The sequence below is a fragment of the Streptomyces sp. NPDC048270 genome (assembly GCF_040652335.1).
Taxonomy (GTDB): Bacteria; Actinomycetota; Actinomycetes; order Streptomycetales; family Streptomycetaceae; genus Streptomyces.
In genome coordinates, this window is the sequence record NZ_JBEZLV010000026.1 from 1 (window position 1) to 105,828 (window position 105,828).

Below are 105,828 nucleotides of genomic sequence, written 5' to 3' on the forward strand. Positions count from 1 at the left end.
CCTGCGCGGGCTGCCCGTGGCGGGGAGCGCGGACGTCGCCGCCGTCCGCGACGTGCTGATCCCCGAGCCCACCCCGTACCGGGAGAAGGCCACCCTGTGACCCGGCCCGCCTTCGCTGCGCGGATGAGGTGGTGCGTACCGTCCCGCGCGGTGTGGTTCAGCCGCCGGCGACCGGGCGGGCCGCGGCGCTGCGGGCGGCCGCCCGCTCGCCGTGGGCCGGCCGGCGGCTTCCGGCCGGGGTGACCGGGGTCCGCTCGGAGCGGATCAGGTGCGGCCGGCCGGTGAGCAGGGGCGCGGGCCGGGGTGCCGGGGTGTGGGCGGGCGCGGGGGCCGTGGGAGCGGGCTCCGCGGCGGCCTCCGTCGCGGCGGGCTCGAGCCGCCACTTGCCGCCCGCGGAGAGCAGCGGGGTGAGCGCGGACACGACCGGCGCGGGCATCCGCCCGGTCTCCGCGCGGCGGCGCAGCAGCTCGCGCAGATCGAAGACGTAGGCCTCGGTCCGGGCGATGAGCGGCTCGAACCAGGGCAGCGCGAGCAGGATCAGCAGTCCCGCGGACCAGCCGAGCAGAACGTCGCTGACCCAGTGCGTGCCGAGGTAGACGGTGGTGGCGCCGACGCTCAGCGAGACGACCGCGGACACCACGGACAGCACCCGCCGGGTGACCACGGTGGACGCCAGGTAGGCGAGGATTCCCCAGGTCACGACGGCGTTGGCGGTGTGGCCGGAAGGAAATATATCGCCGCCCGCGAAGAGTTCGGCCGAACCGATCTCGGTGGCGTAGTGCGGGCCGAGCCGGCCGAGGCCGAGCTTGACGGACCCGACGGTGACGTTGAGCAGGAGCAGCGCCACGCCCAGCGTGATCAGCGGGCGGAGGGTGTGCTGGCGCCAGGAGCGCCAGCCGAGCCAGGCGGCGACCATGACGGCGGTGGGGCCGCGCTGGCCGAGCACGACGAGGTAGTCGAGGAAGGCGTGCAGCTGCGGCCACTGCTCGTAGGGCCGGAAGAACATGATCTGCCAGTCCAGCCGGACGAGCCAGGAGGTGGTGAGTACGGCCACCACGATCGCGAGATAGAAGGCGAGGGTCGATCCGAAGAGCACGACGCGGTGCCGGCTCATCTGCGGGGTTTGCAGATGAGCCGGTCGCTCTGGTTCCCGGTCCAGGCGGGCGAACACCCGCTCCAGACGGGTCAGGATTTGATCGGTACGCACTCAATCGACGTTACCGCGCGCCGATGGTCGGCCCGTGCGAATCGCGGGCTTTGTGATGACCATGTGATGTGGAGTTGGTCTCACGCGGTACTTAATTCCCAGCATTTCGGCAATGGTTGGAGCCTTCTTGATCCACTGCTCCGGGAATTGTTTCGCATACTTAACCGGGCTTTATTGCCGCAACTCGTCGTCCTTTGCCGAACAATGGATCGGAATGATCCATTCCGTTACGGCGGGCCCGAGCCGTTCAGCCAGAACGCCCCGTAGACCGCCGAGAGCAGGGCCGCCGCACCCAGCACCACGGCCGCCCGACGGGTCCGCCACCGGGCCAGCGCCACCGCCACCGGCAGCACCAGCGGGAAGGCCGGCAGCAGGAGCCGGGGCTTGGAGCCGAAGTACCCGGACGCGCACAGCGCCAGCGCCACCACGATCCCGCCGTACACGAGCAGCGGGGCCGGCTGGCGCAGGCGCACGCACCGCGCGTACAGCCAGAGCACCAGCACGACCCCGGCGATCAGCCCGACCCCCGCCGCGAAGGCGGACGAGGCGAGCCTCGCCCCGATGAACCGGGCGAAGGCCCAGCCGCCGTCGAAGCCGTTGCCCCAGCCGGCCTGCACGTCCAGGTACCCGAGCAGCCCCCCGCCGGTGCGTGCGCCGACCCACAGCACGTACGCCCCGGCCCCCAGCGGAGCCAGCAGCGCACCGGCCGCCATCCGCCACGACCGCGCGCCGCCGCGCCAGGCGAGCACGGCGGCCACCCACACCGCCGCGACCACCGCGGCGCCGACCGGGCGGGTCAGCCCCGCCCCGGCCGCGAGCAGGCCGGCCGTCAGCCACCGGCCGCGCAGCGCCCCGTACAGCGCCCAGGCGGCCAGCGCCGTGAACAGCGACTCGCTGTAGGCCATGGACTGCACGATCCCGACGGGCAGCGCGGCCCAGACGGCGACGGCGAGCACCCCGGCCCGGCGGCCGTGCAGCAGGTCCGCCACCGCGAAGATCCCCCAGGCCGCGGCCAGCCCCGCCAGCGCGGAGACCAGCAGGCCCGCCGAGCCGTACGGGAGCCCGGTCGCCGCCGACACCAGCCGCTCCAGCCACGGCAGCAGCGGGAAGAACGCCAGGTTCGCGTGCACGTCCCCGTTCGGGAGGACCACCTCGTACCCGTACCCCTCCGCGGCGATCCCGGCGTACCAGAGCGAGTCCCAGCGCGCCGACAGCAGCGTGTGCGGGCTGCTGCCGACCGCCGCGCCCCACGCCCCGAGCACGGCCAGGCCGAGCAGCCGGACCGCCGCGAACACGGCGAGCGCCGGCCCGGCGAGGGCGAGCGCGGGCGCGTACCGGTGCAATCCAAGATCTTTCACGGGCATGATTATCGGTGGCGCGCACCCGGGCCCCGGCCGAGAACCACGGGCCGTGAGCGCGCGTGTACGCGGGGGAGGGGGGAGGGCGGGAAAAGTGGCGCACACCACAGCGCGGCCTCCGCCGGGATGAGAGCTTGACCACGTGTCGGACAGGCGAACTCGCGTACGCTGACCGTTCACTCGCGTGTCGATGCCGGACCCCGTTGGACGCCGCACAGCGCACCACCCCCCGTGGCTCCGCAAGACGCTGGTCCGCCGAGCGCGAGGGATCACCTGGGAGGTACATGCATGTCGGGGACGAACGCGGCCGGAGTCCGGACCACTGCCCCCTGGCAGCGGCTCCGCGCGGCCTCCGGCGGGGGCAATCGCTGGGTCGTCCTGGCGGTGCTCTGCGTCAGCCTGGTCCTCGTCGCGCTCGACGCGACGATCCTGCACGTCGCCGTCCCCTCCCTCACCGAGGACCTCCGTCCCGGATCCATCGAGCTCCTGTGGATCGTCGACGCCTACCCGCTGGTCTGCGCCGCGCTGCTGATCCTCTTCGGCACCCTCGGCGACCGCGTCGGCCGCCGCCGCATACTCCTCCTCGGCTACGGGCTCTTCGGCGCGGCCTCGGCCGTGGCGGCCCTCGCCGACAACGCCCAGGTCCTCATCGCCGCCCGCGCGCTGCTCGGCATCGGCGGGGCGATGATCATGCCCGCCACGCTGTCGATCCTGCGCCAGGTCTTCCCCGACCGGCGCGAACGGGCGCTGGCCATCGGCATCTGGACCGCCGTCGCCGCGATCGGCGCCGCCAGCGGGCCCGTACTCGGCGGCTTCCTCGTCCAGCACTTCTGGTGGGGCTCCGTCTTCCTCATCAACATCCCGCTGATGGCGCTGATCCTTCCGCTGGGGCGCTGGCTGCTCCCCGAGTCGAAGGGCTCCTGCGACGGGCCGTGGGACGTCACCGGCGCGCTGATGGCCGCCGCCGGTGTGCTCGGCTCGGTGCTCGGGGTCAAGCGGCTGGGCGCCGAGCGGGACCTCCTCGACCCCGAGGCGCTGGTGCCGCTGCTGCTCGGCGTGGCGCTGCTGGTCCTCTTCGTACGGCGGCAGAAGCGCCGGCGGCATCCGCTGATCGACATCCGGATGTTCTCCCGCGCCGCCTTCTCGACCTCGGTCGGCTGCATCGTGCTCGCCATGCTGGCCCTGGTCGGCCTGGAGCTGATCGCCGTCCAGTACCTCCAGCTGGTGCTGCACCTCAGCCCGCTGGAGACCGGCCTGCGGCTGCTGCCGCTGACCTTCGCCGCGATGGCGGCCGGGGCCACGGGCTCCTACACCCTGGCCAGGGTCGGGCCGCGCACCATGGTCTCGCTCGGCTTCCTGCTCACCGCCTTCGCCGTCGTCGTGCTCACGTTCATGGGCCACGACGACCGTCCCGTACTGCTGACGGTCGGCTTCATCCTGCTCGGCTTCGGGCTCCAGACCACGCTGTTCGCCGCGTACGAGTCGATGCTGAACGAGGCTCCGGCGGCCACCGCGGGCGGCGCGGCCTCCATCGGCGAGACCTCGTACCAGCTGGGCGCGGGCATGGGCATCGCGCTGCTGGGCAGCGTGATGAACGCCGCGTACGCGCCGGGGCTGGCGGGGGTGCCGGGGGTGTCGGCCGAGGACTCGGCGGGCGCCGCGCACTCGCTGGGCGAGGCCTACCAGATCGCCGCGCAGCTCGGCGGGCCGGCGGGGGAGGCCCTGCACGCCGCGGCGCGGAACTCGTTCGTGCACGGGCTGCACGTGACGCTGCTGGTCAGCGCGGGGCTGTTGGTCGCGGGGGCGGTGATGGCGCTGAAGCTGCCGAGGGCGATGGACTGCGGGGCCGAGGCCGGCGAGGGCGACGGGGTGCGGTTGCCGGCGCAGGCCTGTGCGGAGCCGGCGGCGCCGGGGCCTCGGGCCGCCGCCAAGGTTCCGGCTCCCGCGGCGGAGCCGGATGCGGCCGTCGGGCGGGTGTCGGGGCGTACGGGCTGAGCCGCCGGGTACGCGGGCAGGAAGTCGGGGCTGGACGGTGGGGGAGTTGGGCGTCTAGCTTCGGCGCAGCGTAAAACTTGCGCTGCTAGGTTCTGTACCCAGGCCGCCGGGAGGCCCCGTGTCCGCGTTCCTGCCCCTTGATCCGCTCGGGATCGACGAGCTCCTCGGGCCCGAGGACCTCGCCGTCCGCGACACCGTCCGCGACTGGGCCGCCGACCGGGTGCTGCCCCACATCGCCGGCTGGTACGAGAGCGGCGAGCTCCCCGGGATCCGCGAGCTGGCCCGGGAGCTCGGATCGATCGGCGCGCTCGGCATGTCCCTGGAGGGGTACGGGTGCGCGGGCGCCAGCGCCGTGCAGTACGGGCTGGCCTGCCTGGAGCTGGAGGCGGCCGACTCCGGCATCCGCTCGCTGGTCTCCGTACAGGGCTCGCTCGCCATGTACGCGATCTGGAAGTACGGCTCCGAGGAGCAGAAGCAGCGCTGGCTGCCCGGGATGGCGGCCGGAGAGCTGATCGGCTGCTTCGGGCTGACCGAGCCCGACGTGGGATCGGACCCCGCCGCGATGCGGACCCACGCCAAGCGCGACGGCGGCGACTGGGTGCTGAGCGGCCGGAAGATGTGGATCACCAACGGGTCCGTCGCCGCGGTCGCCGTGGTGTGGGCGCAGACCGACGAGGGGATCAGGGGCTTCGCCGTCCCGACCGACACGCCGGGGTTCTCCGCTCCCGAGATCAGGCACAAGTGGTCGCTGCGCGCCTCGGTGACCAGTGAGCTGATCATGGACGAGGTGCGGCTGCCCGCGGACGCGGTCCTGCCGGGAGTCACCGGTCTCAAGGGGCCGCTCGGCTGCCTCAGCCACGCGCGGTACGGGATCGTCTGGGGTTCGATGGGCGCGGCACGCGCCAGCTTCGAGGCGGCGCTCGACTACGCGAAGACCCGTGAGCAGTTCGGGAAGCCGATCGGCGGCTTCCAGCTCACCCAGGCCAAACTCGCGGACATGGCCCTCGAACTCCACAAGGGCATCCTGCTCGCCCACCACCTGGGCCGGCGGATGGACGCGGGCACCCTGCGGCCGGAGCAGATCAGCTTCGGCAAGCTCAACAACGTCCGCGAGGCCATCGAGATCTGTCGCACCGCGCGGACCATCCTCGGTGCCAACGGGATCTCGCTCGAATACCCCGTCATGCGGCACGCCACCAACCTCGAATCGGTCCTCACCTACGAGGGCACCGTCGAGATGCACCAACTGGTGCTGGGCAAGGCGCTCACCGGGCTCGACGCCTTCCGGTGAGGGCCATGCCTAGCTCTGGTTGAAGAAGTCGCGTGAGCGGCCGCCGGGCTCGCCGCTCACGATCTGGGTGTCGGCCGGGGTCAGCAGGAAGACCCTGGTCGCCACCCGCTCGATCGAGCCGCGCAGGCCGAAGGTCAGGCCGGCCGCGAAGTCGACCACGCGCTTCGCGTCGCCCGGGTCCATCGACGACAGGTTGACGATCACCGGGACGCCCTCGCGGAACAGCTCGCCGATGCCCCGCGCGTCACGGAACCCGTCGGGGGTGACCGTCGCGATGCGGCGGCCCTGCTCGACGGCGGACTCGGAGGCCACTCTGACGCGGGGGTCGGTGACCCACTGCTCCCCGGGACCGGCCACCGAACCCTGGGCCGCCTCCGCGTAGTCGTCGTCGTAGTAACGCTCGTCGTCGCTGTCCTCCACGAGACCCAGCCAGGCACTCGCCTTGCGCACCGAACCCATGGACGCCTCCTTTCACCGTGGTCAGTCTGTCTTCTCTCCGCTGCCCCTATGGTCGTCCATGATGCTGACAACGCGCCAAGTGGATAGCCGCCGCGCAGGGGTTTCGTGACGGTACTGGTGCAGAACATCCGTTGCACGGTCAAGGTTCCTGGCAGCTACCACTGCTGACTGAGTGAAAATACGACCGGTGCCGCCGGACGGGTGGCCGGTGGGGACGTACGGGTGAAGGACGCGGGTCGATACCATGCCCGGCAGGCACGCGTACGACACACGGGGGAAGCAGTTGTTCGGCATCGTCAGACCTTGCACGCACAGGCTGGGCGAGCGGTTCAAGGCGGAGTGGATGGCCCATCTGTGCGGGCTCTGCCTGGCACTTCGCGGGGACCACGGCCAGTTCGCCAGGATCGTCACCAACTACGACGGGCTGCTCGTCTCCGTTCTGACGGAGGCTCAGTCCGGTCCCGCTCCCGGCGCCCGGCGCACCGCGGGGCCCTGTCCGCTGCGCGGCATGCGCACCGCCCCGGTGGCCAACGGCGAGGGCGCGCGGCTCGCCGCCGCCGTCTCGCTCGTCCTGGCCTCCGCGAAGGTGCGGGACCACGTCGCGGACCGGGACGGGCTGTTGGCCCGGGCCCCCATAGCCGCGGCCGCCCGCAAGGTGGCCCGCGGCTGGGACCGGGCCGGCGCCCGCACCGGCGCCTCGCTCGGCTTCGACACGGCGGTGCTCGTCGACGCCGTGGACCGGCAGGCCGGGATCGAGACGCTGGCCGGAGTCGGCACCCCGGTCCTCGTGGTGACCGAGCCGACCGAGACCGCGACGGCCGCCGCCTTCGCGCATACCGCGCAGCTGGCCGGACGGCCAGGCAACGCCCCGGCACTCGCCGAGGCCGGCCGGTACTTCGGGCGCCTCGCGCACCTGCTGGACGCCGTGGAGGACCAGGCGGCGGACGCCGCGGCCGGCGCCTGGAACCCGCTGACCGCCACCGGCACCTCGCGGACCGAGGCCCGGCGGCTGTGCGACGACGCCCTGCAGGGCATCAGGCTCGCGCTGCGCGAGGTGGAGTTCGCGGACGCCGGGCTCGCCCACCGGCTGCTGGTGCACGAGCTGCGCACCTCGGTGGACCGCGCCTTCGGGACCAGCAGCTGCGGGCACGCGCCGACCGCCTCCGCGGGGCAGGGCGGCGGGCCGTACGGGGCGGGACCGTACGGGGCCGGGCCGCAGGGGGCCGGACCGTACGCGAGCAGCCCGCACGCGAGCACCCCGTACGGGAACGGGAACCCCTACGGCGGCAACCCCTACGCACCGGATGCCCCCTACGCGCCGGGCGGGCCGGGGATGCCCCCGCCGCCCATGGGACCCGGCGGCGGCGGTGGAGGCGGCGGCCGGCCCCCGCAGAAGCCGCGGCGCGGGCTGCTCGCCGGGTGCGCGGTGGCCCTCGGCCTGTTCTGCACCTGCCAGCTCTGCTGCACCGAGCACGAGGGGCCGTGGTCCCGGGAGAAGAAGCAGCCCTGGTGCGACAACTGCGACTGCGGCAACTGCAACTGTGACTGCGGCTGCGGCGACTGCTGCTGCTGTCCCTGCGACGGCTGCTGAGCCGGGCGCGGGCTGACGCCCTCTCAGGTCGCGCACGTCCGGACGGGGTACCCCATGGTTCCCGGCCGGACCTGCGTGGAAGGGTTGAGCGGCATGAGCGATGACGCAGACGATCCGCCCGCGGACTGGCGGAAATGGCACGAGCGACGGGTGGCGTCCGTGTCCGCCCCGTACGGTCCGCTCGCACTGACGGGCACTTACTGGCTCGCCGACTACCCGGAAGGTCGAATTCCGGCCGTTCCGGGAAACTGGCGCGCCACCGACGCCTCGGTGGTGCTGGCCGCCGCCGCGGAGGACTCCGTTCACCTCGACGGCGAGCCCTTCGCCGGTGAGGCGGAGCTCTCCGCCGACGAGGCCCCGCCCGCGCGTTCCCGGCTCCGCGCCGGGGAGCGGCGGCTCGTGGTGATCCGGCGGGAAGGGCAGTGGGCGGTCCGCGTCTTCGACCCGGACTCCGAAACCCGCCGGGCCTTCGCCGGCCTGGCGGCCTCCCCGTACGATCCGGCCTTCAGCCTGCCCGGGCGGTTCCGCCCGTACGGCGAGGACCGGACGGTCCAGGTGGAGAACGCCGACGGGCGGGCGCGCGGGCTCGGCCTCGGCGGGGAGCTGCGCTTCCCCTTCGAAGGCGTCGAGCACACCCTCCAGGTGGCCGTCGACGAGGAGGACGGCAGCCTCTGGGCCGTCTTCGGCGACGCCACCGGCGGACGCTCCAGCTATCGCTTCCGTTTCCTCAAACCCGGCACCCCCGCCGAAGACGGCTCGATCACGGTGGACTTCAACCGGGCCCTCCTGCCTCCCTGTGCCTTCGCCGACCACTTCATCTGCCCCTTTCCGCCGCCCGGCAACACGCTGCCCTTCGAAGTGGCGGCGGGGGAGCGGCGGCTGAAAGGCGCCCTTGCCGACCGGTAACCGACGACACCACACTCCCGACAGTGCTTGTCAGGGGCACGGCACAAAAGCGTGTGCTTCCCGTGCCCTGACTGCGCCTCACGGGCTCCGGCACCCCCACAACCGCCGAGCCCCCGACCCTCTCGGAGGACGAGAAGTGAGGATCAAGAGCATCACCCGTACCAGGCTGCTCGCGGCGGCCACCGGCCTGGCCGCCGTCGCAGCACTCGCCGCCCCCACCGTGGCGAACGCGGACCCACAGGACGACGGATTCAGCGCCGCGCGACTGGCCTCGGCCGGCGCGTCCGTCCTGCGCGCCGACGTCGCGGGCACCGCCTGGCACACCGACCCCGCCACCGGGACCCTCGTGGTCACCGCCGACTCCACCGTCTCCGCCGCCGCCCTCGCGAGAATCAAGCGCGAGGCCGGAGCCGACGCCGGGGCCCTGCGCATCGAGCGCACCCCCGGCAAGCTGACCAAACTGGCCTCCGGCGGCGACGCGATCTACGCGTCGAGCTGGCGCTGTTCCCTCGGCTTCAACGTGCGCAGCGGCAGCAACTACTACGCGCTGACCGCCGGGCACTGCACCGATGGCGCCGGCACCTGGTGGACCAACTCCGCCCGCACCACCGTGCTCGGCAGCACCACCGGATCCAGCTTCCCGACCAACGACTACGGCCTGATCAAGTACGCCAGCAACTCGCCGGTCCCGCCGGGCACCGTAGGCGGCCAGGACATCACCAGCGCCGTCAACGCCACGGTCAACATGTCCGTGACCCGGCGCGGCTCCACCACCGGCACCCACAGCGGCCGGGTGACCGGCCTCAACGCCACCGTCAACTACGGCAACGGCGACGTCGTCTACGGCATGATCAGGACCAACGTCTGCGCCGAGCCCGGCGACAGCGGCGGCCCGCTCTACTCGGGCACCCGAGCGGTCGGCCTCACCTCCGGCGGCAGCGGCAACTGCTCCTCGGGCGGAACCACCTTCTTCCAGCCCGTGGTCGAGGCCCTCAACGCCTACGGGGTCAGCGTGTACTGACCTTGCGGGCGGGTAGGAGCCCCGCCCGGCTTGAGTCACGACTGCGAGCCCCCGCCCGGACCACCGGGCGGGGGTTCGTCTTGGGGGGAGACACGGGCATGAGCAGTGCACCATCCGGGCGGGTACGCCCCTTTCCCGACAGCCAGCGGCGCATCCGCCGCAACCGCTGGCTGTTCACGGCACCCCTGGTGCTGCTGTGCGTGCTGGCCGCGGTCCTCGTCTGGGAGGTCGTACGCGGCAACGTATCCGAGGCGGCGCGCGCCGACTGGCCGTGGCGCCTCGAGCTGATCAGTGCCGAGCCCCTGGCGAGCCTGCTGGCCGTCGCGGCCGGCGCGGTGCTGGCAAGGGCCCAGTACGCGCGTACGGTCCGGCCCGCGCTGGGGTGGCGGTCCGAGTTCATGCCCGGGCTGCTGCCCGGCCCCGCGAAGTCCTGGAACGTGGGCATCCTCAACGGCGGACAGCACAACGTGGTGCTGGACCACGTGGACTACCACCTCGTGATGGCCGGGGACCCGGTGGGGGACCCGGACGACGCCGACGTGGTGTGGACGGGCCCGGCCGCCGTGGGTGAGCGGCTGGCCGAGCAGGGCCTGCGGGGGGCCGTCGACTTCCGGATCACCTCCTTCGGCGCCGGATACCCGCTGGTGGCGACCGGTACCTACGAGACCGTCGGGGTGGGCGTGTTCTCGCGGCGGTTCATCGCCGAGGTGCAGGCCTTCTACATGCGCATACGCGTGGTGGACAGCGTCGGGGACACGCACGAGCGGATCATCGAGTGCCTCGAAGGCGCCCGCAAGGAGTGGAACGCCCCCGTCGAGGAGCAGCCGTCGGTCACAACAACCAGTCCAGGGCCTCCGGCTGCGCGTACTGAGCCGCGAAGTGACCCGCACCGGGCTTGATCACGGCGGTGCTGTGCTCGATGTGCCCGGCCAGCCAGCGGAAGTGGCCCAGCGGGGAGAAGGCGTCCTCCGAACCGCGCCAGAGCAGGACCCGGCCGGGGATCGAACCCGGGTCGAAGCCCCAGGGACGGCAGAACGCCAGGCTGTCGTCCAACCACCCGTACACGGAAGTGCGCAGCGCCTCACGGTAGTTGTCCAGGATCACCTGATGCACCAGGTGGTCCGAGAGGACCGGCAGATCGGCTTCGGCGAGGTCCGCCCGCAGCTCCTCGAGCAGCCGGCCCGGATCGCGGCAGATCGCCGCCGCGCGGGGCGTGAGCCGCCGCTCCAGGGCCTCGGGGTCACGGACCGCGAGGGCGTAGTGCTCCGCGTTGTGGGGGGTCATTCCGGCGAACCAGTCGAGCCCCGCCCCGTCCCACGGCGCCAGGCTGACCAGCGCGGCCGTCCCCGTCACCCGCTCCGGGAGCAGCGCCGCGCACGCGAGGGCGTGAGGTCCGCCACCGGAGCGGCCGACGACGGCGAAGGTCTCCACGCCCAGGGCGTCCGCGACGGCCGCGGAGTCGTGGGCGGCATCGGCCACCGTCCGCCCCGGACACCTCTCGGAGTCCCCGTAGCCGGGCCGGTCGTACGCGAAGAAGCGGATGTCCGGGTAGTGCTCCGTGATGTCGCGCAGCGCGGTCCCCAGCCTGCTCCCGGGGGTCCCGTGGTGCAGCAGTACGGGAAGCCCGTGCGGCGCTCCCCAGACCTCGGCCACCAGCAAGCGGCCGTCTCCCGCCTTCACCTCGACCCGCACGGCGCCTCCGCGGTCTTCCGGCTGCCTACAGATGTCTCTAGTCTCATGACGACAGCTCTCCTGATGGAAACACAGCCACGACCCTGAGGGGGGAACCGTGACGACCACCCAGAAGCAGCAGCCCGCCGCCGCACCGGCTCGGCCGGAGCACGGCAGCCGGACCAGCCTGGCCTCGCTCGCCGCCCGCGGGACGGACGCCGACCCGCGCATCGCCCGGGTGCTGCCCAGGGCGGCCGATGCCGGCGGACCGCGGACGGTCAGCTTCAACTCCGCGCTCTGAGCACGGGCACACCGGCCGCGCGGGAGCCCGGCGCCGGGGCCGGTGCCGGACCGCTCGTGCCGTTCCGGGAGTTCGTGGTCAAGGTGCACAGCAGGTGTGATCTCGCGTGCGACCACTGCTACATCTACGAACACGCGGACCAGAGCTGGCGGCGGCGGCCCGCCGTGGTCTCCCGGGCGGTGGCCGAGGGGTTCGCGCGGCGGCTGGCCGAGCACGCGGCCGCCCATCGCCTGCCCTCGGTGACCGTCATCATGCTCGGCGGCGAGCCGTTGCTCGCCGGACCGGCCCGGCTGCGGATGCTGTGCGAGGTGCTGACCCGGGCGCTCGACGGGGTGGCGGAACCCGATCTGCGCATCCACACCAACGGGCTGCGGCTGAGCCCCGCCTTCCTCGACCTGTTCGACGCGTACGGGGTCAAGGTCGGGGTGTCCCTCGACGGGGACCGGGCGGCCAACGACCGGCACCGCCGCTTCGCGAACGGCCGCACCAGCCACCCCCTGGTCCTGCGGGCGCTCGCACTGCTGGGGCAGGACCGCTACCGGCACCTCTACCAGGGCCTGCTCTGCACGGTGGACGTGCAGAACGACCCCCGCGCGGTGTTCGACGCGCTCTGTGCGCTCGAACCGCCGCGCATCGACTTCCTGTTGCCGCACGCCACCTGGGAGGCGCCCCCGGCACGGCCGGACGGCCGCCCCGACGCCTACGCGCGGTGGCTGCTGCGGGCCTTCGACCGGTGGGAGGAGACGGGGCGGCCGATGCCGGTCCGGATGTTCGACTCCCTGCTGAGCACCTTGCGGGGCGGGCCGAGCCTGACCGAGTCCCTCGGCCTGGCGCCCACCGACCTGGTCGTCGTCGAGACCGACGGCACCCTGGAGCAGGCCGACTCGCTGAAGACCGCTCACGAGGGCGCGGCCGCCACCGGGTTCGACGTCTTCACCCACGCCTTCGACGAGGTGGCGGCCCACCCCGGCATCCGGGCCCGCCAGGCGGGCCTCGCGGGGGTCAGCGCCGCGTGCCGCCGGTGTCCCGTGGTGCTCTCCTGCGGCGGCGGCCTCTACGCGCACCGCTACCGGGCCGCGAACGGCTTCGACAACCCCTCCGTCTACTGCACCGACCTGCGGGAACTGGTCGACGGGGTCGGGGCGCGCACCGCCCGGACCGCCGTCGCCCCCGAGGCCGCCGACCCCGCCGTGCTCCGCGACTCCCAGCACGAGCTCACCCGGGTGCTGCTGGCACGGCTGCACGCGGAGCCGGCCGTGGCGGCGGGCGGGGACTGGCAGCGCTCCTGGGAGCTCCTCATGGCGGTGGAGGCCGCGGCGCCGGAGGCCCTGGACGCCGTACTGGACCACCCGTACACCCGCACCTGGCTGCTGTCCGCCCTGGACGCCGTGCACCGGGGCCGGCCGCCCGGCGAGGCGCCCGCTCGGCGGCTGTCCGCGCTGGCGGCGGCGGCCCTGGTGCGGGCGCGCGGGCGGCTGGAAGGGGCCGCGGCCGTGCCGCTCCGGGGCAGGGAGCTGTACCTGCCCACGCTCGGGCTGCTGCGCACGGACGGGTCGGCGGGGGCGCGGGGCGGCGCGGGCCGGGCCGAGATCAGGGCCACCGACACCGGGTTCCGCGTACGGGAGGGCCGTACCGAGCGGCACTTCGGGCCCTCCGAGGGGGATCCGCGCTGGCAGCCGGTACGGAGGTGGCCCGGAGCCGGGGCGCAGGTGCCGCCGATGGCCTTCGAGGACCTCGACCCCTTGCGCGACTGCTTCGCCCGGCCGCCCCGGCCGAGGCTGACGGAAGCGGAGGCGGCGCACTGGCAGCGCCGCCTCACCGCGGCCTGGGAGCTGCTGGAGCGCACCGTGCCGGGCCCGGCACGGGAGACCGCGGCGGGCCTCGGCACGCTCACGCCGCTCGGGGGCGGGCCGCGCGGGCCGGCCGGGGGCGGGGCCGGGGTCGCGGGGGCCGCGGGGCGGTGCGGGCCCGGGGTGCTGGGCGTGCCCTACGCGGCGGACGTACGCCGGACCGCGCTGGCGCTGCTCACCGGCCGGCGGCGGGCCGGGCTCCGCGAATTGACGGAGGTGGCCGACCTGTACGCCCTGGACGGGGAGTGGCTGCACGAGTCCCCGTGGCGGGAGCGGCCGGTGCCGGTGTCGGAGCTGCTGGCGGAGGTGTACGCGAGGGTGGCGGCCGAGGGGTTCCGGCGGGCGGCGCCTGGGCGGGACGGGGACAGGGACGGGGACGGGGACGGGAGGAGTGAGGGCGAGGCGATCGCGCGGGCGCTGGACCGGCTCTCCGGAGCGGCGGAGCTGACGGTGAGCGGTCGGGCGGTCGTGGCCCGAATGGGCCGGGAGTTCGAGACGGGGTCGTGCATCGGGGCCGGGCCGTGAATCGGGACGGGACGGGCCGGATCCGGAATGCGGGAAGGCATCTCGGGAAATTCTTGTGAAAGTTTTCACAAGCGCGCATGGGTCTTTCGGCCTTCCGTATCTCCGCAGCTCAGAGGGCATAGGGCAAGCCGGTGAACAGGCGTGAACGGACCTTCGTCCTGCCGGGAAAGGGCTTTATCGGCCCGGCGGGATCCCGTATCGGGTGTCGAATTGGGACATCAGGTCGCGCCAGGTCGAAACGAAGGAGTTCCTGCCATGCAGGCCAACGAGATGGTGGACGGACTCGTCCGGGAAGCGCTCAAGGCGCTCGACCGGTTCGAGTCGTTCAACCAGGAGCAGGTCGACCACATCGTCAAGAAGGCCTCGCTGGCCGCACTGGCCCGGCACGGTGACCTCGCGCGGCTCGCGGTCGAGGAGACCGGCCGCGGCCTCTTCGAGGACAAGGCCGTCAAGAACCTCTTCGCCTGCGAGCACGTCGTCAACTCGATGCGCGGGCTGAAGACCGCGGGCGTCATCAGCCGCGACGAGCTGAACGGCATCACCGAGATCGCCGAACCCGTCGGCGTCGTCTGCGCGATGACCCCGGTCACCAACCCGACCTCGACCACGATCTTCAAGGCGCTGATCGCCCTGAAGACCCGCAACCCGATCATCTTCGCCTTCCACCCCTCCGCGCAGAACTGCTCGGCCGAGGCCGCCCGCATCGTCCGCGACGCCGCCGTCGCCGCCGGCGCCCCCGAGAACTGCGTGCAGTGGGTGACCGCTCCCTCCATGGAGGCCACCGGCGCCCTCATGAACCACCCGGGCGTCTCCACCATCCTGGCCACCGGCGGCAACGCCATGGTCAAGGCCGCCTACTCCTGCGGGAAGCCGGCCCTGGGCGTCGGCGCCGGCAACGTCCCGGCATACGTCCACAAGAGCGCCAAGCTGGCCCGGGCGATCCACGACATCGTGCTCTCCAAGGCCTTCGACAACGGCATGATCTGCGCCTCCGAGCAGGCCGTCATCCTGGACCGGGAGATCTACGAGCAGGGCCTCGCCGAGTTCAGGCGGCTCGGCGCCCACGTGGTGACCGCCGCCGAGAAGACCAAGCTGGAGCAGTACGTCTTCGGTACCACGGCCTACGCCGCCGACTGCGCGGGCGCCAAGCTGAACGCCGCCGTCGTCGGCAAGTCCCCGCAGTGGATCGCCGAGCAGGCCGGGTTCACCGTCCCGGAGGGCACCTCCCTCCTGCTGGCCGAGTGCGGCGAGGTCGGCGAGGGTGAGCCGCTCACCCGCGAGAAGCTCTCCCCGGTGCTGGCCGCCCTGAAGGCCTCCGACACCGAGCACGGCCTCGAACTGGCCGCGGAGATGGTGGAGTTCCACGGCCTGGGGCACAGCGCCGCCATCCACGCCGAGGACGAGGAGCTCGTCGAGGAGTTCGGCAGGAAGGTCAAGGCGGTCCGCGTCATCGCCAACTCGCCCTCCACCTTCGGCGGCATCGGCGACGTCTACAACGCCTTCCTGCCCTCACTCACCCTCGGCTGCGGCTCGTACGGCCACAACTCGGTGTCGAACAACGTCACCGCGGTGAACCTGGTCAACGTCAAGCGGATCGGACGGCGCAACACCAACATGCAGTGGTTCAAGGTCCCGCCGAAGATCTACTTCGAGCGCAACTCCATCCGCTACCTCGGTGAGATGGAGGGCATCGGCCGCGTCTCGATCGTCACCGACAAGACGATGGTCGCCCTCGGCTTCGTCCAGAAGGTCACCGACATCCTCCAGGCCCGCCGGGGCTCCGTCGCCGTCCAGGTCATCGACAACGTCGAGCCCAACCCCGAGCTGTCGACCGTGCAGGCCGGAGCCGCGATGATGCGCGACTTCGAGCCCGACACGATCATCGGGCTCGGCGGCGGCTCGCCGATGGACGCCGCGAAGATCATGTGGCTGATGTACGAGCGCCCGGAGGTCGAGTTCGGGGACACCAAGGAGAAGTTCTTCGACGTCCGCAAGCGCGCCTACACGTTCCCCTCGCTCGGCGAGAAGGCCCGGATGGTGGCCATCCCGACCACCTCCGGCACCGGCTCCGAGGTCACCCCGTTCGCCGTCATCTCCGACCCGGCCGCGGCCCAGAAGTACCCGCTCGCCGACTACGCGCTGACCCCGGACGTCGCCATCGTCGACCCGGTCCTGCCCATGGGCCTGCCCCCCACCGTGACCGCGGACTCCGGCTTCGACGCCCTGACGCACGCCACCGAGGCCTACGTCTCCGCCTACGCGAACGACTACACCGACGGGCTCTGCCTCCAGGCGATCAAGCTGATCTTCGAGAACCTCCAGCGCTGCGTCGTCGACGGGCCGAACGACCCCGAGGCCCGCGAGAAGATGCACAACGCCTCCACGGTGGCGGGCATGGCCTTCGCGAACGCCTTCCTCGGCCTGGTGCACGCGATGGCGCACACCCTGGGCAACACCTTCAAGGTGGCCCACGGCCGCACCAACGCGATCCTGCTGCCGCACGTGATCCGGCACAACGGCACGGTCTCGCACAAGGCCACGCCGTGGCCGAAGGCGGAGGTCTACCGGGCCCCGGAGCGCTTCCAGGAGATCGCGAAGATGCTGGGCCTGCCGGCCGCCACCCCGGCCGAGGGCGTCGAGTCGTACGCCCGGGCCGTCGAGGAGCTCCGTACCAAGTGCGGGATCCCCGCCTCCTTCGCCGAGGAGGGCGTGGACGAGGACGCCTTCATCGAGGCCCTGCCGGTCCAGGCCATGAACGCCTACGCCGACCAGTGCGCCCCCGCCAACCCGCGGATGCCGATGATCGACGACATGCACCGGCTGATGCGGCAGGCGTACTACGGCAACGCGGAAGGGGCTCCCGCCGGCAGGAGCTGACCCCCGAGGCCGCCCCCGAGGAGGACGCGCGCGACGGCCCGCCCGGGCCCCGAGACCCGGGCGGGCCGTTCCGCGTGCCCGTGGATCGTGGTCTGCGGCCCGTAGCCCGGGGCGGGGCGGTGCAGTGCGGTGCCGGAACGGGGCGGTCCGTTACGCGGGCGGGACCAGGGCCGCCGCCGCCGAGCGGGCCTGGTCCAGGGCCCGGGCGCGGTCCGCGCCGCGCTGGCCCAGCACCACCCGGGTGCTCAGCCCGTCCAGCAGGGCGAGCAGCTCCGAGGCCCGGGCCGGGATGTCCAGGGGGGCGAAGCGGCCCTGGTCCACGCCCTTGGCCAGCAGCGTCTCCAGGTCGCGCTGCCAGCTGTCGTCGATCTCCTCCTGGGCAGCCTTCAGCGGTTCGTTGGAGGCCGTACGGGCCCACAGCTCGATCCACAGGGTCCAGCGCGGGTCGCGCGGCCCCTCGGGGAGGTAGAGCTCCAGGAACTGGTCGAGCTTGCGGGCGGCCGTCACCCGGCGGCCGAGCAGGGCCCGGCGCTCCCCGGTGAGCAGTTCCTCGCTCCAGCGCAGGGCCTCCAGCAGGAGCCGGTCCTTGCTGCCGAAGTAGTACAGGATGTGGCCGCCGCTGGTGCCGAGCCGCTCGGCCAGCGCGGACATGGTCAGCGCCGCCAGGCCGTTCTCGGCGATCGCCGCCATGGCCTCTTCCAGCATCCGCTCCTGGGCGATCTGCCCGTCGCGCCGCCGTGCTGCTCCCGCCACCGCTCCCGCCCTCCGGATCTTCCTGGCCAGACCTTATCCCGGACAGGGTCTTGACGGGGTCCCGTCGCACCCCCCATCTTGAATGCCATTCAAGAACTTAGAACGCCATTCAAGATCGCTCGAGGTCAGGGGTCCGTCATGGGACAGCAGGAGACAGCCGACGTGGACGAGGTGTTCCGGGTCGAGACCCACGGGATCGACCCCATTCCCGACGCGGAACGCCACGGGAGCGCCAAGGACCTCTTCTGGCTCTGGTTCGGCTCCAACCTCACCTTCACCTACGTCATCAACGGGGCCCTGGCCGTGGCCTTCGGGCTCTCCTTCTGGCAGGCCACCGCCGTGGTCGTGCTCAGCGGACTGTCGTTCTTCGCCATCAGCGCCGCCGGACTCGCCGGCATCCGCACCGGCACCGCCACCCTGGTCGTCTCCCGCGCCGCCTTCGGGGTCCGCGGCAACTTCCCGGCCGGGGTCCTCAACTGGGTGGTGAGCATCGGCTACACCATCGTCAACACCGTGGTCGGCACGCTCGCGCTGGAAGTCTTCTTCGCCGAAGTCGGCCTGGGCGGCGGCCCCCTGGTACGGGCCCTCGCACTCGGCACCACCCTCGCGCTCACCTTCGCCGTCGCCATGTGGGGCCACGCCACCGTGCAGTTCGCCGAGCGCTGGATGGCCTACGTCCTCGCCGCCGGCTTCGGCGCGCTGCTCGTCTTCGTCCTGCCCGGCGCCGACACCGCCGCCCCCGCCGACGCCCCCGGGCTGTCCGGCTGGAGCCTGGCCTTCGTGGTCATGCTCGCCGGACCGTTCTCCTACCTGCCGATGCCCGCCGACTACACCCGCTACCTGCCCCGGACCACCTCCCTGAAGTCGATCACCTGGATGGGCGCCCTCGGCGGCTTCGCCTCCTCCGTGGCCCTCGGCGTCGCGGGCGTGGCCGCCGCCACCCAGACCGACATGACCGACGCGGTCGCGGGGGCCGAGAGCCTGCTGCCCGGCTGGTTCCAGCCGCTGTTCCTGGCCCTCGTCCTCGGCGGCTCGGTCACCAACTCGATCATCACGCTCTACTCCTCCAGCCTGAACCTCCAGGTCCTCGGCATCCCGTGGAGCCGCGCCCGGGCCATCGTGATCAGCGCCGCCGTCACCGCGCTCGGCTCGCTCGCCGCGCTCTTCCTCACCGACTTCACCACCTCCCTGCTCGCCTTCCTGTCCCTCCTGATCATCGTGTTCGCGCCCTGGGGCGGGGTCTTCCTCGCCGACATGCTGCTGCGCCGCTGCCGCTACGACTCCGACGCGCTGCACGCCGGGAGCGCGGGCGCCTACTGGTACCGCGCCGGCTACCACCCGGCCGGGATGGCCGCGCTGCTCGCCGGCATGGCCTTCGCCACCCTGACCTGCGACTCCGAGCTGTGGACCGGGCCGCTGGTGGCCCCCCTCGGCGGCGCCGACCTCACCCTCCTCGGCTCGGTCGTCTCCGGGCTCACGTACTGGGCGCTGGCCCGCCGGACCCCGGCGTACGCCCCGGCCGCCGCTTCCGCGGCCCCGGTGGCCTGACCGGGCGGGGCCGCGTCCCGCGTCTCCCGCGCACCGCGGCCCCCGCCCGCGCCGCTCCCGCCGACCCCTTCCGTTCACCGTCTCCCGCCCGCGCCTCCCCTTCCCGCCTCCGTTCCCTCTCCCGCCTCCCGTTCCCGCCGCCGTTCCCCTCTCCCGCCTCCCGTCCCACGTCGTAATGGAGCACCCGCACATGGCACGCCGCCCCTTCCCCGCCGACCTGCTGCTCACCGGAGCCCGCATCCACACCGTGGACCCGGCTCTGCCCGAGGCCGAAGCCATGGCCGTGCACGACGGCCGGATCGTCTGGCTCGGCCCGGACGCCGAGGCCGCCGGCTGGGCCGGACCGGACACCGAGCGGATCGACGCGGGCGGCAGGCTCGTGCTGCCCGGCTTCATCGACGCGCACAACCACGTCCGGCTCGGCTCCGACGACGCCTGCGTGCAGCTCGCCGGGGTGCGGACGCTGGACGGCATCCACGAGCGGATCCTGGCCTGGCGGCAGGCCAACCCGGACGCCGAGTGGATCGAGGCCGAGGCCTTCGACTACTCCGCGATCCCGGGCGGCCGGATGCCGGCCGCCGCCGACCTCGACCCGGTCACCGGGGACGTCCCGGCGCTGGTGCTCTCGTACGACGTGCACACGGCCTGGCTGAACACGGCGGCCATGCGGCGCCTGGGCGTCAGCCGGGACCGTACGGACCTGCCCTTCGGGACGGCGGCCACCGACCCCGAGACCGGGGAGCCGACCGGCTTCGTCAAGGACTTCGCGATCAAGGGCCTGTCCCGCGACGGCCACCGGGCGCTGCGCGACCTGGGTGTGCCGTGGGCCTCGCCGGACCGGCAGTACGGACGGCTCGCCAAGAGCCTCGACGACGCGATCGGCTTCGGCATCACCACGGTGGTGGAGCCGCAGAACTCCCTCGACGACCTGGAGCTCTACGAGCGCGCCCGGGCGGAGGGGCGGCTGCGCTCGCGGATCGTCGCCGCGCTGTTCCACCCGCGGGGGACGGGCGGGGCCGACCTGGCCGACTTCGAGGACGCGGCCCGCCGGTTCGCCGGGGACCGGCTGCGGGTGGGGCCGCTCAAGCTGTACATCGACGACGTGGTGGAGCCGCGTACGGCCGCGCTGCTGGAGCCGTACGCCGGCTGCGGGCACCACCGGGGCGAGACCTTCTACCCGGCCGAGGAGTTCGCGGAGCTCCTCGCCGGGCTGGACGCGCGGGGCTTCCAGTGCTTCGTGCACGCCACCGGGGACCGGGGCATCCGGACCGTCCTGGACGCGGTGGAGCACGCGCGGTCGGTGAACGGCCCGCGCGACGCACGCCACCAGGTCGTGCACGTGGAGTGCCTGGACCCGGCGGACGTGGCGCGCTTCGCGGAGCTGGGCGTGGTGGCCTGCATGCAGCCGCGGCACTGCGCGCCGGAGATCGCGGGCCCCGGCCAGGACTGGGCCGAGAACGTGGGCCCGGACCGCTGGCACAAGGCCTGGCCGATGCGGAGCCTGCACGAGGCGGGGGCGGTCCTGGCGTTCTCCAGCGACTGGAACGTGGCGGAGATGGACCCGATGATCGGCATCTACACGGCGGTGACGCGGCGGCCGCTGGGCGGCGGCGAGCCGTGGCAGCCGGGGGAGACGGTGGACGTGGAGACCGCGGTCCACGGCTACACGATGGGCTCGGCGTACGCCAACTTCCTGGAGGGCGAGCGGGGTTCCCTGACGGTGGGCAAGGCGGCGGACTTCGTGGTCCTGTCCCGGAACATCTTCGAGATCCCGGTGGAGTCCATCCCGGGAACGGTCGCCGAGACGGTGGTGGTGGCGGGCGAAGCGGTCCACCGGGCGGGCTGACGCGGGGGCGGCTCCGCCTGTGGGACACGGGTGGGCGGGGTCGGGGCCGGGGCCGGGACCTGGGCCGGGACCTGGGCCGGAGGGGGTGACCGCGGGGTGAGCCCGTGCGGGCCGCCTTCCCGGGGCTCCGCCCCGGACCCTCCCCCAGACTCCGTCCGGGGGACCCCCCACTCCTCAAACGCCGGCGGGGCTGAATGTGCCCCCCCCGGCGGGGGTCAGCGTTGGGGCCAGTGCCAGAGGGGTTCGTCCAGGGGGCCCTCGCGGCCCGCGACCTCGGTGCGGCCGAATTCCTTCAGCAGCGTGATCGTCCGCAGGTCGACCCGGTGCCGGCGGGTGCCCGCCGCCAGGGCGTCAGCCAGCGGGGTCGCGTGCGTGACCACCACCGTCTGGGTGTCCCGGCTCACGGTGAGGATCAGGTCCGCCAGCGGGGCCAGCAGGTCCGGGTGGAGGCTGGTCTCCGGCTCGTTCAGCACCATCAGCGCCGGCGGGCGGGGCGTGAGCAGGGCCGCCGTCCAGAGCAGGTAGCGCAGCGTACCGTCGGAAAGCTCGGCCGCGCCCAGCGGCCGCAGCAGGCCCTGCTGGTGGAGCTCCAGCTCGAACCGGCCGTCCCGGTCGGTGACGGAGACCCGGGTCCCGGGGAAGGCCGCGTCGACGGCGGCGTCCAGCGCGGCGTGGTCGCCGATCTCCCGGATCGTCTGGAGCGCGGCCGGCAGGTCGGAGCCGTCGGCGCCGAGCACCGGCGTGCGGGTGCCGATCCGGGGGATCCGGGCGGGCGCCCCGGCGTCGGTGCGGACGTGGTCGTAGAACCGCCACGACCGCATCCGCTCCCGCAGGGCCAGCAGGTCGGGTGCCAGCTGGGGGTCCGCGAGCTCGCTGAGCATGGAGTCGTACGGGCGCAGGGCGTTCTGTGTGCGGTGCCAGCCGCCGTCCGCCGTCCGCGTCCGTACGGCGGGCCCCGCGCGGTCGGACAGCAGCGCCGCCGGGCGCAGCACCGGACCGGCCCAGGTGCACTCGCGTTTGATCTCCGGGTCCAGGGCGAAGAGGGAGTCGGGGACCGGCGCCGGATGGCCGAAGTCCACCGCGTAGCCGAACTCGTCCCCGGCGAAGCCCAGCCGCAGGCTGACCGGCTCGGTGCGGACCGTGCCCTGGAGCGGGTGGTGCCCCTCGCGCACCGACCGGCCGAGCTTCTCCGGCCCCGCCCACAGCGTCGACGGCAGCCCGCCCTCCCGGGCCAGCGCCGCGATCGCGCCGCCCCGCGCGGAGTCGGCGAGCAGGCGCAGGGAGCGGTAGAGGCTGGACTTGCCCGTGCCGTTCGCGCCGGTGACGACGGTGAGCCGGCCCAGCGGGACGATCAGCTTGCGCAGGGAGCGGTAGTTCTCCACCGCCAGAGTGGTGATCACCTCTCGATGATGCCGCGATCAGGGGGTCAGGGCGATCAGACGCGGTCAGGGATGATCAGGTGAGATCGGGCGCGATCGGGGTGCGTTCAGGTCTCGGCGTGTTCCTCGGGGGCCAGGAAGCGGCCCATCGGGAGGACCTGGCGGCCCCAGGTGCTGGCCATGATCTGGCCGGCGAGGAGGTAGGTCGCCCCGAGCGCGGCCAGCAGCCCGCTCCAGCCGGTGATCCGGTTCCAGACCACCGATCCGGTGAACCCGCTGACCGTCATCGCGACGAAGACGACGAGCACGCAGGTGAAGGTGGACAGCAGCACCAGATGGATCCGGAAGCTGCCGATCCACAGGACGAACACCACGAACACCCAAGGGAGCGTGAACAGCCCGCTGACGTCCCCGCGCAGCGCGGGATCGGTGGCCGGCAGCACCCACTGGAGCAGGCAGGCCTTGGCCATCCAGAAGAGTCCGAAGCCCCCGAAGACGGTGGCGTGCCAGGTGTCGCCGCGCTGGGCCTGGAAGAGTCCGGCGAGCAGCTGGGCCAGCCCGCCGATGAAGAAGCCGACCAGCGGCAGCACCGAGTGGCCGAGCTTCTCGGGGAAGACGCCCGCGTCGATGCCCGTGGCGATGACGGTGACCACGATGAAGCCGGTGAGGCCGAGCGCGCCCAGCTGGGCCTGGGCGCTGGGCTCCATCCGCTTGACGGAGACGGCCTGTTCGGCCGGGCCCTGCCGGTTGCGGAAGCCCGGAAGCCCCGGGGTGTTCACCGGGCCTCGGTCCCCTCGCCCACGAACCGGGGGACCGACGGCGAGTCGTCGGGGAGCCCGCTGCCCACGGCGGCTCCGGGCCTGCCCCCGCGGAAGAGCGCGCAGGCGATCGTGATCGCCGAGCCGGCCACCGCCCAGGCGGCCAGCACCAGCATCGGCCCGGTCGTGCCGTTGCCCCTGAAGTACGCGATGGAGCGCGCGGCGTACGTACCGGCGCCCGGCGGCAGGGCGGGGCCGATCGCCTTCCAGAACGGCGGCAGCAGCGGGTACGGATAGGCGCCGCCCGCGCTCGGGTTGCCGAACACCACGACCAGCAGGATCGCGAGCCCGATGCCGACCACGCCCGCCAGCCCCTGGAGGGCCAGGGTGATCGCGCCCACCGCGAAGACGACGAGGGTGCCCAGACCCCACAGGGCCATGAGCGAGCCGGGCAGCGCGTCCAGGACCGGGCCGGCGATGACCGCGCCGAGCAGTCCGGCGGCGATGGCGTACACGAGCAGTGCGCCGAGCCGGATGACGGCGCGGGCGGAGTTCGCGGGCCGGGCGCCGGCGCTGATGGCGAGGATCGCGGCGCACAGGTAGCCGCCCACGCACCAGCCGACGACCAGGTAGAAGGAGCTCAGGCCGCGGCTGTCGCCCCGGTAGGCCGGGGCCACGTCGGTGACCTTGACGGTCCGCCCCCGGGCCTTCTCCGCCGCGCCGACGATCTCCTCGAGGGCCTGCGAGAGGGAGGCCCCGGTGCCGGAGGCGACCAGCAGCCTGTCGGTCTGCCCGGCCGGGTCGACGATCAGCGCGCCGTCCACGTCCCGGTTCTCGATCAGGCGGATCGCGGCGGCCTCGTCCCCGGCCGTCCGGGGGGCGAGCGGCTTGCCGGGCAAGGCGGCGAGCTGCTCTGCGGTCTGCTCGGCGACCTGCGCGGCGGGCGCGGCCACGGCGAGGGGGATCTCGCTGGGCTTGGGGTGGTGGAAGGCACCGATGTACGAGGTGATGAACGCGAGCTGGAGGGCCAGCACCCCCAGGACCAGCAGGGCTGCCCGGGTGGTCACGGCGTCCTTGATCTCGGCGAGGAAGCCGCCGGACGGACCTGCGTCGGTGCTCTCGGTGGGCTGGGTCATGCCCCCCACGCTCGGCGTACGGGGGACGGGGCGCAGCAGGGGTGGGCCCAATGGGTGATCTCCGGGGCCACCTCCCGGATGATCGAACAAGTGTTTCGCACGGATATTCGAATTGCTCTATGGTGGAGAGCGGGGGAGTCGAAGGAACGGGGGCAACGAGCGAAGCAGGAGGCCGCGGGTGCCAGGTTTTACGCATCTGCACACCGTTTCGGGGTTCTCCATGCGCTATGGAGGCTCCCACCCGGAACGGCTGGCGGAACGTGCCGCCGAGCGGGGCATGGACGCCCTCGCCCTGACCGACCGGGACACCCTGGCGGGCGCGGTGCGGTTCGCGAAGGCCTCCGCGAAGGCCGGGATCCGGCCCCTGTTCGGGGTGGACCTCGCCGTGTCGCCTCCGGCGGCGGCGGCCGGGCCTGCCGGGCCGGGGGGCCCGGCAGGCCCCGGCGAGGCCTCGTACCGGCGGCGCAACCCCGTCAAGGGCGGCGCCTTCGTCGACGAGTCCGCCCCGCGGGCCGTCTTCCTGGCCCGCGACGGGGCCGCCGGATGGGCCGAGCTGTGCCGGATGACCACGGCCGCCCACGCGGGCGACGCCGCCGGGCGCCGGCCCCTGCTGCCCTGGAGCGCCCTGCGCGGAGAGGGCGTCTTCGTGCTGCTCGGGCCCGGCTCCGAAGTGGGGCGGGCGCTCTCCGCGGGCCGCCCCGACCGGGCCGCCCGGCTGCTCGCACCCTGGCGGGAGGTCTTCGGCGACTCCCTGCGCCTGGAGGCCGTCCACCACGGCCGCACCGGTACCGGCCCCGGCTCGCTCCGGCTGGCCGCCCGCACCGTCGGCTTCGCCGCCGAGCAGGGGCTCCCGGCGGTGCTGACCAACGCCGTCCGCTACGCCGACCCCGGCCAGGGCCCGGTCGCCGACATCCTCGACGCGTCCCGCCGCCTGGTCCCCATCGACCCCCGCGGCCCCCTCGACAGCGGCGAGCGCTGGCTCAAGGCCCCGGCCGCCATGGCCGACGCAGCCGACCGGATCGCCCGGGCCGCCGGCCTGCGCCCCGCCGACGCGCGGCGCCTCCTCGCCGAGACCCGGCACACCGCGGAGGCCTGTGCGGTGGATCCCGAGGACGACCTCGGCATGGGGTCCGTGCACTTCCCCGAGGCCCGCCTCGTCGGCGCCGCCCACCGCAGCGCCCAGCGGGTCCTCGCCTCCCGCGCCTCCGCGGGCATGGTGCTGCGCGGCTACGCGGACGACCCCGCGTACTGGCGGCGGATGCACCACGAGCTCGACATCATCGCCTACCACGGCTACGCCTCGTACTTCCTGACGGTCGCCCAAGTGGTGGACGACGTACGGGAGATGGGCATCCGGGTCGCCGCCCGCGGGTCCGGTGCAGGCTCCCTCGTCAACCACCTGCTCGGCATCGCGCACGCCGACCCCGTCGAGCAGGGCCTGCTGATGGAGCGCTTCCTGTCCAAGCGCCGGCACGTCCTGCCCGACATCGACATCGACGTGGAGTCCGCCCGCCGGCTGGAGGTCTACCGGCGGATCATCGACCGGTTCGGCGCCGAGCGCGTCGCCACCGTCTCCATGCCCGAGACCTACCGGGTCCGGCACGCCATCCGCGACGTCGGCGCCGCCCTGTCCATGGACCCGGCCGTCACCGACCGGCTCGCCAAGGCCTTCCCGCACATCCGGGCCCGCGACGCCCGCGCCGCGCTGCAGGAGCTGCCCGAACTGCGCGACGTGCGCGGAGAGTCGTACGGGCGGCTGTGGGAGCTCGTCGAATCGCTCGACGCGCTGCCGCGCGGGATCGCCATGCACCCGTGCGGGGTGCTGCTCTCCGACGCCTCCCTGCTCGCCCGTACGCCGGTGGTGCCCACCAGCGGCGAGGGGTTCCCGATGTCCCAGTTCGACAAGGACGACGTGGAGGAGCTCGGGCTGCTCAAGCTCGACGTGCTCGGCGTGCGGATGCAGTCCGCGATGGCGCACGCGGTCGCCGAGATCCGGCGCGGCACCGGGCGCGAGCTCGATCTGGACGACCCGGCGCAGGTGCCGGCGGGGGACCGGGCCACGTACGAGCTGATCCGGTCGGCCGAGACGCTGGGCTGCTTCCAGATCGAATCCCCGGGCCAGCGCGACCTGGTGGGGCGGCTCCAGCCGTCCACCTTCCAGGACCTGGTGGTCGACATCTCGCTGTTCCGGCCGGGGCCGGTGGCCGCGGACATGGTGCGGCCGTTCATCGAGGCCCGGCACGGGCGGGCGCCGGTGCGCTTCCCGCACCCGGACCTGGCGGACGCGCTGCGCGAGACGTACGGGGTGGTGGTCTTCCACGAGCAGATCATCGAGATCGTGCACGTCATGACCGGCTGCGGGCGGGACGAGGCGGACCGGGTGCGGCGCGGGCTGTCCGATCCGGAGTCGCAGGGGCGGATCAAGGTCTGGTTCGCGGCGAAGGCCGGCGAGCGCGGCTACCCGGCGGAGGTGATCGCCCGGACCTGGGAGATCGTGGAGGCCTTCGGCTCGTACGGCTTCTGCAAGGCGCACGCGGTGGCCTTCGCGGTGCCCACGTACCAGTCGGCGTGGCTGAAGGCGCACCACCCGGCGGCCTTCTACGCGGGGCTGCTGACCCACGACCCGGGGATGTACCCGAAGCGGCTGCTGCTGGCGGACGCGCGGCGCAGGGGCGTGCCGGTGCTGCCGCTGGACGTGAACCGGTCCGCGGCCGCCCACCGCATCGAACTGGTGTCCGAGACGGGCGGGGGCGCCCCGGCCGGGGCGTGGGGGCTGCGGCTCGGGCTGTCCGACGTCCACGGCATCAGCGAGGCCGAGGCGGGCCGTATCGAGGCCGGGCAGCCGTACGCCTCCCTGCGCGACTTCTGGGACCGGGCGCACCCGGGCCGCCCGGTGGCCGAACGGCTGGCGCAGGTCGGTGCGTTGGACGCGTTCGGCGCCAACCGGCGCGACCTGCTGCTGCATTTGACCGAGCTGCACGGCGCGCAGCGGGCGGCCGGTGTGCGGGGTCCGGTGCGCGGCCCCCAACTCCCCCTGGAAGGAGGCCGGTCCACTGCCTCCGTCGGGCTGCCGGACCTGACCGACGCGGAACGGCTCAGCGCCGAGCTGGGCGTCCTCGGCATGGACGCCTCGCGGCACCTGATGGCGGACCACCACGCCTTCCTGGCCGAGCTGGGGGTGATCCCGGCACGGCGGCTGCGCGAGGCCGGGCACGGGCAGACGGTCCTGGTGGCCGGGGCCAAGGCGGCCACCCAGACCCCGCCGATCCGGTCCGGGAAGCGGGTCATCTTCACGACGCTGGACGACGGGACGGGCCTGGTCGACCTGGCCTTCTTCGACGACAGCCACGAGCGGTGCGCGCACACCGTCTTCCACTCCTTCCTGCTGCTGGTACGGGGCGTCGTGCAGCGGCGGGGCCCGCAGAGCCTGAGCGTGGTCGGGGCGGCGGCGTGGAACCTGGCGGAACTGGTGGAACTGCGCACGGCCGGCGGCCTGGAGGCGGTCGCGACCCGGCTGGCCTCCGGCGACGCCGGGGCCGGGGGCGCGGGCGAGGGCGGGCGTGAGGGTGGCGGCGCCGGGGCCGGGGAGGCGGCCCCGGCGGACCCGGGCCGCCGGATCCGCATGTCCACGGGGTACGAGATGAACCCCTGGGCCGACCTCCAGCCCCCGGGCACCGGCCCCGCCACCGGCCGCAAGCTGTGGCACTCCAGCCCGGGGAGCGCGGGATGAACACGGGCGCGGGCGCGCGCTGGGCCGCGGGGCCGGGTCCTGGCCTGGGCGCGGCTTCCGGTGGGGGCGCGGGCGCGGGCTGGGCCGCGGGTCGGGGCCCTGGCCTGGGCGGTGTGGCTTCCGGTGCGGCTGCGGGCGCGGCTTCCGGTGGGGTCGTGGTGTGTCTGCGGATGGGCTCCGCCGGCGGGGGGCCGCCCGGGGCCCCGGAATACGCCGGGGTGCTGGCCCTGCTCGGCGGCATCACCCCGGCCGTGCAGGCCCTGCCGCCCGACGGGGCCCTCGCCGAGGTCCGGGCCGCGCTGCGCTACTTCGGCTGCGACGCCGACCGGCTGGCCGCCGTGATCCGGGTGCGGGCCCTCGCCCTGCACGGCGTGGACTGCACCGTCGGCGTGGCCGGCAACCCCATGCTGGCCCGGGCGGCGGCCCGCGAGGCCCGGCCCGGGGGGACCCTGGTGATCCCCGACGATCCCGCCGCCGTCCGCGCGTTCCTGGCCCGCAAGCCCGTCACCGCCCTCGACGGGGTCGGCCCCAAGGCCGCCCGCACCCTGTGCTCCTACGGCCTCGACTCCGTCGGCCGGGTCGCCGCCGCCCCGCCCGCCGCCCTGCGGCGGATCCTCGGCGCCCGCCTCGGCCGCGAGGTGCAGGAGCGCGCGCTCGGCATCGACCGGACCCCCGTCCGGCCCGGCGCGGCCGCCCACGCCCTCGGCGCCGAGCGCGCCTTCGACCGGGACGAGCTGGATCCCGTGCGGCACCGGCGGGCCCTGCTCTCGCTGGCCGACGAACTCGGTGCGAAGCTCCGTACGCTTCGTACACAAGAAGAGGGCCGGGGCCAGGTCTGCCGCTCCCTCTCGCTCACCGTCCGCTGCGCCGACCGCACCACCCTCACCCGGACCCGCACCCTCGCCGAACCCACCGCGCACTCGGCCACCTTGACCGCCACGGCCTACGCCCTCTACGAGGGCCTCGGCCTGCAGCGGGCCCGCGTCCGCGCCCTGTCCCTGCGCGCCGAGGGGCTGACCCCGGCCGAACGGGCCGCGCGGCAGCTCAGCCTGGACCCCGAGGACGAGAAGGCCCGCCGCCTGGAGGCCGTCACCGACCGCGTCCGCGCCCGGTTCGGGCCGCACGCCATCGCCCGTGGCACGCTCGCGGCCTGAGCGGGGGTCGAACATCGCAAGACACGCGAGTTTTTACCGACGCGTAACTTCCCTGTCTTGCTACTCACCCGTAATTTAGCGGCAGCAGCGCCCCCTTGTGATCCGGATCACGGGACGAACCCCCACGCCCCATCCCCTTGAGTCGACCCGCAAGGAGATCACCCGATGCTGCCCTGGAGACGCCTGCTCCGCCCGCTGGCCGTCCTCGTCCTCACCGCCGCCGCACTCGTCGCCCCCACCGGCGCCGCCCAGGCCGCGTCCGCCCCCAGCAGCGGCTGGAACAACTGGTCCTGCAAACCGTCCGCCGCGCATCCGCGCCCCGTCGTCCTCGTGCACGGAACCTTCGGCAACTCCGTGGACAACTGGCTCGGCCTCGCGCCGTACCTCGTGCACCGCGGCTACTGCGTCTACTCGCTCGACTACGGACAACTGCCCGGCGTGCCCTTCTTCCACGGGCTCGGCCCCGTCGACAAGTCCGCCGAACAGCTCGACGACTTCGTCGACAAGGTGCTCGCCGCCACCGGCTCCGCCAAGACCGACATCATCGGGCACTCGCAGGGCGGCATGATGCCGCGCTACTACCTGAAGTTCCTCGGCGGCGCCCAGAAGGTCAACGCCCTGGTCGGGCTCGCCCCCGACAACCACGGCACCACCCTGCTCGGCTTCACCAAGCTCCTCCCGTACTTCCCGGGGGCCGAGCACCTGATCAGCACCGCGACCCCGGGCCTCGCCGACCAGATCGCCGGATCCGCCTTCCTGCAGAAGCTCAACGCGGGCGGGGACACCGTGCCCGGGGTGAAGTACACGGTCATCGCCACCCAGTACGACCAGGTGGTCACGCCCTACCGGAGCGGGTTCCTGGACGGGGCGAACGTCAAGAACGTCGTCCTGCAGGACCTGTGCGGCCTGGACTTCTCGGAGCACGTCGCCATCGGGCTCACCGACCGGATCGCCTGGCACGAGGCCCTGAACGCCCTCGACCCGGCCCACGCCGAACGGACCACGTGCGCATCGGTCTTCGACTGACGCACACGCGGCCCGCGGACCTGTCCGACCGTATGACCTAGCGGCCGTGCCGGCCGGTCGTCGCACGACGGCGGGCCAGCGCGAACAGCACGGCCGCGCCCACGGCCAGCACACCGGCGCCACCGATCGCGATCGCGGGGGTGGCGCTGCTGCCGCCCGTCTCCGCGAGGTTCCCGCCCTGCGGAGCCGGGGCCTGGGCCGGCGCCGAGGACACCGCGGCCGCGGCCGCGCTCCCGTTCGTCTTCGGATCGTTGTCTCCGTGGCCGTTGTGCTCGACGCTGGACTTGCCGGAGCCGTCGGCGATCTGCTGGTCCGTCGGGGCCGAGGGGGCGTCGGAGGGCGCCCCGGACGGCGTGGCGTCGCCGGGCCCGCTGGGCTGCGCACTCGGCTTGGTGCTGGGCTTGCCGCTCGGCTTGGGGGCGGAACCGCCGTTGTCCTTCCCGAAGACCACGTCAGAGCAGGTGTAGAAGGCCTCCGGGCTGTCCGAGCGCTGCCAGATGCTGTAGATCAGGTGGCGGCCGGTCTTGTTGGGGACGGTCCCGGAGAACACGTAGTCGCCGTTCTGCATCCCCGGGTCGGTGACCTTCGCGAACGGAGCGGGCTCCAGGTCCGACCACGCCAGCGGCTTGGCCGGGTCGTACCCGTCCTTCGTCACGTACAGCTCGAAGGAACCCCGGTGCGGGGCGGTCCCCTTGTAGCGGAAGGTGTGCGCGCCCGCCTTCATCGGGCTCGCGGGCCAGTCGGCGCGCGCCAGGTCCAGGCCCTGGTACTTGTCGTTGCCCGCCGAGCAGAGCTGCCCGTTGGGGATCAGCGAGCGGTGGTTGCCGGCCGCGTTGGCGATGTTCACCGCGTTCCAGTCGTAGAGCGCCTGCGCTCCGCTCGCCGCGACCGCCGCCTTGCACGCCGCGGACCGCGGGGACTCCGGGCCCTCCGCGTAGCACGCCGCGACCCGGCTGACCGGGTCCGTCATCGAGCCGTGGGCGGCCGCGGGAGCGGCGGCGTACGCGGCGACCGCGAGCGGCGCGAGGCCGGCGGCGGCGATACGGGTCAGCGTCACGGTACGGCGGCGTGCGGACATGGTGGATCTCCTTCGGGCACAAGGCAGGGGCGCGCCAGCGGAACCGGAATCGGGCGAATGCGGCGCCGCCCCCCGGCGGCGCCACATCGGGCCCTTCCTGTCCTGGCCCCGCCAAGCTAGCCCGCCGGACCACGGGTTTCGCCGGGATGGACCCGCAGAAGGTGATCCTTAGGCTCCGCTTAAGGAAGCGCTAAGCGGGGCCTACAGAAACCGCCGTTCCGGCCCCGGCGCGCTCCTCAGGCCAGGAGCGCAGGGAGGCCCGCCGGGGTTCTGGCCTGGTCGTCCAGGGCGTCGAGTGCGCGTATGGCCTGGGCGCCGGCCTCCGGGTCGCTCGTGGTGAGGCCGCTCGCGGCGAACTCGTCCTCGTCCAGCCGCAGTACGCAGGAGCCGTCCGCCGAGACCCACAGGTCGAGGTCCAGGTCCTCCACGAGGATCTCCCCGCTGCGCACCAGGGCCGGGCGGGTGACGTCGCAGTACCAGCCCTTCAGGACGCCGTCGCCGGTCCACACCTCCTTGACCGCGTACCAGCGGGTCCGCCAGAAGTGCTCGACGAACACGTCGCCCGGCTCGAAGCGCACGAAGCCGAAGTCGCGCACGCCCTCGGCCGCCCAGGGGGCCCGTACCGAGATCCGGTCGCCGTCGTCGGCGACCCGCGCCGCCGGGTAGCGGATCTTGGTCCGGCCGGCCTTGGTCAGGACGACGGTCAGCTGCTCCCTCACGCTGTCTCCAGTTTCCTCGTGTAGCGCGTCTCGCTCGCGCAGATCTCGTATCCGAACCACTTGTTGACGGCGAGCATCGGCTCGTTGCCCGCGTCGTTGCCGGTGAACGCCTCCGTGTACCCGGCCGCGCGGGCCCGGCGCAGCGAGTCCGTCTTGGCGAGCTTGGCCAGGCCCCGGCCGCGGAAGGCGCGGAGGGTGCCGGTCATCGCCGTGGCGTAGCGGGTGGCACCGTCGGTCCGGGCCGCGGTGAAGGCCGCCACCACCCCGTCGACGAGGACGACGGTGGTCAGCTCCTTGTCGAGGTCCGGGCTGTTCCAGGTGTGCGCGAGCCACTCCTCGTAGTCGTCGAACTCGGCCGCCACGTCGCCGGGTTCGTCGGAGGTCGTCTCCGCGTCGGCCTCGAAGAGCGGGCGCGGGTCGGCGGCGAAGGCCGAGGCGGTGCGCAGCTCGACCCCGTCCGGGAGGGTCTGCGGCAGCGGGGGCAGGGTGCCCGCCGCCAGGTCCAGGCGCAGGAAGTGCGCGGACCGGCTGGGACGGTAGCCGCGCCGCTCGGCGAAAGCCCGGTGGGCGGGGGCGTCGAGGACCCAGGCGTAGGTGTCCACCGCACCGTGGGCGGCGAGGTGCTCCTCGGCCGTGCGCAGCAGCAGGCTGCCGGCGCCGAGGCCGCGGTGCGCCGGGTCGACGTACGCGTTGACGTACGACTGTCCCGGCTCGGGGCTGTCGTGCGCGATGCCGACCTGGGCGGTGCCGATGACGTGTCCGTCGGCCGTGTGTGCGAGGAGGAGGCGGAAATGCGCGTCGGGAGGGGCCGAGCCGGCCTCGAAGGCGACGCCCTCGGGGGTGGTGATCAGGAAGGGCAGGGCCGCGCGGCGCACCCGTACGACGGACTCCGCGTCCGAGCGGTCCGTGGGGCGGAGGTCGCGGATCAGAACGGTCATGCGGCCGACGCTACGGGCGGACGCGCGTCGGGCGCCTCCCAATTATCCGGCGATGGACGGCGATGGACGGCGATGGGGGACAATCGGGGCCGTGACCTCGACGAACCTGAAGATCACCATCAGTACGGCGGCGGGCTCGGCCGCGCCGTACGAACAACTGCGCGCGCAGATCGCCGACCGGGCCCGGTCGGGCCGGCTGCCGGCGGGCTTCAAACTGCCGACGGTACGGGGGCTGGCGGAGGAGCTGGGGCTCGCGGCCAACACCGTGGCGAAGGCGTACCGGGCGCTCGAGGCGGACGGGGTGATCGAGACGCGCGGGCGGAACGGGACGTTCGTCGCCGCGGGGGAGGGGGCGTCGCGCGAGGCGGTGGCCGCGGCGCAGGCGTTCGCGGAGCGGGTGCGGAGGCTGGGGCTGACGGAGGCGGAGGCGGTGGCGGCCGCCACCGACGCCCTGCGGGCGCGCTACGCCGCCGATTAGCCCTCGCGGCCGGGCCCGCCGCCCCGGGCTCCGCCCCGGACCCCGCGCCTCAAACGCCGGCGGGGCTGCAAGATCGGGGCTCCGCCCCGGACCCCGCGCCTCAAACGCCGGCGGGGCTGCAAGATCGGGGCTCCGCCCCGGACCCCGCGCCTCAAACGCCGGCGGGGCTGGATGGGCCGGGCCCCGTGCCTTGGAGGCGGGCGGGGCTGGATGGGCCGGGCCCCGTGCCTTGGGGGCGGGCGGGGCTGGATGGGCCGGGCCCCGTGCCTTGGGGGCGGGCGGGGCTGGATTGGCCGGACCCCGTGCCTTGGGGGCGGGCGGGGCTGGATTGGCCGGACCCCGTGCCGCAAGGGCGGGCAGGGCGTGGTTACAGGTAGAGGCCGGCCTCTGACGTGTGGGGCTGGGGTGGGAGGACCGCCGCCGGGCCCGTGCCCCGCCGGAGGGCGAAGAGTTCGGCCAGGCTCGCGCCCTCGCGGGACACGCCCTCGTCCGTGCCCAGCCAGTCCACCGCCTCGCGGTGGGTCAGCCGGCCCACCTCGATGCGGGCCAGGCAGCGCCCCGGCCGGACCACCGCCGGGTGGAGCCGCTCGAGGTCCTCGTTCGTCGTGACTCCGACCAGGACGTTGCGGCCCTGCCCCAGCAGACCGTCCGTCAGGTTCAGCAGCCGCGACAGCGCCTGCCCCGCCGTGTGCCGGGCCTCACCGCGGATCAGCTCGTCGCAGTCCTCCAGGAGCAGCAGCCGCCAGCGGCCCTTCGCCGTGCCCTCCTCCTCGCCGATCGCGATGTCCATCAGGTAGCCCACGTCGTTGAACAGCCGCTCCGGGTCCAGGACGCAGTCCACCTGGCACCAGTCCCGCCAGGACCGGGCGAGCGTGCGCAGCGCCGAGGTCTTGCCCGTCCCCGGCGGGCCGTGCAGCAGGAGCAGCCGGCCCGCGATGTCGTCCGGGGTCACCTTCATCAGCCGGTCCATCGCCCCGGCCACCGGCGCCGTGTAGTTGGGCCGGACCTCGGCCCAGGTCCCGGCCGCGATCTGGCGGGTCGTCCGGTACGGCCCGCGGCGCGGGGAGACGTACCAGAACCCCATCGTGACGTTCTCCGGCTGCGGTTCGGGGTCGTCCTGCACCCCTTCCGTGGCCCGGCCGAGCACGCCGGCGGCGAGCTCGTCGCTGACCGCCGTCACCGTGACGTCCGCACCCCTGCTCCACCGCGAGACCAGCATGGTCCAGCCCTCGCCCTCGGCGAGCGTCGCGCTGCGGTCGCTGTCGCGCGCCGAGCGCAGAACGCTGGCCTCGGGCGGCAGCAGGCTGGCGCCCGGCCTGACCCGGTCGATCGACACGCTGTGCGAGAACGGCTGCTCGCCGGAGGCGAACCGGCCGAGGAACAGCGCATCGACGACGTCCGACGGCGAATCGCTGTCGTCGACATTGAGCCGGATCGGCAGCGCGTCATGCGGGTTGGCTGGCATGGCGCCCATGATCCGGCACACCGTGCCCCCGTGCACCCGTGTTTCGCCGGATCGAGTGGCCGGGTTCCCTCTTGAAACACCCCGGCGGTGAAGATTCGGACAGCAACTCTGCGCCGAAAATTCTTGGCATGAACACTTCCAGCCAACCCCGGCTCCTTGTACCACGGACTCAGGAGTAACCCCCACAAGGAGCCGCACACATGAGCATGAAGATGCCACGTTTCGCCGCGCTCGCCACCACCCTGTTACTGGCCGCCGGCGCCGCCCTCTTCGGGGCGGGCCAGGCGGCGGCCGCCGCCCGGGCCGACTTCGGATACGTCGCCCTCGGCGACTCGTACTCCTCCGGCGTCGGCGCCGGCAACTACGACAGCGGGAGCGGCGCCTGCAAGCGCACCCCCCGTGCCTATCCGGCCCTGTGGGCCGCGTCCCACGCCCCGCAGACCTTCTCCTTCGTCGCATGCTCCGGCGCCCGTACGAACGATGTGCTCGCCCATCAGCTCACCCCGCTGAACTCCGGAACCGACCTGGTCAGCATCACCATCGGCGGCAACGACGCCGGATTCTCCGACGTCATGACGACCTGTGTGCTCCAGTCGGAGTCCACCTGCGTCAGCCGCGTCAACGAGGCCAAGGCCTACGTGAACTCCACCCTCCCCGGCCGCCTCGACCAGGTCTACAACGCCATCGAGAGCCGCTCCCCGAACGCCCGCGTCGTCGTCCTCGGCTATCCCCGCTTCTACAAGCTGAACGGCACCTGCACCACCGGCCTGACCGAGGGCGAGCGCGCCGCCATCAACGGCGCGGCCGACCACCTCAACGCCGCCATCGCCAAACGCGCCGCCGACCACGGGTTCGCCTTCGCCTCGGTCGCCGGAGCCTTCACGGGCCACGAGATCTGCTCCGGCAGCGCGTGGCTGCACAGCGTCAACTGGCTCAACATCGGCGAGTCGTACCACCCCACCGCCGCCGGACAGTCCAGCGGCTACCTGCCCGTCTTCGCCAACGCCGCCTGAGCGGCTAGGAGCCGGCGGACGGTTCGGCCGTCGGCTCGTCCTGCGGGCTCGGTGACGCGCTCGCGCCAGGGGAGGGGGCCCCGCTCGTCGGGGCCCCCTCCTCGCACGTCACGGAGGTGGCGACCCACTGCGTGGCCACATCGGCCGGCCCCCGCACCTCCAGCCGGACCGCGTCCTCGTACCCCCCGCCCGGCGCGTGCGTCAGCTCGGCGTGCTCCAGCCGCCGGCTCCTCGGCCCGCCCTCCTCGTACGTCAGGAACTGCCAGCCGGGACCGGAGGTCTGCCCGCTGCGCGTGGCCCAGCGGTACGCCAGCCGGACCGGAAGCCGCTCCACCTCCACGGTGGCGGTGAAGGAGGGCGCACGCTCCGCGGGCGGCGGGCAGCTGCCGCTGTACGCGGCGCGCACGGTGTCCACGTACACCGCGACGTGCTGCTCCGGGCCGGCGGAAGCGGCAGCCGAAACGGCGGCGGAGGGCGGGGCCGAGGCGGACGGCGGAGCGGAGGCCGGAGTGGTGGCGGGCCCGGCGGCGGCCGTCGAGCCCGCCGGCAAGGCTCCGCCGCTGCCGCCCTCCTTCTGCCCGAGGTCCTTCAGCAGCAGCCAGCCCAGCACGGCCAGCGCCACCAGCATCACCACGATCCCGACGGTGAGCACCGCCCCGGCCCGGCCCTCGCGCCGCGCCTGCCCGGGCGCGGGCACGGCCATCGGCGGCGTGGGTTCCCCGTACGGCCCGCCGTTCGGCCCGCCGTGCGGTACGGGCCGCGCCTCCCCGGGGCGGTCCTGCCGGTGGTGCCGCGCGACGGCCGTCGGCGCGTCCGGACCCGACACCGGCCCTCCGGAGTCCCGCACGGCGCCGCCCGCGCCCACCACCCGCAGCATCCGGGCCGCCTCCGCCGCGGGCAGCCGCTCGGCCGGGTCCTTCCGCAGCAGCCCCTCCAGCACGGGCTCCAGCGGCCCGGCCCGGCGCGCGGGCGGCAACTCCGCGTCCACCACGGCCCGCAGCGTGTCCACCGGTGTCTCCTGCCGGAACGGCGAGACCCCCTCGACGGCCGCGTACAGCATGATCCCGAGCGACCACAGATCGGACTCGGGCCCCGGATCGCGCCCCAAGGCCCGCTCCGGCGCGAGGAATTCGGGGGAGCCGACCACCTCGCCCGTCATGGTGATCGCGGACGAGCCCTCCAGGCTCGCGATCCCGAAATCGCTCAGCACCACCCGGCCGTCGTTGGCGATCAGCACGTTCGCGGGTTTCACGTCCCGGTGCAGCACCCCCGCCTCGTGCGCCGAGCGCAGCGCGGCCAGCACCTGCTCCCCGAGGTGTGCCGCCCGCTGCGGGGACATCGGCCCCTCGGCCTCCAGTACGTCGGCCAGCGAGAGCCCGCGCACCAGCTCCATCACGATCCACGGCCGGCCGCCCTCGGAGGCCACGTCGTAGACCGTGACGACCCCGCGGTGCGAGACCCGGGCCGCGGCCCAGGCCTCCCGCTCCAGCCGCCGGTACATCCGCTGGAGTTCGGCGGGCTCCAACCCGGCGGGCGCCCGTACCTCCTTGACGGCGACCTCGCGGGCCAGGACCTCGTCCCGGGCCCGCCACACGATGCCCATTCCGCCCCGGCCGAGGGGGTCCAGCAGCCGGTAACGGCCCGCGATGACACGATCGGGGCTCGATTCCCCGTCCACGTCGGCCACACTACGACTCACACGAGCCCCCATGGGTCACCAGGCGATCACTCCAAGTTAGCGCAGTGTGCCCGAAGCGGCCCCTGTCGTGACGTGACTCGCACCCAGGTCCTCCGAAATCGGCCCGCCTGTGCGGAGAGTGACTGCCGACTCCGCTGAGTAACCGTCAACTCCCCGTACTCATAGGGGTAATTCACACCACCGGGATACCCGAGCGCGACGCGGGGACGATAGGGTTAACCTGCCCGGGCCGGGTGCCCTCGTACGGGTGGGGAGAGAACATGGAACAGATAGCAATGCGCAGCAGGCCGCCCCGCGTGCCTGCCATCACCTGCGGCAGCGGTGCGACCAGCTCGCGCCTCGACCGCCATCTCGCCGTGCTGGGCGGACCTGCCGTCCCGCACCGGGAGACGGCCGAGGCGACCCTGCTGATGCGCGAGCTCACGTCCCGCGACCACACGCACCGCCTGCGGAGCCGGAGCGCGCGCGTCTCGCTCTTCGCGCCGCTGCGCCGTCTGCGTCGCACGCTCTTCGGCAGCCGCCGCTCGTAACAGTCCCCGTACCGCGGCCTTCCCTCCGGCTCGGCTCCGGCTCCCCGGCCCTACGCCACGACACCCTCCCGGCGCAGTTCCGAGATCTGCGCGCCCGTCATCCCCAGGGCGCGCAGCAGGGTCTCGGTGTGTTCACCCAGCGCGGGCACCGCACCCATGTGCGGTGCCGCGCCGCCCGGCAGTCCGATCGGCGGGAGCAGGGCCCGCAGTGGACCGGCCGGTGATCCCACTTCCCGCCAGCGGTCGCGGGCCGCCAGCTGCGGGTGGCCCGCCAGTTGGGCCACCGAGTTCAGCCGTGCGCAGGCGATGCCCGCCGCCTCCAGCCGCCCGATCGCCTCGTCCGCGCCCAGCAGGCCCAGGGCCCGCGCCACCACCGCGTCGGTCTTCTCCCGGTTGCCGGTGCGCGCCGCGTTCGTCGCGTACTGTGGATCCTCCGCCAACTCGGGCCGCTCCAGCACCTGTTGCGTGAGCCGTCGCCACTCCCGGTCGTTCTGCACCGACAGCAGCACCCGGTCGCCGTCGGCCGTCGCGTAGGCGTCGTACGGGGCGATCACCGCGTGCGCGAGACCGGTCCGTACGGGCTGCTCGCCGCCGTGCATCGTGTGGTGCAGCGGATGCCCCATCCACTCGGCGAGCGCGTCCAGCATGGACACCTCCACCCGGCCCCCGCGCCCGGTGACACCCCGGCGCAGCAGGGCCGCGAGCACCCCCGAGAAGGCGTACATGGCCGCCGCGATGTCGGCTGCCGGGATCCCCGCCTTGACGGGCTGCTGCGGCGTGCCGGTCACCGAGACCAGGCCCGCCTCGCACTGCACGAGCATGTCGTAGGCGCGCTTGTGGGCGTACGGGCCTTCGGCGCCGTAGCCGGAGACGTCCACGGCGACCAGGCGCGGGTAGCGGGCGCACAGCGCGGCCGAGTCCAGCCCCAGCCGGGCCGCCGCGCCCTGTGCGAGGTTCTGCACGAACACGTCGGCGCCGGCCAGCAGTCCGTGCAGGACCTCCCGGCCGCGAGGGTCCTTCAGGTCGAGCGCGAGCGACTCCTTGCCGCGGTTGGCCCACACGAAGTGCGAGGCGAGGCCGTGCGCGGTGGTGTCGTAGGCGCGCGCGAAGTCGCCGCCGTCGGGGCGCTCGACCTTGATCACCCGGGCGCCGAGGTCGGCGAGCTGGCGGGTGGCGAAGGGGGCCGAGACGGCCTGTTCGACGGCGACGACGGTGATGCCGGCGAGGGGGAGGGGCTCGGGCGGGGGCGCTGCGCTTTCGGTGTCCATGGCACCGATGCCTATCCCGTCCGGCCCCGTCCTGTCACCCCCCGTTTCCTGGCGGCTAGGCGGTGAGGCCGCGCGCGAACCGGCGCGTCGCCAGCGGCGCGAAGAGCGCGAGGAGGAGGAACGACCACAGGAGGGCCCCGGCGACCGGGTGCGCGGCGGGCCAGGAGGCGCCCGCCGCGGCCTCGGCCCCGGCGTTCCCGCACAGCTCGCGCACGGCGGTGGCGACGGCGCTGATCGGGTTCCACTCGGCGACCGTACGCAGCCAGCCGGGGAGCCCCGCGGTCGGCAGGTACGCGCTGGACAGCATCGGCAGCACGAAGGTGGCGCCGCCGAGCTGCCCGGCCGCCTCCTCGCTCTTGCTGAGCAGGCCGAGGTACGTCCCGACCCACGCGGTGGCGAAGCGGAACAGCAGCAGCAGGCCGAGGGCCGCCAGCGCGCCCGGCAGGCCGTTCTCGATGCGCCAGCCCATCGCCAGTCCCACCAGCATCAGCGGCACCATGGAGACCGCGGTGGTGAGCAGATCCGCGCCGGTCTGCCCGAGCGGTACGGCGCTCCGGCTCATCGGCAGCGTCCGGAACCGGTCCATCACCCCGCGGTGGGCGTCCTGCGCGGCGGTGAACAGGCCGGTCATCAGGCCGTTCGCGGCGGTCGCGGCGAGCAGGCCGGGAACCAGGAACTCCCGGTACTCGGCGCCGGGCATGGCGAGCGCGCTGCCGAAGACGTACCCGAAGAACAGCAGCATGGTGATCGGCATGGTCTGGGTGAGGATCAGCAGCGCGGGCGCGTGCCGGGCCTTCTGGAGCTGGCGGGTGAGGACGGCTCCGCCGTCGGACAGCAGGGTGCTCATGCGGCGTTCTCCTTGTGCGGTGCGGGGATCCGGGTGAGGCGCAGGAACACCTCGTCGAGGGTGGGCGGGCGCAGGCTCGCGTCGGTGACCGGGACCCCTGAGGTATCGAGTTCGCGGATGATCCGCGGCAGGGTGAGCCCGGAGTCGAGCACGGTGACGCCGACCGTCAGCCGCTCCTCGTCGAGCACCGGCCGGCCCCCGGTGAGCTGGTCCAGTACGGCGGCGGCGCCCGCGAGCGCCTCGCGCGCGGGGACCGTGACCTCGGCGCGGGCGCCGATCCGGGCCTTGAGCGAGGCGGGGGTGCCGTGCGCGACGGCCCGGCCCCGGTCGACGACCACGATGTCGTCGGCGAGCCGGTCGGCCTCCTCCAGGTACTGGGTGGTCAGCAGCACGGTGGTGCCCTCGTCGGCGAGTGCCCGTACCGCGGTCCAGATGTGCTCCCGGGCCGCGGGGTCGAGGCCGGTCGTCGGTTCGTCGAGGAAGAGCACGCGGGGGCTGGTGATCAGTCCGGCGGCCAGGTCCAGGCGCCGCTTCATGCCGCCCGACCAGGTGCCCGCCACCCGGTCGGCCGCCTCGCCGAGGCCGAAGCGCTCCAGCAGTCCGTCGGCGCGGTCCCGGCCCGCGGAGCCGCGCAGTCCGGCGAGGCGGGCGAAGAGCCGCAGGTTCTCCCGGCCCGTCAGGTCCCCGTCGACGGAGGCGTACTGGCCGGTGACCCCGATGACGCGGCGGACGGCCGCGGGGGCGCGGGCCACGTCGTGTCCGGCCACGAGGGCGCGGCCGCCGGTGGGGGCGGTGAGGGTGGTGAGGATCCGGACGGCGGTGGTCTTGCCCGCGCCATTGGGCCCCAGGAGGCCGCAGACCGTGCCCTCGGGCACGGCGAGGTCGAGCCCGCGCAGGGCGTGGATCTGCCCGTAGTCCTTCTCCAGACCCTCACTAAGTACAGCGTACGTAGTCATCATGCGCGCCACCGTACCTCACTACGTACGGTGTACGTAACTAAGATGGTGGCGAGACGACGAGGTGATCTGAGCGATGACAGCCGGCGGGCGACCCGCTGAACCCGAAGTGATCTGGTCCCGCCCCCAGCGGGCGGGCCGCGGACCCAGGCCCGCGCACAGCCGCGAGTCGATCGCCGCCGAGGCGGTGCGGATCGCCGACGAGGAGGGGATCGAGGCCGTCTCCATGCGGCGCGTGGCGGCGGGGATCGGCGCGGGGACCATGTCCCTCTACAACTACGTGCCGCGCAAGGAGGACCTGTACGAGCTGATGGTCGACGCCGTCAGCGCGGAGTACGACTTCGCACCGCCGGCCGGCGACTGGCGGGCCGACATGCTCGCGCTGGCCCGCCAGACACGGGCGCTGATGCACCGCCACCCGTGGCTGCCGCGCCTGCTGAGCCCCGTCCACGGCTTCAGCCCGAACGCCCTGCGCTACCTGGAGCACAGCCTGGACTGCCTGGCACCGCTGGACGTGCCGGACGCCGAGAAGCTGGAGCTGGTCGCCGCGGTCAACGGCACCGTCGCCACGTACGTGGCGGGCGAACTGGCGCTGGCCGAGCGGTCCCGGTCGCTGCCCTGGAGCGAGGCCGAGGAGCAGGGCGCACGGACGGCCTGGCTCGGCTCGCGCCTGGCCACCGGGCAGTACCCGCGGCTGGCGGCGGCCCTCACGGGCGGCGGTCCGGTGCCCGGCGCGGCGCTGGACATGGCCGCCGTCTTCGACCGCTCGGTGACGCGGCTGCTGGGGGCGTGGGGGGCGTAGCGGCGCGGCGGCCCGTCGTGCCCCCGCGGTCGTTCAGAGCAGCGCGAACTGCCCGCCCGGGCCCTCCTCCTGGTGGTCCAGGACCGAGGCGGGCCGCCGGGCCCACCGCGGCGGCGGCAGTACCCCGGCCGCGCGCAGCTCGCCCGCGCGGAGGCTGGGGCCGGGCTCGAACGCGGCCCGCTCCGGGGCCAGATCGGCCAGTAGCGCCAAGGTCGTGACCAGGGCCAGCAGCTCCGAGGTCCAGGCCTGCGGCCACTCGGCCGGACCCAGTGCCTCCAGCCCGTCGGCGGCGGGGTCGCGGTGGGCCCGGCGGGCGGCGAACCAGGCCTCCAGCACCCGCACGCCCTGCGCCTCGTACTCCCACGCGCCGGGCGGCACCGGGGACACCGTCCCGCCGCCGAAGCCCAGCGTCTCGCTCCCCGCGTCGTACGCGACCTCGTGCGGCCATGCCGTGACGGCCGAGCGGACGTACGGGCGGCGCCCGCCGGGCAGCCGCGGAGCCTCGCCTCCGCGGGCCCCGCGCAGCTGGACCGTGAGCAGCCGGTGGCCCAGCTCCAGCCCGGCCCGCCAGCGGAGGGGATCGGCCGCGAGCGGGACCTCGTAGCCGCGCGGGCCCGGGCGGCCCGCCGCGAGGATCCAGCACAGGACGTCCTCGGGGGTGACCCAGCCGCCGTACCGCTCGCCCAGCAGCGGCAGCAGGCCGGGGGCGAGATTCGGCTCGGCTCCACCGGGGCGCCGGTGCAGCGGGCGGATCCTGCCGAGCCGGCCGGCCGGGAGGTGCGCGGTGACCAGCGGCTCCGGCGTCTCCACGAGGAACAGCTGGTGCTCGTCCAGGACCCGCCACAGCTCCGGGCGGGCCGTGTCGATGAGCCGCTGGTCGGGCAGCAGCCACTGCTCGTCGAAGGGCTCGCGGAGCACCCGTACGGGGTCGGGGCACGGACCGGGCCCGTCGGTGAAGCGGGCCGTCGCCGCCGAGCGCTGGCCGGGCAGCGCGGCGGCCCCGGCGGCGGGCGTGCGGCTGCGGCTCGGGCGGAACAGCCGGTCCCGCTCCGCTCCTTCGGCGCTGGTCAGGGCCGCCCACCGGGTGCGCAGGGCGGCCGGATCGGGCGCGGCCACCCAGTCCCGGCCCAGGCGCAGGCCGCCCACGGCCCAGGGCATCAGTTCGTCCAGCAGCAGGTCCGGCAGCGGTGTGTCAGCACTCACGCCGCCGATGGTAGCGACGGGATCCGGTGGCCGGGCTGTGTCCAGGCCGAAGCGCTACGCTCCTTATGTACGCATACGCACCGTATCCACGTACCGTATCCGCGTACCGTATCGACCGAGGAGACGGTCATGAGTCAGTACGACGAATACTCGACTCCTTCGCAGGCCGAGGGCGAGCGGCTCGACGAGGACATGGACGAGACGCAGCGGGGGCAGCAGCACCCCCAGACGATGCGGACCACGCCTTCGCAGGCGGAGGGCGAGCGGGGCAGGGAAGAAGACGACGAGAAGTGACCCTGGTGCACCGGGCTGCCGGTGCACGTCCCGGGCGGGCGTGAGCGCGCGGTCGTGAGCGTGCGGGGGTGGGCGTGCGCCCGGGGCTGAGCGTGCGCCCGGGCGTGAGCGCGCGTCGGCGCCTCAGTGCGCGTCGACCGTCACCGTGAAGGAGAACCGGTCGCCCCGGTAGCGGATGCGCGCCACGTCCACGACGCGGCCGTCCTCGTCGTAGGTGACGCCCGTGTAGTGCAGGATCGGGCTCAGCAGCGGCACCTGGAGCAGTTCGGCCGTCTCCGGGTCGGCGAGCCGCGCCTCCACGGTGTCGGTGATCCGGCTGATGCGCACCCCGACGACGTCCCGCAGGACCTTCGTCATCGGCCACCGTTCGAGATCGGCGAGCTCCACCGCCTCGGCGAACTCCGGAAGGACCGCGTTCTCCGCCCAGTTGGTCGGCTCGCCGCTCACGGGGTCGTGGCGGAGCCGGCGGTAGGTGACCACCTCGGGCGTGTCCGGGAAGTGCTCCAGCAGCTCCCCGGACACCGTCGTGCGCCCGTGGCCGAGAATCGTCGTACGGTCGCCCGACTGCTGGGCCACGATCGCGTCGACCGAGCCCAGCAGCCGCACCGGGGAGCCGCGCCGCGCACCCGGTTCGATGAAGGTGCCGCGCCGCCGGTGCCGGCTGATCAGGCCCTCGCCCTCCAGTTCCTTGAGCGCCTGCCGCATCGTCAGCACGCTCACCCCGTAGTGCTCGGCGAGCTGCTCCTCGGTGGGCAGGCGCAGCGAGGCGTCCGGGGTGCGCCCCAGTATCGAGGCGCGCAACGACTGTGACACCTGGTACCAGAGGGGCAGTTTCCGGTTCAGGACCAGAGAGTCGGGGGCGAAGGCGGTCACGGGTGGTTCTCCGTACGGATGGACGGCGGCACTGCGCGGCGCAGGCGCGGTACGCAGGGTATGCAGTGCAGGTCAGGCGCGGAAGTGGCGCTGCAGGCCCTGCCACACCTCGTCGTACCCGCGCTGGAGGTGGTCCGCGCCGGCCGCCTGGGCGGTGGCGGTGATCGGCCAGCGGGTCTCGAACATGAAGGCCAGGCCGTCGTCGATCTTCTGCGGCTTCAGCTCGGCGGCGCTGGCCCGGTCGAAGGTCTCCCGGTCGGGGCCGTGCGCGGACATCATGTTGTGCAGCGAGCCGCCGCCCGGCACGAACCCTTCGGCCTTGGCGTCGTAGGCGCCCTCGATCAGGCCCATGTACTCGCTCATCACGTTGCGGTGGAAGTACGGCGGGCGGAAGGTGTCCTCGCCGACCAGCCAGCGCGGGGCGAAGACCACGAAGTCCACGCCCGCCAGCCCCGGGGTGTCGGAGGGCGAGGTCAGCACCGTGAAGATCGACGGGTCGGGGTGGTCGTAGCTGATCGAGCCGAGCACGTTGAAGCGGCGCAGGTCGTACACGTACGGGACGTGGGTGCCGTGCCAGGCGACGACGTCGAGGGGGGAGTGGTCGTAGGTGGCAGCCCAGAGGTTGCCGCAGAACTTGTTGACCACCTCCGTCGGGCGGTCGAGGCGGTCGGGGGTCTCGTACGCGGCCACCGGCGCCCGGAAGTCCCGGGCCGCGGCGAGGCCGTTGGCGCCGATCGGGCCCAGGTTCGGCAGCTCGAAGGGCTGGCCGTAGTTCTCGCAGACGTAGCCGCGGGCCGGGGCCCGGCCGCTCCCGTCACCGGCGCCCGTGTCGGTGTCCGTGTCGGTGTCCAGGAGCTCCACGCGGAAGCGGACGCCGCGGGGGATCAGGGCGACCTCGCCCGGCCGGGCGGCGAGCAGGCCCAGCTCGGTGCGCAGCAGCAGCCCGCCGCGCTCGGGGACGATCAGCAGCTCGCCGTCGGAGCTGCTGAACACCCGGTCGGTCATGTCGGCGTTGGCGGCGTAGAGGTGGACGGCCATGCCGGTGCGCTGGGCGGCGTCGCCGTTGCCGCCGAGGGTCCACAGGCCGGCGAGGAAGTCGGTCCCGGGCGCCGGGTCGGGCAGCGGGTTCCAGCGGAGCCGGTTCGGGTCGGCCGGGAGCTCGGTGAAGGGGCCGGTGCGCACGGCCCCGTTGTCGATCCGGGTGAAAGGCGGGTGCGCGGCCGAGGGGCGGATCCGGTACAGCCACGAGCGGCGGTTGTGCGTGCGCGGCTCGGTGAAGGCGGAACCGCTCAGCTGCTCGGCGTACAGGCCCAGGGCTGCGCGCTGGGGCGAGTTCCGGCCGAGCGGCAGGGCGCCGGGGACGGCCTCCGAGCTGTGCTCGTTGCCGAAGCCGGTGAGGTACTCCAGCCCCTCCGCGGTCTTCCTGGCCTGCTCGCTCATGTGCTGCTCCCGCTCCGTCGAAGGAATCCTATGGTCGACAGTAGGATTCCGCGGCCCGCACGTCAACGGTGTCCCGGGGGGTGGGTTCGGCCTTCGCCCGGGACGGATTCGCGCAGAAGGGGGCGGATCCACGCAGAGGTCGGGCGGATTCGCGCAGAGGTCGGGCGGATCCACACAGTGGTCGGGGGATGCGCGCAGCGGTCGGGCGGATCCGCGCAGCGGTCGGACGGATTCGCGCAGAGGGGGCTCACAAAAGATGAACATTGCTCTACTCTCACGCGCATGTCGTGGACCCGCAGGTTCCCTGCCGTGCCGGCGGCGCTCCTCGCCGCCCTCCTCGCCCTCCTGTCCCTCTTCGCCGCCGCGCCCGCCGCCCGCGCGCACGAGGAGCGCCCCGTCACCCTCCCGGACGGCTCCGGCTCGGTACCCGAGTACCGCAAGGCCGAGCCAGACCTGCTGGTCTGCAAGACCGGCCGCCCCGAGTTCGAACGCCGGATATCCGCCTTTCCGGAGGACCTCAGGCAGCGCAACCTCGCCCTGTACGAACGCTGCGAGAAGAGCGGCTACCGCCACCTCCAAGAGGCCGTCGACGCCGTGGACCGCCCCGGGATGAACATCGCGATCCTCCCCGGCCTCTACGAGGAGGAGCCCTCCCTGGGCAAGCCCTCGGGGGAGTGCGCCAACCTGAAGGCCCCGGACTCCTCGCTCGGCTACCAGATCCTCAGCTACGAGCAGCAGGTGGCCTGCCGCCACAACCAGAACCTCGTCGCCATCCTCGGCAAGACGAACCTCCAGATCGAGGGCACCGGGGCCTCACGCCTCGACGTGGTGATCGACGCCAAGTACCAGAAGCTCAACGCCCTGCGCGCCGACAAGTCCAACGGCATCTACTTCCGCAACTTCACCGCCCAGCGCACCACCTTCAACTCGCTGTACGTGCTGGCGGGCGACGGGTTCGTCATCGACGACGTGCTGACCCGGTGGAACGACGAGTACGGCTTCCTCACCTTCGCCAGCGACCACGGGCTCTACAAGAACTGCGAGTCGTACGGCAACGGCGACTCCGGCATCTACCCCGGCAGCGCCTCCAACATCAACGACGGCCGGGGCTACGACGTGCCCCGCTACTCCATCGAGATCACCGGCTGCCGCAGCCACCACAACATGGTCGGCTACTCCGGCACCGCCGGCGACTCGGTGTGGGTGCACGACAACGAGTTCGACCAGAACATGGGCGGCGCCTCGATGGACAGCGCCTTCCCCGGGCACCCGGGACTCCCGCAGAACCACGCCAAGTTCGAACGGAACCTGATCCACGACAACAACCAGGACTACTACCGGTACGTCGCCGACGGCACCTGCGCGAAGCCGCCGGCCGAGCGCGGCTACGAGCGGGGTGTCGTCTGCCCGCAGATCTCCATGCCGCCGGGCACCGGCATCATCACCGCGGGCGGCAACTGGAACCTGTACGAGGACAACTGGGTGTACGGGCACCAGCGCGCGGGCTTCTACCTCAGCGCGGTCCCGGCCTTCATCCGCGGCGAGGAGCGGTGGTCGAAGCAGGCCGACACCTCGCACCACAACCGCTACGCCGGCAACACCCTGGGCAAGGACAAGTCCGGCGCCGCCCGCCCCAACGGCATGGACGTGTGGTGGGACGGCCAGGGCCGCGGCAACTGCTGGCAGGACGGCCCCGACGGCTCCTCCCCGGGCACCGTGCCCCAGTGCGGGGAGGCCCGCGGAGACGTCACCGGAGCCTCGGCCCGCCTGGTCGGCGAACCGGTGAAGCTGGTCCAGCTGCTCGTCTGCGCGGACTACAGCGTCCAGGCGCGCAGGCTCCCGGCAGGCTGCGACTGGTACGGCGCCCGCGGCCTGGAACGGGTCGAGACCCAGATCGCGCTCGCCGTGGCCGGCGTCCTGCTCCTGGTCGGCGGGGTGCTGTGGCGGCGCCGCCTGCGCGGCTCCCGGCTGGGCACGGCGGCCTCGCTGCTGGGCCTGGCGGGCCTGGCCCTGGACGTGGCCGGCTCCACGACCGGGCTGGTCCCCACCTTCGTGCCGGCGCTGGCTCTCCTCCTCCTCGGACTGTGGTGGACGGGGGTCGGGCTGGCCCTGCGCCCGACCCGCCCCTGGCTGGCCCGCCTGACCCTGCTGCTGGCCGGGCTGACCCTGCTGGACGCCTTCGACAAGGCCGTCCTGATGATCCCGTGGACCCCGCTCAGCCCCGCCTGGGCCCGGGCGCTGCTCGCGGTGGTCTGGGTCCTGTGGGCGGTGGTCGCCTCGGCCCGCCCGGCCACCCCGGCCCCCGGGCCCGCGAGCCCCGGCGACGACCCCACGGCCGCCCGCACCCCGGCCGACCGCACCCCGGTCTCGGCGGGCCCGGCCCCGACCCTCGACACCACGGCACCCGAACCCCCGCGCCCGGCAAGCCCGAAGCCCCCGACGGGAGACCAGCCGTGAAGCCCCACCCCGCCCCCAACCGCGGCAACCCACCCCACCCCGCCGCCGCCCGGCAGACCGGGACCGCCCACCCCGCGCCCGGAAGGCAGCCCGACCCTGCCGCCCCCGCGCCCGGAAGGCAGCCCGACACTGCCGCCCCCGCGCCCGGAAGGCAGCCCGACACTGCCTGCCCGACCCCCGCAAGGCGGACCGGAAGTGCCGACCCGGCGCCCGTAAGGCAGGCCGGGCCTGCCGACCCTGCCGCCGTAGGGCAGGCCGGAACTGCCCACCCCGCGGCCGCGCGGCAGTCCGGAACTGCCGACCCCATGCCCGGAAGGCAGGCCGGCACTGTCGACCGGGTCCCCGTAGGGCAGTCCGGAACTGCCCGCCCCGCGGCCGCGCGGCAGTCCGGGCCCGCCCACCCCCTGCCCGGAAGGCAGATCGGCACTGCCCACCCAGCCCCCGTAAGGCGAACCGGGCCTGCCGACCCGGGCCCCGTAAGGCAGACCGGGCCTGCCGACCCGGGCCCCGTAAGGCAGACCGGGCCTGCCGACCCGGGCCCCGGAAGGCGAACCGGGCCTGCCGACCCAGGCCCCGTAAGGCAGACCGGGACTGCCCGCCCCGCGCCCGGAAGGCGGACAGGGACTGCTCACCCGGCCCGCAGCTCGGTGGTGCTCGGGCTGGTTCTGCTGCTCGTCTGCGCGGTGGCGACGGGCTGTGGTGGGCGGGCCACCACCCACCACAAGCCCGGCACCACCCACGAGCAGGCCTCCGGGAACACGGGCACCCTGCTCACCGCGGACGACGGCGCCGGCCACCGGCTCCGCGAGGTCCCGGCGGAGGGCGCGCCGGAGGTGCGGCTCACCGCTCGCCCGGACTCGGAGGACGGCTGGAACCTCCAGCTGGCGGTGAACAACTTCCGCTTCACCCCCGACAGCGCCGGCGGCGCCGCCCTCCCGGGCGCGGGCCACGCCCACCTGGAGCTCGACGGCCGCAAACTGGCCCGGCTGTACGGCCCTTGGTTCCACCTGCCGGCCGCACAGGTCCCCGAGGGCACGCACACCCTGACCGTCCGCCTGTACGCCGACGACCACACCGCCTGGGCGGTGTCCGGCAAGCCGGTCGAGGCCACGGCCCCGCTCACGGCCGCAGCCGCCGCCCCCGGGCAGCCCGGGGGCCACGACCACGGCAGCACCCCGCAGGAGCAGGCCGACCGGACGGTCACCATCACCGTCCGGGACGGCAAGGTCAGCCCCGCCCCCGCCCGCACCGAGCTGAAGCGCGGCGAGCGGGTCGCCCTGCGCGTCACCAGCGACCGCGTGGACACCCTGCACGTCCACGGCTACGACAAGGAACTCGCCCTGCCCGCAGGCCAGGAGGCCACCCTGGTCCTGACGGTCGACCGCACGGGCCTCTTCGAGGTCGAGACCCACGAGTCCGCCCTCGTCCTGACCCAGCTCCTCGTCCGATGACCCCGCCGACCCCGACCCCGACCCCGACACTGACGCCAACGGCACATGCCGTGCCGTCCACGCCCACCCGATCCGCCCCCGGCGGGGGAGCGGCCCGGGCCGCTCGGTCCCGCCCAGGCGTCGGCCGCCCCTGCGAGTCCGAGCCGGCCGCGCCCAGCTGCGGCGGCCCGGGCCGGGCCAAGCCCCAGACCGCGCCCGGGTCGGGCCTCTCAGCCAGGCTTCGGACCCGCCTCCGGGTGGGGCGATGGTGACCCCAGGGGGCCTGGGCCCGGGCCCGGGGCCGGTGCCGGTGCCGGGATTCGGTCCGGGCGCGGGTGGTGGGGGCGGGCCGGGCGTGGTCCCGTATCGGGCCGACGAGCCGCTCACCACACTCGCGCACGGGATCGGGTCCCAGCACGATCTGCCGATCTCTCCCTTCTACGCATTCGCCGGTGCCTTCACCGCGCTGTTCGTCTCCTTCCTCGCACTGGGCCTGCTCTGGTCCACCTCCCGATTCCGCGGCGACCGCTCCGGCCGCCCGCTGCCCGCCGCACTCCAGCGGGCCGCCGACGCACCCGCCACCCGCACCGCCCTGCGCGGACTCGGCCTCGCCGCCGCCCTTGCCGTCCTCCTTCACCTCCTCCTCGGTCCCGACGACCCCGCACGCAACCCCGCTCCCGGCGCCGTCTACGTCCTCTTCTGGGTCGGACTCGTCCCCGCCTCCCTCCTCCTCGGCCCGGTATGGCGCCTGATCAACCCGCTCCGCACCCTGCACCGCCTGCTCACCCGGGTCCGCCACCGCCACCGCCGAAGCGACCCCGACCACCCCCTTCCCCACCGCCCGCTCGCCGACCTCCCCGACCCCCCCGCCCGGCTCGGCCAATGGCCCGCCGCCGCAGGCCTGTTCGCTTTCACCTGGCTCGAACTCGTCGCTCCCGATCCGGCATCCACCACCACCCTCCTGATCGCCCTCGCCACCTACGCCACCGCCCACCTGCTGCTCGCCGCCCGCTTCGGCGAGCGCTGGTTCGACGACGCCGACGCCTTCGAGGTGTACTCCGCCCTCCTGGCCCGCCTCTCCCCCCTCGGCCGTCGCAACGACGGCCGGCTGGTTCTCCGCAACCCCCTCCACGGACTCGACGCGACGCCCGAGCGGCCCGGACTCGTCGCCACCGTCTGCGTCCTGCTCGGTTCCACCGCCTACGACGGCTTCTCCGACAACCCCTCCTGGATCAACGTCCTCCAGACCTCCCCCCTCGGCCGCACCCCCACGGCCACACTCGGACTGCTCGCTTCCATCGCCCTCGTCGCCACCCTGTACTGCCTGTGCGCGGCGGCCACCCGCCTGGTCAGCGGCCCGCACCCCAGACCGCTCACCGCCTTTGCGCACTCACTCGTGCCGATCGCGCTCGGCTATCTCGTCGCCCATTACTTCTCCCTTCTCGTAACCGAAGGACCACGCACAGTAAGCATGGCACTCGGCACTGACAACGCCCCCGACCCCGCCCCACCCCTGGGCCCCGGCGGCCTCGCCGCCCTCCAGGTCATCGCCGTCGTCACCGGCCACGTGCTCGGCGTCGTCGCGGCCCACGACCGGTCCGTGCGCCTCTTCCCGCCCGCCAAAGCAGTGGCCGGCCAGCTGCCACTGCTCGCGCTGATGATCACGTACACCATCGGCGGGCTGAGCCTCCTGCTGAACTGAGCCCGCGCTCGACACGGAAGCGAGGACCGGCATGATGGACCCCGTGCCTCCCGCCCACTCCCTGCGCCGAGCCCCGATCCAGCAGCGCAGCGCCGACCGGCTCGCCCGGATCCTCGACGCCTGCGCCGAACTGCTCGACGAGACCGGCTACGAGAACCTCAGCACCCGCGCCGTCGCCCAGCGCGCCGGCGTGCCGATCGGTTCGGTCTACCGCTTCTTCGGCAACAAGCGGGCCATGGCCATCGCCCTCGCCCACCGCAACCTCGACCGCTACGCCGACGGCATCGCGGACCGGCTCGCCGCCCTTCCCGCCACCCACTGGGGGCCCGTCGTCGACGCCATCCTGGACGAGTACCTGGTCATGAAGCGGAGCGTTCCCGGCTTCGCCCTCGTCGACTTCGGCGTGCCCGCGCCGCCGTCCGAGGGTCCCGAGGCCGACCCCAACGACCTGGTCGCCGCCCGCCTCACCGAACTGCTCTGCGCTCACCTCGGGCTGACCCCCGACGCCACGCTGCGGCGAGCCGTCCTCGTCGCCGTCGAGGCCACGGACGCGCTGATCCAGCTGGCCTTCCGGACCGACCCGGCCGGCGATCCCGGCATCGTCGCCGAGACCCGCGCGATGATGCACGCCTACCTGGCCCGCGTACTGGACTGACACCCCGGCCCCGCCATCCGGGGCCGCCCGGCCCCGCCTCGCCCAGCCGCCGCCCCCGCCACGCCACGACCGGGTCCCGCAGACCCCTCCCCTCCGTCCCAACCGGTCGGTATGCTCGGGACGCCCACGTGCCCGTGCCGCAGCCTGCCGCCCCTGGAGGGCCCATGCCCCGCACCGCCCTGCGCATCTGCCCCCTGTGCGAAGCCACCTGCGGCCTCACCCTCACCATCGAGGGCTCCGCCGTCACCGGCGCCCGCGGTGACCGCGAGGACGTCTTCAGCCGCGGTTTCATCTGCCCCAAGGGCGCCGCCTTCGGAGCGCTGGACTCCGATCCCGACCGGCTGCGCAGCCCCCTCGTCCGACGCGACGGACGGCTCCAGGAGGCCACTTGGGAGGAGGCCTTCGACGCCATCGCCGCGGCCGTACCCGACCTGGTCCGGCAGTACGGGCCCCAGACGGTCGGCCTCGTCCTCGGCAACCCGAACGTCCACACCATGGCCGGCGCCCTCTACCCGCCCCTGCTCCTCAAGGCCCTGGGGACCCGCAACCTCTTCACCGCCAGCACGCTCGACCAGATGCCCAAGCACGTCTCCAGCGGACTGCTCTTCGGCGACCCCTTCGCCATCCCGGTCCCCGACCTCGACCGCACCGACTTCCTGCTGCTCATCGGGGCCAACCCGGTCGAGTCCAACGGCTCGCTGTGCACCGCCCCCGACTTCCCGGGCCGGCTCAAGGCCCTGCGCGCCCGCGGCGGCACGCTCGTCGTCGTGGACCCGCGCCGTACGCGCACGGCTGCGCTCGCCGACCGCCACCTCGCGCCGCGCCCCGGCAGCGACGCACTGCTGCTCGCCGCCCTCGCGCACACGCTGATCGACGAGAAGCTCGCGGCTCCCGGCGCGCTGGAGGAGAACACCGAGGGGATCGGGGAACTCGGCGCCGCGCTCGGGAGTTTCACTCCTGAGGCCGTGGCACCCGCCTGCGACCTCACGGCTGCCGAGATCCGCACCCTCGCCCGCGATCTCGCGGCCGCGCCCACCGCTGCCGTCTACGCACGGATCGGCAGCTGCACCGTCGAGCACGGCACGCTCGCCAGCTGGCTGGTCGACGTGCTGAACATCCTCACCGGCAACCTCGACCGGCCGGGCGGAGCACTCTTCCCGCTCTCCGCGACGGCCGCCGCGCCGAGGCCCGCCGGTCCCGGCAAGGGGTTCGCCCTCGGCCGCTGGGCGAGCCGCGTCAGCGGTCACCCCGAGGCCAAGGGCGAACTGCCCACCGCCGCCCTCGCGGAGGAGATCGAGACCGCGGGGGAGGGCCAGATCCGGGTGCTGCTCGCCATCGCCGCCAACCCCGTCCTGTCCGCACCCGACGGCGACCGGCTCGACAGGGCACTGGCCGGGCTCGACTTCATGGTCTCCGTCGACCCGTACCTGAACGAGACCTCGCGCCACGCCCATGTCGTGCTGCCCCCGCCGCCGCCGTCCCAGAGCGCGCACTTCGACTTCGCGTTCAACGGGTTCGCCGTGCGCAACCAGGCCCGCTACTCGCCCGCCGCCGTGCCGCTCGAGGAGGGGCGGATGGACGAGTGCGAGATCCACGCGCGCCTGATCCTCGCCGTCTCGGGCATGCACGGCACCGCCGACCCGGCGGGCGTCGACGAACTGGCCATCCAGTCCGCCCTCGCCAGGGAGACCGCCGCTCCCCGCTCCCCGCTCCACGGGCAGGACCCGGCGCGCCTCGCGGGCCTGCTTACGGGCGGGAGCGGCCCCGAGCGCCGGCTCGACCTGATGCTCCGGCTCGGGCCGTACGGAGACCGGTTCGGCCTCGCCGCCGAGCCGGCCGCCGCGCCCCCCGCAGGCACCACCGGTGACGCCGCCGAGCCGGCCGCCGCGCCCCCCGCAGGCACCGCCGGTGACGCCGCCGCGCCCGCCCCAGGCACCGCCGAGCCCGCCGCCGAGCCCGCCCCAGGCACCGCCGGTGACGCCGCCGCGCCCGCTGCACGCACCGCCGGTGACGCCACCTCCGGCCGTGTCGCCGACCCGGACGGCCGTGCCGCCGCCGGCCTGGCCGCCGGTCCGGCCGCCGCCGGTCCGGCCGGCGGTGGTGCCGGGCCCGGGCTCGGCCTGGCGCGGCTGCTCGCGCACCCGCACGGGATCGACCTGGGGCCGCTGGAGCCTCGGCTTCCGGGGCTGCTGAAGACGCGCAGCGGCAGGATCGAGCTGCTCCCGGACCCGATCGCGGCCGAGCTCCCCAGGCTGCGTGCGGCGCTCGCCGACCGCCCCGCGGCCCTGGTGCTCGTGGGCCGCCGCCATCTGCGGTCCAACAACAGCTGGTTGCACAACGTCCCGGCCCTCACCGGAGGTTCCAACCGGTGCACCCTCCAGGTCCACCCGCAGGACGCGGACCGGCTGGGGCTCACCGACGGGGGCCGGGCCCGGATCACGGCCGACGGCGGCAGCCTGGACGTTCCCGTGGAGATCACCAACACCCTGCGCACCGGAGTGGTGAGCCTCCCGCACGGCTGGGGCCACGACCGCGCCGGAGCCCGGCTCCCGGTGGCCGCGGCGACGCCCGGAGTCAACGTCAACCAGCTGCTCGACGGCACCCGGCTCGATCCGCTCTCGGGCACGGCCGTGCTCAACGGCTTCCCCGTCAGCCTCACGCCCCTGCCCTGAGCTGGGGTTTTGCTCGTATTGCTCACGCGTTGACGTCTTGTTGGCGCAAGGAGGAGGCGCCTACGTTCCCCACATGCTGACCATCCTCGGCTTCGCCATGATCGCGACCTTCCTGGTCCTGATCATGCTGAAGAAAATGTCGCCCATCGCGGCGCTCGTCCTCATCCCCGCGCTCTTCTGCGTGTTCGCAGGCAAGGGCGCCCACCTCGGCGACTACGTCATCGACGGCGTCGGCAAACTCGCCCCGACCGCCGCCATGCTGATGTTCGCCATCGTCTACTTCGGCGTGATGATCGACGTCGGCCTGTTCGACCCGATCGTGCGCGGCATCCTGCGCTTCTGCAAGGCTGACCCGATGCGCGTGGTCGTCGGCACCGCCGTCCTGGCGGCCATCGTCTCGCTCGACGGCGACGGGTCGACCACCTTCATGATCACCGTCTCGGCGATGTACCCGCTGTACAAGCGGCTCGGCCTGAGCCTGGTGGTCATGACCGGGGTCGCGGCCACCGCCAACGGCGTCATGAACACCCTGCCCTGGGGCGGCCCCACGGCCCGCGCCGCGACCGCCCTCAAGCTCGACGCCGCGGACATCTTCGTCCCGATGATCCCGGCCCTCGCGACGGGCCTGGTCTTCGTTTTCCTCCTGGCCTACGTACTCGGCCTGAAGGAGCGCCGCCGGGTGGGCCTCCTGGCCATGCCCGAAGACGAGGCCGCCACGCCGGGGGCCATCGTCGTCGAGCAGGCTCCGGAAGCCGCCTCCGAGCTGGTCACCGCCGGTGCGGGTGGCTCCGCCGAGGGCCGCGCGGAGGGCCCGTCGGGCCCGGCCGGCCGCGGCGCTGCGACGTCCGCCGCGACCGGCGGTTCCGAGGCCGCCGCCCCGGATCCGGCCGCCGCCCCCGCCCCCGCCTCCGCCGCCCCCGACGCCTCCGAGGAGGGGTTCCAGGGCCTCGACCCGCACCGGGCCACCCTGCGCCCGCGCCTCTACTGGTTCAACGCCGGGCTCACCGTCGCCCTGCTCACCGCGATGATCATGGAGCTGCTGCCCATCCCGGTGCTGTTCCTGCTCGGCGCCGCCCTCGCCCTCACCGTCAACTACCCGCACATGCCCGACCAGAAGGCGCGGATCGCCGCCCACGCCGAGAACGTGCTCAACGTCGCCGGCATGGTGTTCGCCGCCGCCGTCTTCACGGGCGTCCTCTCCGGCACCGGCATGGTCAAGCACATGGCCGACTGGCTCGTCGGCGCCATCCCCGAGGGCATGGGCCCGCACATGGCGCTGGTCACCGGCCTGCTCAGCCTGCCGCTCACCTACTTCATGTCCAACGACGGCTTCTACTTCGGCGTCCTGCCCGTCCTCGCCGAGGCCGGCGCCGCCCACGGGGTCTCGCCGCTCGAGATCGCCCGCGCCTCCCTGGTCGGGCAGGCGCTGCACATGTCGAGCCCGCTGGTTCCGGCCGTCTACGTCCTCGTCGGCATGGCCAAGGTCGAATTCGGCGACCACACCCGCTTCACCGTGAAATGGGCCGCCCTGACCTCCCTGGTGGTCCTGGCGGCGGGGATGCTTTTCGGCATCATCTGACCCCGGTCCCCCCTGGCGCGCCGAAAACTACCGGCGCTAGTTTGTAGGGTGTCCGCGAGGTCAGGTCTACGCGCTCGTGCGTGCTCGGGAGGAATGCCATGAAGGCCCACGACGGGATGTACATCGGCGGCGTGTGGCGGCCCGCCGCCGGACGCGACCGGATCGAGGTGGTCAACCCGGCCGACGAGACGGTCATCGCCTCGGTGCCGGCGGGCACCGAGGAGGACGTGGACGCCGCCGTACGGGCGGCCCGCGCGGCCTTCCCGGCCTGGGCGGCCACGGCTCCGGCCGAGCGGGCGGCGCTGATCGGCGCCCTCCGCGACGCGCTGGCGGCCCGCAAGGGCGAGATCGCCGAGACCATCACCGCGGAGCTCGGCTCCCCGCTCGGCTTCGCGGAGAAGGTGCACGTCGGGGCGCCGCTCGCGGTGGCCTCCTCGTACGCCGAACTGGGCGCCTCGTACTCCTTCGAGGAGCGGCTGGGGAACTCCACCGTGCTGCTCGAACCGGTCGGTGTGGTCGGGGCCATCACGCCCTGGAACTATCCCCTGCACCAGGTCGTTGCAAAGGTGGCGCCCGCTCTCGCCGCCGGCTGCACCCTCGTCCTCAAGCCGGCCGAGGACACCCCGCTGACCGCACAGCTCTTCGCCGAAGCCGTGCACGAGGCGGGCATCCCGGCCGGAGTCTTCAACCTGGTGACCGGTACCGGTCCGGTCGCCGGTCAGGCCCTGGCCGCGCACGAGGGAGTCGACCTCGTCTCCTTCACCGGCTCGACCGCCGTCGGCCGGCAGATCGGTGCCACCGCCGGAGCCGCCATCAAGCGGGTCGCCCTCGAGCTGGGCGGAAAATCGGCCAATGTCATCCTGCCCGGCGCCGACCTCGCCAAGGCCGTCGCCACCGGCGTGGGCCACGTCATGAACAACACCGGTCAGAGCTGCAACGCGCTCACCCGCATGCTGGTCCACCGGGACCAGTACGAGGAGGCCGTCTCGCTCGCGGCCGCCGCCGTCGCCACGTACCCCACCGGCGACCCGACCGACCCGGCCACCCGCCTGGGCCCGGTCATCAACGCCAAGCAGCACGAGCGCGTGCGCGGATTCATCGCCAAGGGCATCGAGGAAGGCGCTCGCCTCGTCGCCGGCGGCGCCGAAGCGCCCCACGAGCGGGGGTACTTCGTGGCCCCGACCGTGTTCGCCGACGTCACGCCCGACATGGCCATCGCCCAGGAGGAGATCTTCGGCCCCGTGCTGTCGATCCTCGCCTACGAGGACGAGGAGGACGCCCTGCGCATCGCCAACGGCACCGTCTACGGCCTGGGCGGCGCGGTCTGGGCCGCGGACGAGGAGACGGCCGTGGCCTTCGCCCGCCGCATGGACACCGGGCAGGTGGACATCAACGGCGGCCGCTTCAACGTGCTCGCGCCCTTCGGCGGCTACAAGCAGTCGGGCGTCGGCCGCGAGCTGGGCCCGCACGGCCTGACGGAGTACCTCCAGACGAAGTCCCTGCAGTTCTGAGCCGTCCCGACTGTCCGTCCCCCACGGTCCCGACCGTACCGAGCCGCCCCGATCCGGAGAAGACGACCATGGTCCGCGCCGCCATCCTGCCCGCCGTCGGAGCCCCGCTCGAGATACGGGAGATCGTCCTGCCCGATCCCGGCCCCGGGCAGGTCAGGGTCCGGCTCACCGCAGCCGGGGTCTGCCACTCCGACCTCTCCCTCACCAACGGCACCATGCGGGTGCCCGTCCCCGCCGTCCTCGGCCACGAGGGCGCGGGCACGGTCCTCGCCGTCGGGGAGGGCGTGAGCCATGTCGCGCCCGGGGACGGGGTGGTGCTCAACTGGGCCCCGTCCTGCGGGCAGTGCCACCACTGCTCCATCGGGGAGGTCTGGCTCTGCGCCCGGGCGCTCTCCGGCGTCGGGGCGGTCTACGCGCACGACGCGCAGGGCACCGAGCTGCACCCGGGGCTGAACGTGGCCGCGTTCGCCGAGGAGACCGTCGTCGCGGCCAACTGCGTGCTGCCCGCGCCCGCCGGGATCCCGCTCGCCGAGGCAGCGCTGCTCGGCTGCGCGGTTCTCACCGGCTACGGGGCGGTGCACCACAGTGCCCAGGTCCGCCCGGGCGAGTCCGTGGCCGTCTTCGGGGTCGGCGGGGTCGGCCTGGCCGCACTGCAGGCTGCCCGGATCGCCCAGGCCGGCCCGATCGTGGCCGTGGACGTCTCCCCGGCCAAGGAGGAGCTGGCCCGGGCCGCGGGGGCCACGGAGTTCGTGCTCGCCTCCGACACCACCGCGAAGCAGATCCGCGCCCTGACCGGCGGCCAGGGCGCGGACGTCGCCGTCGAGTGCGTCGGCCGGGCGCAGACCATCCGCACGGCCTGGGAGTCCACCCGCCGGGGCGGGCGCACCACGGTGGTGGGGATCGGCGGGAAGGAGCAGCAGGTCACCTTCAACGCCCTGGAGATCTTCCACTTCGCCCGGACTCTCACGGGCTGCGTCTACGGCAACAGCGACCCCGCCCGGGACCTCCCCGTCATCGCCGGCCACGTCCGCGAGGGCCGCCTTGACCTCGGGTCCCTCGTCACCGACCGGATCACCCTCGACGGCATCCCGGCGGCCTTCGACGCCATGCTGGCGGGCAAGGGCGGCCGTTCGCTCGTGATCTTCTAGCCCGCGGCGCGTCTGGCGGGGTCCGGCGGGGTCGGGGAGGGTGCCGGCGCGGCGCGGCGCGGGCGTGGGAGGTCCGTCCTCGGCCGCCTGCGCCGGCCGCCTGCGCCGGCCGCCTGCGCCGGCCGCCCGCACCGGCCGCTCGGGTCGGCCGCTCGGGTCGGCCGCTCCGCGGCGCCTCGGAAGTGCCTCCGTGCGTGCCGCGGGCGCCCGCCCTGATCGGGCGGTGCGTCCATGCGTCACACGGTGTCGCGCAGCGCCTCGTACTGGAGGGCCAGTCCGTCCAGCAGGGCGGCCAGGCCGGTCTCGAAGGCGCCCTCGTCCACCTCGTGCTGGTGCTCGGCCAGCAGATGGGCCTGGCCCAGGTGGGGGTAGTCCGCCGGGTCGTAGGCCGTCTCGTCGTCCACGAAGCCCCGGGCGAACGAGGCCATCGCCGAGCCGAGGATGAAGTACCGCATCAGCGCGCCGATCCGGGTCGCCTGGGCCGGGGGCCAGCCCGCCTCCGTCATCGCGCCGAAGACGGCGTCCGCCAGCCGCAGGCCCGCCGGCCGCCGCCCCGGCCCCCGGGCCAGCACCGGGACGATGTTCGGATGGTCGGACAGGGCGTCGCGGTACGAGTGGGCCCAGGCGTGCAGGGCGCCCCGCCAGTCCGGGCGACCTGCCTCGAACATCGACAAGTCGACCCGTGCGCTCACCGCGTCCGCCACCGCGTCCAGGATCTCGTCCTTCGTGCGGAAGTGGTTGTACAGGGACGGCCCGCTGACGCCGAGCGCGGCCGCCAGCCGCCGCGTCGACACCGCCTCCAGTCCCTCCGCGTCCACCAGCGCACCCGCCGCCTCGACGATGCGGGCTCTGCTGAGAAGGGGCTTGCGCGGTCTGGCCATGCGCCACATAGTAGGGCCTGCCCGCCATAAACTACCGGTGCTAGTTAAAGGCCCGGTCGAGACGCCCGGAGGTGCCCGGTGAACCTGGAGCTGAGCGAGGAGCAGAGCGCCGTACGCCGGCTCGCCCGCGAGTTCACCGAACGCGAGGTGGTCCCGTACGCCGCCGCGTGGGACCGCGCCGAGAGCGTGGACCGGGGCATCGTGAAGAAGCTCGGCGCGCTCGGCTTCCTCGGCCTCACGGTCCCCGAGGAGTACGGCGGCTCCGGCGGCGACCACCTCGCCTACGTCCTGGTCACCGAGGAGCTAGGCCGGGGCGACTCCGCCGTGCGCGGCATCGTCTCCGTCTCCCTCGGCCTGGTCGCCAAGACCATCGCGGCCTGGGGCAGCGAGGAGCAGAAGCGCGCCTGGCTGCCCCGCCTGTGCTCGGGGGACGCGCTCGGCTGCTTCGGCCTGACCGAGCCCGGTACCGGCTCCGATGCCGGAAACCTCACGACCCGGGCCGTGCGCGAGGGGGACTCGTACGTCCTCAGCGGCAGCAAGATGTTCATCACCAACGGCACCTGGGCCGACGTCGTGCTGCTCTTCGCCCGCACCGGCGACGAGCCCGGCCACCGCGGGGTCTCCGCCTTCCTCGTCCCCACCGACACCCCCGGCCTCACCCGCCGCGAGATCCACGGGAAGCTCGGACTGCGCGGCCAGGCCACCGCCGAGCTCGCCCTCGACGGGGTCCGCGTCCCCGCCTCCGCCCTGCTCGGCCCCGAGGGCAAGGGCTTCTCGGTCGCCATGTCCGCGCTGGCCAAGGGCCGGATGTCGGTCGCCGCGGGCTGCGTCGGCATCGCCCAGGCGGCCCTGGACGCGGCCGTGTCCTACGCCGCCCAGCGCGAGCAGTTCGGCAAGCCCATCGCCCACCACCAGCTGGTCCAGGAGCTGATCGCCGACATCTCGGTCGACGTGGACGCCGCCCGCCTGCTGACCTGGCGGGTCGCGGACCTGATCGACCGCGGGCAGCCCTTCGCCACCGAGTCCTCCACCGCGAAGCTCTTCGCCTCCGAGGCCGCCGTCCGCGCCGCGAGCAATGCCCTCCAGGTGCACGGCGGTTACGGATACATCGACGAGTACCCGGCCGGGAAGCTGCTGCGCGACGCCCGCGTGATGACCCTCTACGAGGGCACCAGCCAGATCCAGAAACTGCTCATCGGCCGCGCTCGCACGGGGGTTTCCGCCTTCTGATCCCCTGCGCGGTGCGCGTACCCGCTAAGCGCTTGCTCACCCTCCGGTAAGGTGTCACTTCCCATACGGCGAAGAGGGTGAGTGAGCGATGGACAGCGCGGCGGAGACGGCCGGCGGCTACCAGCCGTGGTCCGAGGTCACCCCCGACGCGGCGCGGCGGCTGCTCATCGCGGCCGTCGAGGCCTTCGCGGAGCGCGGATACCACGCGACCACCACACGTGACATCGCGGGCCGGGCCGGGATGAGCCCGGCCGCGCTCTACATCCACTACAAGACCAAGGAAGAGCTGCTCCACCGGATCAGCCGGATCGGCCACGACAAGGCCCTGGAGATCCTCAGCACCGCGGCCGACGGCCCCGGCAGCGCCGCCGAGCGGCTCGACGCCGCCGTGCGGTCCTTCGTACGGTGGCACGCCGCGCACCACACCACGGCGCGCGTGGTCCAGTACGAGCTCGATGCTCTCGCTCCGGAGCACCGCTCCGACATCGTGGCACTGCGCCGCCAGAGCGACGCCGCCGTACGCCGCATCCTCGCCGACGGCGTCGAGGCCGGGGAGTTCGCCGTCCCGGACGTGCCCGGCACCACCCTCGCCGTGCTGTCGCTCTGCATCGACGTGGCCCGCTGGTTCAGCGTGTCCGGACCCCGCACGCCCGACGAGGTCGGCGCGCTCTACGCCGACCTCGTACTCCGCATGGTGGGCGCACGGCCGCACGAGGCCCGCCCCCGCACATAGGCGGGGGAGCGCGCCGGGCCGACCCCCCCCCGTCGAAGCCCGGCCCCGGCCGGAGCCGGTCCCCGGCCGGAGCCGTCCCCAGCCGGGGCCGGCCCCCAACTGGAGCCGGCCCCCGGCCGGAGCCGGCCCCCGGCAGGCCCGCCCGGAACCGCTCAGAAGTAGTAGCGCGACACCGACTCCGCCACGCACACCGGCTTGTCGCCGCCCTCGCGCTCCACCGTGACGGTGGCCGCGACCTGCACGCCGCCCCCGGCCTCCGTGACCTCCGTGATCACGGCGGTCGCGCGGAGCCGCGAGCCGACCGGCACCGGCGCCGGGAAACGCACCTTGTTCACCCCGTAGTTGATGCCCATCTTCATGCCCTCGACCCGCATGATCTGCGGCACCAGGCTCGGCAGCAAGGACAGGGTCAGATAGCCGTGCGCGATCGTGGTGCCGAAGGGGCCGGCCGCGGCCCGCTCCGGGTCCACATGGATCCACTGGTGGTCGCCCGTGGCGTCCGCGAAGAGGTCGATCCGCTTCTGGTCCACCTCCAGCCACCCGCTGGGCCCGAGCGGCTCGCCCGTCCCGGCGTGCAGCTCTTCGGCGGACGTGAAGATCCTCGGCTCGGCCATGCCCTGCTCCTGCCTCTCACTCACGGATGCGCCGGGGCGAACAAGCGCTTGCTCAGCATGCTGGGACGGTATGGGTATGTCAACGGACCGCATGTGTATGTGGACGGACCGCCGACTACCCTCGACCGGGTGCCGCAGATTCCCGAGAAAGTCCACGAACTCACCGTCGGCCAGCTGTCCGCCCGAAGCGGGGCCGCCGTATCAGCGCTCCACTTCTACGAGGCCAAGGGCCTGATCAGCAGCCGCCGCACCTCCGGCAACCAGCGCCGCTACACCCGAGACGCGCTGCGCCGGGTGGCCTTCGTGCGCGCCGCCCAGCGCGTGGGCATCCCGCTCGCCAGCATCCGCGACGCCTTGGCCCGGCTGCCCGAGGAGCGCACCCCCACCCGCGAGGACTGGGCCCGGCTCTCCGAAGCCTGGCGCACCGAGCTCGACCAGCGCATCACCCAACTCGGGCGGCTGCGCGACCATCTGACCGACTGCATCGGCTGCGGCTGCCTCTCCCTGGAGACCTGCGCGCTGTCCAACCCGGATGACGTCTTCGGCGAGCGGATCACGGGCTCGCGGCTGTAGCCGGCGCATGCCGCGCCAGCTGTTCCCGGGCGGCCGCCACCAGTTGGGCGTTCGACCGCGCCGGCCGCCCGTCCGGCAGGTGCAGTACATCGCCCGCGCCGGTCCGCGCGCCCGTGCCGCACCGCGCGGCCAGCCGGAGCACCGGCCAGGCGGCGGCCTCCCGCCCGTACAGCACCACCGCCACCGGCGGCAGCCCGCGCAACCCGGCCACCAGCGCCGGATCGGCCGCGGCGAGCTCCGCCACCAGCCGCACCCGCCCGGGCGTCCGCACCGGCCAGGCCAGGAACCGGGCCATCGGCCCGGGCCCGGCCGGGCCGCCCAGCGGAACCGCCGCGTCCACGGCGACCCCCCGGTCCAGCAGGGCCTGCGCCAACTCCTCGGCTCCCGGTTCCGCGAAGTCCACCTCCGCCCGGTCCGGCAGCACCGTCCAGGACCGCACCCGCTCCAGCCGCCCCGCCGGACCGGGCTCGGTCTCCACGCTCACCGGCACCGACAGCGGTACGCAGACCCCCGCGCCCCGCAGCGCCTCCAGCACCGGCCCGACCACCCGGGGCGACAGGCTCCGGCGCCCGCACGGGGTCCGCGGGCTCACCAGGACTTCCCCGGCCCCCGCGGCGACCGCCGCCGACGCAGCCTCCACCAGATCCTGCGGCGACAGCGGCACGGCCGCCCCGTCGGCGGCGCTCCGGCCGCCGTTCAGCGACACCATCGGCGAGCCGGCCGCGGACAGGGCTCCCGCGGGAGCCGCCGACGCGCGCCGGGCCGCCGCGGGTCTCATGCCGCGCCCGCCGTCGGGGCGTCCGCCAGCGCCGGTCTGGGCACCACGATCCCGCAGCCCGCGCACAGCGGACCGTCCCAGGCCCACGCCTGCTCCCAGGCGCCGACCGCGGGCACGGCCGGCCACCGCAGCTCCTCCTCGCCGCAGACCGGGCACCCCGGCCCGGGCTCCGACTCCAGCGCCTTCACCAGCCGCCGCAGCACCTCGCCCAGCGCCCCCTCCGGCCGCACCCCCGGATCCGCGCACCGCACCACCGCGTCCCCGCTCCCGCCCCACGCCCACTCCGGCCGCCGCAGCCCGTGGTGCTTCTCCCGCCGCCGCCGCTCCGCGAACTGGCGCTCGTACTCCAGCCAGACCGCCCGCGCGTCCTCCAGCTCCTCCAGCGCGGCGACCAGCCGCAGGGGGTCGGCCCCCCGGTCCTCGGGGGCGATCCCGTGCCGGTCGCACAGGTGCCACCACGTGGCCCGGTGGCCGTAGGGAGCGAACCGCTCCAGGCAGCGGCGCAGGGAGTGGCGCCGCAGGGCCCGGTCGTTGCGTGCGTCACGCACTTGGTAGGCCAGACTCCGGAATCCTGCCATCACACCTTCACCTCCGCCGATGTGCCCAACATGCCCTGCGGGTGCCGGGCGCATGCGGGGGCGGTCGAGGCGTGCGGGTGGCACATGGCCGGAACTCAGCGCCCCATGCGCCCCGCGGCAACCACCAGCCGGGCCAGTTCCGCGTGGCAGATATCGCTGTGCGCCCCCGAGGGAGCGCCGCCGCGCCGCACCACCGAGCCCGCGTCCACGCTGACGCAGCCCGTCGCGGGCACCCCTTCGCGCAGGGCCCTGTCCAGGGTCAGCCGGGGCGCGCCCGGTACGGCCTGCACCCCGTCGTGCCCGATCGCGCCCCAGCGCTCGTCGAGGCCGAGGGCTCCGGCCGAATCTCCCGCCATCCGGGAGGCCAGCGGATAGAACACCCGCAGGGAGGTGTCGTGCGGGGAATGGCAGGCCACCACCGGTCCGCGGATTTTGCGGTGCAGGCCGCCGAGGGCGCCGCCGCGGTTCCTGTCGTGCGGCAGCCGGTCCGAGAACACGTAGTGGGAGAAGGCCCCCTGGAGCAGGGTCAGCGATCCGATGTGCCGGGCGCCGTCCGGAACGGCACGCAGCGAGAACGACACCAGCCGCGCCCCGAAGCTGTGCCCGATCAGATGGATCCGCAGACCGGGCCGCTGACGCCCCAGCTCCGCCAGCACCGGGCCGAGGCCGCGCTCGCCGACCACCCCCGCCCGCTTCTTCATCTTGTAGTAGGTGGCCTGCCGCAGCAGCTCCTTCGCACCGTTCCACAGGGGGCGCAGCCCGCCGCCGAGCGAGAGGTCCCGCCCGGTCCGCGCGCCCGTCTCGGCCAGCGCTTCGGTCAGCGCCCGGCAGACCTCCAGGACGTCCTCCGCGAAGACGGCCGGTACCGGCGCGGCCGTCACCGCGGCCGGGGCGTCGGCCCCTTCCGCCGCATCCGCCATGTCCGCCGTGTCCACGGTGTCCTCGGTGTCCGCCGTGTCCATCCCGTCGATCACGTCGACCACGTCCACGCCGGCGAGCTCCCGAACGAGGGCCCCGAACTCGATGAAGGCCGACTCCGACTCCGGCCGCTCCTCCAGCAGTTCGGCCACCCGGTCCAGCTCCGCCGTCCGCCCGGGCCAGAACTCCCCGAGCGCCCGCCGGGTCGCGGGGTCCAGCGCCGTCCCGGAGCCGGGCTCGGCGAGCACGCCCCGGTCCTCGAAGTCCGGTATCGGCTCGTCGGAGAAGCGCATCGAGGGCCATACGACACCCACGTACCCCAGCCGTACCCCCGGCCCCGCCAGCCCCGGGAAGGGGGCGAAGAACCGTTCGTAGAGCCGGGTCGCCGTGGAGCGGTCGCTGTTCCAGCCGTGGGCGAAGACCAGCAGGTCCGTGGCGTCGATCCGGGCCACCGCCGCCAGTGAGCCCCGGTCCACGTCGCCCTCGGAGTCGAAGGTCAGCTCCGCGTACGGCGCCACCCCGATCCCGGCTGCGACGCCGGCCCCGATCCCGGCCCCGACTTCCGCCCCGATCCCGGCCCCGACTCCCGTCCCGACTCCGGCCTCGACTCCGGCCTCGACCCCGACCCCGATCCCGGCTCCGCTGTCCGCCATGCCCTGTCCCCCTCCACCCGCGCCCGGTCCATCCAGCATCCTGCGGGCACGCCTACCCGGCCAGACCCCCGGCACCCCCCGCTCACCCGTAGAGGAGGTACTTCCCGCGCACCGCCTCGAAGCGGGCCAGCCCCGCGGCCCAGTCACCGGCGATCTCCTCGACCCCGGCGCCCGCGTCCACCAGCTTCCGCACCCGGTCCGAGCCCGTCAGCCGGTCGATCCAGTGGTCCGTGCGCCAGGCGAATCCGCTCCAGGACCGCCGGGCCGTGACCAGCAGCCCGATCCCGGCCCGTACCGGATCGAAGGCCTCCCGGTCGTGCACGATCAGCCGGACCCCGCCGCACACCTTCCCCACGTGCTTGGAGAAGGACGGCGTGAAGTACGCCTCCCGGAACCACACCCCGGGCAGCTCCAGTGCGTTCGCCGCCTCCGCCCACCGCCGGTCGACGCCCTCGGCGCCCAGCACCTCGAAGGGGGTGGTCGTGCCGCGCCCCTCGGACAGGTTCGTCCCCTCGAACAGGCAGGTGCCGGCGTAGGCGAGGGCCGTGTCCGGGGTCGGCATGTTCGGGCTGGGCGGCACCCAGGGCAGCCCGGTGTCCCCGAAGAACGACCCCCGCCGCCACCCCGTCATCGCCACCGTCCGCAGCCTGACCGGCTTCTCGGGCAGCCGGGACAGGAACTCGCCGTTGAAGAGGAGGGCCAGCTCGGCCGCCGTCATCCCGTGCGCGAGGGCGATCGGCTCCCGGCCCACGAAGCTCGCGTACGGCGGCTCCAGCACCGGCCCCGCGGCCCGCCGGCCGCCCACCGGGTTGGGCCGGTCCAGGACCACCACCGCCTTGCCGGCGAGGGCGGCCGCGCGCATGCAGTCGTAGAGCGTCCAGATGTAGGTGTAGAAACGCGCCCCGACGTCCTGGATGTCGAAGACGACGGTGTCGATCCCGGCCGCCGTGAACACGTCCGCGAGCCGCTGCCCGCTCTTGTCGTAGGTGTCGTACACGGGCAGCCCGGTCGCCGGGTCACGGGAGGCCCCTTCGGAGCCGCCCGCCTGCGCCGTGCCGCGGAACCCGTGCTCCGGGCCGAACACCGCGACCAGGTCCACCCGTTCGTCCGCGTGCAGGACGTCGACCAGGTGGCGGGCGTCGGCGGTGATCCCGGTGGGGTTGGTGACCACCCCGACCTTCTGCCCGGCGAGTACGGCGTACCCGTCCGCGGCGAGGCACTCGAATCCCGTGCGCACCTGCCCCGCCCGGGGAGCGGCCGCGGCGCCCACGGCCTGGGCGCCGCCCAGGTCCCGGGCCCCGCCCGAGGCACGAGCCCCGCCCACCGCCTGAGCCGCCCCCGCGGCCCCGGCAGCCCCTGCCGCCCCGATGGCCCCCGCCAGTCCCAGCACCCCGCGTCGCGAGAGAGTCATCCGGCCAACGTAGGGCGCGACCCCCTTCCGTCCCGACATACCGACTGGTTAGTCTGCCCACCATCCGCAGCCTCCCTCCCCGCCGTCAGACCCCGGCCGTCCTCCCCGAAGGGTGATTCCCGTGAGCGCGTACGCGTACCAGGACCAGCGAGTCGTCGTCACCGGCGCGGGCGGCGGGATCGGCGCCGCCCTCGCCCACCGCTTCGCCGCCGAGGGCGCCACCGTGGCCGTCAACGACCTCGACCCGGCCAAGGCGGCAGCGGTGGCGGGCGCGATCGGTCCCCGCGCGGTCCCCGTGCCCGGCGACGCGTCGGCGATCGTGGCCGAGGCCCGGGAGGCCCTCGGCGGCGGGATCGACGTCTACTGCGCCAACGCCGGACTGGCCTCCGGCGGCGACGCGTTCGCCGACGAGGCCGTCTGGGAGGCGGCCTGGGACACCAACGTCATGGCCCATGTGCGCGCCGCCCGGCTGCTCCTGCCGGACTGGCTCGAGCGGGGCAGCGGCCGCTTCGTGTCCACCGTCTCGGCCGCCGGACTGCTGACCATGATCGGCGCGGCGCCGTACAGTGTCACCAAGCACGGTGCGCTCGCCTTCGCCGAATGGCTGTCGCTGACCTACCGCCACCGCGGTGTCCAGGTCCACGCCATCTGCCCGCAGGGGGTGCGCACCGACATGCTGACGGCCGCGGGATCGGCGGGCGAACTCGTGCTCGCGCCGACCGCGATCGAGCCGGAGGCGGTCGCTGACGCACTGTTCGACGGCATGGAGAAGGGCCGGTTCTTGATCCTCCCGCACCCCGAGGTCGCGGACTTCTACGCCGCCCGCGCCACCGATCCGGACCGCTGGCTGAGCGGCATGAACCACCTCCAGCGCAAGTGGGAGACCCCGTGAGCTCCCCGTACGCCGCCAAGCCGTGGGTCGGCCTGCTCAGCCCGGCCCAGCGGGCGCCCGTCACCCCGCTGCCGACCGTGCTGCACGCCTTCCGCGCGGCCGCGGCCCGGGCCCCCGAGCGGACCGCGCTCGCCTACTTCGACGGCCGCACCGGCTACGCCGAGGCCGACGCGCTCTCCGACTCGGTGGCCGGCCACCTCGCGGCGCGCGGCGTCGGCCGCGGGGACCGGGTCGCCGTCATGCTGCAGAACACGCCGCACTTCGTGCTGGCCGTCCTCGCCGCCTGGAAGGCCGGGGCCGTCGTGGTCCCGCTCAACCCCATGTACAAGGCCGGGGAGGTCGGGCACATCCTGCGCGACTCCGGGGCCGCCGCGCTGGTCTGCGACGGCCGCGCGTGGTCGGCGTACCTCCGCGAGGCCGTCGGGGGGACGGCCGTACGGACCGTCCTGACCGCCTCCGACCTGGACTTCCAGACCCGCAACGACCCGCGGGTCCTCGGCCCCGCGACGGCCCCGCCTTCTTCCGCGGACCGCACCGCCCCCAAGGACCGCACCGCCCCCGCGGACCGCGCCGCCCCCGCGGCCGGCGCCGCCCCGCCGGCGGCGCATCCCCACGTCAGCGACCTCTTCGCCGTGGCCCACGACGGGCGTCCCGCGCCGGACGACCCGCAGCTCACCGCCGCCGACACCGCCCTCATCAGCTACACCTCCGGCACCAGCGGCACCCCCAAGGGCGCGATGAACCCGCACGGCGCCCTCACGTACAACGCCGTCCGCCAGGTCACCGCCCACCCGCTCCCGGAGGGCGCCGCCTACTTCGCCCTCGCACCCCTCTTCCACATCACCGGCATGGTCTGCGAGCTCGCCGCCTGCTTCGCCAACGCGGGCACCCTGGTCCTCGCCCACCGCTTCGACGCCGCGGTCGTGCTCGACGCCTTCCTGGAGCACCGGCCCGCCTACACCGTCGGCCCGGCCACCGCCTTCATGGCCCTGGCCGCCCATCCGGAGGCCACCCGGGACCACTTCGCCTCGTTCCAGGTGGTCTCCTCGGGCGGAGCCCCGCTGCCGCCCGCCCTCGTCGAGCGGCTGCGCGGCGCCTTCGGCTTCTACCTGCGCAACGGCTACGGCCTCACCGAGTGCACCGCCCCCTGCGCCAGCGTCCCCCCGCACCTCGAAGCCCCCGTCGACCGGGCCTCCGGCGCCCTCTCCGTCGGACTCCCCGGCGCCGACACCGTCGTGCGGATCCTCGACGAGCAGGGCGCCGAGGTGCCCCTCGGCGAGACCGGCGAGATAGCCGTCCGCGGTCCCCAGGTCGTCCCGGGCTACTGGGGCCTGCCCGCGGACACCGCCCAGGCCTTTCCGGAGGGCGAACTGCGCACCGGGGACGTCGGTTTCATGGACCCGGACGGCTGGCTCTACGTCGTCGACCGCAAGAAGGACATGATCAACGCCTCCGGCTTCAAGGTCTGGCCGCGTGAGGTCGAGGACGTGCTCTACACCCACCCGGCGGTCCGCGAGGCGGCCGTGGTCGGCGTGCCGGACGCCTACCGCGGGGAGAGCGTGAAGGCCTACGTCAGCCTGCGCCCCGGCGCCCGCGCGGAGCCGGCCGAGCTGTCCGCCTACTGCGCCGAGCGCCTCGCCGCCTACAAGTACCCCCGGCAGGTGGAGATCCTGGCTGTTCTGCCGAAGACCACCAGTGGCAAGATCCTTCGACGGGAACTGCGCGATCGCGGCTGAAAACAGTCGGATGGTCGTACAGCTGGATTGGGAAGGGAAGGTCGGCGCCATGGCTGCCAGGACCACGGAACCCGAAGGCGCGCACGAGGCGCCGGTGCCGCAGCGGCTGCTGGCCGTCGCCACCCGGCTGTTCGCCGAGCGCGGCTACGACCGCACCTCCGTACAGGAGATCGTCGAGGCGGCCGGGGTCACCAAGGGCGCGCTCTACCACTACTTCGGGTCCAAGGACGACCTGCTGCACGAGGTGTACGCGCGGATGCTGCGCCGCCAGCAGCAGCGGCTCGACGCCGTGGCCGCCTCCGACGCGCCGGTCGAGGACCGGCTGCGGGCGGCCGCCGCCGACGTGGTGGTCACGACCATCGAGAACCTCGACGACGCGATGATCTTCTTCCGGTCGATGCACCAGCTCAGCCCGGAGAAGTTCAAGCAGGTGCGGGCGGAGCGGCGGCGCTACCACGAACGCTTCCGCGCGCTGGTCGAGGAGGGCCAGCGCAGCGGCGTGTTCTCCACCGCCACCCCCGCCGACCTGGTGGTGGACTACCACTTCGGGTCCGTGCACCACCTGTCGACCTGGTACCGCGCCGACGGGCCGCTCACCCCGCAGCAGGTCGCCGATCACCTCGCCGACCTGCTGCTGCGGGCGCTGCGGCCCTGAGTTCAGCCCAGCGGGAGGACCTTGCGGCCCCAGGTCTCCTCGGTCACCACGGCGAACGAGATGTACCAGGCGATGCCCGCGCAGAGCAGGCCGAGGTACCCGCCGACGTGGCCGAGGGCGGTGACCTGGGACAGGTCGCCCAGGGCCAGGAACAGGAAGGTCAGCGCCAGCACGCCGAACAGCAGCCGGTGCGCCAGGTCGAGCCTCATGGCGGCGACGCACATGTAGGCGGTGAAGACGAACCAGGCCACGAGGAACCAGCCGGTGGCGATGTGCGCCTGGCCGGCCGGCAGCGTCGGCACGACGAACTTCACGTAGCCCGCGAAGGCCATCCAGAAGGCGCCGTACGAGACGAAGGCGGTGGTCCCGAAGGTGTTGCCGCGCCGGAACTCCAGCACGCCGGCCACGAACTGGGCGATGCCGCCGTAGAAGAGGGCGAGCGGCAGCACGACGGCGCTGAGGGCCGCGTTCGCGATCAGGCCCGAGTTGAAGAGGCTGAGCACGAAGGTGGTCAGGGCGAAGGCGGCCAGACCGAGCGGTCCGGGGTTCGCGAGGCGGACCGCGGCGGCCTGCGGCGCGGTGGCGGGGGAGGCCTCGGGGTGCGGAGCCGGGGCCTGCGGAGCCGGGGCCTGCGGCGCGGGGGCCAGGGTGGAGCTGGGCATGGCGAAGGGCACTTTCGGTGGGGGGATATCCCGAATATATCGGACTCCCCGACTGGTCTGGACCACCAAAGGTCCACCCGCCGGGGGCCGAAGTCCCGAAGCCGAGCCGCCCAGCGGCTCCCACCCCCGAAGGCCCCACCCCCGAAGGCCCCACCCCCGAAGGCCCCGGCCCCGAGGCCCCGGCCCCGAAGGCCCCGGCCCCGAAGGCCGGGCCCCCACAGGCCCGAAGCCCGGGTCGGGGAGGCCCCCGCCGCTACATGTACCGCTTCAGCTCGCGCCGTGCCAGGGAGCGCTGGTGGACCTCGTCCGGGCCGTCGGCCAGCCTCAGGGTGCGCGCCGCCGCCCACAGCTCGGCGAGCGGGAAGTCCTGGCTCACCCCGCCCGCGCCGTACAGCTGCACCGCGTCGTCCAGGATCCGCACCACCGCCCGCGGGGTCGCGATCTTGATGGCCTGGATCTCGGTGTGCGCGCCCCGGTTCCCGGCCGTGTCCATCAGCCAGGCCGTCTTCAGGACCAGCAGCCGCAGCTGCTCCACCGTGACCCGGGCGTCCGCGATCCAGTTCTGCACGACCCCCTGTGCGGCCAGCGGCTTGCCGAAGGCCGTCCGTTCCACGGCGCGCCGGCACATCAGCTCGATGGCCCGCTCCGCCATGCCGATCAGCCGCATGCAGTGGTGGATGCGGCCCGGCCCGAGCCGCGCCTGGGCGATGGCGAAGCCGGTGCCCTCCTCGCCGATCAGGTTCGCCGCCGGGACCCGCGCCCCGTCGAAGACCACCTCGGCGTGCCCGCCGTGGTCGTGGTCCTCGTACCCGTACACCGTCATGGCCCGGCGCACCTCGACCCCCGGGGTGTCGCGCGGCACCAGGATCATCGACTGCTGGCGGCGCGGATCGGCGCCCCGCGGGTCCGTCTTGCCCATCACGATGAAGATCTTGCAGTCCGGGTTCATCGCCCCGGAGATGAACCACTTGCGTCCGGTGATCGTGTACTCGGCGGCCCCGCCCCCCGCACGCTCGATGCGCGTCTCGATGTTGGTCGCGTCCGAGGACGCCACCTCCGGCTCGGTCATCGCGAACGCGGAGCGGATCTCCCCGGCCAGCAGGGGCTCCAGCCACTGCTTCTTGTGCTCCTCGGAGCCGAACTGCGCGAGCAGCTCCATGTTGCCGGTGTCCGGGGCCGCGCAGTTGGTCGCCATCGGGGCCAGGTGCGGGCTGCGGCCGGTGATCTCGGCGAGCGGGGCGTACTGGAGGTTGGTCAGCCCGGCGCCGTACGCGGCGTCCGGCAGGAAGAGGTTCCACAGCCCCTGGCGGCGCGCCTCGGCCTTCAGCTCACCGAAGACGGCCGGGGTGTCCCAGGGCGAGGCCAGCCGTGCGCGCTGCTCGGCGGCGACGGCTTCCGCCGGGTAGACGTACTCCTCCATGAACGCGAGCAGCCGCTCGCGGAGTTCCTCGGTCCGGGCGTCGAATGCGAAGTCCATGGGTCGTGTGCCTCAGCCTTCGTGGCGGTTTTTGGTGGTGCGGGGGGCCTGGAGGGTGGTCAGACCGTGCTCGATGAAGACCGGGACCAGCTCGCCGATCCGGTCGAAGCCCGCGCCGACGGTCTGCCCGAGCGTGTAGCGGTAGTGGATCCCCTCGAGGATCACCGCGAGCTTGAACCAGGCGAACGCCGTGTACCAGGCGATCGCACCGGTGTCCCGTCCGGAGCGGGCCGCGTAGCGCTCGACCAGCTCCGCGGGGGTCGGATGCCCCGGCGCCGCGCTGGTGGTGCTGACCGGGGATTCGGTCAGGCCCAGGTCCGAGCTGTACATCACCAGCAGCCCGAGGTCGGTGAGCGGATCCCCCAGTGTGGACATCTCCCAGTCCAGCACCGCCCGGATCCTGTCGTCGGGGCCGCCGATCAGTACGTTGTCCAGCCGGAAGTCCCCGTGCACCACGGTCGGCGCGGGGGAGGCGGGCAGCGTCCGGCCGAGCGCTCCGTGGAGTTCGTCGATCCCGGCGAGCTCCCGCCCCCGGGAGGCCGCGAGCTGCTTGCCCCAGCGGCGCAGCTGCCGGTCCAGGAAGCCCTCGGGACGCCCGAAGTCGCCCAGCCCGACGGCCGCGGGGTCCACCGCGTGCAGGTCCACCAGGGTGTCGACCAGGCCGAGCACCGCCCGCCGGGTGCGCTCGGGGCCGATCCCGGCGAGCTCGTCCGCCGTGCGGTAGGGCACCCCCTCCACGTACTCCATGACGTAGAACGGCGCCCCCAGCACGGACTCGTCCTCGCACAGCAGCACCGGTTCCGGCACCGGTACGGCCGTCCCGTGCAGGGCGGCGATCACCCGGTGCTCGCGCCGCATGTCGTGCGCGGTGTCCAGGACGTGGCCGAGCGGGGGACGGCGCACCACCCAGCGGCCGGAGCCGTCGGTGACCTCGTACGTGAGGTTCGACCGGCCCCCTTCGATCAGCCGGGCGGTCAGCGCCCCGGCCGCGAGCCCGGGCCGCGCGGCGTCGAGATGGCCGCGCAGCCGTTCCAGATCGAGGCCTCGCGGATCGTCCGGGGCTGGGGTCATGGGGGGCACCTCCGTACGGGGTTCGACGGTGACAGTTCGCTCGGAGCCATCATGCCGACCAGTCGGTATGTAGTCCAGGGCGTCGGCCGAAAGAACTCCTCCGGGCCCGTTCAGGCATGGCAGAGGAGCGGCGTCCCGCCGTTCATCACCGTCATGTCCCCCAGGACGGCCGGGATGTCGAGCGCGGCGCCCTCCGGTTCTCCGGCCAGTTCCGCGTACGCCCGGTGCAGGTTCGCCACCAGCCGCTCGCTCTCCCGCCACGCCGCGAACTCTCCGAGATCGGCCCGCCGGGCCGTATCCAGCGGGGTCAGCCCCTCCGCCCGCCCCTCCCGGGCCAGTTCTGCTACGTACCGCAGGTAGCGCTCGGTGGCGTCGTAGGCCGAGGCGTCGGTCAGCGGCCCGTGTCCCGGTACGACGGTCTCCGCGTCCAGGGAGCGCAGCAGCTCCAGCGCCCGCAGCGAGCCGGCCAGGGAGCCCATCGCGAGGAAGGGCGTGCCCTCGGCGAACACCAGGTCGCCGGTGAACACCACCCGCTGCCGGGGCAGCCACACGATCGAGTCGCCGGTGGTGTGCGCCACGCCCGGGTGGATGACCCGCACCTCCGTCCCGCCGACGTGCAGGGTCATCCGGTCGCTGTAGGTGAGGTCGGGTGCGGTGATCTCTATCGCGCCGAAGTCGGTCGCGGGCCAGATCATCTCGAGCTGGTGCCCGGCGGCGAGCTGCTCGGCCCGCGCGTTGTCGTGCCCGAGGACCAGCGCCTCGGGCGTGAACACGCCGTTGCCGTAGGTGTGGTCGCCGTGGTGGTGGGTGTTCACGACCGTGCGGGGGAGCGGCGCCCCGGTGGCCGTGACCGCCTCGCGCAGGGCCAGGGCGCGCCGCTCGGTGGCGGCGGTGTCGACGAGCAGCGTCCGGCCGCCGTCGCTGACGAACCCGGCGTTGTTGAGGCACCAGCCGCCGTCCGGCTGGACGTAGGCGTGCACCCCCGGTGCGGGCTGGACGAGATACGGCTTGTCGGCGGTCATCCGCGCTCTCCCCGGGTCGCTTTGACGGTCGTTCGGCATCCTGCCAGCCGTCGCGGGCCCGGGGGAGGGCGGGTGGCGCGTTCGCGCTCAGCGGCCGCGCGCCTCAGTGGTCATCGTAGTGCCCGTCGTGCTCGGCGTGCCGGTGCCCGTCGTGCACGTAGTCCACGTGGTCGCCGTGCCGGACCGCCTCGTGCCCGCAGTCCGAGCCGTGCACGTGGGTGTGGCCGTCGTGGGCGGTGTGCCCCTCGCTCTCGCACTCGTCCCAGTGCCCGGAGTGCTCCCGGTGCAGGTGTCCGTCGTGCGCGTAGTCGACGTGGTCGCCGTGCGGGACGGCCTGGTGGCCGCAGTCAGGACCGTGGCTGTGGGCGTGTGTGGGGTGTTCCAGGTGCTGGGTGGTCATGGGGCCGAGGCTAGTGCGGATCACCCGGTATCGCCCGTTCTGTCCGAGGAGTGTCCGGGTGGCGCGGGAAAGCCGGATCATCAGACCGCCGGGCTCAGACGATCACGGCCATCGCGAACACCGCCAGCGCCAGCGTGCAGGCCACCACCCCCAGGGCCGCGCGCGGCCCCAGCCCCGGCGGCCGGCCGGCCGCCAGCTCCCGGATCCGCCGGTGCGCCACCCCCAGGAACGCCAGCCAGACCAGCGCGGCCACCGCCGCCCCGGCCACCTCCACCGGCCGCCCGGACCCGCGCAGCGCCTGCCGCAGCGCCAGCACCACCACCACCGAGGAGGCCAGCGTCGTACGCCGCCACGCGAGCCGGGTCCGTTCGGGCTGCAGTCCCGCGTCGCGCGCCTCACCGTCCGGGGACGGGCTCACCGCCCCGACGTCCAGCCGAGCGCCACGACCACCACCATCGCCACCGCGACCAACCCGACCCCCAGGCTCAGCACCACCGGGAACCGCGACAGCGGCAGGTCCTCGCCCCGCCGCATCGCCCGCTCGCACCGCATCCAGTGGTTCACCGCCCGCAGCGCGCAGGCCGCGCCCACCGCCAGCAGCGCGAAGGCCATCCCGACCCGCACGCCCCACCGCAGGTCCGGCAGGAACTGGTCCACGGCGAAACCGCCGCCCACCAGGGCCAGCGCGGTCCGGATCCAGGCGAGGAAGGTCCGCTCGTTGGCCAGCGAGAAGCGGTAGTCGGGGGTCTCGCCCTCGTCCTGGAGGCCCTGCGGCGCGAACCAGAGGCGGACGTCTTTGACGAAGTCGATCACAAGGGCAATCTACGGCGGAACTCCCGCAGCCGCCGGTACGCCTCCAGGCCGTCCGGCACCCAGGCCCACTCCCCGCCGGCGACGCGCCGGTCCAGCTCCTCGGGCGGGAGGTAGGTGTGCCAGTCCACCTCCGACTCCTGCGGAGCCACCGGCAGCTCGCACCGCACCTCGTGCACGGAGGACCACCAGGCCCCGCCCGGGCCCTCGTACAGGAACTTGAACAGCGGCTCCGGCTGCGGCAGCCCGGTCACCCCGAGCTCCTCCTCGGCCTCCCGCAGCGCGGCTCGCGCATAGTTCTCCCCGGCGCCCAGCACCCCGCCCACGAACATGTCGTAGTGCGAGGGGAACACCAGCTTCGAGGCCGTGCGCCGGTGCACGAAGATCCGCCCCCGGGCGTCCGAGGCCAGCACGAACACACAGCGGTGGATCAGCCCCCGCGCGTACACCTCGCCCCGCGGGGCCTGCCCGAGGACCCGGTCGTCCCGGTCCACCACGTCCAGTACTTCATCAGCGGCACTCACGCGGTTCATCCAACCACCGCTGTTGACTGGTTACCGCTCCGTAGCCAAGGATCTGCCCCACCACCGACGGAGGACGGGTATACGCATGACGTACGACGCTGACGTGATCGTGATCGGGGCCGGGCTGGCCGGGCTCGCGGCCACCGCCGAACTCGTCGACGCGGGCCGGAAGGTCATCCTGCTCGACCAGGAGCCCGAGCAGTCCATCGGCGGCCAGGCCCACTGGTCCTTCGGCGGGCTGTTCCTCGTGGACTCGCCCGAGCAGCGCCGGATGCGGATCAAGGACAGTCGCGACCTCGCCCTCCAGGACTGGCTGGGCACCGCCGGCTTCGACCGCGAGGAGGACGGCTGGCCGCGCCGCTGGGCCGAGGCCTACGTGGACTTCGCCGCCGGCGAGAAGCGCCCCTGGCTGCACGCGCAGGGCGTCCGGTTCTTCCCGGTGGTCGGCTGGGCCGAGCGCGGCGGCTACGACGCCGAGGGCCACGGCAATTCCGTCCCCCGCTTCCACATCACCTGGGGCACCGGCCCCGGCCTGGTCGAGCCCTTCGAACGCCGGGTCCGGGCCGGGGTGGCCCGCGGACTGGTCCAGCTGAGGTTCCGGCACCGGGTGACCGGCCTCTCCCGCACCGCGGGCGCCGTCGACACCGTGACCGGCGAGGTCCTGGAGCCCTCCGACGCCGTACGGGGCACCGCGAGCAGCCGCGAGAGCGCCGGGGCCTTCTCCCTGCGGGCCCAGGCCGTGATCGTGACCAGCGGCGGCATCGGCGGCAACCACGACCTGGTCCGCGCACAGTGGCCCGCCCGGCTCGGCACCCCGCCCGAGCGGATGCTGTCCGGGGTCCCCGCCCACGTGGACGGCCTGATGCTCGGGATCGCCGAGGAGGCGGGCGCCAGCCACATCAACAAGGACCGGATGTGGCACTACACCGAGGGCATCGGGAACTGGGACCCGATCTGGGCCAGGCACGGGATCCGGATCCTGCCGGGCCCCTCCTCGCTCTGGCTGGACGCGACGGGCCGGCGGCTGCCCGTCCCGCTCTTCCCGGGCTTCGACACGCTCGGCACCCTCGACCACATCATGCAGACCGGCCACGACCACACCTGGTTCGTCCTCAACCAGCGCATCATCGGCAAGGAGTTCGCCCTCTCCGGCTCCGAGCAGAACCCGGACCTCACCGGCAAGTCGGTCCGCGACGTCATCAACCGGGCCCGGCAGGCCGTCCCCGGGCCGGTGAAGGCCTTCATGGACCACGGCGCGGACTTCGTCGTCGAGCGCGACCTGTCCGCCCTGGTGCGCGGGATGAACGCGGTCACCAAGGAGGACCTGATCGACGAGGCGGAACTGCGCCGCGTGATCACCGCCCGGGACCGGGAGATCGCCAACCCGTTCAGCAAGGACCTCCAGGTGACGGCCATCCACGGGGCACGCAGGTACCTCGGCGACAAGCTGATCCGCACGGCCGCACCGCACCGGATCCTGGATCCCGGGGCCGGCCCGCTGATCGCCGTACGGCTCTCGATCCTGACCCGCAAGTCCCTGGGCGGCCTGGAGACCGACCTCTCCTCGCGCGTCCTGGGGGCGGACGGCGAGCCGCTGCCCGGGGTCTACGCGGCGGGCGAGGCGGCAGGCTTCGGCGGCGGCGGGGTGCACGGCTACCGGGCCCTGGAGGGCACCTTCCTGGGCGGCTGCATCTTCTCGGGGCGGGCGGCGGGCCGGGCCGCGGCCAAGGCGGTCGGCTGACCCCCGCCGCGGCCGCACCGGCCCCCCGACGCGCTCAGCCCAGCCGCTCGACGATCCGGAACCGCTCCGTCACCACCGGCGTGCCGTCGTCCACGGTGAACCCCGGATCGCCGAGCAGCTCGCGCAGCTCGGCGCCGTGCCAGAACTCCTCGTGGGAGGAGCGCCATTCGGCCACGGACGCGTACCCCTCGCCCTCGGCCAGCGCGTGCTCCAGGTCCACCTCCCCGAGCGGCAGGACGCGTACGTCCGTCACCTCCAGGACGGCCACCGGACACGCGGCGGAATCCAGCAGTGCCGTCCGCTGCCCCGCCACGGGCAGCGGCTCGCCCTCCGCCTCGTACCCCGCGAGCAACCCCGTCGTCGAGGTCTTCGCCCCGCTCAGCACGGCCGCGACCAGCCGGTCGCGCAGCGGTCCGGGGAAGCCCAGCAGATACGGAGGAAGATCGTCGTCGGTCGTCATGTCCCGAGCCTAGGGGATGGCCCGAAGTCCACCCCGAACCGGCACAAGCACCCCAACTCACACCATCGTCAGACCAGTTGAAACCCGCCACGCAGTGGACTGGACCTTGACTCGGAGCTGTGCGTACCGCTTTGCTGTCAGTGATCACCGGTTCGCTCACCGGCACGATCCGCACGCCACACGGCCGGACCACCCACGTGCATCATGCACGTTTTCCGGCCACCGCTCGCCAGCACTCCTCGTCCGCCCGCGCCCTGGAGGGAAAACCCGCGGATGTCCCCGCCTCCGCCGCCCCTCGGCCGCGCCCGCAAGCGGGACGCCCAGCTCTTCGACCCGGCCCTCTGCGACGCCGAACTCGTCGACGTGCGCTCCCAGTTCACCCAGGGCCGCTGGTCCAAGGCCCGGTCCCTGCTCGTCGGCACCGGCGACGACTGGGACCGCCGCGGCCACCGCGTCGTCGTGCTCGCCGAGACCCCGGCGGCCACCGCCTGGGCCCGCGAATGGCTGCTCGCCGAACCCGAGAGCGCCGACGCCGCCACCCTCCTCGCCTGCGCCGCCGTCTTCTCCGCCCTGCGCCGCAAGGGCACCCCGGCCGCGGCCGAGGAGGCCTGCCGCCGGGCCGCCGCCCTGCTGCCCGCCGACCCGACCCCCTGGCTCGGCCTGCTCCTGCTGTCCCGGGCCTTCGGCACCGAGGAGGAGTTCAGCCGCCACTTCGACCAGGTCCGGGCCCGGCACCGCGAGCACCACCACGCCCACCACCTGATGGTCGCCAGGCTGGCCGAACGCACCCCCGCCTCCGGCCACGACCCGCTCCACGAGGTCTACGACTTCGCGGCCTGGGCCGCCGAGGAGTCCCCGGCCGACTCCCCGCTCGCCGTGCTCCCGGTCATCGCGCACGCCGAGCGCTACCGGGTACTGGCCGCCACCCACGGGCACACCTTCGGCAACGCCGCCCAGCACTGGTCCGGCCGGCGGGCCCGCACGGTGCTGCGCTCCGCCTTCGACTGGTGGCTGGAGTGGGAGCGCGAGGACCACCCGCGCAACCGCGTCGACCTCAACTTCCTCGCCCACGCCAAGCTCTGCGAGGGCCGTCCCGCCGAGGCCGCCGCCCTGTTCCACCGGATCGGCAGCCACGCGACCCCCGCCCCCTGGTCCTACCCGGACCTCGACCCGCACAAGGCCTTCCTCGCCGCACGGCGGGCCGCGCTCGGCACCGCGTGACCGCTGCCCGAACCCCGTCCGCCCCGCCCGGGGCCACCCCGGGACCACCCCTGCCCCACCCCACACGAAAGGACGGACCCGCCATGCCGACGGGCAGATCCACCACGCTCCAGGACCCGGCCGAGATCCGCACGTACAAGGGCCAGGACCGGGCCCTGCGCGCCGACCGCCTCGGTACCGCCGGCCTGCTGCTCTCCGTACTGGCCGCCAGCGCGCCCCTGATGGTGGTCGCCGGTGTGATGCCCACCACCTTCGGCGTCATGGGCATCGTGGGCCAGCCGCTGCTCTTCGTCATCCTCGGCCTCGTCCTGGCGCTCTTCAGCATCGGCTACGCGGAGATGAGCCGGCACGTCCACAACGCCGGCGCCTTCTACGCCTACATCGCCCGCGGCCTCGGCCCCACCGCGGGCGCCGGGGCCTCCCTGGTCGCCCTCGTCGCGTACAGCGCCATGCAGGTCGGCGTCTACGGCATCCTCGGCTTCGAGATATCCGGCCTCTTCGCCACCTACCTCGGCATCGAACTCGCCTGGTGGATCCCGGCCCTGCTCGCCGTCGCCGCCACCGGCGCACTCGGCTGGCTGAAGATCGACCTCAACGCCAAGGTGCTCGGCGTCCTCCTCCTCATCGAGGTCGCCCTGGTCGTCGTCTTCGACGCCGCCGCCCTCGGCAAGCCCGGCGCCGAAGGCCTCTCCCTGCACGCCTTCAACCCGGAGACCCTCAGCGGCCCCGGTCTGGGCACCGCCCTGTGCTTCTGCATCGCCGCGTTCGTCGGCTTCGAGCAGTCCCCGGTGTACGCCGAGGAGACCAGCAAGCCGCACATCGTCGTCTCCCGGGTGATGTTCCTCGCCGTCGGCTTCGTCGCCCTCTTCTTCGCCCTGAGCGCCTGGGCCCTCACCGTCGCCACCGGCCCCTCCGAGGTCGTCAAGACGTCCGCCGAAGCCGGCCCCGGCCTGCTCTTCCAGCTCACCGAGGCCCGCCTCGGCGGCGCCTTCACCGACGTGCTGCACGTCCTCTTCGTGACCGGCATGTTCGCGGCCATGCTCAGCTTCCACAACGTGGTCGCCCGCTACGCCTTCGCGATGGGCCGCGAGGGCCTGCTCCCGGCCGCCTTCGGCCGGACCAACTCCGGCACCGGCGCCCCCGGCACCGGCTCCCTCCTGCAGACCGGCGTCGCCGCCGTCGTCGTGACCGCCTTCGCCGTCACCGACGACATGCCCACCGGCGACCCGACCGCCCCCGTACTCCACCTGTTCACGTGGATGGGCAGCGTCGGCGCCCTGGGCGTGACCCTCCTCATGGCCGCCGCCTCCTTCGCCGTCATCGCCTTCTTCGTCCGCCGCGGCACCGCCGGCGCCCAGGTCTGGCGCCTCGTCGCGGCCGGCGCCGCCGGCCTCGCGCTGCTCGCCATCGCCGTCTACACCGTCAAGGACTTCGGCGTCCTGGTCGGCGCGGCCGAGGGCTCCGCCCTCAACTGGGTCCTGCCGGGCATCATCGCCGCCGCCGTCGCCGGCGGCCTGCTCTACGGGGCCTTCCTGCGCCGCAACCGCCCCGAGGTGCACGCCCGCATCGGCCTCGGCAACGAAGCCTTCCGCCTCGACCAGGCAGCAGAGGCCACCACCCGAGACTGACCCAGAGCCTGGCTTTCCAGCTTCCGCGAAGCCCCCGACGACCCTTTCCAAGGTCGTCGGGGGCTTCGATGCGCTGGGCTGATTTTGGCGGGTGGCGGACCCCCATGGTCTCCTGGGGCGATCAAAACGACCGAACCGCAGCACAGGGGACACCACCCAGCTCCCCTGCGCGGCGGTCCGGGCCTGCCTTGTCCGACCCCCACGAAGGCGAAGTCATCCATGAGTGACCGCACCTTGACCGAGGCCCCCGCCCCGGCGTCTTCCCGCCACGTCGACGCCGGTGACGAGGGCTACAGCAAGGACCTCAAGTCCCGCCACATCAACATGATCGCGATCGGCGGGGCGATAGGCACCGGCCTGTTCCTCGGCGCCGGAGGCCGCCTGGCAGGGGCCGGCCCCTCGCTGGCGATCGCCTACGCGGTGTGCGGCGTCTTCGCCTTCTTCGTCGTCCGGGCCCTCGGCGAGCTCGTGCTCTACCGTCCCTCCTCCGGCGCCTTCGTCTCCTACGCGCGCGAGTTCATGGGGGAGAAGGGCGCCTACACGGCGGGCTGGCTCTACTTCCTCAACTGGTCCACGACCACTGTGGCCGACATCACGGCCGCCGCGACCTACGCCCACTTCTGGTCGCTGTTCACCGACGTCCCCCAGTGGGTCCTCGCCTTCATCGCCCTCGCCGTCGTCCTCACCGCGAACCTGATCTCGGTGAAGTACTTCGGCGAGATGGAGTTCTGGTTCTCCCTGGTCAAGGTCGCCGCCCTGGTCATCTTCCTGATCGTCGGCATCTGGCTCGTGGCCACCAGCCACGAGATCGGCGGCCACACCCCCGGCCTGTCCACCATCAGCGACAACGGCGGCCTCTTCCCGTCCGGCGTCCTGCCGATGCTCCTGGTCATCCAGGGCGTGGTCTTCGCGTACGCCTCCGTCGAGCTCTGCGGCGTCGCCGCCGGCGAGACCGAGAACCCCGAGAAGATCATGCCGAAGGCGATCAACTCGATCATGTGGCGCGTGGGCCTCTTCTACGTCGGCTCCGTGGTCCTGCTCGCGGTGCTGCTCCCGTACACGGCCTACTCCTCCGACCAGAGCCCCTTCGTCACGGTCTTCGACAAGCTCGGCGTCCCCGGCGCCGCCGGCATCATGAACCTGGTCGTGCTGACGGCGGCCCTCTCCAGCCTGAACTCCGGCCTCTACTCCACCGGCCGCATCCTGCGCTCCATGGCCCTGTCCGGCTCGGCCCCCCGGTTCACCGGCGTCATGAACAAGGGCAAGGTCCCCTACGGCGGCGTCCTCTTCACCGCCGCCTTCGGCGTCGCGGGCGTCGTCCTGAACTACTTCATGGCGGAGGAGGCCTTCGAGATCGTCCTGAACTTCGCCTCGCTGGGCATCCTCGGCACCTGGGCGATGGTCATGATCTGCTCGCTCCACTTCTGGCGCCGCGCGAAGCAGGGCCGGGTCGAGCGCCCCGCCTACCGCCTGCCCTGGGCCCCGTACACCCAGCTCGTGACCCTGGTCTTCCTCCTCACGGTCCTCGTGCTGATGTGGTGCGACGGAGGCGTCGGCCGCACCACGGTCATGTTCGTCCCGGCCATCGGCGCGGCCCTGGTCGGCGGCTGGTTCCTGGTGCGCCGCCGGGTGGCGGAGATCGCCGCGGCCCGCGACTGACCGCCGCGGCCCGAGACTGACCGTCCCGGCCGCTCACGGGGCCCCTCGCCCGGGGCCCGTGAGCGGCCTTTCGGCGTCCGTGCGCCCGGGACAACGAAAAGGACCCCGCCGAAGCGGGGTCCTTCTTCTGTGTCCGAGGGGGGACTTGAACCCCCACGCCCGATAAAGGGCACTAGCACCTCAAGCTAGCGCGTCTGCCATTCCGCCACCCGGACAAGGTGTCTGTCTCGCGTCCCTCGCGGGCCGTTCCGACGTGGAAAACATTACCAAACATTCCGGGGTCCTCGATCACACCCCCCTGTGGCCTGGGAGCGCCCTTGGGGAGAACGGTTCCGAGCGGGAGGATGGAGGCAGTTCGGTACCGATCAGTGGGAGGAAGCAGCGTGAGCGAGTCGAGCGCGGGCAGGACCGTCTCGGGCGAGGACGAGGTCGTCGACCTCTGCCGGGACCTCATTCGGATCGACACCAGCAACTACGGGGACCACTCGGGCCCCGGCGAGCGCAAGGCGGCCGAGTGGGTGGCCGAGAAGCTCGCCGAGGTCGGGCTGGAGCCGCAGATCTTCGAGTCGCACAAGGGGCGGGCCTCGACGGTGGCGCGCATCGAGGGCGAGGACCCCTCGCGGCCCGCGCTGCTGATCCACGGGCACACCGACGTGGTCCCGGCCAATGCGGCCGACTGGACGTACGACCCCTTCGCGGGAGAGATCGCCGACGGCTGCGTGTGGGGCCGCGGCGCCGTCGACATGAAGGACATGGACGCGATGACGCTGGCCGTCGTGCGCGACCGGATGCGCAGCGGCCGCAAGCCCCCGCGCGACATCGTGCTCGCCTTCCTCGCCGACGAGGAGGCCGGCGGCGTGTACGGGGCGCGGCACCTGGTCGACAAGCACCCGGGGCTCTTCGAGGGGGTCACCGAGGCGATCGGCGAGGTCGGCGGCTTCTCCTTCACGGTGAACGAGAACCTGCGGCTCTACCTCGTGGAGACCGCCCAGAAGGGCATGCACTGGATGCGGCTCACGGTGGAGGGCACCGCGGGCCACGGCTCCATGACCAACAACGACAACGCCATCACGGAGCTGTGCGAGGCCGTGGGGCGGCTCGGGCGCCACCAGTGGCCGGTGCGCGTGACCAAGACCGTACGGAGCTTCCTGGACGAGCTCTCCGACGCGCTCGGGACCCCGCTGGACCCGGACAACATGGACGCCACGCTCGCCAAGCTCGGCGGCATCGCCAAGATGGTCGGCGCGACCCTGCGCAACTCCGCCGCCCCGACGATGCTCGGCGCCGGCTACAAGGTCAACGTCATCCCCGGCCAGGCCACGGCCCACGTCGACGGCCGCTTCCTGCCCGGCTACGAGGACGAGTTCTTCGCCGACCTGGACCGCATCCTCGGTCCCCGGGTGAAGCGGGAGGACGTGCACGGGGACAAGGCCCTGGAGACCGACTTCGACGGCCGTCTGGTCGACGCGATGCAGGGGGCCCTGAAGGCCGAGGACCCGATCGCGCGGGCCGTCCCGTACATGCTCTCGGGGGGCACGGACGCCAAGTCCTTCGACGACCTCGGCATCCGCTGCTTCGGCTTCGCGCCGCTGCAGCTGCCGCCCGAGCTGGACTTCGCCGGAATGTTCCACGGCGTGGACGAGCGGGTGCCCGTCGACGGGCTCAAGTTCGGCGTCCGCGTTCTCGACCGATTCATTGACAACGCCTGAGAATCGCAGAGGTGTGCGCAGACCACTGGGAAGAGTGAATGCGCTCATACGCTCGTAGCCCTGGTGATCCCTCCTCGTTACAGGTGGTGCGGTCCGCGGCTGGGACCGCAATTGCCTACTAGGAGGAACAATGATCAAGAAGGTTGTCGCCGCTGCGGCTGCCACCGGTGGCCTGGTTCTCGCGGGTGCGGGTCTGGCTGTCGCCGACGCGGGTGCCCAGGGTGCGGCCATCGGCTCCCCGGGTGTCCTGTCCGGCAACGTCGTCCAGGTCCCGGTTCACATCCCCGTGAACGTCTGCGGCAACACGGTCAACGTGATCGGCCTGCTGAACCCGGCCTTCGGCAACACCTGCGTCAACGCCTGACGCGTCTGAAGTCTTTGGCCCCGGAGCGCATTCCAGCGCTCCGGGGCCACCGGGCTTTTCCGGCCCGGATTCTCACTTTCAGCGGACCAGGCGGGGGAGCCTGGACGTACACACCAGGGGACGATCACAGATGCGACGACCGGCACAGGCCACCAGGAAGACCCTGATCACCATGGCTGCCGCGGGGGGTGTCCTCGCGATGGGCGGGGGGTACGCGCACGCGGACTCCGCTGCCTCGGGGCACGCCGCGAACTCTCCGGGACTGCTGTCCGGGAACAGCGCGCAGGTGCCCGTGGACGCGCCCGTGAACGCCTGCGGGAACACGGTGAACGTGGTGGGAGGCCTCAATCCGGCCTTCGGGAACCACTGCTTCAACGGTTCGGGCCGCCACGGCGGGCCGGGCCACCCGAACCTTCCCGGCACACCTCACGTCCCCGGAAACCCGGGCAGCCCCGGTCACCCGGGGCATGACGACGACGAACCGTGCGACGACCACCCGGGCACGCCGGGCAACGGCAACCCGGGCAACGGCAACCCGGGCACGCCGGGCAACGGCAACCCGGGCACGCCGGGCAACGGCAACCCGGGCACGCCGGGCAACGGCAACCCGGGCACGCCGGGCGAAGAGAACCCCGGGAACGGGAACCCGGGCAACGGGAACCCGGGCACGCCGGGCAACGGCAACCCGGGCACGCCGGGCGGAGAGAACCCCGGGAACGGGAACCCCGGGAACGGGAACCCCGGGAACGGGAACCCCGGGAACGGGAACCCCGGGAACGGGAACCCCGGCACCCCGGGCAACGGCACCCCCGGTGCCCCCGGCGGTCAGGCCCCGGGCACACCCGGTACGCCGGGTACGGGCACCGGGCCGGCCTCGGGCCCGGTCACGCCGGCCACCCCGGACACGGGGGCCGGCCTCGCCGCCACCGGCTCCGGTGACGTCCTGACCGCGGGCCTGCCGCTCGCCGGCGGCCTGCTGCTGGCCGGGACCGTGCTCTACCGGCGAGCCCGCTCGGCCGCCTGACGGCCGTCCGCGACGCGGGCCCCGCCCCCGGGGCCCGCGTCACCAGGTCGCGCGGACCTGGCGGATGATCCGGCGGCGCAGTCGCACCCGGCGGCTGCCGTCCCGGTGCAGGGTCAGGCGGTCGAGTTCCCAGTTCCCGTACTCGGCATGATCGGTCAGCAGGCGGGTCGCCTCCTTGCGGGGAACGCCGCGGGGCACGTACACGTCGACAAATTCGTATTCCGGCATCGCATCTATTGTGCGGGCAGAGCCCTGCTACGGATAGCGTCTCCCCTATGTCTGATGCCGCTCTGCCCACTGCTGCCGAGGTACGCGCCGCCGCCGAGGCGGTCAAGGAAGCGCTCGACCGGCACCTCGCCGCGGTCGAGCGCAGGACCGGGGACGAGGACCCCGACGTCTACGCCGCGTTCAACGAACTCGCCGCCGCGGCCGAGGAGTACGACGAACTCCTCTACGACCGCTACGACGAGGTCACCCCCTTCGAGATCCCCACTCCCGAGGACGGCGTCCCGTACACCGGCCCCACCGAGCCCGCCGCGTTCAGCGTGCTCATCCGCCGCGACTACGCCGTGGTCGAGCCGCCGAGGCTGATCGCCCAGGCCGAGCGGGTCGCCGCCCACGACCGGGACGCGGAACTGGTCCACGACGGCGGGACCGCCGGCGCGCTGGGTGTCCTGTTCGGCGAGTACGAGCCCGACGAGATCGCCTCCCGCTACAAGGAGTTCGGGCTGGAGGAGGGCGACTCCACCCTGTGGATCGCGGCCTCGGAGGAGATGGCGGACCCGGGGGAGTGGCTCAACTCGCCCTTCGGGCACACCGATCCGGAGGACGTCATGCACCGGTTCGACGTCAGCTCCGTCTTCGACGAGGAGACCGACGAGTTCGGTGAGGACGCGGACGAGGACGAGGGCGAGCACACCGACGAGGACGAGGACGAGGACGAGGCCGCACGGCCGGGGCTGACCCCGGCCTGAGCGGCGGCCCCGAGCGGGACCCGAACGGAAAGGAAGCGGCCCCCGCACCGAGTGCGGGGGCCGCTTCGCGTCACTGCGGCTGTTCGCCCGCCGTCGCCAGGGCGGTCAGCAGGCCCGTCAGCCGGGTCGTACGCGGCTTCGGCAGCACCTCGGCCACCGCGCGCGGCAGCGCCTGGTCCACCCCGTGCACCACCGAGAGGTGCCGCTCGGCCCGCCCGAACGCCGTGTACACCCAGTCACGGGAGAGGGCCTGCGCCGCGTCCCCCGGCAGTACGACGACCACCGCCGGCCAGCGGGCGCCCACCGCCTGGTGCGCGGTCACCGCCCAGCCGTGCCGGACCTGCGACTCCACCAGCTCCTTCGGTACGACGACCGGCGCGCCCGCGCGCTCCAGGTGCAGCCCCTCCGCGTCGGCCGACACCACCCGGGCCGGCAGGGCCCGTCCGGGCGAGGGCACGTGGACCACCCGGTCGCCGGGATCGAAGCCGCCGAACCGGCCGGGGCCGGGGTTCAGCCGCTCCTTGAGGGCGGCGTTCAGCGCCCGGGTGCCAGCCGGACCGCCGTGGCCCGGGGTGATCACCTGCACGCTGTCCGCCGGGATGCCGAAGGCCCGGGGCACGGACTCGGCGACCAGCTGCACGGTCCGGTGCACCGCCTCCCCGGCGTCGCGCACCGGGACGATGACGACCTCCTTGCCGGGGGCGTCGACCTGGTTCAGCTCCCCGACGCCGACCCCCGAGACCAGTTCGCCGAGCGGACCGGGGTCCGGGACGCGGGAGACCACCTGGGGGCAGGTACGGGCGGCCAGCAGATCGGCGAACACCCGCCCGGCGCCGGCGGACCCGAGCACCGCGGGGTCCCCGGAGAGCACCAGGCGGGCCCCGTCGGGGACCGACTCCGCCAGTGCGGCCGCGGTGTCCACGTCCAGCTGGGGCGCGTCCAGCACCACCAGCAGGTCCAGAGCGAGCTGCCCGTCGGCGTCCCGGCCCGGCCCCTCCGCCCCGGAGAGCAGCCCGGCGACGGTGACCCCGCCGACCGGGGGGACGTGCGCGGCCAGGCAGGCCCGCAGCCCGAACTCCCGGGCGGCGGCCAGCAGGGCGAGCGGCTCGGCGCGGGCGGCCTCGCCGCCGGTGTGGGCGACCAAGCCGTGGCCCGCGACGGCGCGGATCAGCTCGGCGCCGGGTCCGGTGGCGGCCTTCTCCCAGTCCGCCGGGGCGTCGAAGGTGCTGGCGATCCGGGCCAGGGCGTCGGCCAGGCTCTCCTCGGCCATCGCCGCGCCCTCCAGGCCCACCAGCACCCGTACCGGCTGTTCCTCGTCCTCCGCGACGGGCGGGCCCAGCGGCTCGTGGAAGACCAGCACCGAGCCGTCGCCGATGGCGGCTTCGAGGGCCTCGTCGGGGTCCGGCACGGCGTACTGGGCCAGCGCCGACCGCAGGACCGGGGCTTCCAGCGCGGTGTGCCCCTTCAGCCCGGCCTGCACCAGCAGCCAGCCGACCAGGGCGGCGGTGCGCCGCTCGTCGCCCGGCCCCGCCTCGTCGCCCAGCAGGGCGCGGGCGAAGCCGTCCGCCTGGGTCGGGCGGACGGCGGGGACCGCCAGCAGCAGCCAGGGGTTCTCGAGGAGCCGCCCGGCGGCGCCGTCGCCGAGCGCCGCCGCGGCCGGGGCGGCCAGTGCCTCGGGGGCGCCGCCCCGGGCCAGCACGGCCCGTACGGCTTCGGTGTCCGCGGCGGCGGGGGCGGCGGCCGGGGTCTGCGCCGGCCTGGCGCGCGGCGGCGGCGGGGGAGCGGGGGCCGCCTTGCGCGGCGCGGCCGGGGCCTCGTCGAAGTACACGGACGGGGGCTTCGCCCCGCTCTCCACGGCCCGTACGGCGGCCAGCAGGTCGGCGGCCTTCCCGCTGAGCTTCGCCCCGGCCTCGACGGGTCCCTCCCGCTCGGCCTTGCGCCGGGCGATCCGCTCCCGCTCGACCTTCTGCGCGGCCAGCTCGGCCTGAGCCTCACTCAGCTCGGCAGCCGCTCCGCCTGCGGCGGCCCCGGCACCCTCCGCCCCGGCTCCGCCGGCGACGGGCTCGTCGGCCCCGGCCCCCTCCGCCCCGGCCTCGCCGGCGGCGGGCTCAGCGCCCTCCGGCCCGCCCACGCCTGCGGCAGCCCCGGCCTCGTCCGACCCGGCCTCGCCGCCTGCGGCGGGCTCAGCGCCCTGCGCCCCGGCGTCGCCCGCGGCGGGTTCGTCGGCCCCGGCACTGTCCGCCCCGGCTTCGCGAGCGGCGGCCTCGGCCCCGTCTCCCTCGGCTTCTCCTGCGGCGGCCTCGGCACCCTCCACCTCGGCCTCGCCTGCGGCGGACTCGGAGTCTTCCGCCCCGGCTTCGCCAGCGGAGGGCTCGGCGCCCTGCGGCTCGGCTTCGCCTGCGGCGGGTTCGGCAGCCCCGGCATCCTGCGGCTCGGCTTCGCCCGCAGTGGGCTCGGCACGGCCCTCCGCTCCGGCTTCGCCAGCGGCGGGCTCGGCATCGGCCTCCGCTCCGGCTTCGCCCGCGGCGGGTGGGTGCACGGGTGAGTCCTCCGCGGCAGCGGGCGTGGGCGGGACGGCCGTCGCCTCCGTTTCCTCCGCGGCAGCGGGTTCGGCCGAGCGGTCGGTACTCACAGCGTGCTCCAGTCCTGATCGGGATAGCGGTGCACGGGAGCCGACACATCGTCCAGCGCCCGGCAGATCTCCTCGGGAAGACTAAGGGCCTCCACTGACAGGGCCGCCCCGAGCTGCGCCGACGTCCGCGCGCCGACGATGGGCGCGACCACCCCGGGCCGGTCCCGGATCCACGCCAGGGCCACCTGGAGCGGGGTGACCGCCAGTCCCTGAGCCGCCGTCACCACCGCGTCCACGATCCGGCCCGCGGCCTCGTCCAGGTACGGGTCCACCAGCGCGGCCAGGGATTCCGAAGCGCCCCGCGAGTCCGCCGGCGTGCCGCCCCGGTACTTGCCCGTCAGGACCCCGCGCCCCAGCGGGGACGAGGGCAGGAGGCCGACGCCCAGGTCCAGGGCGGCGGGCAGCACCTCGCGCTCGACCCCGCGCTGGAGCAGCGAGTACTCCATCTGGGTCGAGGCCACCCGGGTCCGCACCCCCGGGGCCGCCAGCTGCCAGGTCGCCGCCTTCGCCAACTGCCAGCCGCAGAAGCCGGCCACCCCGGCGTACCGGGCGCGGCCGCTGCTCACGGCCAGGTCCAGCGCCTGCAGGGTCTCCTCCAGCGGGGTCACCGGGTCGAACGCGTGCAGCTGCCAGAGGTCGACGTAATCGGTGCCCAGCCGGTCGAGCGAGGCGTCGAGCGCGGCCAGCAGGTGCCCGCGCGAGCCGTCGAAGCGCCGGTCCGGATCGGGCACGCTGCCCGCCTTGGTCGCGATCACCAGGTCCCGGCGCGGGACGAGCCCCGCCAGCAGCCGGCCCAGGAGGTACTCCGCCTCCCCGCCGGCGTACACGTCGGCCGTGTCGACGAGGGTGCCGCCCGCCTCCCAGAACGTCTTCACCTGCTCGGCGGCGGCTTCCTCGCCGGTGTCGCGGCCCCAGGTGAGGGTGCCGAGGCCGATCCGGGATACGCGCAGTCCGGTGCGGCCGAGATGCCTCTGCTCCATGAGCGCTGAGACTACTGGGGCACTGACGGAAGGGCTCCGGGCGCGCTAGAGTCCCCGCACACGCACGTTACTGATCGGTAAATTCGGTAAGGGGACGACACATGCGGCTCGGCATCAATCTCGGCTACTGGGGTGCGGGCATGGACGCCGACAACCTCGCCGTCGCACAGGAGGCCGACCGCCTCGGCTACGACGTCTGCTGGGCCGCCGAGGCCTACGGCTCCGACGCCCCCACCGTCCTCGCCTGGGTCGCCGCCCAGACCGAGCGGATCGACGTCGGCTCGGCGATCCTGCAGATCCCGGCCCGCCAGCCCGCCATGACGGCCATGACCGCCGCCACCCTCGACTCCCTCACCAAGGGCCGCTTCCGGCTCGGCCTGGGCGTCTCCGGCCCGCAGGTCTCCGAGGGCTGGTACGGCGTCAAGTTCGACAAGCCGCTCGCGCGGACCCGGGAGTACGTGGAGATCGTCCGCAAGGCGATGAGCCGCGAGCGCCTCTCGTACGAGGGCGAGCACTGGACCCTGCCGCTCCCCGGCGGCCCGGGCAAGCCGATCAAGCTCACCGTGCACCCCGAGCGCGAGCACATCCCGCTCTACATCGCCGCGATCGGCCCCAAGAACCTGGAGCAGACCGGCGAGATCGCCGACGGCGCCCTGCTGATCTTCCCGGCCGCCGAGCACCTGGAGGCCACCGCGCTCACCCACATCCGGGCGGGCCGCGAGAAGGCCGGGCTGACCATGGAGGGCTTCGACGTCTGCCCGACCGTGCCGCTGGCCGTCGGCGAGGACGTGACGGCGCTCGCCGACACGTTCCGCCCCTATACCGCCCTGTACGTAGGCGGCATGGGCAGCCGGAAGCAGAACTTCTACAACCAGCTGGCCCAGCGCATGGGATACGAGAAGGAAGCCGCCGAGATCCAGGACAAGTACCTGGGCGGTGACAAGACCGGCGCGGCCGCGGCCGTCCCGCACTCGCTGATCGACTCGACCACGCTGCTCGGCCCGGTCGAGCGGATCGCGGACGGCATGCGGGCCTACGCGGAGGCCGGGGTCACCACCCTCACGCTGGCCCCGGCCGGCTTCACGCTCGACGAGCGGATCGCCGCCCTGCGGGCCGGCACCGAGGCCATGGAGCGCGCGGGCCTGGCCTGACGGATGCCCGGACCGGCCGCCCGGAGCCCGCTGGAGCGGGGCCCGGGCGGCGCCGGGAGGGAGCCTGCGGCCGTGGTGGGGGCTCGGGGGGTCTTCCCCGCCACGGCCGACACAGCCACAACGCGCGGGGCGCCCGCCGGGTTACGGTCCACCGCCCGGCCGCCGGTTTCGTTCATTCGGGCGAGTAGCCCCGTGCTTCGGTTGCCGCCCCCGGCGACCGGCGTTTGACTCGGTGCATGCTCTCTGCCCGCAGCCTGTTCCAGGAGATCGTCGACCACGACGACTCCTTCCAGCTGTTCTGCTCCATCGCCGCCAGCGGGGAGACCCAGGGCGGCTGGGAGAACGCGCGCATCGCGGCCCTGGTGCCGGAGGGGATGCGCGACCTCGCACCGAAGATCACCCGGCACGGCGCCGACGAGGACAAGCACGGCCGGATCTTCAACGCCCTGCTCCGCAAGCGCGGTCTGCCGCCCGTCCCGGTGCCCCCCGAGACCGACTACACGATGCTGCTGGAGCGGCGCGGCATCGGCCTCGCGCACGAGAAGCTGCGCCGCGAGGAGCCGCTGGCCGAGCGCGACATCGTCGTCTACCTCGCGCACAGCCGGGTCACGGAACAGCGGGCCGCCGACCAGATGGACATGCTGGTCGGCCACTTCGGCGACCATCCCGAGCTCGGCAAGGCCATCCGCATGATCAGCCACGACGAGGACAACCACCTCGCCTACTGCCACGAGGAGTTGCTGCGCCTCGCCCGCGAGGGGCACGGCCGCACCATCCACCGGGTGCTGCGCGAGAGCGCGCTCGCCGAGATCGGCATCTACCGCGACGTGAGCCTCGCCGTCATGGACCACATGGGACGGCTGCTGCGCTGGCCGGCGCCGAAGGCGGCCGCGCTCGCCGCCGGGATCCGCGGGATGTACGCGTACGAGCGGTTCAGCGGCTGGCACCGGATGGTGAGCCTGCGCACGCCCCAGCGGCGCGACGCCCTGGGCGGCGCTCCGCTCACCGCGCCCGAGTTCGCCTAGGCGCCGCGGGCCCGCCGGAGCGGCAGGGCGCCCCCGGGCCGCGGCCGTGCCGGGCGCGGCCCGGGGCGGGTCACAGCCAGCCCCGGCGCTTGAACAGCCGGTGCAGGCCCAGGCACGCGCCCACCATGACCAGCACCACCGCCGGGTACCCCACGCCCCACGTCAGCTCGGGCATGTGCTCGAAGTTCATCCCGTAGATCCCCGCCACCATCGTGGGCACGGCCGCCATCGCCGCCCAGGCCGAGATCTTGCGCATGTCGTCGTTCTGCCGCACGCCCATCTGCGCCAGGTGCGCGGCGAGGGCGTCCGACAGCAGCCGGTCCAGCCCCTCTACGTACTCGTTCGCCTTGGTCAGGTGGTCGGCCACGTCGCGGAAGAACGGCTGGGCGTGCTCGTGCACGAAGGGCACGCTGCCGAGGGCGAGCCGGTCCATCGGCTGCATGAGCGGGCTCGTCGCCCGGCGGAACTCCAGCACCTGCCGCTTGAAGGCGTAGATCCGGGAGGCGGTGTTCTTGGTGTCCTGGGCGTTCGGCGCGAAGACCTCCGCCTCCAGCTCCTCCAGGTCCACCTGGAGTTCGGCCGCCACGTCGATGTAGTGGTCCACCACCGCGTCGGCGACCGCGTACAGCACGGCGGTGGGCCCGTGCTTCAGGACGTTCGGCTCGTGCTCCAGCCGGCGCCGCACGGCCGCCAGCGCGGCCCCCTCGCCGTGCCGGACGGTCACCACGAACGAGTCGCCGATGAACAGCATCAGCTCGCCGGTGGTGACGATGTCGGTGTGGTCGTCGTAGAGCACCGGTTTGAGGACGACGAACAGCGAGTCGTCGTACACCTCCAGCTTCGGGCGCTGGTGCGCGGTCAGGGCGTCCTCCACCGCCAGCGGGTGCAGACCGAACTCGGCACGGACGTGCTCGAACTCCTTCTCGGTCGGCTCGTGCATGCCGACCCAGAGGAAGGCGTCACCCGTGGCCCGCGCCGCGTCCAAGGCCTCCGAGAAGTCCTCGGGACCCTCGGCGCGGCGGCCGTTCCGGTAAATCGCGCAGTCCACAATCACGCGCCGTATTCTCCCCCGCCCCCGTCCCGCCCGCACGTCGCCGGGACCGCCTAGGCTGGCGGCATGGCCACGCTGATCCTCGTACGACACGGGCGGTCCACCGCCAACACCGCTGGGCTGCTCGCCGGATGGACCCCGGGAGTGGCCCTCGACGAACGCGGCGCCGAGCAGGCCGCCGCCCTCCCCGGCCGGCTGGCGGGCGTACCGCTGGCCGCCGTCGTCACCAGCCCCCTGCAGCGCTGCCGGGAGACCCTGGCCCCGCTGCTGGCCGCCCGGCCGGAGCTGGAGCCGCACACCGACGACCGGATCGGCGAGTGCCACTACGGCGACTGGTCGGGCCGCAAACTCGCCGAACTGGCCGACGAACCCCTGATGAAGATCGTCCAGCAGCACCCCTCGGCGGCCGCCTTCCCCGGCGGCGAGTCGATGCGCGCCATGCAGGCGCGCGCGGTGGAGGCCGTACGGGACTGGAACGCGCGGGTCGAGGAGGAACACGGCAGCGACGCCGTCTTCCTGATGTGCTCCCACGGCGACATCATCAAGTCCCTCGTCGCGGACGCGCTGGGCATGCACCTGGACCTCTTCCAGCGCATCCACGTCGACCCCTGTTCCGTGACCGCCGTCCGCTACACGCCCACGCGGCCGTTCGTGTTCCGGCTGGGCGACACCGGGGACCTCGGTTCGCTCGTACCGCGCCCGAGCACACCGGACAAAGCAGCGGAAGACGGCGGGAACGCCGTCGTCGGAGGCGGTGCGGGCGCGGTGTGATCGAACGGCGCAGTAGGGTGGACTGGCCCTGCGAACGAGGGCTGCCGCCGAGACTTGGAGACTGGACGTGCCCCGTCAGGTGTTCCTCTACGACCCGCCGGACCGCTTCGTCGCCGGCACGGTCGGTCTGCCGGGACGCCGTACGTTCTTCCTGCAGGCCTCCTCCGGCCCCCGCGTCACCAGCGTCTCCCTGGAGAAGACCCAGGTCGCGGCGCTGGCCGAGCGGATGGACGAGCTGCTGGACGAGGTCGTACGGCGCACCGGGGGCAATGCCCCGGTCCCGGCCGTGGCCCCCGCCGAGGCCGCCGACACCGCGCCGCTGGACGTCCCCGTGGACGAGGAGTTCCGCGTCGGCACCATGGCCCTGGCCTGGGACGGCGAGGAACAGCGCATGATCGTCGAGGCGCAGGCCCTGGTCGAACTCGACGCCGACTCGGACGAGGATCTCGCCGAGGCGGAGGAACGCCTGCTCCAGGACGAGGAGAACGGCCCGCCCATGCTGCGGGTCCGCCTCACCGGCGCCCAGGCCCGGGCCTTCGCCAAGCGGGCCCTGGACGTGGTCAACGCGGGCCGGCCGCCGTGCCCGCTGTGCAGCCTGCCGCTGGACCCGGAGGGGCACGTCTGCCCCCGCCAGAACGGCTACCGGCGCCAGGTGTGACCGTCATGGGGGAGCGGGAGAAGTACGAGGAACTGCTCACCAGGGGTGAGCTGACCGTCGTCGGCCGGATCCGCGAGGCGTCCAACGCCGTGCTGCTCTGCACCGTCACGTACGCCGGCGCCAGCGCCGACTGCGTGTACAAGCCGGTGAAGGGCGAGCGCCCGCTGTGGGACTTCCCCGACGGGAACCTCGCCCAGCGCGAGGTCGCCTCCTACCTGGTCTCCGAGGCCACCGGCTGGGGCCTGGTGCCCACCACCGTGCTGCGCGAGGGGCCGTACGGCGAGGGCATGGTCCAGCGGTGGATCGAGACTCCCGGGGACGAGGGCCCCGGCCCCGAGCTCCTCGCGCTCGTGGAGGGCGAGGAGGCGGGGGACGGCTGGAAGCCCGTGGCCTTCGCCGACGTGGGCGAAGGCCGCACCGCCCTGCTCGTACACGCCGACGACCCGAGGCTGCGCCGGCTCGCCGTCCTCGACGCCGTGATCAACAACGGCGACCGCAAGGGCGGCCACCTGCTGCCCGGGCCCGACGGGCGCCTGTACGGGATCGACCACGGCGTGACCTTCCACGCGGAGGACAAGCTGCGCACCCTCCTGTGGGGGTGGGCGGGGGAGCCGCTGACGGACGAGGCGCGCGGGGTGCTCGCCTCGCTGGCCGCCGAGCTGGCGGACGGGGCCCCGCTGGCCACCCGGCTGGCCGAACTCGTCACGGCGGCCGAGCTGGCCGCCGTACGGGACCGGGTGGCGCAGCTCCTGCGCACCGGAACGCATCCGGAACCCTCCGGTCAGTGGCCGTCGATCCCGTGGCCACCGGTCTGAACCGGCCACCGCGCACACGCATAGTTTCGGCCAGACCGCAAGAGTGCCGATCAAGACAACACTGCAGGTCCGGTTCGTTTCAGGAACATCCGTCCGGTTAGGCTCGAGACATGCATGCCTGGCCCGCTTCCGAGGTCCCCGCCCTTCCTGGCAAGGGCCGCGACCTCGAGATCCACGACACCGCGACCCAGGGGACGATCACCCTCGCCCCCGGTCCCGTCGCCCGCATCTACGTCTGCGGCATCACCCCGTACGACGCGACCCACATCGGTCACGCGGCGACCTACAACGCGTTCGACCTCGTGCAGCGCGTGTGGCTCGACACCAAGCGGCAGGTCCACTACGTCCAGAACGTCACGGACGTGGATGATCCGCTCCTGGAGCGGGCGCTGCGCGACGGCCACGACTGGACGGAGCTCGCCGAACGCGAGACCGCGCTCTTCCGCGAGGACATGACCGCCCTGCGCATGCTGCCGCCGCAGCACTACATCGGCGCCGTCGAGGCCATACCCGGCATCGTGCCGCTGGTCGAGCGGCTGCGGGACGCGGGCGCGGCGTACGAGCTGGAGGGGGACGTCTACTTCTCCGTCGAGTCCGACCCGCACTTCGGCGGGGTCTCGAACCTCGACGCCGAGGCGATGCGGCTGCTCTCGGCGGAGCGGGGCGGCGACCCGGACCGGCCGGGCAAGAAGAACCCGCTCGACCCGATGCTGTGGATGGCCGCGCGTCCGGGCGAGCCGAGCTGGGACGGCGGCTCGCTGGGCCGCGGCCGGCCGGGCTGGCACATCGAGTGCGTGGCCATCGCCCTGGACCACCTGGGCATGGGCTTCGACATCCAGGGCGGCGGGTCCGACCTGGCCTTCCCGCACCACGAGATGGGCGCCTCGCACGCGCAGGCCCTGACGGGCGAGTTCCCGATGGCCAGGGCGTACGTGCACGCGGGCATGGTCGCCCTGAACGGCGAGAAGATGTCGAAGTCGAAGGGCAACCTCGTCTTCGTGTCCGCGCTGCGGCGGGCCGGGGTCGACCCGGCTGCGATCCGCCTGGCGCTGCTGTCGCACCACTACCGGGCCGACTGGGAGTGGACGGACGAGGTCCTCGCCGAGGCCGAGGCCCGGCTGGCGCGCTGGCGTGCGGCCGTCTCCCGGCCGGACGGGCTTCCCGCGGACGCCTTGGTCGAGGAGGTCCGGGAGGCCCTGTCGAACGACCTGGACGCCCCTGCGGCGCTGGCCGCGGTGGATCGCTGGGTGGACGCCCAGAACGCCTCCGACGGCGACGACGAGTCGGCCCCCGGCCTGGTCTCCCGCACGGTCGACGCCCTGCTCGGCGTGGCCCTGTAACGCGCCGGGGCGGGCAGCCGCTGCGCGGAGCCGTCCCCTACCCGCCCTTCCACCGTTCCCCGGGCTCTGCCCGGACCCGGTCCTCAAACGCCGGACGGGCTGGAAAATCCAGCCTCGCCGGCGTTTGAGGCGCGGGGTGTGGGCGGAGCCCCGCACGGCCGGGCGCAGCCCGGGGCGCTTGCGCCGCGGCGCCGCGCGGGTCACGCCTCGGGGGTGTCGTCCCCCGGTTCCTCCGGAGGAGCCGCGGGCGGCTCCTCCCCGGAAGAGTCCGGCTTGCGCTTCGGCGGACGCGTCAGACCGCTTGACGTGTCGCGGAGGTACGAGCCGTCGCCCGGCTCCGCGGCCGGACCCGCCGCCGGGTCGCGCCGGCGCAGGTACCGCTCGAACTCCCGGGCGATGGCGTCGCCCGACGCCTCCGGCAGGTCGGCCGTGTCCCGGGCCTCCTCCAGCGTCTGGACGTACTCCGCCACCTCGCTGTCCTCCGCGGCCAGTTGGTCCACGCCCAGCTGCCACGCCCGCGCGTCCTCCGGCAGTTCGCCCAGCGGGATCCGGATGTCGATCAGGTCCTCCAGCCGGTTCAGCAGGGCCAGCGTGGCCTTGGGGTTCGGCGGCTGGGAGACGTAGTGCGGCACGGCCGCCCACAGCGAGACCGCCGGGACGCCGGCGTGCGTGCAGGCCTCCTGGAGGATGCCCACGATCCCGGTCGGGCCCTCGTACTTCGTCTCCTCCAGGTCCATCGTCCGCGCCAGGTCCGCGTCCGAGGTGACCCCGCTCACCGGCACCGGCCGCGTGTGCGGAGTGTCCCCCAGCAGCGCCCCCAGGATGACCACCATCTCCACGCCCAGCTCGTGCGCGAAACCGAGGATCTCGTTGCAGAACGACCGCCACCGCATGGACGGTTCGATCCCGCGCACCAGGACCAGGTCCCGCGGCTTGGCGCCGCCGATCCGGACCACCGACAGCCGCGTCGTCGGCCAGGTGATCTTCCGCACCCCGTTGTCCAGCCACACCGTCGGCCGGTTGACCTGGAAGTCGTAGTAGTCCTCGGCGTCCAGCGCCGCGAACACCTCGCCCTTCCACTCCCGGTCCAGGTGTGCGACCGCACCGGATGCCGCGTCACCCGCGTCGTTCCAGCCCTCGAACGCGGCCACCATGACCGGGTCGATCAGCTCGGGCACGCCCTCAAGCTCGATCACCCAGGTCTCCTTCCGAAGTTCCCTTGTGTACGTGGGTCAGCCTAAGCCTTGATGAGGCACCGGCCACAGCCCACGACAGAGGGGCGGTTCCCCTCGGAACCGCCCCTCTTCCCCACCTGCGGGAGAGCTATGCCTTGCGGCTCAGCATCTCCTCGACCCGGGCGCGCACGGAGGCGTCGTCCAGCCCTCGGATCGTCACCGTCGTACGCCGGCGCAGCACGTCGTCGGCCGTCTGCGCCCACTCGTTGTCACGGGCGTAGGCGACCTGCGCCCAGATCTCCGGACCGTCCGGGTGGATGCGCTCGGCCAGCGCCGGGTCCTCGTTCGCGAGGCGCGCGATGTCGAAGGCCAGCGAACCGTAGTGCGAGGCCAGGTGGCGCGCGGTGAGCGGGTCCATCCGCGTGCCGGGCTCGCGGTCCACCAGCAGCCGGTGCGCGACCGCGTTCGGGTTGGCGACACCGGGCAGAGGGATGCGGCGCACGAGGGACTTCGCCGGCTCCATGTCCTCGGTCAGCGGGCTGCCCGGGAGCTTGGCCAGCTTGTCCATGACCACGCGGCCGATGTGGCGGTACGTGGTCCACTTGCCGCCGGCCACCGACAGCATGCCGCCCGCGCCCTCGGAGACGACCGTCTCGCGCTTGGCCTTCTCGACGCCGCCGGGGCCGCCGGGCAGCACCCGCAGGCCCGCGAAGGCATAGGTCATCAGCGAGCGGTCCAGGTCCGCGTCCTTCACCGAGAAGGCCGCCTCGTCCAGGATCTGCTGGATGTCGGACTCGGTGGCGCGCACGTCCGCCGGGTCGCCCTCGTACACCTCGTCGGTGGTGCCCAGCAGGAGCTGGTCCTCCCACGGCAGGGCGAAGGTGATGCGGTACTTGTCGATCGGGGTGGCCATGGCGGCCTTCCACGGCGACTTGCGCTTCATCACGATGTGCGCGCCCTTGGAGAGGCGGATGGACGGCATCGAGTGCTTGTCTTCCATGCGCCGCAGGTGGTCCACCCACGGGCCGGTGGCGTTGAGCACGACGCGTGCGTCCACCCCGAACTCGGTGCCGTCCAGACGGTCCTTGAGCTCGGCGCCGCTGACCCGGCCGCGCGTCATGCGCAGCCCGGTGACCTCGGCGTGGTTGAGGACGACCGCGCCCGACTCGACGGCCGCGCGGACCGTCATGACGGCCACGCGGGAGTCGTTCATCTGGTGGTCGTAGTAGACCGCGACGGCCTTGAGGTTGTCCGTCTTCAGGCCCGGGTTGTCGGCGACGGCGCGGGCCGGCGAGATGACCTTGCCGATGCCGTCGCCGAAGGCCGAGAGCGCCGAGTACGCGAACACGCCCGCGCCCAGCTTCGCCGCGCCGACCGGCCCGCCCTTGTACACGGGCAGGTAGAAGGTGAGCGGGTTGACCAGGTGCGGGGCCACGTCCTTGGCCAGCACCCGGCGCTCGTGGTGGTTCTCGGCGACCAGCTTGACCGCGCCGGTCTGCAGGTAGCGCAGGCCGCCGTGGACGAGCTTGGAGGAGGCGGAGGAGGTGGCGCCGGCGAAGTCGCCGGCGTCCACCATGGCCACCCGCAGACCCGACTGCGCGGCGTGCCAGGCCACCGAGGTGCCCAGGATTCCACCGCCGATGACCAGCAGGTCGTACGTGGCCTTCGCCAGCTGCTCACGGGTCTCGGCGCGGCTCGGGTTCGAGCCGGCGGTCGGGTGCGTACCCAGCGCGGGAACGCTCTGCAGGCTGCTCATATCTCTCTTAGCTCCTCGTCGATTGACTCAGCTGGTGCGGTCAGCTGGCGTCTTCGTCGTCGACCCAGCCCATGGACCGCTCCACGGCCTTGAGCCAGCTCTTGTACTCGCGCTCCCGCTGCTCGGCGGGCATCCGCGGGGTCCACTCCGCCGCGCGGCGCCAGTTGGCGCGCAGGGCGTCGGTGTCGGGCCAGAAGCCGACGGCCAGGCCGGCGGCGTAGGCGGCGCCGAGGCAGGTGGTCTCGGCGACCATCGGGCGCACCACGGGGGCGTCCAGGAAGTCCGAGAGCGTCTGCATCAGCAGGTTGTTGGAGGTCATGCCGCCGTCGACCTTGAGGGCGGAGAGCTCGACGCCCGAGTCCTTGGTCATGGCGTCGGTGATCTCGCGGGTCTGCCAGGCGGTGGCCTCCAGGACGGCACGGGCGATGTGCGCCTTGGTGACGTAGCGGGTCAGGCCGGCGATCACGCCGCGGGCGTCGGAGCGCCAGTACGGGGCGAACAGGCCGGAGAAGGCCGGTACGAAGTAGGCGCCGCCGTTGTCCTCCACGGAGGAGGCCAGGGTCTCGATCTCGGCCGCGGACTTGATCAGGCCCATCTGGTCGCGCATCCACTGGACGAGCGAGCCGGTGACGGCGATGGAGCCCTCCAGCGCGTAGACCGGCTTCTGCTCGCCGATCTGGTAGCCGACCGTGGTCAGCAGGCCGCTGTAGGAGTTGATGATCTTGTCACCGGTGTTCATCAGCATGAACGTGCCGGTGCCGTACGTGGACTTCGCCTCGCCCTCGGCGAAACAGGTCTGGCCGAACAGGGCGGCCTGCTGGTCGCCGAGCGCCGAGGCGACCGGGACGCCGGCGAGCACGCCGTCCTTGACGTGGCCGTAGACCTCGGCGGAGGACTTGATCTCCGGGAGGACGTTGAGCGGGACGCCCATGGACTCGGCGATCTTCTCGTCCCAGGCCAGGGTGTGCAGGTTCATCAGCATGGTGCGCGAGGCGTTGGTGACGTCGGTGACGTGCACGCCGCCCTGGGCGCCGCCCGTGAGGTTCCAGATGACCCACGAGTCCATCGTGCCGAAGAGGATGTCGCCGGCCTCGGCGCGCTCGCGCAGGCCCTCGACGTTGTCGAGCAGCCAGCGGACCTTCGGGCCGGCGAAGTAGCTGGCCAGCGGAAGGCCGGTCTCGCGGCGGAAGCGGTCCTGGCCGACGTTGCGGCCGAGCTCCTTGCACAGGGCGTCGGTGCGGGTGTCCTGCCAGACCAGCGCGTTGTGCACCGGCTCGCCGGTGTTCTTGTCCCACAGCAGCGTGGTCTCGCGCTGGTTGGTGATGCCGACGGCCTTGACGTCGGCGGAGGTGATCTCGGCCTTGGCGATGGCCCCGGCGACGACCTCCTGGACGTTGGTCCAGATCTCGGTGGCGTCGTGCTCGACCCAGCCCGGCTTCGGGAAGATCTGCTCGTGCTCCTTCTGGTCGACGGCGACGATGCGGCCGTCGCGGTCGAAGACGATGCAGCGGGAGGAGGTGGTGCCCTGGTCGATCGCGGCGATGAAGGGGCCGGTGCTGGTGGTCATGGTGGCTGCTCCTGGGAAGTCCGGTGGGCGAACGACTTAGACGAACGCGAGGTTGTAGATACCCGCGGCGAGGGCGCCGCCGATCAGCGGGCCGACGACGGGGATCCAGGCGTACCCCCAGTCGGAGCCGCCCTTGTTCGGCAGCGGAAGCAGTGCGTGGACGATGCGCGGGCCCAGGTCGCGGGCCGGGTTGATGGCGTAGCCGGTCGGGCCGCCGAGCGAGAGGCCGATGCTGACGACGGTCAGGGCGACGATGAGGCCGCCGAGGGTGCCGAGGCCCTTGCCGTCGTCGTTGAGGCCGTAGGCGAGGACGGCGAGCACGAGCACCAGGGTGCCGATTATCTCGGTCGCGAGGTTCTGCCAGACGTTGCGGACCTCGGGGCCGGTCGCGAAGACACCGAGCACCGGGCCGGCGTCCGGCTCCGTCTGCTGGTCGACCATGCCCGCGTGCTCGGACTTGGCGGCGACGATCTCGGGGTCGGTGAGGTGGGCGCGGAACTGCCCGTAGTACGCCACCCAGGCGAGCGTGGCACCGATCATGGCGCCGAGCAGCTGGCCCGCGAAGTAGACCGGGACGTTGCCCCACTCGCCGTCCTTGATGGCGATGCCGACCGTGAGGGCCGGGTTGAGGTGGGCGCCGGACAGGGTGCCGGTCATGTAGGCGGCGGTCATGACCGCGAATCCCCACCCGAAGGTGATCGCCAGCCAGCCCGCGTTCTGAGCCTTCGAGCGCTTGAGCACGACGGCGGCGACCACGCCGGCGCCGAGCAGGATGAGGATGGCGGTCCCGATGGTCTCGCCGATGAAGATGTCGGAGCTGGACACCCGCGACTCCTTACGTACGTCCAGGGGTGGGCGGACACCGGGTCCCTCCGGTGGTTCCGCGCACTCGGTGAGTGCTGCACCGGTCCTTGGCCTTGCCACACCCTAACGCGTATTGCCGGTAGGTGTTCGACATTGCCGACCGATGAACGGCAGTTTTCCGCCTGTGTGAAGAACCCGTCAAGGCCTGGCCAGGTCAAAGAACCGGATCGTTACCACTCGGTTCGATCGACCAAATCAGGCCAATCCATGATCAGTAAAAGACAAAACCCACCCAAATGCAGCTCCAAGCCGCCATGGGTGGGTGGGGCGGGTCAGGTCAAGCTCAGAACCGGCCCGCTCCGAGGTCGCGTGAAACCGACCGGGCGCAGTCCCGCACGGACGCCACCAGGGCCGCATGGGGCTCCCCGGAGTCCCCGCAGACCCGCTCCACGGCCCCCGCCACGGCGACCGCGCCGACGGGCATCCTGCGCCGGTTGTGGATGGGCGCCGCGACCGAGGCGATGCCCTCCCAGGTCTCCTCGACGTCGGCGGCCCAGCCGCGCGCCCGGGTCAGCGCGAGGACCTCCTCGAACCCGGCCGCGTCCGTGACCGTGCGCGGGGTGAACGCCTCGCGCTCCACCTCCACCGCCTGGGTGTGCGCCACCGGGTCGTACGCCGACAGCACCTTGCCCAGGGCGGTGGAGTGCAGCGGCTGCATGGCCCCCACCTCCAGCACCTGACGGCTGTCGTCGGGCCGGAACACGTGGTGCATGATCAGCACCCCGCTCTTGTGCAGCACGCCCACGTACACGCTCTCGCCGCTCGCGCGGGCCAGGTCGTCCGTCCAGACCAGCGCCCGGGCGCGCAGCTCGTGCACGTCCAGGTAGCTGTTGCCCAGGCGCAGCAGCTCCGCGCCCAGCTGGTAGCGGCCGGAAGCCGGGTCCTGCTCGACGAAGCCCTCCGCCTGCAGGGTGCGCAGGATGCCGTGCGCCGTACCCTTGGCCAGGCCCAGGGAGGACGCCACGTCCGACAGTCCCAGCCGGCGCTCGCCGCCCGCCAGGAGTCGCAGCATCGCAGCGGCTCGTTCGAGCGACTGGATGTTCCGTGCCATGGCGCAGCCTCCTGCTGACGTAGTTCGACAATGCTGAACACTATCGGTCGATGCCGACTTTCTGCATGGTGAGGGGTCTCGTACGCACGTGTGGGTCGGCACATTCGCGCCGACACACCCGAGTGGACGCCCCGCGCACAGAATGCAGTCCGCCACGTGGGACACCCTCACCGGGTCAGGTGCCTCGCGGTTACCCTGGCCGCGTGCACCCTTGACACAGAGGGGGTGCAAAGCCGACAGCCGTCGCATCCCAGGGAGCTCAACCATGGCCTCGTTGCCGAACCCGCCCGCAGACACCCAGACCCGGGCCGATGCCCTCCGAGAGGCGCTCGCCACCCGCGTGGTCGTCGCCGACGGAGCCATGGGAACGATGCTCCAGGCGCAGGACCCCTCGATGGAGGACTTCCAGCAGCTGGAGGGCTGCAACGAGGTCCTCAATGTCACCCGTCCGGACATCGTGCGCACGGTGCACGAGGCGTACTTCTCGGTGGGTGTGGACTGCGTCGAGACGAACACGTTCGGCACGAACTACGCGGCGCTCGCCGAGTACGACATCGCGGAGCGCAATTTCGAGCTGTCGGAGGCGGGGGCGCGCATCGCCCGGGAGGTGGCCGACGAGTTCACCGCTTCGACGGGGCAGCAGCGGTGGGTGCTCGGGTCGATGGGGCCGGGTACGAAGCTGCCGACGCTGGGGCACATCACGTACGACAAGATCCGTGACGCCTACCAGGTGAACGCGGAGGGCCTGCTGTCCGGCGGTGCGGACGCGCTGCTGGTGGAGACCACGCAGGACCTGCTGCAGACGAAGTCCTCGATCATCGGGGCGCGGCGGGCGATGGAGGCGCTGGGTGTTTCCGTTCCGCTGATCTGCTCGGTGACGGTGGAGACGACCGGCACGATGCTGCTGGGGTCGGAGATCGGTGCGGCGCTGACGGCGCTGGAGCCGCTGGGCATCGACATGATCGGTCTGAACTGCGCCACCGGTCCCGCCGAGATGAGCGAGCACCTGCGCTACCTCGCGCGCAACGCCCGCATCCCCCTCTCCTGCATGCCCAACGCCGGCCTGCCCGTCCTGACCAAGCAGGGCGCGCACTACCCGCTCAGCGCGGCCGAGCTCGCCGACGCCCAGGAGACCTTCGTCCGCGAGTACGGCCTCTCCCTGGTCGGCGGCTGCTGCGGCACCACCCCCGAGCACCTGCGCCAGGTCGTGGAGCGGGTCCGCGGAACCGAGATCACCCTGCGCAACCCCCAGCCCGAGCCCGGCGCCGCCTCGCTCTACCAGACGGTGCCGTTCCGGCAGGACACCTCGTACATGGCGATCGGTGAGCGGACGAACGCGAACGGGTCGAAGAAGTTCCGCGAGGCGATGCTGGAGGCGCGCTGGGACGACTGTGTGGAGATGGCGCGGGACCAGATCCGTGAGGGCGCGCACATGCTGGACCTGTGTGTGGACTA

Annotated in this window: 91 protein-coding genes and 1 tRNA gene; 48 read left to right on the forward strand and 44 right to left on the reverse strand. The window is 73.5% G+C overall.

The features are described 5' to 3' along the window. Window positions 1-157: 157 nt before the first annotated feature. Window positions 158-1,207 carry a phosphatase PAP2 family protein gene (locus tag AB0D66_RS22780; RefSeq protein ID WP_362306387.1) on the reverse strand — a complete coding sequence of 350 codons (1,050 nt, stop codon included), beginning with the start codon at window positions 1,205-1,207 and terminating at the stop codon, window positions 158-160. 227 nt (window positions 1,208-1,434) lie between these two features. After that, a complete protein-coding gene (locus AB0D66_RS22785; RefSeq protein WP_362306390.1) occupies window positions 1,435-2,571 on the reverse strand; it encodes a glycosyltransferase family 39 protein in 1,137 nt (378 codons plus the stop codon). Window positions 2,572-2,853: 282 nt separating this feature from the next. Between AB0D66_RS22785 and AB0D66_RS22790 the strand changes: the two genes are divergently transcribed. Next, window positions 2,854-4,560 carry an MFS transporter gene (locus AB0D66_RS22790; protein WP_362306393.1) on the forward strand — a complete coding sequence of 569 codons (1,707 nt, stop codon included), beginning with the start codon at window positions 2,854-2,856 and terminating at the stop codon, window positions 4,558-4,560. Window positions 4,561-4,678: 118 nt separating this feature from the next. Continuing rightward, on the forward strand, window positions 4,679-5,851 hold the full coding sequence (locus tag AB0D66_RS22795; RefSeq protein ID WP_362306396.1) for an acyl-CoA dehydrogenase family protein: 1,173 nt from the start codon (window positions 4,679-4,681) through the stop codon (window positions 5,849-5,851). 9 nt (window positions 5,852-5,860) lie between these two features. Here the strand turns inward: AB0D66_RS22795 and sepF are convergent, their stop codons facing one another. Next, a complete protein-coding gene (gene sepF / locus AB0D66_RS22800) occupies window positions 5,861-6,310 on the reverse strand; it encodes a cell division protein SepF (protein WP_069919643.1) in 450 nt (149 codons plus the stop codon). A gap of 283 nt (window positions 6,311-6,593) precedes the next feature. On the opposite strand from sepF, the gene AB0D66_RS22805 reads away from it, so the two are divergent. The 4 genes from AB0D66_RS22805 (at window position 6,594) to AB0D66_RS22820 (ending at window position 10,727) form a co-directional block, all read left to right on the forward strand. Further along, window positions 6,594-7,901, forward strand: a complete 1,308-nt coding sequence (locus AB0D66_RS22805; RefSeq protein ID WP_362306629.1) for a DUF5685 family protein — start codon at window positions 6,594-6,596, stop codon at window positions 7,899-7,901. A gap of 93 nt (window positions 7,902-7,994) precedes the next feature. Further along, entirely contained in the window at window positions 7,995-8,807 is an 813-nt protein-coding gene (locus tag AB0D66_RS22810) for a DUF1684 domain-containing protein (RefSeq protein WP_362306400.1), read from the forward strand. 136 nt (window positions 8,808-8,943) lie between these two features. Continuing rightward, a complete protein-coding gene (locus tag AB0D66_RS22815; RefSeq protein ID WP_362306403.1) occupies window positions 8,944-9,828 on the forward strand; it encodes a S1 family peptidase in 885 nt (294 codons plus the stop codon). 98 nt (window positions 9,829-9,926) lie between these two features. Then, a complete protein-coding gene (locus AB0D66_RS22820) occupies window positions 9,927-10,727 on the forward strand; it encodes a hypothetical protein (RefSeq protein WP_362306406.1) in 801 nt (266 codons plus the stop codon). On the opposite strand, the gene AB0D66_RS22825 is transcribed toward AB0D66_RS22820, so the two are convergent. Then, entirely contained in the window at window positions 10,660-11,520 is an 861-nt protein-coding gene (locus AB0D66_RS22825) for an alpha/beta hydrolase (RefSeq protein WP_362306409.1), read from the reverse strand. The genes AB0D66_RS22820 and AB0D66_RS22825 overlap by 68 nt on opposite strands. A gap of 97 nt (window positions 11,521-11,617) precedes the next feature. Between AB0D66_RS22825 and AB0D66_RS22830 the strand changes: the two genes are divergently transcribed. The 3 genes from AB0D66_RS22830 (at window position 11,618) to adhE (ending at window position 17,052) form a co-directional block, all read left to right on the forward strand. After that, on the forward strand, window positions 11,618-11,800 hold the full coding sequence (locus AB0D66_RS22830; protein ID WP_362306412.1) for a hypothetical protein: 183 nt from the start codon (window positions 11,618-11,620) through the stop codon (window positions 11,798-11,800). A 56-nt stretch (window positions 11,801-11,856) separates the two neighbouring features. Continuing rightward, a complete protein-coding gene (gene fxsB / locus AB0D66_RS22835) occupies window positions 11,857-14,175 on the forward strand; it encodes a radical SAM/SPASM protein FxsB, inactivated metallohydrolase extension form (protein ID WP_362306415.1) in 2,319 nt (772 codons plus the stop codon). Between the two features lie 255 nt (window positions 14,176-14,430). Then, window positions 14,431-17,052: a bifunctional acetaldehyde-CoA/alcohol dehydrogenase gene (gene adhE, locus AB0D66_RS22840; protein WP_362306418.1), complete on the forward strand. Its 2,622-nt coding sequence runs from the start codon at window positions 14,431-14,433 to the stop codon at window positions 17,050-17,052. Between the two features lie 150 nt (window positions 17,053-17,202). On the opposite strand, the gene AB0D66_RS22845 is transcribed toward adhE, so the two are convergent. Then, entirely contained in the window at window positions 17,203-17,805 is a 603-nt protein-coding gene (locus AB0D66_RS22845; RefSeq protein WP_362306422.1) for a TetR/AcrR family transcriptional regulator, read from the reverse strand. Between the two features lie 138 nt (window positions 17,806-17,943). Between AB0D66_RS22845 and AB0D66_RS22850 the strand changes: the two genes are divergently transcribed. Beyond that, window positions 17,944-19,353, forward strand: coding sequence for a cytosine permease (locus AB0D66_RS22850; protein ID WP_362306425.1), 1,410 nt, complete (start codon window positions 17,944-17,946; stop codon window positions 19,351-19,353). 190 nt (window positions 19,354-19,543) lie between these two features. Beyond that, window positions 19,544-21,199 carry an amidohydrolase gene (locus AB0D66_RS22855; RefSeq protein ID WP_362306428.1) on the forward strand — a complete coding sequence of 552 codons (1,656 nt, stop codon included), beginning with the start codon at window positions 19,544-19,546 and terminating at the stop codon, window positions 21,197-21,199. Window positions 21,200-21,414: 215 nt separating this feature from the next. Here AB0D66_RS22855 and AB0D66_RS22860 read toward each other — a convergent pair whose 3' ends face one another. From AB0D66_RS22860 to AB0D66_RS22870, 3 genes are all read right to left on the reverse strand, one after another. Further along, window positions 21,415-22,599 (reverse strand): AAA family ATPase, encoded by a 1,185-nt coding sequence (locus AB0D66_RS22860; RefSeq protein WP_362306431.1) that lies wholly within the window; start codon window positions 22,597-22,599, stop codon window positions 21,415-21,417. Window positions 22,600-22,685: 86 nt separating this feature from the next. After that, on the reverse strand, window positions 22,686-23,357 hold the full coding sequence (locus AB0D66_RS22865; RefSeq protein WP_362306434.1) for an acetate uptake transporter: 672 nt from the start codon (window positions 23,355-23,357) through the stop codon (window positions 22,686-22,688). Next, the gene (locus AB0D66_RS22870; protein WP_362306437.1) at window positions 23,354-24,472 is read right to left on the reverse strand and encodes a DUF3533 domain-containing protein; all 1,119 of its coding nucleotides are present in this window, start codon (window positions 24,470-24,472) and stop codon (window positions 23,354-23,356) included. Before AB0D66_RS22870 ends, AB0D66_RS22865 begins: the two co-directional genes overlap by 4 nt. Before the next feature lie 220 nt (window positions 24,473-24,692). On the opposite strand from AB0D66_RS22870, the gene dnaE reads away from it, so the two are divergent. From dnaE to AB0D66_RS22885, 3 genes are all read left to right on the forward strand, one after another. Next, window positions 24,693-28,202 carry a DNA polymerase III subunit alpha gene (gene dnaE, locus AB0D66_RS22875; protein ID WP_362306440.1) on the forward strand — a complete coding sequence of 1,170 codons (3,510 nt, stop codon included), beginning with the start codon at window positions 24,693-24,695 and terminating at the stop codon, window positions 28,200-28,202. Between the two features lie 170 nt (window positions 28,203-28,372). Further along, window positions 28,373-29,356 (forward strand): hypothetical protein, encoded by a 984-nt coding sequence (locus AB0D66_RS22880; RefSeq protein WP_362306632.1) that lies wholly within the window; start codon window positions 28,373-28,375, stop codon window positions 29,354-29,356. Window positions 29,357-29,521: 165 nt separating this feature from the next. Then, complete coding sequence (locus tag AB0D66_RS22885; RefSeq protein WP_362306443.1) at window positions 29,522-30,382, forward strand: alpha/beta fold hydrolase; 861 nt, start codon at window positions 29,522-29,524, stop codon at window positions 30,380-30,382. 37 nt (window positions 30,383-30,419) lie between these two features. On the opposite strand, the gene AB0D66_RS22890 is transcribed toward AB0D66_RS22885, so the two are convergent. From AB0D66_RS22890 to AB0D66_RS22900, 3 genes are all read right to left on the reverse strand, one after another. Beyond that, window positions 30,420-31,460 (reverse strand): lytic polysaccharide monooxygenase, encoded by a 1,041-nt coding sequence (locus tag AB0D66_RS22890; RefSeq protein ID WP_362306446.1) that lies wholly within the window; start codon window positions 31,458-31,460, stop codon window positions 30,420-30,422. 236 nt (window positions 31,461-31,696) lie between these two features. Next, window positions 31,697-32,179, reverse strand: a complete 483-nt coding sequence (locus AB0D66_RS22895; protein ID WP_362306449.1) for a DUF402 domain-containing protein — start codon at window positions 32,177-32,179, stop codon at window positions 31,697-31,699. Further along, complete coding sequence (locus AB0D66_RS22900) at window positions 32,176-33,117, reverse strand: GNAT family N-acetyltransferase (protein ID WP_362306452.1); 942 nt, start codon at window positions 33,115-33,117, stop codon at window positions 32,176-32,178. Before AB0D66_RS22900 ends, AB0D66_RS22895 begins: the two co-directional genes overlap by 4 nt. 91 nt (window positions 33,118-33,208) lie before the next feature. On the opposite strand from AB0D66_RS22900, the gene AB0D66_RS22905 reads away from it, so the two are divergent. After that, window positions 33,209-33,595, forward strand: coding sequence for a GntR family transcriptional regulator (locus tag AB0D66_RS22905; protein WP_362306455.1), 387 nt, complete (start codon window positions 33,209-33,211; stop codon window positions 33,593-33,595). A 367-nt stretch (window positions 33,596-33,962) separates the two neighbouring features. On the opposite strand, the gene AB0D66_RS22910 is transcribed toward AB0D66_RS22905, so the two are convergent. Then, entirely contained in the window at window positions 33,963-35,069 is a 1,107-nt protein-coding gene (locus tag AB0D66_RS22910) for a DUF5925 domain-containing protein (protein ID WP_362306458.1), read from the reverse strand. Between the two features lie 197 nt (window positions 35,070-35,266). Between AB0D66_RS22910 and AB0D66_RS22915 the strand changes: the two genes are divergently transcribed. Continuing rightward, window positions 35,267-36,073 (forward strand): SGNH/GDSL hydrolase family protein, encoded by an 807-nt coding sequence (locus tag AB0D66_RS22915; RefSeq protein WP_362306635.1) that lies wholly within the window; start codon window positions 35,267-35,269, stop codon window positions 36,071-36,073. Window positions 36,074-36,077: 4 nt separating this feature from the next. Here AB0D66_RS22915 and AB0D66_RS22920 read toward each other — a convergent pair whose 3' ends face one another. Continuing rightward, window positions 36,078-37,772, reverse strand: a complete 1,695-nt coding sequence (locus tag AB0D66_RS22920; RefSeq protein ID WP_362306461.1) for a serine/threonine-protein kinase — start codon at window positions 37,770-37,772, stop codon at window positions 36,078-36,080. A 260-nt stretch (window positions 37,773-38,032) separates the two neighbouring features. On the opposite strand from AB0D66_RS22920, the gene AB0D66_RS22925 reads away from it, so the two are divergent. Continuing rightward, entirely contained in the window at window positions 38,033-38,302 is a 270-nt protein-coding gene (locus AB0D66_RS22925; RefSeq protein WP_030720225.1) for a hypothetical protein, read from the forward strand. 50 nt (window positions 38,303-38,352) lie between these two features. Here AB0D66_RS22925 and AB0D66_RS22930 read toward each other — a convergent pair whose 3' ends face one another. Genes AB0D66_RS22930 through AB0D66_RS22940 form a run of 3 tightly spaced genes read right to left on the reverse strand, consistent with a single transcriptional unit; the run spans window position 38,353 to window position 41,376 of the window. Then, window positions 38,353-39,570 (reverse strand): CaiB/BaiF CoA-transferase family protein, encoded by a 1,218-nt coding sequence (locus AB0D66_RS22930; RefSeq protein WP_362306466.1) that lies wholly within the window; start codon window positions 39,568-39,570, stop codon window positions 38,353-38,355. A gap of 55 nt (window positions 39,571-39,625) precedes the next feature. Next, a complete protein-coding gene (locus tag AB0D66_RS22935) occupies window positions 39,626-40,417 on the reverse strand; it encodes an ABC transporter permease (protein ID WP_362306470.1) in 792 nt (263 codons plus the stop codon). Beyond that, a complete protein-coding gene (locus AB0D66_RS22940) occupies window positions 40,414-41,376 on the reverse strand; it encodes an ATP-binding cassette domain-containing protein (RefSeq protein WP_362306473.1) in 963 nt (320 codons plus the stop codon). Before AB0D66_RS22940 ends, AB0D66_RS22935 begins: the two co-directional genes overlap by 4 nt. Before the next feature lie 73 nt (window positions 41,377-41,449). On the opposite strand from AB0D66_RS22940, the gene AB0D66_RS22945 reads away from it, so the two are divergent. Next, entirely contained in the window at window positions 41,450-42,175 is a 726-nt protein-coding gene (locus AB0D66_RS22945) for a TetR/AcrR family transcriptional regulator (protein WP_362306476.1), read from the forward strand. Window positions 42,176-42,208: 33 nt separating this feature from the next. Here the strand turns inward: AB0D66_RS22945 and AB0D66_RS22950 are convergent, their stop codons facing one another. Then, window positions 42,209-43,333 carry a type ISP restriction/modification enzyme gene (locus AB0D66_RS22950; protein ID WP_362306639.1) on the reverse strand — a complete coding sequence of 375 codons (1,125 nt, stop codon included), beginning with the start codon at window positions 43,331-43,333 and terminating at the stop codon, window positions 42,209-42,211. Window positions 43,334-43,507: 174 nt separating this feature from the next. Between AB0D66_RS22950 and AB0D66_RS22955 the strand changes: the two genes are divergently transcribed. Next, the gene (locus tag AB0D66_RS22955; RefSeq protein ID WP_362306480.1) at window positions 43,508-43,672 is read left to right on the forward strand and encodes a hypothetical protein; all 165 of its coding nucleotides are present in this window, start codon (window positions 43,508-43,510) and stop codon (window positions 43,670-43,672) included. Between the two features lie 123 nt (window positions 43,673-43,795). On the opposite strand, the gene AB0D66_RS22960 is transcribed toward AB0D66_RS22955, so the two are convergent. Both AB0D66_RS22960 and hmgA read right to left on the reverse strand, forming a co-directional pair. Beyond that, window positions 43,796-44,545 carry a GntR family transcriptional regulator gene (locus AB0D66_RS22960; protein ID WP_361762226.1) on the reverse strand — a complete coding sequence of 250 codons (750 nt, stop codon included), beginning with the start codon at window positions 44,543-44,545 and terminating at the stop codon, window positions 43,796-43,798. A gap of 72 nt (window positions 44,546-44,617) precedes the next feature. Further along, window positions 44,618-45,985: a homogentisate 1,2-dioxygenase gene (gene hmgA / locus AB0D66_RS22965; protein ID WP_362306483.1), complete on the reverse strand. Its 1,368-nt coding sequence runs from the start codon at window positions 45,983-45,985 to the stop codon at window positions 44,618-44,620. Between the two features lie 282 nt (window positions 45,986-46,267). Here hmgA and AB0D66_RS22970 point away from each other — a divergent pair, with 282 nt between their 5' ends. The 8 genes from AB0D66_RS22970 to AB0D66_RS23005 all read left to right on the forward strand — a co-directional run bounded on the left by AB0D66_RS22970 (window position 46,268) and on the right by AB0D66_RS23005 (window position 59,139). Next, entirely contained in the window at window positions 46,268-48,442 is a 2,175-nt protein-coding gene (locus AB0D66_RS22970; protein ID WP_362306486.1) for a right-handed parallel beta-helix repeat-containing protein, read from the forward strand. A 650-nt stretch (window positions 48,443-49,092) separates the two neighbouring features. Continuing rightward, the gene (locus AB0D66_RS22975) at window positions 49,093-49,893 is read left to right on the forward strand and encodes a hypothetical protein (protein ID WP_362306489.1); all 801 of its coding nucleotides are present in this window, start codon (window positions 49,093-49,095) and stop codon (window positions 49,891-49,893) included. Window positions 49,894-50,227: 334 nt separating this feature from the next. Continuing rightward, on the forward strand, window positions 50,228-51,574 hold the full coding sequence (locus AB0D66_RS22980; protein ID WP_362306492.1) for a hypothetical protein: 1,347 nt from the start codon (window positions 50,228-50,230) through the stop codon (window positions 51,572-51,574). A gap of 34 nt (window positions 51,575-51,608) precedes the next feature. Further along, complete coding sequence (locus AB0D66_RS22985; RefSeq protein ID WP_362306642.1) at window positions 51,609-52,229, forward strand: TetR/AcrR family transcriptional regulator; 621 nt, start codon at window positions 51,609-51,611, stop codon at window positions 52,227-52,229. Window positions 52,230-52,393: 164 nt separating this feature from the next. Then, a complete protein-coding gene (locus AB0D66_RS22990; protein WP_362306495.1) occupies window positions 52,394-54,901 on the forward strand; it encodes a molybdopterin-dependent oxidoreductase in 2,508 nt (835 codons plus the stop codon). A 73-nt stretch (window positions 54,902-54,974) separates the two neighbouring features. Then, window positions 54,975-56,480, forward strand: a complete 1,506-nt coding sequence (locus AB0D66_RS22995; RefSeq protein WP_362306498.1) for a citrate:proton symporter — start codon at window positions 54,975-54,977, stop codon at window positions 56,478-56,480. A 98-nt stretch (window positions 56,481-56,578) separates the two neighbouring features. Next, window positions 56,579-57,991 (forward strand): aldehyde dehydrogenase family protein, encoded by a 1,413-nt coding sequence (locus AB0D66_RS23000; protein ID WP_362306501.1) that lies wholly within the window; start codon window positions 56,579-56,581, stop codon window positions 57,989-57,991. Window positions 57,992-58,059: 68 nt separating this feature from the next. After that, window positions 58,060-59,139 (forward strand): Zn-dependent alcohol dehydrogenase, encoded by a 1,080-nt coding sequence (locus AB0D66_RS23005; protein ID WP_362306503.1) that lies wholly within the window; start codon window positions 58,060-58,062, stop codon window positions 59,137-59,139. 236 nt (window positions 59,140-59,375) lie between these two features. On the opposite strand, the gene AB0D66_RS23010 is transcribed toward AB0D66_RS23005, so the two are convergent. Beyond that, window positions 59,376-60,020 (reverse strand): TetR/AcrR family transcriptional regulator C-terminal domain-containing protein, encoded by a 645-nt coding sequence (locus AB0D66_RS23010; protein WP_362306506.1) that lies wholly within the window; start codon window positions 60,018-60,020, stop codon window positions 59,376-59,378. Between the two features lie 78 nt (window positions 60,021-60,098). Between AB0D66_RS23010 and AB0D66_RS23015 the strand changes: the two genes are divergently transcribed. After that, the gene (locus AB0D66_RS23015) at window positions 60,099-61,250 is read left to right on the forward strand and encodes an acyl-CoA dehydrogenase family protein (protein ID WP_362306509.1); all 1,152 of its coding nucleotides are present in this window, start codon (window positions 60,099-60,101) and stop codon (window positions 61,248-61,250) included. A gap of 88 nt (window positions 61,251-61,338) precedes the next feature. Then, entirely contained in the window at window positions 61,339-61,983 is a 645-nt protein-coding gene (locus tag AB0D66_RS23020) for a TetR/AcrR family transcriptional regulator (protein ID WP_362306511.1), read from the forward strand. Window positions 61,984-62,135: 152 nt separating this feature from the next. Here the strand turns inward: AB0D66_RS23020 and AB0D66_RS23025 are convergent, their stop codons facing one another. Further along, a complete protein-coding gene (locus AB0D66_RS23025; protein ID WP_362306513.1) occupies window positions 62,136-62,597 on the reverse strand; it encodes a MaoC family dehydratase in 462 nt (153 codons plus the stop codon). Window positions 62,598-62,726: 129 nt separating this feature from the next. Between AB0D66_RS23025 and soxR the strand changes: the two genes are divergently transcribed. Further along, window positions 62,727-63,170 carry a redox-sensitive transcriptional activator SoxR gene (gene soxR / locus AB0D66_RS23030; RefSeq protein ID WP_362306517.1) on the forward strand — a complete coding sequence of 148 codons (444 nt, stop codon included), beginning with the start codon at window positions 62,727-62,729 and terminating at the stop codon, window positions 63,168-63,170. On the opposite strand, the gene AB0D66_RS23035 is transcribed toward soxR, so the two are convergent. The 4 genes from AB0D66_RS23035 to AB0D66_RS23050 form a co-directional block, all read right to left on the reverse strand. Continuing rightward, on the reverse strand, window positions 63,151-63,948 hold the full coding sequence (locus tag AB0D66_RS23035; RefSeq protein ID WP_362306520.1) for a 3-keto-5-aminohexanoate cleavage protein: 798 nt from the start codon (window positions 63,946-63,948) through the stop codon (window positions 63,151-63,153). The genes soxR and AB0D66_RS23035 overlap by 20 nt on opposite strands. After that, window positions 63,945-64,526, reverse strand: coding sequence for a hypothetical protein (locus tag AB0D66_RS23040; RefSeq protein WP_362306523.1), 582 nt, complete (start codon window positions 64,524-64,526; stop codon window positions 63,945-63,947). The genes AB0D66_RS23035 and AB0D66_RS23040 overlap by 4 nt, the downstream gene beginning before the upstream one ends. A 95-nt stretch (window positions 64,527-64,621) precedes the next feature. Then, the gene (locus AB0D66_RS23045) at window positions 64,622-66,097 is read right to left on the reverse strand and encodes a serine-threonine protein kinase (RefSeq protein ID WP_362306526.1); all 1,476 of its coding nucleotides are present in this window, start codon (window positions 66,095-66,097) and stop codon (window positions 64,622-64,624) included. Window positions 66,098-66,179: 82 nt separating this feature from the next. Beyond that, window positions 66,180-67,508 (reverse strand): DUF1343 domain-containing protein, encoded by a 1,329-nt coding sequence (locus AB0D66_RS23050; RefSeq protein ID WP_362306530.1) that lies wholly within the window; start codon window positions 67,506-67,508, stop codon window positions 66,180-66,182. A gap of 121 nt (window positions 67,509-67,629) precedes the next feature. On the opposite strand from AB0D66_RS23050, the gene AB0D66_RS23055 reads away from it, so the two are divergent. Genes AB0D66_RS23055 through AB0D66_RS23065 form a run of 3 tightly spaced genes read left to right on the forward strand, consistent with a single transcriptional unit; the run spans window position 67,630 to window position 70,791 of the window. Then, window positions 67,630-68,400, forward strand: coding sequence for an SDR family NAD(P)-dependent oxidoreductase (locus AB0D66_RS23055; protein WP_362306533.1), 771 nt, complete (start codon window positions 67,630-67,632; stop codon window positions 68,398-68,400). Beyond that, entirely contained in the window at window positions 68,397-70,136 is a 1,740-nt protein-coding gene (locus tag AB0D66_RS23060; RefSeq protein WP_362306536.1) for an AMP-binding protein, read from the forward strand. The genes AB0D66_RS23055 and AB0D66_RS23060 overlap by 4 nt, the downstream gene beginning before the upstream one ends. Before the next feature lie 49 nt (window positions 70,137-70,185). After that, the gene (locus AB0D66_RS23065; protein ID WP_362306538.1) at window positions 70,186-70,791 is read left to right on the forward strand and encodes a TetR/AcrR family transcriptional regulator; all 606 of its coding nucleotides are present in this window, start codon (window positions 70,186-70,188) and stop codon (window positions 70,789-70,791) included. Window positions 70,792-70,793: 2 nt separating this feature from the next. Here the strand turns inward: AB0D66_RS23065 and AB0D66_RS23070 are convergent, their stop codons facing one another. The 8 genes from AB0D66_RS23070 to AB0D66_RS23105 form a co-directional block, all read right to left on the reverse strand. Continuing rightward, window positions 70,794-71,453, reverse strand: coding sequence for an acetate uptake transporter (locus tag AB0D66_RS23070; protein WP_362306541.1), 660 nt, complete (start codon window positions 71,451-71,453; stop codon window positions 70,794-70,796). A 253-nt stretch (window positions 71,454-71,706) separates the two neighbouring features. Next, the gene (locus AB0D66_RS23075) at window positions 71,707-72,930 is read right to left on the reverse strand and encodes an acyl-CoA dehydrogenase family protein (protein ID WP_362306544.1); all 1,224 of its coding nucleotides are present in this window, start codon (window positions 72,928-72,930) and stop codon (window positions 71,707-71,709) included. Window positions 72,931-72,942: 12 nt separating this feature from the next. Beyond that, a complete protein-coding gene (locus tag AB0D66_RS23080; protein WP_362306547.1) occupies window positions 72,943-74,001 on the reverse strand; it encodes a phosphotransferase family protein in 1,059 nt (352 codons plus the stop codon). A gap of 110 nt (window positions 74,002-74,111) precedes the next feature. Beyond that, complete coding sequence (locus AB0D66_RS23085; RefSeq protein WP_362306550.1) at window positions 74,112-75,023, reverse strand: MBL fold metallo-hydrolase; 912 nt, start codon at window positions 75,021-75,023, stop codon at window positions 74,112-74,114. 103 nt (window positions 75,024-75,126) lie between these two features. Further along, the gene (locus AB0D66_RS23090) at window positions 75,127-75,423 is read right to left on the reverse strand and encodes a hypothetical protein (RefSeq protein WP_362306553.1); all 297 of its coding nucleotides are present in this window, start codon (window positions 75,421-75,423) and stop codon (window positions 75,127-75,129) included. A gap of 94 nt (window positions 75,424-75,517) precedes the next feature. Then, window positions 75,518-75,841, reverse strand: a complete 324-nt coding sequence (locus tag AB0D66_RS23095) for a DUF202 domain-containing protein (RefSeq protein WP_362306556.1) — start codon at window positions 75,839-75,841, stop codon at window positions 75,518-75,520. Next, a complete protein-coding gene (locus AB0D66_RS23100) occupies window positions 75,838-76,236 on the reverse strand; it encodes a DUF202 domain-containing protein (RefSeq protein ID WP_362306559.1) in 399 nt (132 codons plus the stop codon). The genes AB0D66_RS23095 and AB0D66_RS23100 overlap by 4 nt, the downstream gene beginning before the upstream one ends. After that, window positions 76,233-76,757, reverse strand: a complete 525-nt coding sequence (locus AB0D66_RS23105) for an NUDIX domain-containing protein (RefSeq protein WP_362306562.1) — start codon at window positions 76,755-76,757, stop codon at window positions 76,233-76,235. Before AB0D66_RS23105 ends, AB0D66_RS23100 begins: the two co-directional genes overlap by 4 nt. Window positions 76,758-76,842: 85 nt before the next feature. Here AB0D66_RS23105 and AB0D66_RS23110 point away from each other — a divergent pair, with 85 nt between their 5' ends. Further along, the gene (locus AB0D66_RS23110; protein ID WP_362306565.1) at window positions 76,843-78,498 is read left to right on the forward strand and encodes an FAD-binding dehydrogenase; all 1,656 of its coding nucleotides are present in this window, start codon (window positions 76,843-76,845) and stop codon (window positions 78,496-78,498) included. Between the two features lie 34 nt (window positions 78,499-78,532). Here AB0D66_RS23110 and AB0D66_RS23115 read toward each other — a convergent pair whose 3' ends face one another. Continuing rightward, window positions 78,533-78,958 carry an ASCH domain-containing protein gene (locus AB0D66_RS23115; protein WP_362306568.1) on the reverse strand — a complete coding sequence of 142 codons (426 nt, stop codon included), beginning with the start codon at window positions 78,956-78,958 and terminating at the stop codon, window positions 78,533-78,535. Window positions 78,959-79,231: 273 nt separating this feature from the next. Here AB0D66_RS23115 and AB0D66_RS23120 point away from each other — a divergent pair, with 273 nt between their 5' ends. The 3 genes from AB0D66_RS23120 to AB0D66_RS23130 all read left to right on the forward strand — a co-directional run bounded on the left by AB0D66_RS23120 (window position 79,232) and on the right by AB0D66_RS23130 (window position 83,466). Continuing rightward, complete coding sequence (locus AB0D66_RS23120) at window positions 79,232-80,179, forward strand: hypothetical protein (protein WP_362306571.1); 948 nt, start codon at window positions 79,232-79,234, stop codon at window positions 80,177-80,179. An 83-nt stretch (window positions 80,180-80,262) separates the two neighbouring features. Next, a complete protein-coding gene (locus tag AB0D66_RS23125; protein ID WP_362306574.1) occupies window positions 80,263-81,807 on the forward strand; it encodes an APC family permease in 1,545 nt (514 codons plus the stop codon). A gap of 219 nt (window positions 81,808-82,026) precedes the next feature. Next, a complete protein-coding gene (locus AB0D66_RS23130) occupies window positions 82,027-83,466 on the forward strand; it encodes an amino acid permease (protein WP_362306577.1) in 1,440 nt (479 codons plus the stop codon). 130 nt (window positions 83,467-83,596) lie between these two features. Here AB0D66_RS23130 and AB0D66_RS23135 read toward each other — a convergent pair. Further along, a tRNA-Leu gene (locus tag AB0D66_RS23135) sits at window positions 83,597-83,681 on the reverse strand. Window positions 83,682-83,849: 168 nt separating this feature from the next. On the opposite strand from AB0D66_RS23135, the gene AB0D66_RS23140 reads away from it, so the two are divergent. From AB0D66_RS23140 to AB0D66_RS23150, 3 genes are all read left to right on the forward strand, one after another. Beyond that, window positions 83,850-85,175: a M20/M25/M40 family metallo-hydrolase gene (locus AB0D66_RS23140; protein ID WP_361762124.1), complete on the forward strand. Its 1,326-nt coding sequence runs from the start codon at window positions 83,850-83,852 to the stop codon at window positions 85,173-85,175. A 130-nt stretch (window positions 85,176-85,305) separates the two neighbouring features. After that, window positions 85,306-85,539, forward strand: coding sequence for a chaplin ChpH (gene chpH, locus AB0D66_RS23145; RefSeq protein ID WP_069919593.1), 234 nt, complete (start codon window positions 85,306-85,308; stop codon window positions 85,537-85,539). Between the two features lie 172 nt (window positions 85,540-85,711). After that, window positions 85,712-86,563, forward strand: coding sequence for a chaplin (locus AB0D66_RS23150; protein WP_362306581.1), 852 nt, complete (start codon window positions 85,712-85,714; stop codon window positions 86,561-86,563). 39 nt (window positions 86,564-86,602) lie between these two features. Here AB0D66_RS23150 and AB0D66_RS23155 read toward each other — a convergent pair whose 3' ends face one another. Beyond that, window positions 86,603-86,791, reverse strand: coding sequence for a DUF5703 family protein (locus AB0D66_RS23155; RefSeq protein WP_031146791.1), 189 nt, complete (start codon window positions 86,789-86,791; stop codon window positions 86,603-86,605). Window positions 86,792-86,838: 47 nt separating this feature from the next. Here AB0D66_RS23155 and AB0D66_RS23160 point away from each other — a divergent pair, with 47 nt between their 5' ends. Continuing rightward, complete coding sequence (locus AB0D66_RS23160) at window positions 86,839-87,537, forward strand: hypothetical protein (RefSeq protein ID WP_362306585.1); 699 nt, start codon at window positions 86,839-86,841, stop codon at window positions 87,535-87,537. 70 nt (window positions 87,538-87,607) lie between these two features. Here AB0D66_RS23160 and AB0D66_RS23165 read toward each other — a convergent pair whose 3' ends face one another. Both AB0D66_RS23165 and AB0D66_RS23170 read right to left on the reverse strand, forming a co-directional pair. Continuing rightward, window positions 87,608-90,169: an ATP-binding domain-containing protein gene (locus AB0D66_RS23165; RefSeq protein WP_362306588.1), complete on the reverse strand. Its 2,562-nt coding sequence runs from the start codon at window positions 90,167-90,169 to the stop codon at window positions 87,608-87,610. Next, entirely contained in the window at window positions 90,166-91,149 is a 984-nt protein-coding gene (locus AB0D66_RS23170) for an aldo/keto reductase (RefSeq protein ID WP_362306591.1), read from the reverse strand. Before AB0D66_RS23170 ends, AB0D66_RS23165 begins: the two co-directional genes overlap by 4 nt. 101 nt (window positions 91,150-91,250) lie before the next feature. Here AB0D66_RS23170 and AB0D66_RS23175 point away from each other — a divergent pair, with 101 nt between their 5' ends. Both AB0D66_RS23175 and AB0D66_RS23180 read left to right on the forward strand, forming a co-directional pair. Further along, on the forward strand, window positions 91,251-92,300 hold the full coding sequence (locus AB0D66_RS23175; RefSeq protein ID WP_362306594.1) for an LLM class F420-dependent oxidoreductase: 1,050 nt from the start codon (window positions 91,251-91,253) through the stop codon (window positions 92,298-92,300). 236 nt (window positions 92,301-92,536) lie between these two features. Then, complete coding sequence (locus tag AB0D66_RS23180; RefSeq protein ID WP_362306597.1) at window positions 92,537-93,325, forward strand: ferritin-like domain-containing protein; 789 nt, start codon at window positions 92,537-92,539, stop codon at window positions 93,323-93,325. A 70-nt stretch (window positions 93,326-93,395) separates the two neighbouring features. On the opposite strand, the gene corA is transcribed toward AB0D66_RS23180, so the two are convergent. Beyond that, a complete protein-coding gene (gene corA / locus AB0D66_RS23185; RefSeq protein ID WP_362306645.1) occupies window positions 93,396-94,388 on the reverse strand; it encodes a magnesium/cobalt transporter CorA in 993 nt (330 codons plus the stop codon). A gap of 54 nt (window positions 94,389-94,442) precedes the next feature. On the opposite strand from corA, the gene AB0D66_RS23190 reads away from it, so the two are divergent. The 4 genes from AB0D66_RS23190 to mshC all read left to right on the forward strand — a co-directional run bounded on the left by AB0D66_RS23190 (window position 94,443) and on the right by mshC (window position 97,960). Then, complete coding sequence (locus tag AB0D66_RS23190; RefSeq protein ID WP_362306600.1) at window positions 94,443-95,147, forward strand: histidine phosphatase family protein; 705 nt, start codon at window positions 94,443-94,445, stop codon at window positions 95,145-95,147. 67 nt (window positions 95,148-95,214) lie between these two features. After that, the gene (locus tag AB0D66_RS23195) at window positions 95,215-95,805 is read left to right on the forward strand and encodes a DUF3090 domain-containing protein (RefSeq protein WP_150256714.1); all 591 of its coding nucleotides are present in this window, start codon (window positions 95,215-95,217) and stop codon (window positions 95,803-95,805) included. A gap of 5 nt (window positions 95,806-95,810) precedes the next feature. After that, on the forward strand, window positions 95,811-96,620 hold the full coding sequence (locus AB0D66_RS23200; RefSeq protein ID WP_362306604.1) for an SCO1664 family protein: 810 nt from the start codon (window positions 95,811-95,813) through the stop codon (window positions 96,618-96,620). Window positions 96,621-96,730: 110 nt separating this feature from the next. Further along, window positions 96,731-97,960, forward strand: coding sequence for a cysteine--1-D-myo-inosityl 2-amino-2-deoxy-alpha-D-glucopyranoside ligase (gene mshC, locus AB0D66_RS23205; protein ID WP_362306607.1), 1,230 nt, complete (start codon window positions 96,731-96,733; stop codon window positions 97,958-97,960). A gap of 200 nt (window positions 97,961-98,160) precedes the next feature. Here the strand turns inward: mshC and AB0D66_RS23210 are convergent, their stop codons facing one another. The 5 genes from AB0D66_RS23210 to AB0D66_RS23230 all read right to left on the reverse strand — a co-directional run bounded on the left by AB0D66_RS23210 (window position 98,161) and on the right by AB0D66_RS23230 (window position 104,373). Continuing rightward, complete coding sequence (locus AB0D66_RS23210; protein ID WP_362306610.1) at window positions 98,161-99,156, reverse strand: PAC2 family protein; 996 nt, start codon at window positions 99,154-99,156, stop codon at window positions 98,161-98,163. A gap of 127 nt (window positions 99,157-99,283) precedes the next feature. Then, window positions 99,284-100,891 (reverse strand): glycerol-3-phosphate dehydrogenase/oxidase, encoded by a 1,608-nt coding sequence (locus AB0D66_RS23215; protein ID WP_362306614.1) that lies wholly within the window; start codon window positions 100,889-100,891, stop codon window positions 99,284-99,286. Between the two features lie 40 nt (window positions 100,892-100,931). Then, window positions 100,932-102,458, reverse strand: a complete 1,527-nt coding sequence (glpK, locus tag AB0D66_RS23220; protein WP_362306617.1) for a glycerol kinase GlpK — start codon at window positions 102,456-102,458, stop codon at window positions 100,932-100,934. Between the two features lie 36 nt (window positions 102,459-102,494). Continuing rightward, the gene (locus tag AB0D66_RS23225; protein WP_362306620.1) at window positions 102,495-103,283 is read right to left on the reverse strand and encodes an MIP/aquaporin family protein; all 789 of its coding nucleotides are present in this window, start codon (window positions 103,281-103,283) and stop codon (window positions 102,495-102,497) included. A gap of 322 nt (window positions 103,284-103,605) precedes the next feature. Next, entirely contained in the window at window positions 103,606-104,373 is a 768-nt protein-coding gene (locus AB0D66_RS23230) for an IclR family transcriptional regulator (protein WP_362306623.1), read from the reverse strand. A 265-nt stretch (window positions 104,374-104,638) separates the two neighbouring features. On the opposite strand from AB0D66_RS23230, the gene AB0D66_RS23235 reads away from it, so the two are divergent. Next, the coding region (locus AB0D66_RS23235) for a homocysteine S-methyltransferase family protein (protein ID WP_362306626.1) at window positions 104,639-105,828 on the forward strand (1,190 nt) is incomplete at its 3' end.

Coding starts and splice junctions, on each gene's coding strand:
- AB0D66_RS23035 (WP_362306520.1), bottom strand. CDS start 63,948: ATGAGACCCGCGGCGGCCCGGCGCGCGTCGGCGGCTCCCGCGGGAGCC.
- hmgA (WP_362306483.1), bottom strand. CDS start 45,985: ATGAGCGAGCAGGCCAGGAAGACCGCGGAGGGGCTGGAGTACCTCACC.
- AB0D66_RS23010 (WP_362306506.1), bottom strand. CDS start 60,020: ATGGCCAGACCGCGCAAGCCCCTTCTCAGCAGAGCCCGCATCGTCGAG.
- AB0D66_RS22930 (WP_362306466.1), bottom strand. CDS start 39,570: ATGGACACCGAAAGCGCAGCGCCCCCGCCCGAGCCCCTCCCCCTCGCC.
- AB0D66_RS23075 (WP_362306544.1), bottom strand. CDS start 72,930: ATGGACTTCGCATTCGACGCCCGGACCGAGGAACTCCGCGAGCGGCTG.
- AB0D66_RS23080 (WP_362306547.1), bottom strand. CDS start 74,001: ATGACCCCAGCCCCGGACGATCCGCGAGGCCTCGATCTGGAACGGCTG.
- AB0D66_RS22885 (WP_362306443.1), top strand. CDS start 29,522: ATGCTGCCCTGGAGACGCCTGCTCCGCCCGCTGGCCGTCCTCGTCCTC.
- AB0D66_RS22790 (WP_362306393.1), top strand. CDS start 2,854: ATGTCGGGGACGAACGCGGCCGGAGTCCGGACCACTGCCCCCTGGCAG.
- AB0D66_RS22995 (WP_362306498.1), top strand. CDS start 54,975: ATGCTGACCATCCTCGGCTTCGCCATGATCGCGACCTTCCTGGTCCTG.
- AB0D66_RS23090 (WP_362306553.1), bottom strand. CDS start 75,423: ATGACCACCCAGCACCTGGAACACCCCACACACGCCCACAGCCACGGT.
- AB0D66_RS22785 (WP_362306390.1), bottom strand. CDS start 2,571: ATGCCCGTGAAAGATCTTGGATTGCACCGGTACGCGCCCGCGCTCGCC.
- AB0D66_RS23125 (WP_362306574.1), top strand. CDS start 80,263: ATGCCGACGGGCAGATCCACCACGCTCCAGGACCCGGCCGAGATCCGC.
- AB0D66_RS23005 (WP_362306503.1), top strand. CDS start 58,060: ATGGTCCGCGCCGCCATCCTGCCCGCCGTCGGAGCCCCGCTCGAGATA.
- AB0D66_RS23085 (WP_362306550.1), bottom strand. CDS start 75,023: ATGACCGCCGACAAGCCGTATCTCGTCCAGCCCGCACCGGGGGTGCAC.
- AB0D66_RS22870 (WP_362306437.1), bottom strand. CDS start 24,472: ATGACCCAGCCCACCGAGAGCACCGACGCAGGTCCGTCCGGCGGCTTC.
- AB0D66_RS23070 (WP_362306541.1), bottom strand. CDS start 71,453: ATGCCCAGCTCCACCCTGGCCCCCGCGCCGCAGGCCCCGGCTCCGCAG.
- AB0D66_RS22925 (WP_030720225.1), top strand. CDS start 38,033: ATGGAACAGATAGCAATGCGCAGCAGGCCGCCCCGCGTGCCTGCCATC.
- dnaE (WP_362306440.1), top strand. CDS start 24,693: ATGCGCTATGGAGGCTCCCACCCGGAACGGCTGGCGGAACGTGCCGCC.
- AB0D66_RS22915 (WP_362306635.1), top strand. CDS start 35,267: ATGAAGATGCCACGTTTCGCCGCGCTCGCCACCACCCTGTTACTGGCC.
- AB0D66_RS22900 (WP_362306452.1), bottom strand. CDS start 33,117: ATGACCGTTCTGATCCGCGACCTCCGCCCCACGGACCGCTCGGACGCG.
- adhE (WP_362306418.1), top strand. CDS start 14,431: ATGCAGGCCAACGAGATGGTGGACGGACTCGTCCGGGAAGCGCTCAAG.
- AB0D66_RS22850 (WP_362306425.1), top strand. CDS start 17,944: ATGGGACAGCAGGAGACAGCCGACGTGGACGAGGTGTTCCGGGTCGAG.
- AB0D66_RS22940 (WP_362306473.1), bottom strand. CDS start 41,376: ATGATGACTACGTACGCTGTACTTAGTGAGGGTCTGGAGAAGGACTAC.
- AB0D66_RS22935 (WP_362306470.1), bottom strand. CDS start 40,417: ATGAGCACCCTGCTGTCCGACGGCGGAGCCGTCCTCACCCGCCAGCTC.
- sepF (WP_069919643.1), bottom strand. CDS start 6,310: ATGGGTTCGGTGCGCAAGGCGAGTGCCTGGCTGGGTCTCGTGGAGGAC.
- AB0D66_RS23115 (WP_362306568.1), bottom strand. CDS start 78,958: ATGACGACCGACGACGATCTTCCTCCGTATCTGCTGGGCTTCCCCGGA.
- AB0D66_RS22990 (WP_362306495.1), top strand. CDS start 52,394: ATGCCCCGCACCGCCCTGCGCATCTGCCCCCTGTGCGAAGCCACCTGC.
- AB0D66_RS23175 (WP_362306594.1), top strand. CDS start 91,251: ATGCGGCTCGGCATCAATCTCGGCTACTGGGGTGCGGGCATGGACGCC.
- AB0D66_RS22880 (WP_362306632.1), top strand. CDS start 28,373: ATGGGCTCCGCCGGCGGGGGGCCGCCCGGGGCCCCGGAATACGCCGGG.
- AB0D66_RS22910 (WP_362306458.1), bottom strand. CDS start 35,069: ATGGGCGCCATGCCAGCCAACCCGCATGACGCGCTGCCGATCCGGCTC.
- AB0D66_RS23155 (WP_031146791.1), bottom strand. CDS start 86,791: ATGCCGGAATACGAATTTGTCGACGTGTACGTGCCCCGCGGCGTTCCC.
- AB0D66_RS23200 (WP_362306604.1), top strand. CDS start 95,811: ATGGGGGAGCGGGAGAAGTACGAGGAACTGCTCACCAGGGGTGAGCTG.
- AB0D66_RS23215 (WP_362306614.1), bottom strand. CDS start 100,891: ATGAGCAGCCTGCAGAGCGTTCCCGCGCTGGGTACGCACCCGACCGCC.
- AB0D66_RS23045 (WP_362306526.1), bottom strand. CDS start 66,097: ATGGCGGACAGCGGAGCCGGGATCGGGGTCGGGGTCGAGGCCGGAGTC.
- AB0D66_RS22955 (WP_362306480.1), top strand. CDS start 43,508: ATGAGTCAGTACGACGAATACTCGACTCCTTCGCAGGCCGAGGGCGAG.
- AB0D66_RS23130 (WP_362306577.1), top strand. CDS start 82,027: ATGAGTGACCGCACCTTGACCGAGGCCCCCGCCCCGGCGTCTTCCCGC.
- mshC (WP_362306607.1), top strand. CDS start 96,731: ATGCATGCCTGGCCCGCTTCCGAGGTCCCCGCCCTTCCTGGCAAGGGC.
- glpK (WP_362306617.1), bottom strand. CDS start 102,458: ATGACCACCAGCACCGGCCCCTTCATCGCCGCGATCGACCAGGGCACC.
- AB0D66_RS22985 (WP_362306642.1), top strand. CDS start 51,609: ATGGACCCCGTGCCTCCCGCCCACTCCCTGCGCCGAGCCCCGATCCAG.
- AB0D66_RS23000 (WP_362306501.1), top strand. CDS start 56,579: ATGAAGGCCCACGACGGGATGTACATCGGCGGCGTGTGGCGGCCCGCC.
- AB0D66_RS22890 (WP_362306446.1), bottom strand. CDS start 31,460: ATGTCCGCACGCCGCCGTACCGTGACGCTGACCCGTATCGCCGCCGCC.
- AB0D66_RS22970 (WP_362306486.1), top strand. CDS start 46,268: ATGTCGTGGACCCGCAGGTTCCCTGCCGTGCCGGCGGCGCTCCTCGCC.
- AB0D66_RS23020 (WP_362306511.1), top strand. CDS start 61,339: ATGGACAGCGCGGCGGAGACGGCCGGCGGCTACCAGCCGTGGTCCGAG.
- AB0D66_RS23110 (WP_362306565.1), top strand. CDS start 76,843: ATGACGTACGACGCTGACGTGATCGTGATCGGGGCCGGGCTGGCCGGG.
- AB0D66_RS23190 (WP_362306600.1), top strand. CDS start 94,443: ATGGCCACGCTGATCCTCGTACGACACGGGCGGTCCACCGCCAACACC.
- AB0D66_RS22820 (WP_362306406.1), top strand. CDS start 9,927: ATGAGCAGTGCACCATCCGGGCGGGTACGCCCCTTTCCCGACAGCCAG.
- chpH (WP_069919593.1), top strand. CDS start 85,306: ATGATCAAGAAGGTTGTCGCCGCTGCGGCTGCCACCGGTGGCCTGGTT.
- AB0D66_RS22945 (WP_362306476.1), top strand. CDS start 41,450: ATGACAGCCGGCGGGCGACCCGCTGAACCCGAAGTGATCTGGTCCCGC.
- AB0D66_RS23025 (WP_362306513.1), bottom strand. CDS start 62,597: ATGGCCGAGCCGAGGATCTTCACGTCCGCCGAAGAGCTGCACGCCGGG.
- AB0D66_RS23170 (WP_362306591.1), bottom strand. CDS start 91,149: ATGGAGCAGAGGCATCTCGGCCGCACCGGACTGCGCGTATCCCGGATC.
- AB0D66_RS23160 (WP_362306585.1), top strand. CDS start 86,839: ATGTCTGATGCCGCTCTGCCCACTGCTGCCGAGGTACGCGCCGCCGCC.
- AB0D66_RS23040 (WP_362306523.1), bottom strand. CDS start 64,526: ATGGCAGGATTCCGGAGTCTGGCCTACCAAGTGCGTGACGCACGCAAC.
- AB0D66_RS23150 (WP_362306581.1), top strand. CDS start 85,712: ATGGCTGCCGCGGGGGGTGTCCTCGCGATGGGCGGGGGGTACGCGCAC.
- AB0D66_RS22950 (WP_362306639.1), bottom strand. CDS start 43,333: ATGCCCTGGGCCGTGGGCGGCCTGCGCCTGGGCCGGGACTGGGTGGCC.
- AB0D66_RS23230 (WP_362306623.1), bottom strand. CDS start 104,373: ATGGCACGGAACATCCAGTCGCTCGAACGAGCCGCTGCGATGCTGCGA.
- AB0D66_RS23120 (WP_362306571.1), top strand. CDS start 79,232: ATGTCCCCGCCTCCGCCGCCCCTCGGCCGCGCCCGCAAGCGGGACGCC.
- AB0D66_RS23065 (WP_362306538.1), top strand. CDS start 70,186: ATGGCTGCCAGGACCACGGAACCCGAAGGCGCGCACGAGGCGCCGGTG.
- AB0D66_RS23050 (WP_362306530.1), bottom strand. CDS start 67,508: ATGACTCTCTCGCGACGCGGGGTGCTGGGACTGGCGGGGGCCATCGGG.
- AB0D66_RS22855 (WP_362306428.1), top strand. CDS start 19,544: ATGGCACGCCGCCCCTTCCCCGCCGACCTGCTGCTCACCGGAGCCCGC.
- AB0D66_RS23180 (WP_362306597.1), top strand. CDS start 92,537: ATGCTCTCTGCCCGCAGCCTGTTCCAGGAGATCGTCGACCACGACGAC.
- AB0D66_RS22810 (WP_362306400.1), top strand. CDS start 7,995: ATGAGCGATGACGCAGACGATCCGCCCGCGGACTGGCGGAAATGGCAC.